Raw genomic sequence first — 113,371 nt, 5'->3', positions numbered from 1 at the left:
CGATATCCGGGAGGTCGGCTCCCGTGCCAAAGCCATCGACGAGGTCGTGGCGTGGGCACAGCCGGGCGATGCCGTCATCGTCGTCGGCAAGGGCCACGAAGTAGGACAGCTGATTGGTGATACCGTCCACCACTTCGACGACCGCGAAGAGATGGCGCGTGCACTTGATGCCGCGATGACAGCGACTACCCTGAGTACCGAAGAATCCAAGGAGCAAGCATGATTGCGTTAAGCCTCGCTGAGATAGCTCAGATCACGGGCGGCCGCCTGGATAGCGTCGACGAGCCAGAGACCCCAGTGACCGGCTTTGTTGAGTTCGATTCTCGCAAGGTCACTCCGGGTGGACTCTTCGTGGCACTGCCCGGAGCCCGCGTCGATGGCCACGATTACGCCCACACCGCGGTGGAGAAGGGAGCCGTCGCCGTCTTGGCTGCCCGGCCGGTGGGTGTACCCGCCATCGTCGTGGAGCCGCGCGGACGCGTAGAAGGTGACGGAGCCAACGCCGATATCTATGCCAACGATGTCGATGGCTCCGCCGCCGCCGTCGTCGAGGCGTTGTCCGCGCTGGCCCGCGCAGTAACGCAGCGGCTGGCGACAGAGCAGGATTTGACCATCGTGGGAGTGACGGGATCGGCGGGCAAGACCTCGACCAAGGACCTCATCGCCACCATCTTCCGCGAGGTGGGGGAGACCGTCGCCCCGCCCGGCTCCTTCAACAATGAAATTGGGCTTCCGTATACGGCTCTGCGCTGTGATGAGCACACGCGCTACCTCGTGGCGGAGATGTCGGCCCGCGGTATCGGGCACATCCGCCACCTCACCGAAATCACCGCTCCGCGCGTCGGCGTGGTCCTTAACGTCGGCTCCGCGCACCTCGGCGAGTTTGGCTCGCGCGAGAATATCGCGCAGGCCAAGGGAGAGCTGGTGGAGGCTCTGCCGAGCGCGGAAGCGGGCGGTGTGGCCGTCCTCAACGCCGACGATCCTTTCGTCGCCGCAATGGCGACGCGCACGGGGGCCAAAGTGGTGTACTACTCCACGGATAACCGCCGCGGCGGCGCGCCGGCGGCACAGTACTATGCCACCAACATCGAGCTCGATGACGTGGCCCGCCCCTCCTTTGTCCTCCACAGCCCCAACGCTGAGCCAGTTGCAGTGAAGCTGCAGGTATTTGGTTCCCACCAGGTGTCTAATGCACTGGCCGCGGCAGCCGCAGCCATCGAGCTGGGGGTATCGGCAGCCACGGTAGCGGCTGCGCTGTCTGGGCACCGCCTAGCCTCCGAGCACCGCATGGACGTGCGCACGCGCCGCGATGGCGTCACCATCATTGATGATTCCTACAACGCCAACCCGGATTCGATGCGCGCGGCGATTGCCGCCTTGGCCTATACCGCAGCAGCACGCCCCGATGCCCGCTCCATCGCGGTGCTTGGTGAGATGGGAGAGCTCGGCAGCGATGCCGAACAATCGCACCGCCAGCTCGGGGAGATATTGGCCAAATACCACGTGGAGCACCTCGTCGCGGTGGGGGAGAACCCCAACTGTCGGGCAATGACTGAGGCGGCTGCGCAGCAAGGTATAAATACAATGGTGTGCGCCGATGCCGCGGCTGCCGCTCGGGCGGTCGACGGCATTCTGCGCGCGGCCCCGGTAGGGGTCGACGATTGGGCTAGCCGTAGCGTTAAGGACGTGGTCTTGATTAAGGCCTCCAATGCACAGCGCCTCTGGTTGGTCGCGGAACAGCTGAACCACAGCTAGCCGCTAGAAAGGACTTCAAGCTCGTGACTCAGATCATCATCGCTGGTGCGGTTAGCTTCCTCGTGGCGATCTTTACCACCCCGGTTCTCATCCGGTACTTTTCCGACTCCGGTCGCGGCCAAGAGATCCGCGAGGACGGACCCAAGTCCCACCTGCGGAAGCGGGGTACGCCGACGATGGGTGGCCTGGCTATTCTGGCCGGCATCCTGGTGGCTTATCTCGTGGTCGGCTTCTACGGCATGCTGACGGGCCACGAGGGTTTTACCGCCTCGGGCCTGCTCGTCCTCGGACTGACGCTGGGCTTGGGCGCGGTGGGCTTTGCGGATGACTTCATCAAACTCTTCCGGAAGCGCAACCTGGGTCTCAACAAGACCGCGAAGCTGCTCAGCCAGCTGGTACTGGCCCTCCTCTTTGGCTTTCTTGTGCTGCGTTTCCCCAATGATGCGGGCCTGACTCCTGGCTCCACCAAGCTGTCGTTCATCCGCGATTTGAAAACCTTCGACTTTGCGGTTGGCGGCGCTGTCATCGGAACCATCGTGTTCTTGATCTTCATGTACTTCCTCATCGCGGCGTGGTCGAACGCGGTCAACCTCACCGACGGCCTCGACGGCCTTGCCGCAGGAGTGACGGCGATTGTCATGGGCTCCTACTCGCTGATGACTTTCTGGCAGTTCCGCTATTCTTGCGCCACCAACTTTGCGGCCGGTTGCTATCAGGTGCGCGATCCCCTCGATCTCGCCGTGCTCGCGGCGGCGGGCCTCGGTGCCTGCCTCGGCTTTTTGTGGTGGAATGCCGCGCCCGCCAAGATCTTCATGGGAGACACCGGCTCCCTGGCGCTCGGCGGATTGGTTGCCGGCATTTCGGTCACCAGCCGTACCGAGCTTCTCATGGTGATTATCGGCGCCCTGTTCGTTATCGAGACGGTTTCCGTTGTCATTCAGATCGTGGTCTTCCATTCCACCGGCAAGCGCTTCTTCCGCATGGCCCCGATCCATCACCACTTTGAAAACGGCGGTTGGGCGGAGACTGCTGTGGTTGTCCGTTTCTGGTTGCTGGCCGCGATGGCGGCGATGGCCGGCGTGGCCATCTTCTACGGTGAATGGCTGACCTCCACAGGTATAGGTGTCGGCGCATGACGCGCCCCGACTTCCTCTCTGGCCGGGTCCTCATCGCCGGTGCCGGCGTTTCCGGCCGCGGCTGTGCTGCGGTCCTGGACCACCTAGGCGTGGACGTCACGGTGGCTGATGGAAACCAGGAATCCCGCGCTCGCCTCGCCGCCGAGCTCGACGTTGCCACCGTGGATACAGCAGCAGTAGATCTGTCGGATTACTCCCTCGTCGTGACCTCGCCGGGGTGGCGCCCGGATTCGCCGTTGCTCGCCGCCGCAGCGTCCCGCGGCCTTGAGGTCATCGGTGACGTGGAGCTGGCCTACCGCCTTGACCAGGCAGAGGCCTTTGGGGCCTCCCGCCGCTGGCTCGCGATCACAGGTACCAACGGCAAGACCACAACTACGGGGATGCTCGCTGCCATCATGGCCGCTGACGAGCAGCGATCCGGCCAGCGCGCCCAAGCTGTGGGCAATATCGGCGTCTCGCCTTTTGATGCCTTGGCCGCCGAGCCCCGCGTGGATATCCTCGTCGCGGAACTGTCGTCGTTCCAGCTGCACTGGTCCTCCCAGCTGCGCCCGGACGTAGGAGCACTGCTCAACCTCGCCGATGATCACCTCGATTGGCACGGCTCCTTCGAGGCCTACGCGGCGGATAAGGCGAAGATCTTGCGCGGCACGCACGCCGTTTATGGAAAGGACGACGAACACGTTCGCGCGCTTGCCGCCTCTCTATCCGGTGCTACCGCCTTTACCCACGGCGAGCCCGCCCCGGGCGAGGTCGGCGTGAGCGCCGGCAGCCTCGTGGTCAATGAGGTCGCCGGACTGCACGCGGCAGTGGTGGAGGATGTGACCACCATCCAGCCCGCAGGTCTTGCTGGGGTGCTGGATGCCGCTGCCGCCGCGGCGGTTGCGGCGCTTGCCGGCGCCCAGCCTGCGTCCATCGCCGAGGGCCTCGACGCCTACGTGGTGGCCGGGCACCGCGGTGAGGTTGTCCACCGCTTTGGTGGCGTGACTTACATCGACAATTCCAAGGCGACGAATCCGCACGCCGCGGAGGTTGCCATGCGTGGTCTTGACTCCGTGGTGTGGGTCGCCGGCGGTCAGCTCAAAGGCGCTGATGTCTCGGACCTCCTGCGTACCCACGCGGTGCGGCTGAAGGCGGCGGTTCTGGTGGGCGTCGACAAGCATGTGCTAGCCCAGGCCCTTGTCAAGGCGGCACCGTACGTGCCTATCGTCATCGTCGACAGTCACGATCCGCAAACCGCTATGGACCAGGCCGTGAGCGCCGCCGTGCAACACGCCGAAGCCGGCGATACCGTACTTTTGGCGCCGGCTGCGGCATCGTTGGACATGTACACCGGAATGAGCCAGCGCGGTGATATGTTTGCCGCCGCTGCCCGCCGCCTCGCCCGCTAGCTAGGAGCACCCAGAAGCCGTGACTGCCACCAGCACCCAGAAGCCACACCGCACGCTGGGCCACCGCCTGCGTGATCTTCGCGAGCGCCTGCGCGCCTACCCGGGGCTTGACTACCTGATGCTGCGCATCGCGATCTTCTCGCTCATCGGCATCGGCGTACTCATGGCCTTCTCTTCGTCGATGGCGACGTCCCTGTCGGAGACCGATAGCCCGTGGTCGGCCGCTTTGCGCCAGTGCGTGTTGGTCGCCGCCGGCCTCATCGTGTTCTGGATCGGCCTGCGCATCTCGCCGCGCACGTTGCGGGCGCTCGTGCCGTGGTTCTTGGGGCTATCCATCCTGCTGCTTATCCTCGTGCTTGTGCCCGGTATCGGTACCGGCCGCGCGGAGGTCGGTTCACAGTCGTGGATCATGTTGCCGGGTGGCGTGGCCTTCCAGCCCTCTGAGTTCGCTCGTGTCGCCGTGGGTATGTATGGCGCCTCGGCGCTGGCGGATAAAACACACCGTTCGATGCGCTTGACTGATCCGTTCATGATGTATTCCATCATCGCCGGCATCATGTTCGTGCTCATCGTGGCCCAAGGTGACTTGGGCATGGGCGTATCCTTCGCCCTTATCGTGGTCTTCACCCTGGTATTCGCCGGCGTGAACTGGCGTGTGCCCGTCGTCGTCGGCGTCTTTGGCGCCATCGGTATGATCACCGTTTTCCTGGCGGGTGGATTCCGCTCGCACCGTTTCCACACCTACTTCGATGCGCTGCGCGGCAATATTGAGGACACACAAGGTACCGGTTTCCAGGCTTACCAAGGCTTCCTTTCGCTTGCCGACGGCGGCTTCTGGGGCGTTGGCCTCGGCCAATCACGCGCCAAGTGGTTCTACCTCCCAGAGGCGAAGAACGACTTCGTCTTCGCCATCATCGGTGAGGAGCTAGGCCTCTGGGGCGGTGCGCTCGTCATCGTGCTTTTCGCCGTGCTGGGCTACTTTGGGTTGCGTACCGCAACCCGCGCGCAGGACCAGTTCCAGTCCTTGCTGGCCGCCACGCTGTCGGTGGGTGTTGTCGTGCAGGCCTTCATCAACATCGGCTACGTCATCGGTGTGCTGCCGGTGACGGGTATTCAGCTCCCGATGATTTCTGCGGGTGGTACGGCTGCGGTTATCACCATTGGCTCGATGGGCCTGTTGTGCAATGTGGCGCGCCACGAGCCGCTGCAGGTGTCCGCGATGCAGAACTTTGGACGCCCGCTCTTCGACCGTATCTTCTTCATCCCAGAGCCGACCCCGCCCAACGAGCGGCGCGGCGGGGCGCACCGTGCCCCGCGCGAGCGCGCAGATGCTCGGCGTTCCCAGCGCCCACACCGCGAGCGCTCCCAACGCCACGTGGAGCGCAGCCGCGAGGAACGTTTTGGGCGCGCGGTGACGGGGCGCTCTCAGCGGTCGCAGGCGCCGCGCGCGGAGGGGCGGCGGGAGTATCGGCGCGGCGAGCGCCGGTAGCGCAGTGCGGCGCTGGTAGCGTGTAGTGCATGAATGACACGCCGATTTCCGTCGTCATCGCAGGTGGCGGCACCGCCGGACACATTGAGCCCGCGCTTGCGGTGGGGGAGGAGCTACGCCAACGCCACGGGGCGCGGGTCACCGCCTTGGGTACGCCGCGGGGTCTGGAAAGCGACATCGTGCCGGCGCGCGGTGTCGATCTCCGCATGATCACTCCGGTCCCTGTTCCGCGAAAGATCAACATTGACGCGGTGAAGCTGCCTTGGCGGATTTTCAAGTCCGTTCGGGAAACTCGCGCGGTGCTTAAGGACGTCGGGGCCAACGCTGTGTTTGGCACCGGTGGTTACGTTGCGGCGCCGGCTTACCTGGCGGCGAAGTCCTTGGGCATTCCGTTCTTCGTTCTCGAGACGAATGCTTTGGCCGGTATGGCTAATAAGCTGGGCGTGCGTCTTGGCGGCACGGGAATCAATGCCCAAGAGGGATCTGGCATGCCGGGCGAGGTCCTGGGCATTCCGGTACGCCCGGGCTTGGGCGAGGACCCAGATGGTACGAAGGCCGCTGCTGCGCGCCAGAACTGGAACCTGGATGAAGGCCGCCCGACCATCGTGGTTACCGGCGGTTCGCAGGGAGCGGTGAGCATTAACACCGCCGTCGCCGGAGCGCTCGAGGACCTGTGCCGAGACTTCCAGGTGCTGCATGCCTACGGCAAAAAGAACACGGTGCCGACTGAGCACGAGCACTACACGGCCGTGCCCTATATCGATGACATGGCCGGCGCGCTTGCCGTTGCTGATGTGATGGTCTGCCGCTCCGGCGCGATGACCGTGGCTGAGGTGTCTGCGGCCGGCCTGCCCGCTATCTATGTGCCACTGCCGCACGGCAACGGCGAGCAAGCGTTGAACTCCCGGGCTCTGGTGGAAGCGGGAGCCGCGGTCCAGATACCGGACGCGGAGCTTACTCCGGGGCGCCTTGTCGCCGAAGTTCGCGCTATCCTTGACCATCCCGACGCCCTTTCGGCCATGCGTGCCGCTGCTGACGCCAGCACCGCCGGCGATGCCGCCGCGGTGATCGCTGACCGAATCGCGCACCGCGTCGCCGCCGATACCCGCGGCTAGGCGCACAGTACAGGTTTATTAAAGAAGGAAATTTTCACCATGACTGATACCCCCGCCACCACGGACCTGTCCCGCGTCCACTTCGTCGGCATCGGCGGTTCCGGAATGTCCGGCCTCGCGCGCATCCTGGTTAGCCGTGGCGCGGTCGTCACCGGCTCGGACGTTAAGAAGTCGACGGCCGTTGACGTCCTCCGCGCGATGGGTGCGCACGTCGCCGTCGGCCACGCGGCTGAGAACCTCGATCTGGCCGGGGACAAGCCTACGGTGGTCGTCACCTCCTTCGCCGCCATCCCGCAGGACAACCCGGAGCTGGTGGCGGCACGGGAAGCCGGGATTCCGGTGATCCGTCGCTCGGACCTGCTGGCTGAGCTCATGGAAGGCCACCGTCAGGTGCTGCTCGCCGGCACGCACGGAAAGACCTCGACGACCTCTATGGCGGTCACCGCGCTCCAGCAGGCGGGGATGGATCCTTCCTTCGCCATCGGCGGGCAACTCAACCGAGCTGGGACCAACGCGCACGGCGGCACTGGCGACGCCTTCGTGGCAGAAGCCGACGAATCCGATGCCTCTCTCCTGCGCTACAGCCCCTTCGTGGCAGTCATCACCAACATCGAGCCTGATCACCTCGACTATTTCGGCACGGCAGAGAGCTACTATCAGGTCTTTGATGATTTCGCCGACCGCGTGGTTGAGGGCGGCTACCTCGTCGTGTGCCTCGAGGATGAGCATGCGGCTGCCACGGGTGAGCGAGCGGCTCAGCGCGGGATTCAGGTGCTGGGCTACGGGGCGCGCAGCGAGGTAGCCGCGGATTCTTCCGTGCCGCTGGCAGCGGAGATCCTAGAAGAAACCGTCTCCGCCGCCGGCGCGCACGTCCGCGTTCGCCTGACCTTGCCGGGTCAGGCGCCACAGGAGCTGTCCTATGACCTGCATGTCCCGGGTCATCACATGGTGCTCAACTCGGCGGCGGCCCTGCTGGCCGGTGTGCTGGCTGGCGGGGACCCGGCGGAACTGGCCGCGGGTTTGACCGACTTTACGGGCGTGCGCCGTCGCTTCGAGTACCGCGGCAGCGCCCAGTGGATCCGTGTCTTCGATGACTACGCCCACCACCCCACGGAGGTGTCTGCGGTGCTCACCGCGGCGCGCGCGAAGGCGGACGCCGAGGGCGAGGGTGCGCGCGTGATCGCCTGCTTCCAGCCGCACCTGTACTCCCGGACCATGGAGTTTGACGCCGAGTTTGCTCAGGCCTTGGCGCTTGCCGACGCCGCCGTCGTCCTCGACATCTACGGCGCCCGCGAGAAGCCGGTAGAAGGAATTACCTCCCGCATTATCACCGACAAGATGCCCGAAGACATGCCGGTCATTTTCGAGCCTGATTTCTCTGAGGCTGCCGGCGACGTCATTTCCCTGGCGCAGCCCGGAGATATTGTCCTTACCATCGGCGCGGGAACTATTACCTACGTGGCGGGTGAAATCTTGTCGGCGCTAGAGAATGCGAGCGGCGCGGAGGAACCGAAGGAACCGAATGTCTAAAAAGACTGGGGCGCTCGCGCTAGGTGCGGTGCTTCTCGTAGTGGCGGTTGCTGCCGCGGCGGTGTGGCTTTTTCCCATCCTGAAGGTGACATCCTTCGAGGTCGTGGGAAATGATCACGTCGCGGCAGAAGAGGTCGAGCAGGCCAGTGGCGTCGTGAAGGGCTCTAATTTGGTGCGGCTGGATGCGCGCGAAGCTGCGCACGGTGTGGCCTCCCTGCCGTGGGTAGAAAGCGCGACGGTGTCGCGGGCCTTCCCGTCAACCGTCCACATCGAACTTGTCGAGCACGAGGCGGTAGCTTACGTGCGGGAGGGCGATAGGACGATTTTGGTGGACAACAACGGCAAGGAATTCGCGGAGGACGAAGCACCACCCGAGGCCGTGGAGCTGACGGGGCACACCGACTCCGGTTCGCCTGAGATGCAGGGGGCTGTCGACGCCGTCGCTGCGCTCCCCGCGCCGATTCGGGAGAAGGTCTCGACCCTCGAGATCAAGGACCGGTATTCGCTGACCTTCCGAACGGAGGATGACAAAACCATCTTTTGGGGTGCGTCGGAGGACAACGCGAACAAGGCCATTGCTTTCGAAGATGTGCTCAAGCTCGAGGGCGAATCCTGGAACATTTCTAACCCGTCGCTGGTGACTCGCCGCTAAGCGCGTCGCGAGTGGGGCGGGTGGGACGCCTGTTAAGAAAACCGCATGTCAGCAACCCTAAAGTAGAGGTTGAGGGTACCGACACGCGGCAAAATGTGCGCCGAAATTACCCCGTTGTCGTTAAAGATGGATGTAACCGCCTCTCAGAAAAAGGGGCGCCTCCTCGTTTACATTAAAACCTTATTCGAAAGGCAAGAGACCCTCGTATGATCTCATCTAGCAACAACCTCGCGGACATCAAGGTCGTCGGCGTCGGCGGCGGCGGTGTCAACGCTGTCAACCGCATGATCGAAGAAGGGCTCAAGGGAGTCCAGTTCGTGGCGATCAACACCGATTCCCAGGCGCTGATTTTCTCCGATGCGGATACCAAGCTCGACATCGGTCGCGAGGCCACCCGCGGCCTCGGCGCGGGTGCCAACCCGGAGGTAGGTAAGACCTCCGCGGAGGACCACAAGACCGAAATCGAAGACGCCCTCCAGGGCTCCGACATGGTCTTTGTGACGGCTGGCGAGGGTGGCGGAACCGGTACCGGCGCCGCTCCGGTGGTCGCCTCCATCGCGAAGAAGATGGGCGCTTTGACCGTCGGTGTCGTTACCCGCCCGTTCAAGTTCGAGGGCGCGCGCCGCACCCGTCAGGCCATGGCCGGCATTGAGGAGTTGCGCGAGGTCTGCGATACCCTCATCGTTATCCCGAATGATCGCCTCATGCAGCTGGGCGGCGAGGAGCTGTCCATCGTCGAAGCCTTCCGCGCCGCCGACGAAGTTCTGCACAACGGTGTGCAGGGTATTACCAACCTCATCACCATCCCGGGCATGATCAACGTCGACTTTGCGGACGTTCGCTCCGTCATGTCCGACGCCGGCTCCGCCCTCATGGGCATCGGCTTCGCCCGCGGCGATAACCGCGCGCTCAACGCCGCCGAGCAGGCTATTAACTCTCCGCTGCTGGAGTCGACCATGGAGGGCGCCAAGGGCGTTCTGCTGTCTATCGCCGGTGGCTCTGATTTGGGCCTCCACGAGGTCAATGCCGCTGCCTCCATGGTGGAGGAGCGCGCCGACGAGGACGCCAACATCATCTTCGGCACCATCATCGATGACAACCTTGGTGACGAAGTCCGCGTCACCATCATCGCCACCGGCTTCGATGCTCAGGCCAACATGACCTCCCAGCCGGCACAGCCTGGCCAGACGCAGCAACACGGTGCGGAGGCTACCCCGGCTGCACGTCCGGGTTCCCTCTTCGAGCACCGCGCTGAGGCACAGCCTGAGAGCCCCGCCGCGCCCCGCACCGAGGCCCCGCGCGAGGAGTACACCCGCGCAGAACCGCAGCGCGCTGACTCCCAGCGCATTGAGCGTGAAGAGTACGCCCCGCGTCACTCCTACGAGCGCGAGCAGCCGGCAGAGCCGGCCCCGTCGAGCGGACTATTTACCACCTCGGATCGCTTCCGCGGTGAGGACTACCGCCGCGGCGGCGATGATGAGTACCGTCTCTCGCGCCCCACGGAGCGTCGAGGTCGTGACTTCGACGATGACGGCGATGACGATCTCGACGTGCCATCCTTCATGCGCTAGTTCCAGCCAGCTACTCTGGAGTGCATGCCAGTAAACGAGGAAGCACACGCAGCACGACGCCCCGTCCGCATGGTTTTTACAAGCCGTGCCGGCGGGGCGTCGTCGTCGCCTTATGACTCTTTTAATCTCGGCGATCACGTTGGCGATGACCCCGCCGCAGTGGCCGCCAATCGCGAGCGGCTCCGCCGTGCCACGGGCTTAGAGGACATCGTGTGGATGGAACAGCTCCACACCAACACCGTGACGGTGGTGGGGGCCGAGCGCCGCGGCGTCGAGGAGCCCGTGCCGGCCACCGATGCCGTGGTAACCAACGAAAAGCGCTTGGGCCTAGGCGTTCTCGTGGCGGACTGCACGCCGGTGCTGCTTGTCGACGTCTCCGCGGGCGTCATCGGCGCCGCCCACGCCGGGCGCCTTGGCGCGCGCAACGGAATCGTCCGCAATACCGTCGATACCATGGTTGAGTTAGGGGCCCGCCCCGCCTCGATTCAGGTGCTCATGGGGCCGGCCGCTTCTGGGCGGAACTATGAGGTGCCGGAGGCGATGGCGGATGACGTCGAGAAGCATCTGCCCGGCTCCAAGACCCGCACGTCGTCGGGTACCTGGGGCGTCGACGTGCGCGCTGGGCTGATTCGTCAATTGATGGAGATGGGGGTTACGGCTATCGAATCGGACCCGCGCTGCACGATTGAGGACACAGATTTCTTTTCTTATCGCCGCGAGGGCGTCACCGGACGCCAAGCCGGCGTGATTTGGTTGGAGGATTAATGACGAACAACGATACTGTGCGCCGTGAAGAGCTGAGGGCTGGCCTGGAGAGCACCCGCGCTGCTATTCACCGTTTCGCTGAGGCCGCTGGCCGCCCCGCCCCGCAGCTGCTGCCGGTGACGAAGTTTCACCCGGCCGAAGACATCGCGCTGCTAGCGGAGTTGGGGATCACAGATGTGGCGGAAAATCGCGAGCAGGAAGCGCGTGCCAAGGCGGAGGCCCTGTCCGAGATGCGTTTCCACATGATTGGCCAGGTTCAGACCAAGAAGGCGAACCACGTGGCCCGATGGGCGCATAGTGTTCACTCGCTCGATTCAGAAAAACTTGCCAGAGCACTCGACCGCGGCGTGGCTCTTGCCCAGGAACGCGGCCAGCGCGAGGACACGCTTCCGGTCTATATCCAGGTATCCGCCGACGGTGATACCGCGCGTGGCGGCTGCCCGCTAGAGGGTGTATCTGCTCTGGTGGATCTGGTCGAAGATCTGGAGAACCTGCAGCTGTGTGGCTTCATGGTGGTTCCACCGCTGGAGAGCGATCCGGCGGAGGTTTTCACCCAGGTGAGGGCATTGACGGATGAGGTGGCGGCCAAGCTTGGGCGAGACCTGAAAATGTCCGCCGGCATGAGCGCCGATATGGAGGCAGCGATTGCATCTGGAACGGATATCGTGCGTGTCGGAACCGGAATCATGGGAGCCCGCCCGCTAGGTTAATTGTCATTGTAAAACTGCATTACAAGACCGCAAATGAACAGAACACACTAGGTCAGAGGGAGACCCAGAATGTCACTGATTGATAGGACTAAAGAGTTCTTCGGGCTGGGCCCGATGGACATGGACGCCGACGATGCCTACTACGCCGACGAGCGCAGCTACAACGCACCGGCCTACGCACCTTCCTACGAAAAGCAGGAAGAGGAGTTTGTCCCGACCATCGTGGCTCTCTCCCTCGTCTCCTTTGATGATGCAGCAAAGGTTGGTGGCCCCTTCCGTGACGGTGACGCAGTGGTCTTCGAACTCACCGACGCCGACCGCGGCTCCGCCAAGCGCTTCGTGGACTTTGCCGCAGGCCTCTGCTTCGCGTTGGAAGGCCGCATGAAGAACCTGACCAAGGGCATGGACACCAGCCGCAAGGTTTTTGCCATTGTGCCGAAGGGCGCTGATATCTCTACCGTGGAGCTGGAGCGAGCAGCGCATCTGCGCTAGAGACGTCAGGTTTTAACCGCTTCATCGTTAATCTCCTCCGTGTTGGCTTAAAGGAAGAGAAAGACGACGGGGCGGTTTCGTCGTTTTCATTGTGGGTCCCCATCGGAGAGTCATTCTCGGCGCCGGCGTGGCTACCGCGGTGCCCTCTCTGTTCGCCGAGGGCGAACCATAGGGCAGGGGAGTACCGCTGGCGGGGGGGATTCCGATAGGCTCAGGCATTGTGAGTGCTTTAGGTTCAATTCTCCTCGTCGCCGTGAGTCTTTACTCGTGGATTTTGTTGGCGCGCATCGTCATTGAAATGATTCAGTCTTTTTCGCGCCAATTCAACCCACCCCGCTGGTTCATGATGGTTGCCGAGGTGCTCTTCGTCGTCACTGACCCGCCAGTTAAGGCGCTGCGTAAGGTTATTCCGCCGCTGCAGCTAGGAGGCATTGCGCTCGACGTTTCCATCATCGTTTTGTTCCTGCTTTTGTCCATCCTTTCGCAACTTATTGGCTGGCTATTTTTCAGCGCCAATGGGCTTGCAATGTAATAAACGGGTGTATTAAACCCTCCTGTTAACGTTGAGACTCGTGCCAGCGTTAGATAATGTGTTGATTCGGATACAATGAGTTACCACAATCCGTATTATTAACCGCATATGTACCCGGCCTCTGGACCCTCTAGAGGTTTGACCGATTCGTAAGGGGAAGAGAAGTCAATGCCACTGTCACCAGCTGATGTACACAACGTCGCTTTCAGCAAGCCGCCAATTGGCAAGCGTGGCTACAACGAGGACGAGGTCGATCAGTTCCTCGATCTCGTTGAGGATGCTCTTGCTCAGCTGCAGGATGAGAACGATGATCTCCACGCCCAGGTTGAGGAGCTGAAGTCTCAGGCTCCGGCCGGCGCTGCCGGCGGCGCCGCTGCCGCTAAGGTCGACGAGGCCGCTGTGCGCAAGGAAGTCGAATCCAAGCTGCGCGCTGAGTATGAGGCGAAGCTGGCTGACTCCAAGAACGAGATTGCCAAGGCCAAGGAAGAAACCAAGCGCGCCCAGGAACAGGCAAAGGCCGCTCAGGCGCAGTCTTCCCAGGCGCCGGCCGCTCAGGCGCAGGACAATTCCGCAGAGCTCAAGGCTGCTCGCGAGGAAGCTGCTGCTGCCAAGCGTGAGCTCGAGGCCTCCAAGAAGGAACTGGAGAGCACCAAGAAGGAGCTGGAGTCCGCAAAGAAGAACTCCGCAACCTCCACCACCGCATCTTCCGCTGCTGCTGTGGCTGGTGCAGGTGCTGCACAGGGCCTTGCTACCCCGGACACTCATATGCAGGCAGCCCGCGTTCTGGGCCTGGCGCAGGAGATGGCAGACCGCCTTACCAACGAGGCCAAGGCCGATTCCGAGTCCATGCTGGCGGAGGCCCGCACGGCCGCAGAGAAGCAGCTTGCCGACGCTGACTCTCACTCCAAGGCCCAGCTTGCTGACGCCCAGAAGCGCTACGACGCGCAGCTGCAGGAAGCCGATACCCGCTCCAAGAAGCTGGTGGCTGACGCCGAAAACAAGGCAAAGCAGACTGAGGCCGACGCTACGTCCCGCGCCGAGGCACAGATTCGCCAGGCTGAGGAGAAGGCAGCTGCCCTGCAGGCAGATGCCGAGAAGAAGCACACCGAGGTCATGAACACGGTCAAGCAGCAGCAGACCGCTCTGGAGGCCCGCATCTCCGAGCTGCGCACCTTCGAGCGCGAGTACCGTACCCGCCTCAAGACGCTGCTGCAGTCCCAGCTTGAGGAGTTGGAGTCCCGCGGCACCGCTGCCCCCAACGGTGAGGCCGGAAAGTCCAACAATTAATCTCTGAATGAGCGGCGTCCCTGCGGGGGCGCCGTTATTCTTTTCTGTAGGTATACGTCCGTAGGTATACATTCTTTGTAAGCACAGAGCCCTTAGTCATTGGTGAGGAAAGGAGAACGCACATGCTCATCGGCGCATTGCTTCTGGCCTTTGTTGCTTTCTTGGCGTTCGTGAACTACATCCTCACCGCTGCCGAGTGGTCCTTGTACGTGCTCTTCGCTTCGGCTGGGGTGGGTATCGTCCTGTTCATCGCAGACACCGTGATCAAGCTGCGCCGCAAGCACGACGAGTAGCTCGGTCTCGCCGAAACGCCTGTAGCGCGCGTATCTTAAGCACGACGCGTAGCCCTCGGCCCAGTGGTAATTCTGGGTGGAGGGCTACTTTTGTGAAGCCGCTAGTCGTCTCGCTCCGCGGGGTTTGTGAATAACCCGGGTGGCGCTTGCAACGGCGTGGGCGGCGGGGGAGGGCCGTACGTTCTCTTCGCTTTTCCCCCGACCCGGGCCATCCGGCCGCGGCCCGGCGGCGCATTCGGATCGTCCTGGTTCACCCCATTGTGATACGGGCAGAGCATCACCAAGTTTTCCTGGTTGGTATACCCGCCGTTCTTCCACGCGATGAGGTGATGAACCTGGCACTCATCGGCCGGCTTCAGGCAGTCACCCCAAGCACAGACTGGGAACTCGGCCATAGCCATGATGCGTTGCTTGATGCTGGCGGAGCGCTCCTCGTAGTAGAGGTTGACCGGCCCGTGATAGGGGTGGAAAAGAGTCGCGAGCGCGCCGTCTTTATCGATTTCACCGGCGATGACCTTGTTGAGGTACTCCGCGCCGGTCATCGTGGCGCCATTGGTCATCTGGAGGGTGATTTCTTCGCCGTCACCGTCGAGAATTTTCGTCATTGCATCCAGCGGCACAAGGATATTGGTCTGCAAGCCGCGGCGCGGTGCAGCGCCTGTGAAGAAGGCCTCGCGGATGGACTCGAGGGGGCGTGCCGGGTCGACGGCGTCGTTAAGCTCTGCAATCAGTTGCGAGGGGCCCGTGATCGCCATCGTCCACGGTGCATTGCGGCGGCGGTAGACAGTCACGCCCTCCTTCGGCGTGGGGAGAACCGCGTGCTCCTTGAGCTTCTTTTTCGCCAGTGCCTCCATGGCGAGGGTGTCAGCGCTCGTTCGGCAGAGCTCTAGGCGTAGTTTCCAGCCCAACGCTTGTGTTTTGGCTTTGCGGGCATAGCGGTCGATGACCTCCAAGGTAGGCAAAGAATGCTTGCGTTGGCGCGCTGCCTTCACGGCGTCGCGTTGCATCCGCGTCATGGCGGTCTTGCCAAAGAAGCTCGTATGCAGCCGCACCAACTCCGCGGCGGTTTTGTCTGGGGAACCGGCGGCGATGAGGTCTGCTTCAGACATGCCTTCGCACTCGGCGACGACATCGATGCCGGCCCCGAGTGCGTTAAGGAAATTCTGCAGTGCGCTCATGACAGTGGAGCTTAAAACACCTTATGACCTGCTCGCATTAGAAAAAATGTTCCTGTGGAAAACCTTATCCCGGGTGCCTCTTTTATGTACTGGCGTTTCTATTTTGGGGCTTTCGGGAACCTGCGCCTGTGAAAACTTGACCGCCTCGCTATACTTTTAGACGTATGCAGTGAGCCGGCTATCACCGGGGAGCATTCCGGAAGAACGTGCTTCGCGCTTAGCAGAGCATTATTAGAACCGGGCGGGTAGGGACCGTCATCTCCTTCACATCAACGAAGCGGGGCGCCTCGGCGCCCAAGCGGGGTGGTACCGCGAGCCGTAAGGCGCGTCCCCGCCACAGCGAACGAGTGAAGGAATTTTTAGATGAGTAGCAACCCCGCGAACGTCGGCAATGTTTATCCCAAAGTTGATATGACTGCTGGGTCTTCCCGTTTCCCCGATATGGAGCAGGAAGTCCAGAAGTACTGGAAGGCCGACGACACCTTTAAAGCCAGCCTCGAGCAAACCGAGGGCTGCCCCGAGTACGTCTTTTATGATGGCCCTCCCTTTGCCAACGGTCTGCCGCACTACGGCCACCTGCTGACCGGTTACGTCAAGGACATCGTCCCGCGCTACCGCACTATGGCCGGCAACCACGTTCCGCGCGTCTTCGGCTGGGACACCCACGGCCTGCCAGCGGAGCTGGAGGCAGAAAAGCAGCTCGGCATCACCGACAAGGCCCAGATCGAGGAGATGGGCCTGGAGAAGTTCAACGAGTACTGCGCCAAGTCCGTCCTCGAGTACACCGATGAGTGGGAAGAGTACGTCAACCGCCAGGCTCGCTGGGTGGACTTTGAAAACGGTTACAAGACCATGGACTTGAACTACATGGAGTCCGTGATGTGGGCGTTTAAGGAGCTCTATGACAAGGGCCTGATCTACCAGGGCTTCAGGGTTCTGCCGTACTCCTGGGCTGAGCACACCTCGCTGTCGAACCAGGAGACGCGCCTGGATGATTCTTACAAGATGCGCCAGGATCCGACCCTGACGGTGACCTTCCCGGTAGCGGGCGCTGTGGAGGGAAGCGCGGCGGAGAAGACGTTGGCGGATAACGCCGAGCTTGCCGACGCCTCCTTCCTCGCCTGGACCACCACCCCGTGGACCCTGCCGTCCAACCTGGCTTTGGCGGTCCACCCGGAGGTCGACTACGTCCTGTTCAAGGCCACCGAGGGCGACTTTGCTGGCCGCACCTTCATCATGGCCGAGGCGCTCACCGGCACCCTGGCCAAGGAGCTGGGTGAGGCGGAAGTTCTCAAGACGTTCAAGGGCGCTGAGCTCGAGGGCTTTAGGTACCAGCCCATCTTCGATTTCTTCCCAGATGTCGAGAACGCCTACCAGCTGCTGCTCGCAGATTACGTCACCACTGAGGACGGTACTGGTGTGGTCCACCAGGCTCCGGCCTTCGGTGAGGACGATATGCTCACCTGCCAGAAGTACGGCGTGGGGTTGGTCATCCCGGTGGACGAGGACGGCAAGTTCACCTCGCAGGTGCCGCCCTACGAGGGCCAGCTGGTCTTCGACGCTAACAAGGGCATCATCAAGGACCTGAAGGAAGCCGGCCGCGTGGTGCGCCACGTGACCATCGAGCACTCCTACCCGCACTCCTGGCGCTCCGGCGAGCCGCTCATCTACATGGCGTTGCCGGCATGGTTCGTCAAGGTGACCGAGTTCCGTGACCGCATGGTGGAGCTCAACCACAACGAGATCGAGTGGCTGCCGGCGCACATCCGTGACGGCCAGTTCGGCAAGTGGCTGGAGGGCGCTCGCGATTGGAATATCTCTCGTACCCGCTACTGGGGCGCTCCGATCCCGGCGTGGATCTCCGATGATCCGGAGTACCCGCGCGTCGATGTCTACGGCTCCCTGGATGAGCTGGAGCGTGACTTTGGCGTGCGCCCCACCAGCCTGCACCGCCCGCACATCGATGAGCTGACCCGCCCGAACCCGGATGATCCGACGGGCAAGTCCACGATGCGCCGCGTGCCGGATGTGTTGGATTGCTGGTTTGAGTCCGGCTCGATGCCGTTTGCCCAGAAGCACTACCCGTTTGAGAACAAGGAGTGGTTTGAGACCCACTCGCCGTCGGACTTCATCGTGGAGTACTCCGGTCAGACCCGCGGCTGGTTCTACGTCATGCATGCGCTGTCGACTGCGCTCTTTGACCGCCCGGCCTACAAGAAGGTTGTGGCCCACGGCATCGTTCTGGGCAATGACGGCCTGAAGATGTCCAAGTCCAAGGGCAATTACCCGAACGTTAACGAGGTCTTTGACCGCGATGGTTCGGATGCCATGCGCTGGTTCCTCATGTCCTCGCCGATCTTGCGCGGTGGCAACCTCATCGTCACCGAACAGGGCATCCGTGAGGGCGTGCGCCAGGCTATCCTGCCGATCTGGAATGCCTACACCTTCCTGCAGCTTTACGCTTCCCAGGACGCGAAGTTCGATGTCAGCTCCACTAACGTGCTGGACCGCTACATCTTGGCCAAGACGCATGACTTGGTAAAGAACACGAATGATGCGTTGGCGAATACCGATATTGCTACGGCAACCGAGGAGGTTCGCCTCTTCGCGGATGCCTTGACTAACTGGTACGTGCGCCGCTCCCGTGACCGTTTCTGGGAGGGCGAGGAAGCCCATCCGGAGGCCTTCAACACGCTCTACACGGTCCTGGAGACGGTCTCCCGCGTGGTCGCGCCGCTGCTGCCGCACGTGGCTGAGGTCATCTACCGTGGCCTGACCGGTGAGCGCTCCGTGCATTTGGCTTCCTACCCGAAGGCCGAGGATTACCCGGCTGACGATGCCCTCGTGGCCGCCATGGATGCCACCCGCGCGGTGGCCTCCGCGGCGTCCTCGGTGCGTAAGTCCAACAAGCTGCGCAACCGCCTGCCGCTGCCGAAGCTGACGGTGGCGATGAAGGATTCGGCGCGCCTGGCGGATTTCAAGGACATCATCCGGGATGAGGTCAACGTTAAGGACGTTGAGCTTACCGACGATGTCGACGCGGTGGGCACCTTCGAGGTCGTGTGCAACGCCAAGGTAGCCGGTCCGCGCTTGGGCAAGGATGTTCAGCGAGCTATCAAGAACCTCAAGGCGGGCAACTACGTGCGCGAGGGCGAGGACGTTGTGGTCGACGGCGATATCCGCCTATCCCCGGACGAGTACACCGAGCGCCTCAAGGCGGCGAATGCGAAGTCGACGGCTCGCGTGGAAGGGCTCGATGGCCTTGTCGCCGTGGATACCGAGGTGACGGAGGAGCTCGAGGCAGAGGGCTGGGCTGCGGACGTCATCCGCGGTTTGCAGGATGCGCGTAAGGCCGAGGATTTCGTGGTGACTGACCGCATCACCGTGGTTCTCTCCGTTCCCGCGGAGAAGGAAGAGTGGGCTCATCACCACCGCGAACACATCGCGGCGGAGGTGCTTGCTGTCGACTTCACTGTGACGACCCAGGCTCTCGAGCCAAGCGATGGACAGAACATCCATGATGTCCTCAAGGGCGTGACGGCTACCGTGGCCAAGGCCTAAATCCGCAGCGAAAAGCTCCGCTTCCCTCGAGTGGGGAGGCGGAGCTTTGAGCATCTGTGCACTGGTGGCGCAGGGGCGGCCCGGAGGGGGCCGCGATGACGGGGTGTGTGCGCTAGCGGCGGGTTCCGGGCAGGTGTGCGCGCCACGCAAGGATGACGTTGATGAGGCACACCAGCGCCAAGAAGCTGCCGATGCTGAACAACGCCGTGAAGCCGATATAGGGCGCAAGCGCGCTAAAGGCCATCGGGATGAAGAAGCCAGTGTAAGAAATGGAGTAGTACACGGCGGTCAAGCCGGCGAGCTCTCGCTCGCCCGCGATGCGCTGGACCTCGGACAATCCAGCGACCAGCGCCAAACCGTATCCCGCGCCCATTGTGGCGGCGGCTGCGATGCCGAGCGGCAGGGACAGCGAGTGAGCAGCAAACGCCCCGAGGATTGCGCCGACGGTGATGACGAACATCGACAGGGCCGAGGCTCGCGCGGACTTGTGGGTATCAACCAGGCGGCCCAGCATCTGGACGGCCACGCCGCAGCCCAGGGTGATGACGGTCATCAGGCCGGAGAAAGCGATGGGGGCGTTTCCAGCGGATTCGGATAGCAGCTGTGGAAGGAGCGCATAGGCCGCTCCCGCGCAGCCAAAGACCCAGGGGGCCACGGGCACGACGACACGCAGGAAACGCTTGTGCGCAGCGGCGGGGATGTGGAGCATCTCCAGCATGTCACGCACCCTGAGCTCCAGGATGGTGGTCTTGACATCGCCTCGGCTGGGCTGGCGGGTCTCAGGCGTATGCAGGATCCACGCGGCAGTCAACAGCGTGAGCAGCATGTGGAGGATATAGGCCGTGTGAGTCGGCCATGGCCCCCACTGGGCCAGCACCGAAGCGATACCCGCGCCGACGAGGAAGCCGGCGGTCAAACACAACGAAGCCTTACGAGCGCCGGACGCTGGGTCGCCGCCGGCGCTCGTGATGAGCTCCGTAATCCACGTTGAACCCACCGCCATGACTAGGCCTAATGCCATACCGCACAAGACGCGTCCCAACGCGATGATGAGTGGTTCGTTGGGGGCGATGGACAGCAAGAAAGAGCCTGCCAAGGACAGTGGTGCTGCGGGGAGCAACAGTGGGCGGCGGCCAAGCAGATCGGACAGCGGGCCGCCGATGAGCAGTGCGGGATGATGCCAACCACGTAGGCGGCTAAGAGCCCGTTGACCGTCACCTGGGAAAAATTCGAGGTCTCGCGGTACATCACCAGCAGCGGGGTGAATTCATTTCCGCCCCAAGCAACCGCGATCATGGCACCGGCGACGGGGAACCACGCGCGCTTAGGCAGCGGCGCTTCGGCGGAGCGGCTGGGCGAGCCTGGGGAGGCAGCGCTTTCAGTGCTTTCGGTGGTGTCGGCGTCTGTGGGGGCGTCGGGTTGGGGAGTAGGCGCCTCGACAAGCGGGTTCGAATGCGCAGAGACAGTCACAGTTGCTTCCTTGAGGAGTTGAGGTGGGAATGGAGTTCGGTCAGGTAGGTGTCGATGTCGCCGGTGCGGAGGGCGTCGGCAAGCAAGGCGTGCTGGGCCACGAAGCCGCGTGCCTTCTCGACGCTGCGGCCGATGGCAGTTGCGGTAAATCGCTGTTGGCGCTCGCGCAAGGTGTGGCCGAGGTGGGCGAGGAGGCGGTTGCCGCCGTTGTCCATGATGGTTTGGTGGAACTTCGCATCCAGTTGGGTATAGGAGCCCAGATCGCCAGCGTCGAGGGCGGCCTTTTGCTCATCGATGGTGGCGACGAGGACATCGGCGATGAGACCGCGCTCCTCTGCGGACAGTCCGCAAATATGGCGGGCAGAGTTCTCATCCACGAGGAGGCGCGCCTCGTAGACCTCACGGATTTCGCGGGGGCTAATCGGTACGACCAGCGCACCGCGCTTGGGATAGAGCTTCAAGAAGCCCTCCACCTCCAAACGGAGGAAAGCCTCGCGCACCGGGGTTCTACTCATTCCCAGCTCGGCGGCAAGGGCGGCTTCGGAGAGCATCTCCGAGTCATCGATGTCGTCATCGATGATGCGGCGCTTGAGGTGATCGTAGGCCCGTTCCGCGGCGGGTACCTTGTCTTTTTGCATGTATACATGATGCATGCATGCGGTGCTCTCGGTCTAGCGCAAACGCCAATTCGTGAGACATTGATCACGCGGTGGGCAAGTGAGAGCTAGTTCTCTGAGCGGCGCGTGTGGTCAGGTAGGAGATGTGTTAGAGGCGAGTGAGGGAGGAAGTGGGGACGTCGTAAAGCACTGCCTCTCCCATACCGACCCAACCGATAAAGGGATTGTCCTGAAGCACTTGTGGAGTGTGGACGTGGCCAAGAATCCATGCGTCGAAGCCACAGGCCTGTAGCTGTTCGGGTGTCGTGGGCAAGCATATGCCTTTAGAGAATTCACCGGTCACTGATGAGTGCAGTAATCCCAGATGCGGCTCGTTGCTCTGGCGCGTTGGAAAGGTGAGTGTGCGGGGATCGGGATCGGCAGCTACCGCGGCGGTGACAACGGTAGCGCCGGCGCAGTGAAAGGAGTGAACGTCGGCGGAATGAACCGTTACAGGCGAAGAGAGACTGAGTTCGTGGTGGACGTCGTGATTCCCGGAGATGAAATGGACGTCGCTGAAAAGCTCGCATGCGCGAGCCATGACTTTCTGTGCTTGGGGTACGTAGGTGGCTGCGTCGGCTTTGCGGTCAATGATGTCACCGAGGCAGATACATGCATCCGCAGTCGTGACCTCCAGTACGTTTAGCACCCACTCCATGCCTGGCGCGTCGGGGCGGCCAAGGTGAAGGTCCGCGAAAATGAGGATACTAGCCACGCGCCCTCCTTCCTTGCCACCAAGTGATTAGGACTAGCACGACAGTGGAGGTTCCTACACCGATGAGCGTCATAGCCATGGCTTCAGCGCGGTGGCCCTGGTCAAATTGGTTCATGATCCACGGCGCAAGGAGATTGAGCTGGCTCGGGCGGATCAGGGAGGACATGACGAGCTCGCGGAAGCCCACAAAGAACGCCAGCAGCCAACCGGCAAAGATACCCGGGGCAAGCAGCGGCAAGGTGATGCTGCGCAACGTGTGGGAGGCGGAGGCACCGGACACGGCGGCTGCCTCGTAGACCGAAGGGGAAACCGCGCCAGCGGAGGTCTTGATGTTCTGCACCGCCATCGGCAGGAAGAGAACAGTAAAAGCCATGACGAGGATGATCATGGAGCCATAAGGTGTCCATGGCAGCCAGGGAGCGTTCCATAGGAGAATGAAGCCAATGGCGAGAACGATTCCGGGGACGGTATCCGGTGCTACAGCAAGGAAGTCGACAACACGGGCGCTGATCTGCCTGGTTCGCTGGGTGAGCAAGGTGACCGCGATGCCGAGGATGACCGCCGTTGTGGCGCCAATTGCACCGAGGGCGATGGAACGCAGCAAAGCTTCTTGAGCGGAAGGCATCTGCAGGACGATGGCGAAATAGTCGAAGGTGAGGTTTTGAGGCGTTGGGGGCGCGGATCGCAGAATGGTCATGGCTGCCAGGGTGATGGAAATATACGGGATGAGCACCGAGCAGGCGATGATGAGGAAAGCAACTAAGCTGCCAAGGACCTTGCCTGCGGTGCCGATGCGGAGCGAGACTTGGCGGGATACTCGTCCACCACCGGTAAGGTCGCGCCGCGAGACCCATTGCTGGAATGCCCATGCGCCCACACCAAGTGCAAACAACACCGATGAGGAGGCTGCTGCATCGGAGAAACTCAACGGGTCGATGGTGACGTCTTGGTAGATGGAGGAGACGAGGACCGTGAAACCGATGGCGTTTCCCAAGGTAACTGGGGTGCCGAACTCGCCGGCAGCCTTGATGAAAATGATCAGTGCGCCCAGTGAATAGGGGCCCACGACGGTGGGGAGGATGATGCGACTAATCTGTTGCCACCGGCTGGCGCCTGCGACTTGAGCCATTTCCAGAGAGGATGCAGGAATTGAGGTCAGACAGTTGCGCAGGATGAGATAGAGGAAGGGGAAGAGCTCGCACGCCATGATGAAAGCCATGCCAGGAACCGAGTAAATGGCGTCATGCGCGAGCTTGCCGACGGTATGCCCGAAGAGCAATTCGGAGACTCCACCGCGGCGGGTGAAATCCATCCACGCCATTGCTGCGGCAAAAGGCGGGGTCATGAAAGGAATCATGATGGCGATTTCTATCCAGTTCGCCTTAGAAAAAGACGTCCACGCGCGCAGGAAAGCTAGCGGGGCGGCGAACAGAGTAGAAAAGACCACCACGAGGAGGGAGAGGACGACCGTATTGAGTAGCACCTCTCCCATGCCCGGCTCCACAATCTTGTGGAGAGAAGAAGGCTCATCGCGGTACCCCACCACAGCGCTGATGAGCACCGATGCCAACGGCGCAGCGACAAGCACGAGCAGCACGAAGAGTACTGCATAAATGCCGAGAATGCGCTGAGGGCTGCGGGTGGTGGTGCTCATAAGGTGGGGTTGCTCCGTGGTGAGATAGTAGAGGCTACTTCAGGTAGCGCTCAGCGAACTTTTCCTTGATGTCCTTGGAGGAGGAGGCGATGCCATCGAGATCCTCGTTGAGGGTTTCAATCTCCTCCAGCTTCGGGCCGTTCTTCGGGGTGAGCTCGGTGTTGGCCGGGATCATGTTCTTGGAAGCAGAAATCTCCTGTGCTTCATCGGAGAACATGAAGTCGACAAAAGCTTCGGCAGCGTCCTTGTTGTCGGTGGTCTTGAGGATCATGACCGGTCGCGGGGTGACGGTAGTGCCGGAGGAGGGGATAACAACCTCAAGCGGCTCTCCCTTGGCCTGAGCGGAGTATGCGGAGTAGTCCACACCACCCATGACGATGCCTCGAGAACCGGAGGTGACCTGGTCCAGGGCCGGACCGTTAGCGCCCTGGACAATCATGCCGTTGTCGAAGAGTTTGTCAAAGAGCTCCCAGGTCTTGTCCTCGCCCCACTGATCCACCATGGCGGCAATGAGGTCAGCGGCGGTGCCGGACTCGCGCGGATCCGGCATAATGACCTGATCCTTGTATTTTTCGTCAGCGAGGTCCTCCCAGTCCTGAGGAGCGGAGTCCACCACGTTGGTGTTGGTCACCAGTGCCAAGGCGGAGCCATCGCGGCCGGTGAATGTGCCGTTCTTGGATACCCAGCTGGAAGTGATCTTGTCAGCACCTTCCGGGGTGTACTCCGCCAGAGCGCCGGCCTTGTCCTGCTTGGAAGCAGCGGACCAAGAAGCCAAGTAGACCACGTCTGCCTGCGGGTTAGCCTCTTCCGCCTTGAGCTTGGCGGTGATCTTGCCGGTGGTGTCGGCGAAGACGTTGACCTTGACATCGGTCTTTTCCTCGAAGGCTTCGACGAGGGCGTCGGTAAGGCCCTGCGGGTTCGCGGAGTAGTAGTCCAGCTCGCCGGACAGTCCCTCCGGGGCTTCCCAGGCCTCGGCGCTGGTTTCAGCACCGGTGTTGTCGGCGGAGGATGCGTCGGTGGAGTCAGCGGAATCAACAGAACCGCAGCCAGTCAGAGCCAGGGCAGAAGCAGCGGCGGCAGCGAGGGCGAGAGAAAGTTTCTTATACAGCATGGAGAATCCTTAAAGTAGAAAACGGATGTGACTAGTACGCAAGACGTACCGTCGAACCACGATCGACTCGAGAGCGGCTGTAAGCCACCCAAGGCTCGTCAGCGCCTTCGACATCGCAGTGCAGCTCGTAGCGTCCGCCGATGTACTGAGCGGTGCGGACGATTCCGTCCACGTGGTGCGGGAAAGACCCGATGTCTTCCTCCGCGTCAAGGACGGTGAGGTTTTCCGGGCGGACGTCGGGAAGCCCAGCGCGGCGGTTCATAGTACCCACGAAGCCACCGACGAAGGGGGTGGCAGGGGAGTCGTAGAGGGTGACAGGATCGGCGAACTGTTCGATGACGCCGTCCTTCATGACGACGACGCGGTCCGACATGGACAGAGCCTCGGATTGATCGTGGGTGACGTAGATGACCGTGAGTCCTAAGTCGTGGACCAAGGCAGTGAGCTCGGCACGTATCTGAACACGCAGGGCAGCATCGAGCGCAGAGAGTGGCTCATCCATTAGGAGCAACTGCGGGTTGGACACAAGCGCGCGGGCGATGGCTACGCGCTGCTGCTGGCCACCGGAGAGTTGATTAGGGCGAGCTTGTGCCTTCGGGGTAACTCCGACCATGTCCATGCACGCGCGCACACGTTCTGTGCGTTCCACAGAAGACAACTTGTTACCCGCGGTGGTGAGGGGAAACTCGATGTTCTTCTCCACAGTCATGTGCGGCCACAGCGCCAGATCTTGAAACACCATGGACAGGTTGCGCTTATTAACGGGAACGTTCGTGTGTGGGCCGAACACTTCTTTATCGGAGAAGGTGATGGTGCCAGCATCGGGGGTTTCGAGGCCTGCGATGCAGCGCAGAAGCGTGGACTTACCGCAACCGGAGGGGCCGAGAATGGAGATGAACTCGCCGGTGTTAATGGCGAGGTCAGTGGCATGGAGACCAGTGTTGTCCGCGAACTCGCGCTTAATGCCGGTAACGACCACGTGGGCCTGGGAGGCAGGTGGTTGGGGCGAGAGTTGAGAAGTCACGGCGGAAAAGGTTAGGGCGATAAAGTAAGCGGATGGGGGCGTTGAAGTTACGAAGGTGGTAAAGAAACATGAATAATGGGTGACGGACATGCGGTGTTTAAACTGGAGCACATGCAGCGCTGGGTTCTTCACATCGACATGGACGCGTTCTTTGCGTCGGTGGAGCAGCTCACCCGCCCTACCTTGCGCGGCCGGCCTGTGTTGGTGGGTGGAACGAGCGGACGCGGCGTCGTCGCCGGTGCCTCTTATGAAGCCCGCGCATATGGAGCTCATTCCGCAATGCCCATGTTCCGCGCGCAGCAGCTCGTGGGCTATAAAGCCGTGGTGGTGCAGCCGCGCCGGGCGGTGTATGTGGCGGCCTCGCGCCGGGTATTTGGAATTATTGCGCAGCATGCGGGGGTCATCGAACAGCTCTCCATCGACGAGGCCTTCATGGAACCGGCCGCACTCGCCGGAGCCACGCCCGCCGAAGTCCGTGAGTGGTCGGAGAATCTGCGCCGAGTGATTCGAGCTGAGACGGGCCTTCCCAGCTCCATCGGCGCCGGTGCAGGCAAGCAAAGCGCGAAGATTGCGTCAGGGGAGGCCAAACCGGACGGGACTTTCATCGTGCCCCAGGAGCGCTTCGATGAGCTCATCCACCCGCTGCCGGTGGGCAAGCTCTGGGGAGCGGGCCCAGTCACCCAGCAGAAGCTAGCAGCCATTGGCGTGGAGACTATCGGACAGCTGGCGGCGATGAGCCGCAAGGAAGTCGAGATCTCACTGGGCAACGTGGTGGGCGTGCAGCTGTGGAAGCTCGCCCAAGGGATTGATGAGCGTCCGGTCGCCCCGCGCGCGATTGCTAAACAAATCTCCACCGAGTTCACCTACCCCACGGACCTGCGCACGGCGGCGGAGGTAGATGCGGCACTAATCCGCGCGGCGCAGGGCGCGCATTCCCGCCTGCTCAAGGACGGCCGCGGCGCGCGCACGGTGACGGTGAAGTTGCGGATGGCGGATTTCCACATCGAATCCCGCTCGGCCACGCTGCCCTATGCCACGGATGACCTGAAGGTCCTCGAGGCTAAGGCCTTGAGCTTGGCGCGCTACCCGGAGGAGCTCGGGCCCATCAGGCTGGTCGGGGTGAGCTACTCGGGTTTGGAGGAGGCCCGCCAAGACGTGCTATTTCCTGAGCTCGACCGCGAGGTCGTGCGTCCAGCTCCGGATACGGATTACGAGACTGGCGTCAGCGACCACCTGCCCGGCGCGCCGGAAACGGAGACGGAGCCCAGAGCAGAGTCGGAAACGCTGGGAGAAGCGGGATCGGATTCGATGCGCCGCTGGCACGCTACGCAGGACGTCCACCACCCCGAGTTTGGACACGGCTGGATTCAAGGCGCCGGCCATGGGGTGGTCAGCGTGCGCTTTGAAACTCGCGCTACGGGCCCGGGGTTTGTGCGCTCTTTTGCGGCTGAGGATGAAGATCTCCACCCGGCCGATCCATTGGACTCACTGGCCTGGGAGGGGGCGCTGCCAGGCGACGCCACCGAGGCCGATGGGCCCGAGATTGACACCGCTGGGGAGGAACCGCCACGCGAGGATAGCTAGCCCGCGGTATAAGCAGTGGCGGAGGGGGCAGTGCTAAACATCTCTGCCACCGGTGTGTCGGTAGCGAGTGCCGCGGCGAGCATAATGCGGGCTTGGCCGGCTCGGAATCCACCGGAGGCTACCGCACCCATCTCGCCCAAGGTGGCACCGCCACCTGCGCCGCCATAGGCCAGCTTGGTAGTTCCGTAGGGCGTGCGGGTGCTAATCACCACGGGCACGCCCGCTTGCAGCGCGCGGGCAACCCCAGCTCCCATCTCTTCACCCATGTTCCCCGAGCCCATGGCTTCGATGACGAGGCCATGGGTGTGGTTGAGGGAGGCGTCGACAAGCGCGGCGCCGGCACCCGGGTAGGCGGCGATGATCTCAACGGGGTGTTGCGCCATGGGGGAGAGCGGCAACGGCGCCAGAGCGGAGTCACCCACCGGTAGCTCCTCAAAGCCGTTGAGCTGCGAAGTATGCCACTTGCGCGCGCCGCGTCCGGGAATGGTCTTGCCGCCGAATTGCACCCACACGCCGGCCTTTCCGGAACACAGGAGCTCATAGGAATCGCGCAGGTTGCGCGGGCCATCACCAGCCGGGTGGTCGAAGGCGCGCTGCGCGCCAGTGAGCACGATGGGCCCCTCACCGAGGTCGAAGAGGGATAACGCCAGCGCGGTTTCCTCCATGGAATCGGTGCCGTGCGTGATGAGGACGCCATCAATCTCTGGGCGCGCAAGGTGCTGGCGCGCACACAGCAGTAGCTCATCGAGGTCTGCCAAAGTAATCGAGCTGGAATCCAGCGCGCGGAATTCCACCACCTCAATGTCGTGTGTTCCGACTTCAGCGTCGAGGAATTGGGCTAGCTGTTGCCCACTGACGGTGGGGACCAGGGATCCGTCACGGACCGTCGTGCAGGCGATGGTGCCACCGGTGGCGATGAGTGCAAAAGTCATGCCAGCAGGCTACTACAGGCGCGCACCTGCGCGGGAACCCCAGGGCGGCGGTCGTGGACGCTAAAGTAAAAGGGATAAACCACGATCCCCTACGTGAGGAGTATTTGTGAAATCCTTCAAGCTGAGCGCCGCCGTTGTGGCCCTGGGCGCCGCGACTGCCCTGGCTGCCTGCTCGTCTTCCGAGGATGCAGACACCGAGAACAGCACCGCCGCTAAGCCTTCGGGCGAAACCTCCGCATCGCAGGTGGCCTCCACCGAGATGCCTACCGTGGAGCAGCTCAATGAGATCCTGACCAAGGCCGCAGACCCGAACCTTCCGCAGGAAGAGAAGGTCCAGCTGGTCCAGGGCAGCGAGACGGCGCCGGAGCTTTTCGACGTCATGTCGCAGTCCCAGGCCGAATCCGGTGCCACCTTCGAGGTCGTGGCCCCGGTCATCCCTGGCCTCGTGCCGGATTCCGCGCTCGCTACCGTCCACATCAATACCCCTGATGGCCAGCAGCAGACCGCTGACCAGGTGGAGTTCATCAACGAGGGTGGTACATGGAAGCTGTCTAAGACTTGGGCTTGTGTCTTGGTCACCAACATCGTCCCTCCGGAAGAGGTTCCGGAGATGTGTGCGGACTCCGTGCCGGAAGGCGCTGGCGCCGAGGAAGGCGCTGAGGCGCCTGCCGACGCCCCCGCAGAAGGTGCTGAGGCTCCCGCCCAGTAAACCCGGGTTTTCATAACTTAAGCGCCCGCCACTCGCTGGATCTCATGCCAGCCAGGTGGTGGGCGCTGCCTTGTGCGGAGGCTGTCTGGCGGTGCTCGCGCGCAGGAGAAGGTGTGGCGCGAAGCAGGCTACTCGGTGGTGAACTCCATCTCGGTGGCGCTGGTCTGCACCACGCGAAGATCAGAGCCTTCCGCACCATAAGAAATCGCGGTGGTCACGGAGACATCGCCGGCGGTGGGAAGCGGCTTGGTCAGATCAACGGTAACGGAGCCCTCCGAGGTCGATGTGTGGTCCGTAACCTTCAGCTCCTTGCCACGTAGCTCTTCGGGGGCGTCGGCGCCGTCGAAGGACAGTGCGCCCAGGGAAGGCCGCTGCTCAATCTTCACGCTGAGCTCAGCGATATCCCCGTCCAGCTTGTCCAAGGTATAGGTCGTGGTTTGCAACAGCGTGGATTCGCCAGTGACGCGCGATTCCACCACCCACGTCGCACCCGGGCCGATTTCCTCATCAGGGAAGACGATGGGCAGTGAGGTCAGGCTGGTGATGGCGCGCTCGACGGTGCTGCGGGCCTGATCGGTCGCCGCCTGCGGGGCGGCCAGGCGCAGCGAGTTCATCTGGCCCGTATCCGTGCCGCGCCATCCAAACTGGAAGCCCTCGGCGGAGGAGACATCCGCGCCGTCAGCCTCCGGCTTTCCGACGGTGACGAACGCGTTGCGGCTGGCTGGAAGTTGGCCTTCGACATTCTCGGTGGCAGCCTCCACCGAGGCCTGGAGCGGAAGAGTGACCTTGTCCTGAGCTTCCGGTGAAGGGGCGGCGCTGCCGTCCTTGCGTAGCTGCTGGTCGAAGCCCGTGGCGACCTCATAGGTGAGTTCCTGCGTGGCATCGAGGTCCTTAAAAGCCAGGACCTGACCGGCGCCGTCACCTGGTTCTAGGAGGGTCACGCGCGGGGCATCGAGGGCCAGCCCCACTGGCTCCTCGACGGGCTTGGCCGGCTGGGAATAGGAACAGCCGGCGAGCGCGCCGGCGACTCCCAGGACGGTGGCGGACAGGACTGCTAGGGCTCTCACACGAAACACGCATTCCAAATTACCGGATGAGCCTGTTTAGAATGGAACGGGTGAAAGCAAGGAGTTATATCGGAGTGATGGTCGCGGTGGTGCTCGGTGTGGCTGCCGTCGACCAAGCCGTGAAGGCGCTGATGCTGTCCATCCTCACTGAAGGTGAAGCCCTACCGGTCTTTGGTGATTGGTTCCGCTTCTACCTTCTGTTTAACCCCGGCGCTGCCTTCTCTATGGGCGGGGAGGGCTCGACGTGGCTGTTTACCACGATCCAATTGGTCTTCATCATTGGTGTGGCCATCGCCGCCCCGCGCATTCACGATAAGTGGCAGGCGATAGGCCTGGCCATGATCGCCGGAGGTGCCCTGGGCAACTTCATCGACCGCCTCGTGCGTGAGCCGGGGTTTTGGTTTGGGCACGTGGTGGATTACATCTCCGTGGGCAGCTTCGCTGTTTTCAATATTGCAGATGCGGCCATTACCTGTGGCGTCGTGGTCTTTATCAGCGCGATGTTCTGGGCAGAGATGAAAGAAAAGCCACAAGAGCAGGAAGCGGGGGAAGCTTGATGCGCGAAAGTCGTAGGTTGCCGGTGCCCGAGGGCCTCGATGGCATGCGCGCGGATGCCGCCCTGGCCAAGCTCTTGGGTATTTCGCGGGCCCGGGTGGCCCAGTTGTGCGCGGCGGGAGACGTGGAAATCGATGGTGCCGCCGTGGGCAAGTCCGAGCGCTTAAGTGCTGGCGGCTGGATCGATGTCATGATGCCAGCGCCGGAGGAACCGCTCATCCCCAAAGAAGAGCTGGTGGAGGGCATGGATGTTCTCTACGCGGACGAGGACATCATCTGCGTGTGCAAGCCCGTGGGTGTGGCTGCGCACCCCACGTTGGGTTGGGATGGGCCCACCGTCATCGGCGGGCTGCGGGCAGCAGGCTATGCGCTTGCCGACGCCGGCCCGACCGAACGCAAGGGTATTGTCCACCGTCTCGACGTGGGGACCTCGGGCGTCATGGTGGTGGCCGCCAGCGAGCGCGCCTACTCCCAACTCAAGAACGCCTTCCGCGAGCGCACCGTGCAGAAGACCTATCACGCCGTGGTCCAAGGCCTGCCGGATCCCATCGTGGGGACCATTGATGCGCCCATTGGCCGCCATCCTTCGGCGGGCTGGAAATTTGGGGTCGTCGATGATGGCAAACCGGCGGTGACACATTACAAGCTGCTGGAGGCCTTCCGCGAGGCCAGCCTCCTCGAAGTCCATTTGGAGACCGGCCGCACCCACCAGATCCGTGTCCACATGTCCGCCACCGGGCATCCCTGCGTAGGCGATCCGATGTATGGCTGTGACCCGAACCTGGCCAAGCGTGTGGGGCTTAACCGCCAGTGGCTGCACGCGGTCGAACTCGGCTTTACCCACCCGGGAACCGGCAAGTGGTTCGAGTGCACTGCACCCTACCCGGACGATCTCAAGCACGCCGTGGAGGTTTTGCGCGGATGAGCCCGCAGCGAAGCACCAGCCAACGCATTTACCGGCGCCGCCGTGCCGCGGCGCTGGTGCTGTTGGCCGTGCTCGCCTTGGCCGTGGTGGTCGCCTTCGGGCTTTTCGGAACGCAGCCCAGCACGGCGGTGCAGGGAGACCAACTTGGCCCTGATGGCTCGGAGAGCGCGGCCGATTATCGGGAGCGCGCGGAGACCTCATTAGCGCACGCAACCGATCCGGCCTACGCGCTGGTGGGCTTTCGCGAGCCGCTGAGTCCGCAGGACGTGAGCGACGCCCTGCAGCCCATCGAGCGCATGGATGCCATCGTGATCGGGCTGGCCGCGCCCATCGCGGTCCCCGAGCCTGTCGCCGGCGCCACGCGCGCCGACGTTATCGATACCGTCTTGGCCCGCGTGGCCGACCATGCCCGTGACATGGCGGAGGATGCACCAGCGAAGGTCGATGCCGTCGTGGTCTATTCCGGGGGGAGTCAACTGCGCGCCCTCGCTAACGATCCGCGGGTCGATACCGTGGAGGTCGCGCCCGCTGACGCCGCATGGGGCTCCTTCGGCGTGCGCCCGCCCGCCAACGTCGGACAGAATGAGAACCGCTAGAACAGCCGAGGAGAAGACATGCGCCTGTTTCCCAACACCACCGAGTGGCCGCCGAACTACCGCTTTGCCTACCTCTTGATGTGGGCGGGCGCGTTCATCGCCTCTGGGGCCGCCATCGCGCAAGGAATCTGGGGAGCGGACAAGCTCACCTTCGGCATTCTCATTGTGGTGGCCATCTACTGCATCGCCATGGCCATCCTCATGCCGCGGTGGGCGCTCAACGCGCGCGAGGAATCCGCCCGGCGCGCCCAGGCTCGTCAAGCGCGCGAAGAGCTGAAGCGCCGTTAGCCCTCTGCGGTGGGTGATGCGTCGGCGGGGTGGAGGCGGGCGCGGCGTCGAGAAGCGCGGCCCATGCGCACCAAGTCCGCCAGGTAGATGATCACCGCCACCCAGATGATGGCAAAACCGATCCAGCGCTCAGTGGACATGTGCTCCTGGGTGACGAACAGTGCCCACAGCATCTGCATGATGGGGGTCATGTACTGCAGCATGCCGAGCGTAGACAGGCGCAGGTGCTTAGCGCCCTGGGCGAAACACAACAGCGGCAGAGCGGTGACGAGGCCGGAGGTAATCAGCAGTGCGATGTGCCCGGGGCCTTCGGTAGTGAAGGTGGATTCTCCCTGTGCCTGGAGGTAGCCCAGGTAGACCAGCGCGAAGGGGAGCATGACCAAGGTTTCCGCGGCCACTGAGCCCATCGAGGAGACCGTGATGCGTTTCTTCAGCAGGCCATAGATTCCGAAGCTGAAGGCCAAGGCCAGCGAATAATAGGGGGCCTGGCCCGTCATAAAGGTCAGCCACAACACCGCGATGAAGGCGATGCTGACCGACGCCACCTGCGCCTTCGTCAGCTTCTCCTTGAGGAAGATAATGCCGAGGGCCACGGAGACGAGCGGGTTAATGAAATAGCCCAGTGCGGCATCGGCCACGTGATCGCTGTTGATGGCGATGACATAGGTACCCCAGTTGATGGTGATGGCCACGCCGCAGGCGAACATCCACCCCCAGGTGCGCAAGCTGAATGCGCGGAGCTCGCGCCAGCCACCAGTCACCAGCAGCATTGCGGTGACGAGAACCGCAGTCCACACGATGCGGTGGGCCAAGATCTCAAACGGGCTGGCGGGGCGCAGCAGCGGGAAGAACGCTGGGAAGAAGCCCCACATGAGATAGGCGGCAATAGTGTAGAACATTTAAGAAAATGTACCTTAACGAGGACCTACGGGCGAAGTTTGACGGCCCCGCTAAGATGAGCCGCATGGCCAAAAACTCCTCCTTCGTCCATCTGCACAACCACACCGAATTCTCCATGCTGGATGGCATGGCCAAGGTGGACATGTTGGCGGATGAGGTTCTCCGCCAAGGCATGCCGGCAGTCGGTATGACCGACCACGGCAACATGTATGGATCCAATGCCTTCTATCAAAGGATGACCAGCGCTGGTATTAAACCCATCATCGGCATCGAGGCCTACCTGGCTCCTGAGTCACGTTTCAACAAGAAGCGCGTGCTGTGGGGAACCCCGGACCAGAAGCGCGATGACGTTTCCGCCTCCGGTGCTTACCTGCACCAGACCATGCTGGCGGAGAATGAAACCGGGCTGCGCAACCTGTTCAAGCTTTCCTCCTTGGCTTCCTACGAGGGCCAGTTGGGTAAGTGGCCGCGCATGGACGCGGAGCTTATTGCCGAGCACGCCGAAGGCATCATCGCGACCACCGGCTGCCCCTCCGGCGACGTGCAGACCCGCCTGCGCTTGGGCCAGTTCAACGAGGCTCTCGAGGCTGCCGCGATGTGGCAGGACATCTACGGCAAGGACAACTTCTTCCTGGAGCTCATGGACCATGGGCTGGACATCGAGAAGCGCACGCGCGACGGCCTGCTGGAGATCGGCCGCAAGCTGGACTTGCCGCCGTTGGTGACCAATGACTGCCACTACGTGCTGGAGTCCCAAGCCCCGGCGCACGAGGCCATGCTGTGTGTGCAGACCGGTAAGACGTTCATGGACCCGGATCGCTTCAAGTTCGACGGCACCGGCTACTACATCAAGTCCGCCGCGCAGATGCGCGAACTGTGGGATCACATGGTGCCGGAGGCCTGCGATAACACCCTGTGGATTGCGGAGCGCGTGCAGGACTACGGTGCGATTTGGGAGGAGCACACCCACGATCGCATGCCGATTGCCGACGTCCCCGAGGGCCACACCCCAACCTCCTGGCTGACCCACGAGGTGATGGAAGGACTGAAGGATCGCTTCAACGGTGGGGATGTGCCGCAGGAGTACATCGATCGCGCTGAGTACGAGATCAGCGTCATCGATATGAAGGGCTACCCCTCTTACTTCCTCATCGTGGCCGAGCTCATCAAGCACGCGCGGTCCATCGGCATTCGCGTCGGTCCGGGTCGTGGTTCGGCGGCCGGTGCACTCGTGGCCTACGCGTTGACCATTACCAACATTGACCCCATCGAGCACGGCCTGCTCTTCGAGCGATTCTTGAACCCGGAGCGTCCGTCCGCACCGGATATCGATATCGACTTCGATGATCGCCGCCGTGGTGAAATGATTACTTACGCCGCCGAACGCTGGGGCGAGGACAAGGTTGCCCAGGTGATCACCTTCGGCACCGTGAAGACCAAGCAGGCCATTAAGGACTCCGCCAAGGTGCACTTTGGCCAGCCGGGATTCCAGATGGCGGACCGCATCAACGGTGCCCTCCCGCCTGCCATCATGGCCAAGGACATCCCGCTCGCCGGCATCATGGACCCCGAGCACGAGCGCTATTCGGAGGCGACCGAGGTCCGGCAGATGATTGAGACCGACCCGGACGTCAAGAAGATTTATGAGACCGCACGCGGCCTCGAGGGTGTGGTCCGCCAGGCCGGCGTGCACGCCTGCGCGGTGATTATGGCCTCGGTGCGGCTGATGGACCACATCCCGATGTGGAAGCGCCCCGCCGACGGCGCCTACATCACCGGCTGGGACTACCCGGCCTGTGAGGCCATCGGCCTGCTGAAGATGGACTTCTTGGGTCTGCGCAACCTGACCGTGATCGGTGACTGCCTGGAAAACATCAAGAAAAACCGCGGCGAGGAAGTTCACCTAGAGGACCTCCATGCCGACGACCCGAATGCCTCAAAGGTCTATGACCTGCTCTCGCGCGGCGATACCCTGGGCGTGTTCCAGCTCGACTCGGGCGGCATGCAGGAGCTGCTCAAGCGTATGAAGCCGACGGGCTTTAAGGACATCGTGGCGTCGCTGGCGCTCTACCGTCCGGGCCCGATGGGTGTGAACGCCCACTGGGATTACGCGGACCGCAAGAACGGCCGCAAGGAAATTACCCCAATTCACCCCGAGCTGGAGGAGCCGCTCAAGGAGATCCTCGATGAGACCTACGGTCTTATCGTGTACCAGGAGCAGATCATGCGTATCTCGCAGAAGGTGGCTAACTACACCGCCGGCGAGGCAGATGGCTTCCGTAAGGCCATGGGTAAGAAGAAGCCGGAAGTCCTGGCCCAGCAGTATGACAAGTTCTGGGGCGGCATGAAGGACAATGGCTACTCCAAGGAAGCCATGGACGCTCTGTGGGGCACCATTGAGCCCTTCGCCTCCTACGCGTTTAACAAGTCCCACGCCGCCGGTTACGGGTTGGTGTCCTTCTGGACGGCCTACCTGAAGGCCTATTACGCGCCGGAGTACATGGCCGCGCTGCTGACCTCGGTGGGTGACAAGAAGGATAAGTCCGCTATCTACCTGGCCGACTGCCGCCACCTGGGCATCCGCGTGCTCTCCCCGGACGTCAATGAGTCCCAAGAAACCTTCCAGGCCGTGGGCGAGGATATCCGCTTCGGCATGGGCGCTATCCGCAACGTCGGTGGGGAAGTGGTGGATTCCATCGTGAAGACCCGCCGTGAGAAAGGCGCCTTTACGTCCTTCTCCGATTACCTGGAGAAGATCGAGCTGGCGGCGTGTTCAAAGCGCGTGACCGAATCCCTCATCAAGGCCGGAGCCTTCGATTCCCTGGAACACCCGCGCAAGGGCCTCATGCTCATCCACGAGGATGCCGTGGATTCGGTGCAGACTACCAAAAAAGCAGCCGACAAGGGCCAATTCGACCTCTTCGCTGGCTTTGGCGGTGGTGATGAACAGGGCGACTCTGTCTCCGCCTTCGCTATCGATATCCCAGATGAGAACTGGGATCGAAAGCACGAGCTGGCCTTGGAGAGGGAGATGCTCGGCCTGTATGTGTCCGGCCACCCACTCGATGGCTTCGAGGAAGCCCTCAACGCGCAGACCGACACCCCGATTACGAAGATCCTCAACGGTGAAGTCGGCAACGGGCAGGAGCTGGTGATCGGCGGCATTATCTCGGGCGTCGACAGGCGCTTTTCCAAGCGCGATGGCTCGCCCTGGGCCATCGTCAGCATCGAGGACCATAACGGCGCCCAAGTGGATATCCTCGTGTTCAACCAGGTGTACTCGCTGGTGGCCCCGCAGATTGCGGAAGACAACATCATCTTGGCCAAGGTTCAGGTGAAGATTCGCGATGAGCGCATGTCCCTGTTCTGCTCCGATATCCGCGTTCCCGATTTGGGGCCGGGCAACGGTGCTGGGCTGCCGCTGCGACTGACCATGCGCACCGATCAGTGCACGATGGACAACATTGCGCGGCTCAAGCAGGTCTTGGTCAACAACAAGGGTGAGTCCGACGTGTACCTCACGCTTGTCGACGGCGAAGAGTCCACCATGATGGTCCTCGGCGAACATCTGCGTGTGGAGCGCTCCAGCAACCTCATGGGTGATCTCAAGGCGACGATGGGCGCCGGCATCCTTGGGTGAGCCCACGTGTTGGGGCCACGTGCTGAATAAAAGTGCAGAATGAAGCGGGCCGTGCTTCGTACGTGGGTTACGCTAGACAGCACAGTCTAGTTGAAAGGGAATGTACCTCCTATGGTCAATAAGATCCGCACCACCCACGTCGGCTCACTGCCACGCACCAAGGAGCTGCTGGAGGCTAACCTCGAGCGTTCTGCCGGCACCATCTCCGATGAGAAGTTCCACGAGATTCTTCAGCGCTCGGTCGCTGACGTGGTCAAGCGCCAGGTTGATCTCGGTATCGACATCATCAACGAGGGCGAGTACGGCCACATCACCTCCGGCGCTGTGGACTATGGCGCCTGGTGGAACTACTCCTTTACCCGCCTGGGTGGTTTGACCATGACGGACAAGGACCGCTGGGAAATCGGTGACAAGATCCGCTCCGAGCCGGGCAAGATTCGCCTTTCCTCGATGAAGGATCGCCGCGACCGCGCACTGTTCGCCGAGGCTTACAACGATCCGGATTCGGGTATCTTTACCGGCCGCAAGAAGGTAGCTAACCCGGAGTTCACCGGCCCGGTTACCTACATCGGTCAGGAGCAGGTCGAAGCAGACGTAAAGCTGCTTGCCGACGCCCTCCCCGAGGGCACCGAAGGCTTCGTCGCCGCCCTGTCCCCGGGCGCTGCGGCACGTCTGCCCAACAAGTACTACGAGGATGAAACCGACCTTGTTCGCGCCTGTGGTGAGGCGCTCAAGGTGGAGTACAAGGCCATCACCGATGCCGGCCTGACCGTGCAGTTCGACGCCCCGGACTTGGCTGAGGCTTGGGATTCGGTGGTTCCGGAGCCGACCGTAGAGGACTTCCAGGCATTCCTGCGCGAGCGCATCGACATCCTCAATGAGTCCATCAAGGACATCCCGCGCGAGCAGACCCGTCTGCACATCTGCTGGGGTTCCTGGCACGGCCCGCACGTGACGGATATTCCGTTCGCGGACATCATTGAAGAGATCCTGCAGGCCAAGGTCGGCGGCTTCTCCTTCGAGGGCGCCTCGCCGCGCCACGCGCACGAGTGGCGCGTGTGGCAGGACCACAAGCTTCCGGAGGGCACCGTCATCTACCCGGGCGTGATTTCGCACTCCACGAACGCCGTGGAGCACCCGCGCCTGGTGGCGGATCGCATCATCCGCTTCGCAGAACTGGTGGGCCCCGAAAACGTCATCGCCTCGACGGATTGCGGCCTCGGCGGGCGCCTGCATCACCAGATCGCGTGGGCAAAGCTGGAGTCCCTCGTCGAAGGCGCACAGATCGCCACGGAGGAACTGTTCTAACCCGTCGCCGGGGCTGGGGCGCGCAAATGCTCTAGCGCGCGGTCCCGTCCGAGGGCGAAATAAATAGGCGCGAACCACACTTGGTTCGCGCCTTTGAGATCGTGCGGTAGGAACTATTCCTCAGCCGCGTCGGCCTCTTCCTTCTTCTTGGTGTTATCCCAGTAGAAACCGTGGCTCTTGAGGAAGGCACGCAGGTCGTTGAGGACAGCCGGGTTGGACTGCGCGACCGCGGCCAGCAGGTTGATGCCGACGGAGAGTAACGCAGCCGCGCCACCGATCCACGCAAAGACCTCCTCGGCCGTGTCATTGGGCCGTGCAGACTGTACCCAGTCCGGCATCTCGTCCCACTCCTTCTCCAGCTCAGCGTCCTTTTCTTCCTGGACGCAGTCCGGCACTTCCGGCATACCGGAGGAACCATAACCGTTAAGGATGCCGAGTCCGAGCTCCTTCGGCCCCATGAAGGACGAGCCCGCAGTGTCATCGGCCACCGCGTTTTCGTGCTCCTCGCGCGCCTTGCGCACCGCATCCGCGCACTCCTCGGAGAGGCCGGAGGTATTGGTGTGACCGATGTTCATCGAGCTTCCGCCAGTGGAGCTCTGACCGTTCTGTCCGCTCTGGCTCTGCGCGGCGGGCTGAGCGCTACCAGAAGCGTCGTCGGCTGCAGCCAGCGGAGTTACCAGGGCCATGGTCGTGGTGCACACAGCGATCAGGGAGGTTGAAAGGCGCATAATCAGAGGGTTCTCCTTGGGAAGGGATGCGAGGGGATGAGAAAAAGGGGGAGGGCTTGGTGCAAGCCCATTTCAATGTAGCAGCCCTCCCCGTGAGCGCGGTAGGGGCTAGAGGAACTTCTCCAGCTGCTCGCGCAGCGGTGCTGGGGCCAGGCTGAGAACCGTTTCACGGATACCCGGGGCACGCAGCAGACCTACGGCAGCGGCTAGGGCGGCGACGACACCGATGACAGAACCAGCGATGATGGCCGCGGTGGATGGGCGGGAGCTCTGGCCGTCCTTGTTCTGGCCGTCCTGGTCCTGCGAGTCATCGCCAGGGTTCTCATCCGGATTCTCGTCCGGCTTCTCCTCGTCGTCCTTGTCGCCAGCGAGGAGATCCTTCACGGAGTAGACGGTCGTGGTTCCGGATACCTCGTTGCCGACGATGAGCAGGTACTCGCCGTTGGGGGAGTCCGCCTTGTCGACGAAGGCAAAGCCCTCCGGGCCTAGGTCGCCGGCAGCAGCGGACTCGTCGGTGGAGAAGTCGCGGTTGTTGACGTAGGTAACGAAGGAAGAGTTAGCAGGGTCGGTGACGTCGTAGACAAAGATGCCGCCGACGCGCTCCGCGCCGATGAAGGCGTATGTGCGATCTCCCACGGTGCCGATGGTGAGAGCCTCGGGCTCGGGGCCCTTGTTGTCGGAGCGGTCATCAAACTCGGCGCTCTCATTATCGGCGTTGTGGTGGAACACGCCCGGCTCGTTGAGCTCGGCGGTGATCTTTTCGAACTCGGCACCGGAGTCGAAGACAACGTTGCCCTCCGCGTCGTAGATGCTAAAGGAACGGGAGCCGTAAGCATAAAGCTCGTCGAAGCAGCCCTTCTCTTCGTTCCAGCCAGAGGCGTTGCTCAGCTTCAGGTTGCCGGCTTCCTTCTTGTCGGCGAGCTTGTCCAGGTCGACGTCGCCAAGCGCGCCCTCGCACACCTTGCCATCCTCGACCACGTCCTTGAGCTCCACCTCATCGGTGTAAACGCCGGAACCGCCGTCCTTCTCCTCCACACCCCATTCGCGGGCGTCGCCCTCGTTCGCGGTGGCGAAGTAGGTGTGGCCGCCAGCGGTGAAGGCACCGATGGAATCGGGCATGGACAGACCCTTAACCGGGATGGTGCGCAGCTCCGCCTTGTCATCCTTGTTCGAGGGGTCCAGCGGGACTGTCGAGTGATCCGCAATGTGTGCAGGCAGAATCTTTTCCACGGTGGCGGACTCGATGTCAATGACACCGATGGCGTTGGCCTCCTGCAGCGTTACAAAGGCCTTGCCGTCCTGGGAGGTGATGTACTCCGGCTCGAAGTCGATAGAGGGCTTGGAATCGTGGCCGGAGGGGCCGAAGACGCGCACGCCCTCCGGCAGAGGCTGACCGTCGAAGGCTGTGAAGTCGGCGATACGGGCGTCCGCTTGGGTTGGAGCCTCAACACCCTCCGGCAGCTTAATGACGGAGACGGAACCTTCCGGGTCCGTGACGTAATCGGTGCCCTCGGCGTTGAGCTCGTTCGAGGGCTCGCCCTCATTGGCGAGGAGAGCGTAGCCACCATCGGCGGTGATGTGGACGTTATCCGGCAAAGCGCCCACCATCACGCGCCCTAATTCGGCGGTCGCCAAGTCCTCGGCCGCGGCGTTGAAGAACAGTGCTTCGCCCTCCTCGGTCTTGTCCGCTTGCTGGACGGCGGCCACAGCCAGGCCATCGGGGCGCACGGCCACGGAGTTGATTTCCTTGCCCTCGCCAGCAGAAATGGAACCGATGAGCGTGAGCTTGGTCGGATCCGAAGCATCGAGGACATCAATCTGGCCCGCATGCGCGTTGACGGTGAGAATGCGCTTGGAGGCCGGGTGGAAGGCCACGATCTCTGCGGCGGACTCTTCGTAGACCCCAGACTCATAGGTGCCAATCGGGGTGACCTTGAGGTTAGCGTCGGCAGCAGAGTGTTCGATGACATTCTCTACAATCGCAGCCGAGGAAGTCGGTACAGCCAGGCTAAGGCACGTGGCGGTCGCAGCGCACAGGGTGAGGGAGCGGCGGGAGATAGAACGAGACATGCAGAAAGACTCCTTGTTGCGAGACGAAAAGATTCCGCACCACCGTACGTTTTGCCCCTAGAGCTTTTGGGGAACAGTAAGTTGCGGCCAAGCGAGATCTGGGTAAACGTTCGGTGAACCGGTCGATTGCTAGGTAATGTGCGACGCGTGGAGGGCGGGGCGCTAAAATAAGCCACCATGACAACCATCCCGCAAGACTTCGAGCCTATCCACGCCTCTGATATCCAACTGGCCCAATCGCGAATTAGCTCGGAGATTGCCCCCACTCCGCTGCAGTACTGCCCGCGCCTGTCCCAAGAGACAGGCTATGAGGTGTACCTGAAGCGCGAAGACCTGCAGGATGTGCGCTCCTACAAGATCCGCGGGGCTATTTACGGCATGTCAAACCTCAGCGAAGAGCAGCGCACGCAGGGGATAGTTACCGCCTCGGCGGGAAATCATGCCCAGGGCGTCGCCTACGCCTGCCGCACCATGGGAATCCACGGCAAGATCTACGTGCCGGAACCTACCCCGAAGCAAAAACGCGACCGCATCCTGGTTCACGGTGGTGATTTCGTGGAGTTGGTGGTCACCGGCGCTAACTTCGACGAGGCAGCAGCTGCCGCGCACGCGGATGCCGCCGAGCGCGGCGCCTTCTTCATCGAGCCTTTCGACTCGCGCGATACCGTCACCGGTCAGGGAACTGTGGCCGCGGAAATCGTGTCCCAGCTGTCCTCGATGGGCAAGTCCTTGGATACCGTGGTGGTCCCCGTGGGCGGCGGCGGACTCATTTCCGGCATCACCTCTTACCTCGCCGATATGGCCCCGCGCACCGCGGTGGTGGGCATTGAGCCGGCCGGGGCAGCGTCGCTGAGCGCTGCGTTTGCGGCCGGTGAGCCGGTGACCCTGGAGACCGTCGATCCTTTCGTCGACGGTGCTGCCGTCAAGCGCATCGGCGAGCTGCCTTTCAAGATTCTGGAAGCCAACCAGGGCCGCCTGCACCATGACATCGTCTCGGAAGGCGCCGTGTGCACGGAACAGCTCGCGCTGTACCAAAACGAGGGCATCATCGCCGAACCTGCCGGCGCGCTGAGCGTGACCGGTCTGCGCACGCTCAACCTGCAGCCGGGCTCAACGGTGGTCTGCGTGATTTCCGGCGGCAATAATGACGTGCTTCGCTATGCCGAAATCATGGAGCGCTCCCTGGTGCACCGCGGACTCAAGCACTACTTCCTGGTGAACTTCCCGCAGGAGCCAGGCCAGCTGCGCCACTTCCTGCAGGATGTTCTCGGCCCTGAAGATGACATCACGTTGTTCGAGTACCTCAAGCGCAACAACCGCGAGACCGGCGCCGCGCTGGTGGGTATCGAGTTGGGGAGTGCCGCAGGTATCGACGGACTGCTGGAGCGAATGGAGAAATCGAAGCTCAACTGCCAGCAGCTTCAGCCCGGCACGCCTGAGTACGACTTCCTCGTCGCATAATGCTGGAGAGCTATCAGCGCCCCGCCGCCGGTGAGATTGTCGAGCACGAGATTGAGATCAAGCGCTCGCGGTTTATCACCCTCATAGGCCGCGCCACGACGGAAGCGGAAGCACGCACGCTTATCGACGGCGCCCGCGACCGCTTCCCTGACGCCCGCCACCACTGCTCGGCCTACATCTACCACGTTGACGGCTCGAATCCAGTGGAGCGCTCCTCCGATGATGGCGAGCCCTCCGGCACGGCGGGCAAGCCGATGCTCGATGTTCTGAAGGGCTCCGGACTGCTCGATATCTGTGCGGTCGTGGTGCGCTACTTCGGCGGTATCAAGCTGGGCGCGGGCGGGCTCGTGCACGCCTATGGAGGTGCCGTCAGCGAGACGATGGAGCAGGTTGAGCCCGTCACGCGTGCCTTGCGCGAGCTCTATACCGTCGAGGTTTCGCACGCGGAGGCCGGGCGGCTGGAGGCGGAGTTGCGCAACCGTGGCGTGGACATGGTGGATACCGCCTACGGCCAGGCGGTGACCTTCACCGTGTCTGTGGAGCCCGGCGGCAAGGAGGAACTCGCGGCGACGCTCGCGGCGCTGACCCAGGGCGAGGCAGAACCGAAGGAAGCTGGAACTGCCTGGGTCGAGCTTTCAGGCCGCTAGCTTCTGTCCATGTAGAATAAGCCCCATGACTATGCAGCGACGCCCCAACAACCCCATTGAGCAACGCAAGCAAGCCGTGCGCACCCACGCCCGCAACGGAGCTATCTGCGTCGTGGGCGGCGTCGCCGGCGGTGTCCTCTTGGGTTGGACGCTCACCGGTTTCTGGACTTTCATGGCGATTGGCCTCATCGTTGCCGTGGTGGGTGGAGGGTACAACTGGATTAAAATCCAGAAGATCGTGAACGAGAACCACAACTTTTAAGAACCTATGGTGAATCAGCCCGACGGGCGGCCCGTGCGCATCGATGCCTGGGTCTGGTCCGTGCGCATGTTCAAGACGCGCTCGGAAGCCGCCACCGCCGTGCGCGCCGGGCACGTCAAACTCAACGGCAACGCCACCAAGCCCGCGCAGCAGGTTGTGCCCGGCGACCGCGTGCGCGTGTGGCGCAACCATCACGAGCATGACCTTGAGGTGCTTGCTACCGTGTCCAAGCGCGTCGGCGCCCCGATTGCGCGCACCTGTTACATTGACCATGCCCCGCCGCCACCGCCGAAGGAGTTCATGCCCTCCGTCCCAGTCCGCCCGCGCGGTGCAGGCCGCCCCACGAAGAAGGAGCGCCGGCAGATGGAGAAGTTCCGCGGCGGATTCCGCTAATTATTCCGGAAGTTCTTTAAGGCCTTCAGGCGCGCGTTCAAGCGGCGCTTGCGGTCCCTGCGGTCGCCGGCATCGGCGGTGGCCTCGATGTGTTGGGCGCCGAATTTGTTGAGCAGCAGGTCGTCGATAAGCCTGACCTGGCCTGGGCGGAAGCGGTAGCGCATGGCGTCGTGCACATGGGCGATGGCGTCTTCATCGAGGAGCTGCTTGAGCTGGCTTAGACGATTGATGCCGTTGTTTTCTAAAAGCTCCGCCAGGAAGCGGTAGTGCTCCGAGCGTGAACGCGGAAAGCGGTTACCCAGAATGATGGCGAGGACGCCGGGGAGGGTCTCTGCCGTGATTTCCACGTCATCGTCCGCCTCAGAGCTGGGAGCCTTGAGCGCGGCGATTTCATCGAATTGCTGATCCGCCAGCTCAATGAGGCCTGCGGCGAGCGTAAAGAGCCGATCGACCTGTGGGGAGGGAGGATTCGGACCCTGTTTGTAGCGGATATCGTGTTCGAACTCGGCCCACGCGTGCTGGAGTACGGTGCGAATCTGAATCTCGAAGGTCCAGCCGATATAAGGCTCAAGTTCCTCCAGCGTGGCGGCGCTATCCTCCGATACCGTCAGTACCAAGTGATGGGAGCCATAACCAAAGCCACCGGAAATTCGCGTCTCCGCTGCCTTATCCACTGAGCGAAGCACGGTAAAGGTCTCTCCTAAAACCTCCAGGGCCTCTGGGATAATCGTGGAGTGGAAGACAGTAATCCGCACGCCCAAAACATCGTGAATATCCTCCCACGGGTTCGGATACATGAGCTCGCCGTTCTCTCGACGCTTCTTCGCCTTGGCCTTGAGCGACGGCCATTGTTTTACACGGGTGGCCACGCGGTCGAAGATAATTCCGGCGTCGTTCAGCAAGTCCTCGATGGCGTCGCGGAAGTCTTGCGCCGCGGTGGGGTGCGCGCGTACCCAGGAGTGGTACTGGTTGCCCAGGCGGGACATGGATGATTCAGGCATTGTGAAGAACGTGACTCCTTTCGGCCACGGCAAGAATGACGTGAGGCGTATCTACACCTCGAGAGGGAAGCCGTTAGCCAATACTAGTGGTTGCAGGCTCAGAGGGGGACGATGGCGCGGGCGCAACTCGGCCGCGCGGCAGGCCAGTTCCGTCGCTCGCTGTGGGGAAACGTTCAGCAGCGCGTAGAGGGTGTGCGCATCAGGAACGAGGTAGGTAATACTCGTGGCTTGGCTCAAGCGTTTCAGATGATTATCCAGGATAACGAAGGCCTGCGGATGCGCCAACCACGACGATACGGTGCAGCGATGCACGCGCACCTCGAGGCTGCCTTCAGCGCCGCTGAGACTGTGCTCGGCTGGCCGGGTAAAGAAACGCAGTCCCTGCTGTGTTAACGCGCGGCGTTGAAGATTAAGCGCTGCGGTATCCCACGCTTGGCGCGTAGTCAGGCCCAGATCGTCCAACGCACGCTGGCTCACGCGCTTGGTTTCGGCACCCGTGCCGTGCACCATGGACATCGATAGCGTCCGCGAAAGCTGGATGCGCGCGGGCGAGTCGCCGAAGCCATCATCGCACAGCTTAATTCCGTTGAGCTCTTCGCTCGGGCAGAGCGAAGGGAGTAGGTGATCGACGTGAAGCGAGGTGGGCAGCGCGATGGTCATGTGTTCGTCTCCGTGAAAGGTAGGCTAGTGCGGATTCCTTGCCTTTATTGGACTGTGTCTTGCGCCCACAGGTTCCCACCGGAGAAGAGAAATTTCACCGCGCGCTAGAGCCTGGATGCCCTAGCGCGCTAGCGCCTTTTACTGCCTAGAACGGTGGGGCTTCGTCGAGCTGCAGTTCCTCTAAGAGCTTGTCGGACTGCCAGATGGCGATGTCCTGGCCGTTGCTTTGCAGCTCTTCGGCACGCTTTTCCTTCGACGTCTTGGTGGCCCACTGGCCCACGACGAGGATGGTGGTCTTCTTCGTGACGTTTTTGCCTACCTGGCCGCCGCGCTCAGCGATCTTGGACCACAACAAGCCCTTGTCGAAAGGCTCAAAGTCACCGGTGAGGGTGACATTCTGGCCAAACAACGCGCCTTCCGGGTCGGCATCGGGGTTCGGATCCGGGATGGTGTCCGGGGTGGACACGGACTGCCACGGGGCCGGCCCGCGGCGCTCTTGCGAGGAGGAGCGCTTCTTCTGAGCACCCGAGGTAGCACCCGCCATGCGGGTGTTGTCGCGGAAATCTGTACCTGCGCCTAGGTCTGCTGCGGAAAGCGGTGCGGTGTTGGCGCGGAGGACAGGGATAACCGAATCCTCGCTTAAGGTTCCCAGTGCAAACTCGCGGGTAGAGAACAATTCCTCGATGGAACCGGAGTGGCCAAAACGTTGAGCCAAGGCACTGACAATTTCCCCAGCGGCGCGGGCATCCGCCGTGGCCTCGTGGTGCTGAAAATCTTCGGCGCCAATGTAGGAGGCAACGGTGGGAAGCTTATGGTTGGCCACGTCGATAACGCCGGCGCGGGAGGCGTCGCGAGCCAGCGCTAGCGAACATGCTAGGCGCACTTCTGGGACTGGAGCCGCCGCCTTCTGGAGGCCACTGCGCAAAGCGGTGGAATCGAATTGCGCGTTGTGGGCGACCAACGTGTCGGAACCGAGGAACTCGAAGAGCTCGGCAGCGGCGTCCGCGAAGGGGGAAGCGCCGGCGACGTCGTCTGCTGTGATGCCGTGGATACTGATGTTGACATCGTCGAAGTGCTCCAGACCCGGCGGGGGAGTACACAGCCACGTGCGGGACTCAGTTTCTTCACCATCGCGGAAGCGGACCGCTCCGATTTGGCAGACCGAACCCCAGTTGTCGTTAGCGGTTTCCACATCGACAGCGGTGAAATTCAGTCCGTCGACTCGGCTGCTGGTCGCCGGCGCTTCGCCGCGGAGGGCGGCCTTGACCGCCTGAGCGAAGGCCTCCGCGTCCTGGCCTGGGGCGAAGCGGATGACCGTGTCCCCAGCATTCCCCGCAGCATCGACCGTGCCGCGCACCACGACCTGCCCGAAGCCCGTGGCCGTTGGCGCCGTGCACTCCACGCTCGTGGCATCGGCCATCGAGAGAGCCTCGTGGGCCGGTGCGCCGAGGGACGCAGCAAGCTGGGAGCGGCGGAACGTGAGGGCATCGGCGGTGACATCAATGACAGCGCCATGGGCGGTATAGGACACAGATTCCTTTCAGGACAGGGGAGCAGAGCGTAGGTGGTAAAGGAGCAGTCTAGTTCTCGTCTGCTCCGGCGGACTCATCGCTGTCATCGAAAACCGGCGGCTCGGTCTGGCGGAGGATGAGCGACGTGCGCGGTTGCACCACGATGGATCCCTCAGCCGCGATGAGCTTTTCTTCATCTGGGTAGCCACCGGAGTCAGACGTATCCACGATGAGGCGCCAGCTAGCACCCAAGTCCTTCTTCGGCAGAGTGAACTCGATCTCCTCGTGGTGAGCGTTGAAGATCATGATGAAGGAATCATCCGTGATGCGCTCACCCCGGGCAGTCGTCTCCGTAATCGCGTTGCCGTTGAGGTAGACCATAAGCGCCTTACCGAACTCAAAGTCCCAGTCTTCAGGGGTCATCAGCTTGCCGGAGGGAACCAGCCACGCAATATCTCGGTCTTTCACCTCAGAACCGAAGGGGCCGCCGGCCAAGAAACGCTGGCGACGGAACACCGGGTGGTTCTTGCGGATATTAATCAGGCGCTTGGTAAAGCCGTGCATGGCGATGTTCTTCTCTTGCTCCAACATCGACCAATCGATCCACGAAATCTCGTTGTCTTGGCAGTACACATTGTTGTTGCCGCCCTGGGTGCGGCCCAGCTCATCGCCGTGGCACAGCATCGGGGTGCCCTGGGACAGCAGAAGGGTGGTGAGGAAGTTACGCACCTGGCGGCGGCGAAGCTTCTTAATCTCTTCGTCGTCAGTGGGGCCCTCCACACCGTGGTTCCAGGAGCGGTTGTGGGATTCACCGTCGCGGTTGTCTTCCCCGTTGTCGGCATTGTGCTTTTCGTTGTAGGAGACCAAATCACGCAGCGTGAAGCCATCGTGCGCGGTGATGAAATTGATGGACGCGGTGGGGCGGCGGCCGTTGTTGGCGTAGAGGTCGGAAGATCCGGTAAGGCGCGAGGCAAACTCGCCCATCGTCGACGGCTCGCCGCGCCAAAAGTCACGGACGGTATCGCGGTACTTGCCGTTCCACTCGCTCCAAATGGGCGGGAAGTTACCAACCTGGTAGCCGTTATGGCCCACGTCCCAGGGCTCGGCGATGAGCTTGACCTTGGAAACCACCGGATCTTGCTGGACTAGATCGAAGAAGGTAGCCAGCTTGTCGACGTCATCAAGCTCGCGCGCCAGGGTGGAAGCCAGGTCGAAGCGGAAGCCGTCGACGCGCATTTCCGTTACCCAGTAGCGCAGCGAATCCATGATCAACTGGAGGGAGTGCGGGTGGCGGACATTAAGAGAGTTACCGGTGCCGGTGTAGTCCATGTAGTGCTCGGGGTTGTCATCAACCAACCGGTAATAGGCGTGGTTATCAATGCCGCGGAAAGCAATGGTCGGACCCATGTGGTTGCCCTCGGCGGTGTGGTTGTAGACAACGTCGAGGATGATTTCGATGCCGGCCTCGTGGTAGGCGCGAACCATGGCCTTGAACTCGGCGACCACCTCGCCGGGCTTCTTGGCGTAGGCATAGTCCGCATGGGGCGCGAAGAAACCGAAGGTGTTATAGCCCCAGTAGTTGCGCAGCCCCAGCTGGCGCAGGCGATCATCCTGCAGGAACTGGTGGACTGGCAGCAGCTCGACGGCTGTCACACCCAGGTCCTTGAAGTAGTTGATGATGGCCGGGTGTGCCATGCCGGCATAGGTTCCGCGCAGCTCCTCCGGAACATCCGGGTGCGTCATCGTCATGCCCTTGACGTGGGCTTCGTAGATGATGGTCTCGTTATCCGGCGTGTGGGGGCGGTTGTCGCCGTGCCACTCGAAGAAGGGATTAATCACCACCGACAGCATTGTGTGGCCTAGGGAATCATCGTCGTTGCGTCCGGTGCCGGGCTCGTCCGCGAAGATATCGTAGGAGTACAGAGAGGCATCGCCATCAAAGTCACCGTCGAAGGCGCGAGCATAAGGATCGACAAGAAGTTTTGAGGGATCGCAGCGCAGGCCATGTTCTGGTTCATAAGGGCCATGGATGCGGTAGCCATAGCGCTGCCCCGGGCTGACGTTGGGAAGGTAGGCATGCCAGACGTGGGCGGTGATCTCGGTCAGTTCAATGCGTTCTTCGTTGCCGTTGTGATCGATGAGGCAGAGCTCGACCTTCTCGGCGATCTCGGAAAAGATAGCAAAATTAGTACCGGCCCCATCGAAGGTGGAGCCGAGTGGGGAGGGGGAACCAGGCCACACCTGGCGAGATGGCGTTATATCAGCACGGGTCTCAGTCATGAGGCTTAGTTTAGTCAATTCCGCTGCATGCGATCGGTTCACAGCGTGCGTAAACCCGCGACCATGAGTTCTGCGGCGCGCACCAAGGTGTCAACGCCTGACACAGCATTCGACGCTGAGGGAGCTGCGCTTGGTGACGCCCCACTGAGCTGTTCTCGGGATTGCTCCATGAAGGTCGCTCCCAGGACGTAATGGATGAGAGCGCGGGCGGCGACGCCACTATCCTCCGGTGATGCCCCGGGGGCTTCCCGCTTCAACGCGGAGGTGAAAAGCTCCTCCAAGTCAGAACTTGCTGAGGATTCGGGGAAAGCGGCACCTGCTATGGCGACTTCGGCGCCGTCGCGCCAGCGTGTGAGTTCCCCATGAAGGGAGCTGACCAGCTCCGTTGTGGTCTCTCCTGTAACGGGGGAGAGGATCTCGGAGGTCATTGCGGCGATGAGCGATTGCTTATTGGCCACATGCCAGTACAGCGCGCCGGGAGCAACGCCGAGGTTGGTGGCAACACGGCGCATGGTGACATCGGCGAGCCCGTAGCGTGTCAAGAGCTCGAGGGCGGTGGAAACGATAGCGTCGCGAGAAAGGTGCACAACAACCCACTCTACGCGGCGCGGAAAAACACCAAGCGTGGCTCACAGGAAGCTTCAAGGTGAAGTGTAGGGTTTATACAATCATGCCTTGTTAGGGTTATGTGAAGTGCCCAAGGGCAACTGCCACGCCCAGCGTGGTTTTACTATCGCTCTCTATAGATATTAGGAGTTATCCCTTGTCTTTTCTGACACCTGCCAAGAAGTCCCTCGTCGCTGTTGCGCTCGTCGCGCCGCTCTCCTTGGCTGCTTGCGGTTCCGATGATGAGAACGCTACCGATACCGCTTCCTCCGCGGTGAAGACCACCACCACGACGGAGTCCAAGGACAAGACCTCCGAGGGGCAGTCGAAGGAGAAGGATTCTGAAAAGAAGGAGGGAGACGAAAAGAAGGAAGGCGAAGAGAATAAGGACGGCGAGAACGCCGATCCGAAGCCGGAAGGGGAGAACCCCGAGGGCGGCGAAAACCAGGCCATGGCTAACCCCTTCGAGAACGGTGTGGATCCGTTCCAGAGCATGCCGAAGGTTGAGCCGGTCCAGGGTGAGGCTGCAAGCCAGGAAGACATTGACGGCATCAATGGTCTGGTCCGTGGCATGTACGAGCAGCAGACCATGCGTTCCTTCGTGAAGTACCTCCCGGAGCACACCTGCGCTGAAGTGCGCAACGACCCGAACTCCGGCCTTGACCAGGTGGACTACAACCAGGTTCCGGATGTTCCGATGGACCAGCTCAAGGACATGATGGCGGCAGCTGGCCAGGACACCTCGCAGATGGAAGGCTTTGACTGGTCCAAGACCGGTGTTGAGTCCATCAACGATGTCGTGGTCAACGGTGACGATGCATCCGCAACCGTGAACGTCAACACCAGCAAGGGCATGGACAGCTCCACCATGCGCTTCAAGCGTGAGAACGGCAACTGGACCTTCTGCGGCTAGAACATATCGTGCCTGCACTGCGTGCACCTAGCTTTCGCATACCCCGCGCCATCGGATTTGGTGCGGGGTTGCTCGCGTTAGCGCTCCTCGGGTTTTCTGTGGCCGGCGCCGCGTGGGGGCTGTGGCGTCCTGCCCTGAAGGGGCACCGGGTTGATGATGGCGGCTACGCCCTGCGCAACGTCGCTAACGTTCAGTTTGATTCCTACATCACTTTTGTACTCATTACCGGTGCCCTGGGTATGGCGTTGGGGCTTATTGCCTATCGGCGCGGCGAGCGCTACCGCGGCGTCGGGGTATTGCTGTGGGTAGCCCTGGCTTCCTTGGCTGGCGCGGCGTCGTTCTACGTCTTTGGTGGAGCTACCGCAACGAGTATCCCGGACGATCCCGGGGAAATTGTGGAGTTCGTGCCGAAATTCTCGCCCGGCATCGCCTGGCTCGTGGGGCCGTTCATGGCCATGTTTACGTACTGGTCCGCAGTATTTGTCAATCCTCCTCGTGCCGTGGACGACGAAGAAGCGGAGGCAATGGCGGCTGAGGCAGAGGCTCCTTAGGGCCAAGCGACGGGGGAGGAGCCCACAGCATCGCGTGAAATGTCATCGATGCCGTGGAGGACGTGTTTGATGCCGCGGCCTAGGGCGGTGATCAGTTGGGCGTCGGAAAGCCCAGCGCCCGTCATAACGGCGTAGTCAATGCGCACCTGCAAGCCATCGACGTTGGAGTGGCAGAAGGCAGAAGCCGAGTGGTTGGTGCGGTTCCAGTCATTGCAGATGAGGAAAATTTTGGAGAATTCGCTGCCTGGGAGGTTGGGATCCCAATGGCCTTTAATGATGAGGCTCGGCCCAGAGTCGATAGCGAAGGCAAAGAGGACATCGTTTATCCACGCGTAGACGGCCTCTTCCGCATCTGCTTGGAAACGCGTAATACCGAGGGCGGGTAAAAGCTCCCCGAGACGAGCGGTATCGACTGTGCCGACGGGGCCGTCGAGCTCTATCTGTTCTTCCGGAGCCGCCGGGCGGGGAAGCGTCAAGACGGGGAAATAATCCGCTAATTCCTCAAGGCAGGCCGCCGCGTTGTGCAGCGCAGGGATGACAGAGGCGGAGAGCTGGGCCGCCGTGGGTTTCTGGTGCACGACGAGGAAGGAATGGCCCCACACCTCGACCTCGGTCGGGGAGGAATAATTGAGCACGAGCTGCGGCGAAAGACAATCGTGGTTCCAGTCGTTGACGAACTCGCTGAGCGCGGGGATATCGCCGAAGCCCAAGACCCCGTGGTGGGTGGTGCAGAAACGTAAAATGGGCTCGCCCTCGGTATCCATAAAGGCGCGGGTCTCCCCGAGCGGCGGATGGGGGAAGAGGAGTTCGTGCGCGCTGACCCGGATGCAGTGGAGGCTTTCGCGGTGCGCGAGGTGCTCCACACGGGCAAGCAGATCCGAGGTGGAGTGGCTGTCATTACCTTCGGCGCCGTTGCTCATCTCGCCGCCTCCCTTCGCCGAGTCGGGGTGCCGGAACGTGTTAGTAGTGACACATTCTATAACCTGCACCTGCCAGCTCGCTGGCTTTTTGGCACGGGTATAGTAATGGGAAGGTATAGAAACCGCTGCATATTATGCGGCTGTATATTATGAAAAGGGCTTGAGCATGCTACGAACCATTGACCTGCGCGGAGAGACTCTCACCACCTCCCGCCTGCGCCGAGTATTGCCGCGAGGCGGAACCGATGTTTCCTCAGTCATGGACATTGTTATCCCCATGGTGAACAAGGTGCGAGAAGGTGGTGTTGCGGCGGCCCTCGACTTTGGTGAGAAATTCGATGGCATCCGCCCCGCCGCGGTGCGGGTCCCGCATGAGGAGCTCGAGAAGGCGGCCCAAGAACTGGCCCCTCAGGTCCGGGCAGCTATCGAAGAATCTATCGCCCGCGTGCGCGCCGTTCACGCGGACCAGAAGCCGGCCCCACACACGACAACGCTGGCGCCAGGTGCAACGGTTACCGAGGTTTTTCAACCCATTGAGCGGGTAGGACTGTATGTGCCAGGAGGCAAGGCGGTGTACCCATCCTCCGTCATTATGAATGCCGTCCCGGCCCAAGAAGCAGGCGCTGAAGCGATGGTCGTGGCTTCTCCGCCGCAGAAGGAATTCGGCGGCCTGCCGCACCCGACGGTGCTGGCTACGTGCCACATGCTCGGCGTGGACGATGTCTGGGCAGTCGGTGGTGGACAAGCCATCGCCTTGCTGGCCTACGGCGACGATGAACCCGCCACGGGGGAGGATGCTCTTGAGCCCGTGGACATCATCACCGGCCCCGGCAATGTCTTTGTTGCTGCTGCCAAGCGCGCGGTACACGGCGTGGTGGGTATCGATGCGGAAGCCGGCCCCACCGAGATCGTTATCCTGGCCGACGAGACCGCCAACCCGGTCTACGTGGCCTATGACCTCATTTCTCAGGCGGAGCATGATCCGATGGCTGCCTCCGTGCTCATCACCGACTCGGAGGAGCTTGCTGCCGCCGTGAATGCGGAAGTAGCTCAGCGCTACACCGCCACCGCGAACGCCGAGCGCGCAGCTGAGGCTTTGCGCGGCGAACAGTCCGGCATCGTGTTGGTCGATGACCTCGAAGCGGGCATTGCTGTCGCGGACGCCTATGCCGCTGAGCACTTGGAGGTTCACACGAAGAATGCCCGGGCAGTAGCGGAGCGTATCCGCCACGCCGGTGCCATTTTCGTGGGTGATTATTCGCCGGTGCCGCTCGGTGATTACTCCGCTGGCTCCAACCACGTCTTGCCCACCTCGGGAACCGCGCGGTTTAGCGCTGGGCTGTCGACGCACACCTTCCTGCGCCCGGTCAACCTCATCGAGTATGACCGCGCAGCACTCGGGGAGGTGGCGGAGAATGTGATTGCCTTTGCCACCGCGGAGGCACTGCCTGCCCACGGTGAAGCAATTGCTGCACGATTCGCCGATGCCCCAGATACCCAGAAAGTAGAGGCTTAAGTAATGGCTGAGTTGAAGGATCTTCCCCTGCGCGAAGAATTGCGCGGCTCCAGTGCCTATGGAGCCCCGCAGCTGACGGTGACCAACCAGCTCAACACCAACGAGAACCCCTACCCGCCGTCGGAGGCGCTGGTCAAGGACATCGTGGCGGCCGTCGAAAAGCACGCCCGAGAGCTCAACCGCTATCCAGAGCGCGACGCCGTCGAACTGCGCACGGCGCTGGCGGGGTATGTCAGTGAGCAGACCGGCGTGAATGTCAGCGTGGACAACGTGTGGGCGGCCAATGGTTCCAACGAGGTGCTGCAGCAGCTGCTCCAAGCCTTCGGAGGGCCGGGGCGCAGCGCGCTGGGATTTACCCCGAGCTATTCCATGCACCCCATCCTGTGCGCGGGCACCCAAACCGAATTCATCTCCTGCCCGCGGAACGAGGATTTCCGCATTGCGGAAAAGGAGGCGCTGGAGGCCGTCGCCAAGCACCGCCCCGACGTTGTCTTTATTACCACCCCGAACAATCCCACCGGTGACGTCACCCCGATCGACCTAGTGGAGAAGATCGTGCAGGCCGCGCCGGGCATCGTCATCGTGGACGAGGCCTACATGGAGTTCTCGCCTTCACCTTCTGCCACCACGCTGCTGGCGAAATATCCGACCAAGCTCGTGGTCTCACGCACGATGTCCAAGGCCTTCGATTTCGCCGGCGGACGCTTGGGCTACTTCGTGGCCGATCCGGCTTTCGTGGAAGCCGTGATGCTCGTCCGCCTGCCCTATCACCTCTCTGTCCTCTCCCAGATCGCGGCCACCGTGGCTCTGACACACAAGGAGGAGGCTTTGGGCACCGTGGCGAAGCTGTCGGCGGAGCGGGACCGGGTTGTCGCACGGCTCCAGGAGCTCGGGTACTACGTGGTGCCGAGCGAATCCAACTTCGTGTCCTTCGGACGCTTTGCCGATCAGCACGCGGTGTGGCAGGGGTTCCTGGACCGCGATGTCTTGATCCGAGATAACGGCGTACCGGGACTCCTGCGCGCCACGATTGGCCTGCCTGAAGAGAATGATGCCTTCCTTTCGGCCGCAGAGGACTTGGCAGATACAGTAGAGATGATTAACTGAGCCCCTCCTATGGGGCACGATTTGAAGGAGGAGCGTGGGGACGATGAGCGCTGATGAAGCTGCACGCCGCGATGGCGGCGACCGCATTGGCCGCGCCGAGCGCGTTACTGGGGAGACAAAAATCTCTGTAGAAATCAACCTCGATGGCACCGGCCAAGCGGATATTTCGACGGGGCTGCCGTTCTTTGATCACATGCTGAATGCTGTGTGCACCCACGGCTCCTTCGACCTTCGCGTCCACGCCGACGGCGATATCGACATCGATGCCCACCACACCGTCGAAGACACCGCGATTGTTCTCGGCCGTGCCTTCCTGGAAGCATTGGGGGACAAGTCCGGTATCCGCCGTTTCGGGTCCCAGCTGCTGCCCATGGATGAGGCACTGGTGGAGGCCGTCGTCGACATTTCTGGGCGCCCCTACTTCGTGATGAATGGCGAACCGGAAAACATGGAGTGGCAGGTCATCGGCGGGCACTACGCCACGGTGATCAACCGTCACTTCTTCGAAACCTTTGCCACGCACTCGGCGACGACTCTGCATGTCAACGTGCGGTACGGCCGCGATCCGCACCACATCACGGAGGCTGAGTACAAGGCGGTGGCCCGCGCCCTGCGCCAGGCTACTGAGCGGGATCCGCGCGTGACCGGAGTTCCTTCGACGAAGGGAGCCCTCTAAGCCGTTATGAACTTGTTGGTTCTCATTCTCTTTCTGGTCACCGGTTTGCTCGTCGGCGGCGCGTGGGCGGCGTATCAGAATGGCTCGGTGCTGATGACCGTGGTCGCGGGTGCGCTCGCGGCGGTCTCCGCGATCGCGGCGCTGGCCTGGATGCTTGACATCTTCTCAGCGGGGGTGGCAGCGAAGTGACGGAAAAGACCCCTCAGAGCGTATGGAAGGTCGCCGGCTTTAAGGAAACCATGATCGCGGTGGTTTCCGCCTTCGGTGCCTGGTCGGTCCTGCTTCCAGTGGTGCCCCTGGCCGTGCTGGACTCCGGTGGCTCCGCCACGTTGGCTGGCGCCACCACCGGCGTGTTCATGTTAGCGACGGTGCTTACCCAGATGGCGACTCCGATGCTGCTGCGCATCTTTGGGTACCGTCCGATCATGGCGGCCTCGGCACTGTTGCTGGGGCTGCCGGCATTGGGGCACATGCTGGGCGATGCCGCCCCGATCGCCCTGGGATTCTCCGCCCTGCGCGGCATCGGTTTTGGCGCTCTCACAGTGGCGGAGAACGCTCTCATCGCAGAAATTACGCCGCGGCGTTTGCTGGGCAAGGCCACCGGTATCTTCGGTTTGTTCATCGGTGCAGCCCAGATGGCGTTCTTGCCTTTGGGTCTCGCAGTGGCTTCAGCCTTTAACTACAACACGGTGTATCTCCTAGCCGCTGGCCTTGGCCTGCTGGGATTCTTTACCTGCATTTTGGTACCGCAAATCAAGGCAGCTCCAGTGGGGTTGCCGGACCCAACGGATACCACTCCGCGGGCACCAATGTGGAAGCTTGTGCTCGTCCCAGCGCTCGCTTTGACCAGTTTCTCCGTGAGCTACGGCGTCGCCTCCAATTTCATTTCCCCGGCGGTGCGCGAGCTGGATCCTGAGCGTGGCGCTGTCCTGGGTGGCCTCATGCTGTCCGTGATCGGTGGCGCGGCCATGATTTCACGCTATGTCGCCGGTGTCGTGGCGGACCGCGTGGGCCAGCCAGGCACGTTGATGATTCCAGCCCAGGCTTTCTCAGTCTTTGGTGTGGGTCTAATCGCCGCCGTGCTGTGGCAAGAATGGTCAGTATGGCTGCTCGTCTTCGGCACGGTCATCTATGGTGCGGGTTTCGGCATCGTCCAGAACGAGGCCTTGTTGTCGATGTTCGACCGTCTGCCTCGCGAGCGCCTGTCCGAGGGTTCTGCGGTGTGGAATATCTTCTACGACGGTGGAACTGGACTTGGTTCGACGGTTCTCGGCGCCGTCGTGGCTATGTCCGGATACGATGGCGCCTTCGCGGCTGGTGCCGCCATCATTGCGGTTGGCCTGCTCATGTCCGTGGCTGACCGCGCTTTGGGCAAGACCCGTGTGAGCGAGCTGAATGATATTCAGACTCGCCTGCGCATGATTAGAAGGCCGAGGAGGCCCGGAAAGGAGCCACGATGAGCTCATACGACGTAGTAGTCCTGGATTATGGCGCTGGCAATGTCCGGTCGGCAGTGCGCGCGCTGGAGCGGGTCGGCGCTACCGTGACGGTCACCGCGGACCCCAAGACAGCCGTGGAAGCCGATGGCCTCCTAGTCCCCGGCGTGGGGGCCTTCGCCGCCTGCATGGAGGGGCTGCGCGCCGCGCAGGGACCAAGGATTATCGGCCAACGCTTGGCTGGCGGGCGCCCCGTCCTGGGAATCTGTGTGGGTATGCAGATTCTTTTTGACTCAGGTACCGAACACGGCGTACACACCGAAGGCTGCGGCGAGTGGCCGGGAGAGGTCTCCCGCTTGCAGGCTTCCGTTCTCCCACACATGGGATGGAACACCGTGGAGCTTCCTAGCGGAAGCCGCATGTTCGAAGGCGTGAGCGCGGAGGATCGCTTTTACTTCGTGCATTCTTATGCCGCGCGGAACTGGGAGCTCGAGACGGAGATTACCGAGCCACCGAAGGTGGCGTGGTCTGAGTACGGCGGTGACCGCTTTGTCGCCGCAGTAGAAAACGGTGCGTTGTGGGCCACGCAGTTCCACCCGGAGAAATCGGGTGACGTGGGTTCGCAGCTGCTAAAGAACTGGATTGGAACGCTTTAAAGAGCCCGCGTGAAAGGTAGACTACCCACCATGAGCTTTACACTGTTGCCCGCGGTTGACGTCGTTGATGGTCAGGCAGTACGCCTCGACCAAGGAGAAGCAGGAACCGAAAAGTCCTATGGATCGCCGCGGGAGGCCGCCCTTAAATGGCAGGCCCAAGGCGCGCAGTGGTTGCACGCGGTGGATTTGGACGCCGCCTTCGGTCGTGGCTCCAACCACGAGCTGCTCGCTGAAATTACGACGAGCGTGGATCTAGACGTGGAATTGACCGGAGGTATCCGGGACGACGATTCCTTGGCGCGAGCCTTGGCCACTGGTGCCCGCCGCGTCAATATTGGAACTGCAGCGCTGGAAAACCCAGAATGGATTGCCAAGGTCCTCGCAGAACATGGCGACCGCATTGCAGTGGACCTCGCCGTCCGAATGGTGGATGGTGAGTGGCGCACACGCGGTCACGGCTGGGTATCCGATGGCGGAGACCTCTGGGAGGTGCTCGAGCGTCTTGATGCAGCGGGTTGCACCCGTTTCGTGGTGACGGATGTGTCGAAGGATGGCACACTCCAGGGCCCCAATATCGAGCTGCTGCGTGAGGTAGCGGCCGCCACGGACGCCAAGGTGACCGCCTCCGGCGGTATTTCCACGCTCGATGATCTGCGCGAGTTGGCCCTTTACGAGAACGAAGGGATCGATTCCGCCATCATCGGTAAGGCACTCTACGAGGAGCGCTTTACCTTGGAGGAGGCTCTTGCAGCCGTTGCGGAGGTTACCCCGCTGCCGGGAGAGGAATACATCGACCCGATCGAGGAGAAGTAGGCCTATGGCCCCGATGACAGGAACTTCAGCGTCGGATCCGCGCGAACTTGTTGCCTTTGCGGAAGCCGCAGTGGACCAGGTTGATGAACTCTTCCGCAGGGGCCTTGGCGCGGCACCCGCGCGTTTCAAAGGCGAAGGAGACTTTGCTACCGAGGTGGATCTGCTCATCGAACAGCAGTTGCGCCAGACATTGGGCCAGCTCACCGGCATTCCGGTGTTCGGTGAAGAGTCCGGTGGCAACTTGGAGGAGACGGTGTGGGTTGTGGATCCGGTAGACGGAACCGCGAACTACTCGGCTGGGAATCCGTGCTGCGGCATTCTTGTTTCGCTCCTGCACGATGCAAAGCCGGTCGTCGCCGTCGCCGACTTTCCATTGTTGAACCGCCGTGTTGTTGCGGCGCAAGGGATGCCGCTGCGTACGACCGGCGGCCCGGCGACCGGGTTCGGGGGAGGAGAGGAGGCCCTAGGATTCGACGAAGCGCGCGGACACGTGGGCTGCTCCTCGCACCTGCCCACGAGCCTATTCAACGACCTACGAGAGACCGGGCTGCGCCCCCGTATGACTGGGTCGGTAGGGCTGGACAACGCTTTTGTCGCTCAGGGCGTGTTCGACGGTGCAGTGAATTTCTCGCCGCACCCGTGGGATAACGCGGCGGGCGCGCTCATCATTAAGGCTGCCGGTGGCCGCGTGAGCGACCCCGAGGGCAATGAGTGGACTGCACACTCGAAGGGCTTCGTGGGCGGGACCCCGCAGGTGCATGCCACGATTTTGGAGGCCATTGCTCGAAATCCCCGTGGGGACCGCTAAATAGGCCCCGTCCCGGGGCTGAAACCGGTGCTCAGCACTGGCGCTGAATCCCGGACTTATTCTTTAACGTTTTACCGTTTTCCTACTATGCTCATCACCGTTCGGTGGTCCCAAGTGGACTGCTGTTCATCTCACCTTTAGCTATGAGGAGGATTGTCACCATGGCGCTTGCCGTGCGCGTGATCCCGTGTCTGGACGTTGACAATGGCCGCGTGGTCAAAGGCGTCAACTTTGAAAACCTGCGTGATGCCGGCGACCCAGTGGAGCTGGCCGCTCGCTATGGTCAGCTGGGCGCTGATGAGCTGACATTCTTGGATGTCTCCGCGTCCAAGGACGGCCGCGGCACCATGCTCGACGTCGTTCGCCGCACGGCGGATCAGGTGTTCATCCCACTAACCGTCGGCGGCGGCGTGCGGTCGGTGGAGGACGTTCGTGAGCTGTTGCGGGCTGGTGCCGATAAGGTGTCCGTTAATTCTTCCGCCATTGCGCGCCCCGAGTTGTTGCGCGAGCTCGCGGATGTGTTTGGTTCTCAGTGCATCGTGTTGTCCGTCGATGCTCGCCGTGCGGCGGGCTTTCCCAGCGGATTTGAGGTCACCACGCATGGCGGCACACGCTCCGCGGGGATCGACGCTGTGGAATGGGCCAAGCGCGGCGAGGAATTGGGGGTCGGCGAGATTCTGCTGAACTCCATGGATGGTGACGGAACCAAGGCAGGCTTCGACCTCGAATTGACTGAGGCCGTGCGTGCAGCGGTTTCGGTGCCGATCATCGCCTCGGGTGGGGCCGGGAAGGCCGAGCACTTTCCACCGGCTATCGACGCCGGAGCGGATGCCGTGCTCGCGGCTAGTATCTTCCACTTCGGCGAGGTGGAGATTTCCGAGGTCAAGCAGGCATTAGCTGCTGCAGGAAAGGAGGTCCGTCAATGACAGAGGACAGCACTAACTCCGCCAGCACCACGAACGTCGGGGACTATGAGCTGAGCGACGACATTGCCCTGCAGCTCAAGCGCAATGAGGCGGGCCTAGTCCCGGCTATCGTGCAGTCGGAACGAGGTGAGGTACTCATGCTGGCGTGGATGGATGACCACGCGCTGGCTTACACGCTGGCGACGCGCCGCGGGACCTACTACTCACGCTCGCGTCAAGAGTATTGGATTAAAGGGCTGACGTCCGGCAATACCCAAGAGGTAGTGGGTGCGCGCCTAGATTGCGATGGTGACACCATTCTGCTCACCGTGCGTCAGCGCGGCGGGGCATGCCATACCGGCGACCGGACCTGTTTCGACGCGCGAACCCTTCTTGGGGAGGAAGATCATGGCTAAGCGCGGCGGACCCGTACTGATGTTGGTCGGCGCCATCTTGTTGTGGCTATCCTCCCGCATGACGTGGGTGAAGGCGGCGGTCGAAGACGATAAGGCCGGATCGAGCGTGGTGGAGCTATCCGGCTCCTTATGGTCCCTTGAGCTCATCGCGCTGAGCGTGGTGGTCCTGGCCGGTGGCGTGGCTGCCTTCGCTCTCCGGCGGACTGGCCGGCGCATCGTCTCCGTCATCACCGCCCTCGCTGCTGCGGCTGCGGGATGGCGTCCGGTGGCGCTGTTGACCGCCGGCTCCGAGGCGGAGCGTGCCCAGGAGCTTCTGCAAGGCGGGACCAACGATACCTCCGTGGATACGACGACTATTTCCGATTGGGCCGTCGTCCTCACCGCGGACGCGTCGACTGCGGGCCCAGTTCTCGCGCTCGTCGGCGCCGCCCTGGCGCTCTTTGGGGCGGTGCTGGTGGCGAGCAACCCGGGTGCTGATAAACCCCGCACAGCCAAATACGAAACCCCGGCGGTACGGCAGGAGCGCCTGCAGGAAGAACTCGAAACCTCCCAAGATTCCGGCCGCGTGATGTGGGACGCGCTGGATGCTGATATTGATCCCACAGATCCCCGCTCCTCCTAAACTCCCCGTTCCGCCTAAACACACGCGCCGCGACGGCGAGCATAGTGACGGAGAGCCTGGTGAGAAAGGCCCTGTTGCGGGGAACGGGTGCCCCGGATTTCTAGTTAGAGGTGAGGGCGCGCTAGCCTAAATGTGATCTCGAACGCCCCTGTTTCTTTCTTTGAGTCTCCTTCGGGGAAGGGAGGTGGAATCATGCCTACCCCGATCGCCGTCGATCATCTCGTGGCCGGAGTGCTGGCTGATGTAGCCGCGCGGGAGGCCCGTGTCCCGTTCAAGGAAATCAAAGCAAGGTCCCGCGACATGGACGCCCCACGCGATGCCGCGAAAGCTCTGCTGCGCCCGGGATGCTCTATCATCACAGAAATCAAACGCGCCGTGCCCTATGGCGGTGAAATTGCCCATTTGGATAGCCCGAAGTCGGTGGCAGAATTGGCACATAGCCTGGAGGAAGCAGGGGTACATGTGATGGCCTGCCAGACAGATCGTCGCCGCTTCCACGGGTCACTCGAGGACATGCGGGTCGCCCGTGCAGCCGTCGACATACCGATGCTGTGCCGCGACACCATCGTTGATCCCTATCAGATTCATGAGGCGCGGTGTTATGGGGCAGACGCGATTCCCTTGCAGGTGGAGCTGCTCAGTCAAGCTCGCCTCGAGTCACTTCTCGATCGCGTGGAATCCCTCGGGATGACCGCCATCCTGGAAGTCCGCACCTGTGCCGAGGTGGATCGCGTTATCAAGGCAGGGGGAACTGTCGTGGCGATCAACGCGTGGTCATTGGCCTCCGATGCTATTAATCGGGAGGCCTTTTCTGCTATTTCGCCCGGTCTTCCTGAGAGCATCACTCGCATCGCGGTGGGCGGTGTTAATAACCCGCGCAACGTGCTGTCTTATGCCTCGCAAGGTGCTGATGCCATCCTCGTTGGTGAGTCCATCATGGCTGCCCAGGACCCGATGACCTTGGCCCGTTCCTTGGTGGCCGCAGGCCAACATCCTGCGTGCCCTTCGCGTAGAAGCTAAGCGCGTTGTAGCGGCCGTCATTTTCAGGCACACTGTTTCCCGTGCAGATTTACAACCTCGCCAATATTCCTTCCCCGCCACAAGGCGTGTGGCATCTCGGCCCGGTCCCGATTCGTGCTTATGCCATGTGCATCATCGTCGGCATTCTCGTCGCGATGTGGATGACGCTGCGCCGTTATACCGCTCGCGGAGGCAACCCTGACGTGGTGTGGGATGCTGCCCTAGTGGTGATCCCGGCCGGCATCATTGGCGGGCGCCTCTATCACGTGATTACGGATTACGATAAGTACTTTTGCTCCACGTGTGATCCCATCGATGCAGTGAAAATCACCAACGGGGGGCTCGGTATCTGGGGAGCAGTCGCGCTGGGCGCGGTGGCACTGTGGATCATGTTCAAGATTAAGGGTATTCCGTTGGGGCCCTTTGCTGATGCCGTCGCCCCAGGGCTTATCCTGGCCCAGGCCATCGGCCGCTTGGGCAATTGGTTTAATCAGGAACTGTATGGCCGTGAGACCACTGTCCCGTGGGCCCTCGACATCTACTACCGAGTTAATGAAAGCGGCGAGTATGCGCCCATCAGCGGCCGCTCGACTGGGGAAGTAGTGGCCTCTGTGCATCCGACCTTTCTCTATGAGCTTGTGTGGAACGTGGCGGTATGCGTGTTCCTGCTTTGGGCGCACAAGGCGTTCAAGCTTGGCCATGGTCGTGTCTTCGCGCTGTATGTTGCCGGGTACACCGCGGGCCGCTTCGTCGTGGAAAACATGCGTGCGGACGACGCCACGCACATCTTCGGCCTCCGGGTCAACGTCATCGTTTCCGTGGTCTGCTTTGTCGTGGCGCTTATCGTGTATTTCCGGTTGCCGCGCGGGCAGGAATCGCCGGAGGAAGTCGATCCCACCCGCACCACCGAGACTGCGGTGGGCAGTGCTGCCGAGGGTAGCCCCCGGTGAGTCTAAATGGTGACGGTGCGGGTAGTGCCCACCGGAGCAAAGCCCTGAGATTCTGTGGAGTAGCCGGGATCACACGTGGCTTTTGCGGTGCCTAACACGGCAACCTAAAGACCGGTGCGGCGGAACTGAAATGCCCGGATGTGCCCGGTTATTACCGTTTGTAGCTGCAATGTGGGCGTCGCATTTTCCGCTTGGAATACCGGCGTTACGGGTCGAAAACCCGGCATGAGCTTCGTTCGTGGTGGCCGAGACCAGTAAACGGGGGTAGTTTAGGAACCGTTAGAAACTCCCGATGTGAATAAGGCACTCCATGTTGGATAGAAGAACCAAAATCGTTTGTACGTTGGGTCCTGCAGTCGCAAGCAAGGAAGGAATCCTTGGGCTTGTTGAAGCAGGCATGAACGTGGCGCGTCTGAACATGTCCCACGGCGAGCATGCGGACCACGAGGCGAACTACCGCTGGGTTCGCGAGGCCACCGATGAGACCGGCCACGCAGTCGGCGTCTTGGCGGACCTGCAAGGCCCGAAGATTCGCCTAGGCCGTTTCGTCAACGGTGAAGAGATGTGGAAGGACGGCGAAATCGTCCGCATCACCGTTGATGACGTCGAAGGCACACACGACCGCGTGTCCACCACCTACAAGAACCTGGCACAGGACGCGAAGCCGGGTGACCGCCTGCTGATCGACGATGGCAAGGTCGCCGTCGTGTGCAAGGAAGTCGACGGCAACGACGTTGTCTGCGAGGTTACCGAGGGCGGACCGGTCTCGAATAACAAGGGCGTGTCCCTGCCGGGAATGGACATTTCTGTTCCGGCGCTGTCGGAAAAGGACATCGCAGATCTTCGCTTCGCCTTGAAGCTCGGCGTAGACATGGTCGCCTTGTCCTTCGTGCGCTCCCCGGCTGACGTGGACAAGGTCCACGAGATCATGGATGAGGAAGGCCGCCGCGTTCCGGTCATCGCCAAGCTCGAGAAGCCGGAGGCAGTCGACGCCCTCGAGTCCATCGTCCTAGCCTTCGATGCGATCATGATCGCCCGCGGTGACCTCGGCGTCGAGGTTCCGCTGGAACAGGTTCCGCTGTTCCAGAAGCGCGCTATCCAGATCGCTCGTGAGAATGCCAAGCCGGTGATCGTGGCAACGCAGATGCTCGATTCCATGATCTCCAACCTGCGCCCGACTCGTGCGGAGGCCTCCGACGTTGCCAACGCAGTGCTCGATGGCGCCGATGCGGTCATGCTCTCCGGTGAGACCTCCGTCGGCATCGACCCCCACAATGTTGTGCGCACGATGTCCCGGATCGTGATGAATGCTGAGCAGGGCGGCCAGGTTCCTCCGCTGACGCACGTCCCGCGCACCAAGCGCGGTGTTGTGTCTTACTCCGCACGCGATATTGCTGAGCGCCTTAACGCGAAGGCTATCGTGGCCTTTACGACGTCCGGTGATACCGCTAAGCGCGTGGCTCGTCTGCACTCCCCGTTGCCGCTCTTGGCCTTTACCCCGCACCCGGCGGTGCGCTCGCAGCTGGCCTTGACGTGGGGCGCGGAGACCTTCTTGAGTGACGCGGTTGAGTCCACCGATGACATGATGGCCGCCATCGATGGGGCGCTGCTGGGGATGGATAAGTACAAGGAAGGCGATATGATCATCGTCATCGCCGGTACTCCTCCTGGAATCTCCGGTAACACGAATATGATTCAGGTCCACGAACTGGGTCAGACCCTGCGCGATAAGTAATACTGTCGCAGATAAGCAGACAGCGCCGCCTCACCCCGGTTGCTTCCTTACCCACTAAGTGGGAAGGAGGAACGGTGGTGAGGCGGCGCTTTGTCTGTGAGGAAAGCCCGTCGAGGGGTTAATAGGCAACAGTGTGTCTATTACCCCCTGTCTATCTAGACGTTGGAAATGGGGGTCGGGGCCAGCTTCCACACCTCGTTGGCGTAGTCAGCGATGGTGCGGTCGGAAGAGAAGCGCCCGGAGTAGCAGATGTTGAGCCAAGCCTTCTTGGCCCATGCCATCTCGTCAGCGTCATAGTCGGCAGCCATGCGGTCACGGGTCTCGCGGTAGTCTGCGAAATCTCCGAGGACGTAGTAGGTGTCCTGAGCGTGCTCGCCAAAGCCGTCGAGCAGTGAGGAGCGCAGATCCCCAAACATCCCGGCATTCTCAGAGCCCAACGTGCCATCGGTAAAGGCATCGAGGACGCGGGACAGGCCCGGAACCGTGTTGTAGAGCTCGCCCGGGTTGTACTCGGCGCGAAGCTGCGGGATCTCCTCGTTGCGGGCGCCGAAGATGTAGGCATTCTCTTCGCCCACTGCCTCGACGATCTCGACGTTGGCGCCATCCATCGTGCCCAGGGTCAGTGCACCGTTCATCATGAACTTCATGTTGGAGGTGCCGGAGGCCTCCTTGCCGGCCACGGAGATCTGCTCGGAGACATCGGCGGCAGGGATGATGTGCTCGGCGGGGGAGACGTTGTAGTTCTCCACAAAGACCACGTTGAGCACGTCCTTGGTGGCCGGGTCGTTGTTGACCAAGTCACCGATGGTGTTGATGAGCTTGATGATGGCCTTTGCGCGAACGTAGCCCGGGGCGGCCTTCGCGCCGAAAATGAAGGTGCGCTTCGGAACGGTTTCGCCGTCGACCTTGATACGGAAGTACAGGTCCAGAATGTACAGAGCGTTCATCAGCTGGCGCTTGTACTCGTGCAGGCGCTTGATCTGGACGTCGAAGATCGAATCCGGATCCACCGTGGCGCCTTGGTGTGCTTCGATCCATGCGGCAAAGTCCTGCTTGTTAGCGCGCTTGATGTTGATGAGCTGGCGCAGCACCTTCTCGTCCTCGGCCAAGGAATCCAGTTTGGCCAGCTCAGTCAGATCGGTGACCCAGGCATCGGATCCAGCCTGCTCAGTGAGCAGGTCGGACAGGCGCGGGTTGCACATGCGCAGCCAGCGGCGCGGGGTGACGCCGTTGGTCTTGTTGTTGAACTTCTCCGGCCACAGTTCGTACCACTCAGACAGCGTGTCTGCCTTGATGATCTCGGTGTGCAGCGCCGCCACGCCGTTGATGGAGTAAGCGGCGTAGCAAGCAATCCATGCCATGTGGACGTGACCGTCGGACACCGGGGCCATGTAATCGATGCGGCCCTGGTCGAGGCCACGCTGGGCCATGTCCTCGCGGAAGCGGCGGTCAATCTCTTCCACGAGCTCCCAGATGCGCCAGAAGAGCTTCTGGAAGATGGAGATCTCCCAGCTTTCCAGGGCCTCTGCCAGCACCGTGTGGTTGGTGTAGGCAAAGGTCTCGGTGACGACCTTCCATGCCTCGTCCCAGCCCATTCCGTGTTCGTCGAGAAGCAGGCGGAGCAGCTCTGGAATGGCAAGCACCGGGTGGGTGTCATTGAGCTGGATGCAGTTGTACTCGGCGAAGCCGGTGAGATCCTCGCCGTGGTGTTCGATGTAATTGTCGATCATCTGCTGCAGCGAGGCGGACACGAAGAAGTACTGCTGGCGAACGCGCAGAACCTTGCCCTCGTAGGTGGTGTCGTTGGGGTAGAGGACACGGCAGATATCCATGACTCGCTCGCGCTCCACGATGGCCTCGGTGAAGCGCTGCGAGTTGAAGGCGTCGTAATCGAACTCATCGATGGGCTCGGACTTCCACAAGCGCAGCGTGCCCACGTTGTCGGTTCCATAGCCGGTAATCGGCATGTCATAGGGGATAGCGCGGACATCCATGTCATCGAAATGGACCAGGCGCTGCTCGGAGGCGCGGCGAATGATGAAGTCATAGCCATTCTCCATCCACGCATCCGGCTCTTCGCGCTGGAAGCCGTTGTCAAAGGACTGACGGAACAGGCCGTAGCGGTAGAGCAGACCGTAGCCGGTGACGGGGAAGTCTTGGGTGACAGCGGAGTCGAGGAAGCAGGCAGCCAGGCGGCCCAAACCGCCGTTTCCTAGCGCGGCATCGTGCTCGGCCTCGAGGACATCGGCCAATTCGTGGCCGGTGGCCTGGGTGGCGGCGCGGGCCTCGTCGACGAGGCCGATGTTGGTGAGGTTGTTGAGCAGGGCTCGACCCTGCAGGAATTCAGCCGAGAAGTAGTGCTGCTGGCGGGTGGCGGCGTAGGCGCTGCGGGTGGCTTCCCAGTTGTCCGCAATCTGCTCCATTACCGAGGAGGACAGGCCGGACCAGAACTTGCGGTTGGTGGCAGCGGTGGGGGAGACGCCGGCGGCGGCGCGGACGTGTCCGGGAACTGCGGTCTGAAAATCGGAGTGCTGGGGTTGACTCATGAGAATCCTTCACCTTAGGCATAAAAAATGCGGAAAAATACCAACTCCCAAGCTTAACCAGTTCCGTACTCACTCGCAGACCGCGTTGAGTACGGAAAACTAGTTCCCAAGGAAAGACAGCACGGCGGCAGCCCCAGCGCGGGTGGCCGAGCTCATGGTGGGCTCATAGTCCGGGAGGAACGTGGACTGATGGTTGACCGGCGGGTTGTCTAGGAGGTCCTCCGGTGTGGAGCCGATGAACCAGAAGTAGTACGGCACGCCCCAGGCCTGCGGGAGGTAGCAGAAATCCTCGGACACGGTGGAGGGCGTGGCAGTGACGGAGAGATCACCGAAGACCGCGTCGAAGGCCGAGCGAACGGTTTCATGTGCGGCGGCGTCGTTGTCGGTGACTTCGCCGTGGGCGAAATACTCGAAGGTAGGTTCAGCGGGGCATCCGCTTGCTTCACATTCAGCGCGCACCATGCGCTCGAGGGAGGCGTAGACTCGCTTGGCCAACTCCGGCTTGTAGTAACGGGTGTTGAGCACCAGCTCGGCGCTGCCCGGAATGATGTTGTTCTTATCGCCCGAGTGCAGCTCGCCTACCGAGATGACGAAGAAGTCATGGGGAGGTACTTCGCGGCCGACGATGGCTTGCAGGCGGGTCACCACCATGGCGGCCACGTAGGACGGATCGATGGCCTCATGCGGCATGGAGGCGTGCGCGGAGCGCCCCGTGATGCGGATGCGGAGGGAGTCGCAACCGGCCAGGATGGGGCCGGCGGTGGACTGCACTTGGCCGGCGGGGCCGGGCATGACGTGTTGTCCTAGGCAGACATCCGGGGTGGGGACTCGGTCGGTGAGTCCGTCAGCAATCATGTACTTGGCGCCCATGGATGATTCCTCCGCCGGCTGGAATAGTGCTAGGAAGGTGCCGCGCCAGGCCGCACGGTGGGCGTCGAGAATCGCGCACGCACCGAGCAGTGCGGTGGCGTGTACGTCGTGCCCGCACGCGTGCATTGCCCCGTTGGTGGCGGCGAAGGGCACGCCGGTTTCCTCGGCCACGGGGAGGGCATCAAAGTCTGCGCGCATCAGGGCGGTAGGGCCGTCGCCATTGCGGAAAATCGCGACGATGCCGTGGCCGCCGATGCCGGTGACGAGCTCGCAGTCGTAGTTCTCTAGTTGTTCGAGGATGCGCCCGGCGGTGCGTTCCTCTTCGTGGGACAGCTCCGGGTGGGCATGCAGATCTTCGTAGAAGGCGCGTTGCCAGCTGAGATCAACGGCGTCCTCCGAAAGGAGTGCGGTCAGCGTGGAAAGTGTGGGATCTGCCATAGTTACCGTCCTTGAAGTTTGGGTAGGGTTACCTACATGCCAATGATTCACTTTGATGTTCTGGTGCCGGATGCCCAAGCGGAGCGTGTGGCCGAAATCTTTAGCACTGCCACCCGTAAGTTGGTGGAAAACAACTCGCTGGCCTCTGCAGAGGTTACTCGTGTGCCTGAACCTGTATTCCCAGAGGGGTTGGAAGAACAGCTGCGCCAGACTTACCGTGAGGAACACGAAGAGCGGGACCTGGAGGGGGCAAACGTGTATCGCTACGCCATCGCCGTCGATGGCGTGACGGGGTCCGTTAACCAGCTGACGATGGTCCTCGCGCGCCTGCTGACCCCGCATGCGGTGCTACCGAAAGATCATGTGTTGCTGGAAGATGAGCTCGCCCACGAGCGCCCGGCTATCTTCCCGTGGGCGGTGCAGGTAGCCCCTTAGTCCCAAGAAAGCTCTAATTCTGCAGGAAGTTCAGCACAAGACGCTCGGCCGCGGCGCTAAGTTGCTCGGCCACGCTAGCGTGCGCGTCGCCGTCGAGCTCTTCGAGTAGCGCGCCCTGCGGTGCCGGGGCGGTAGCGGAGCCGGCGATGATGCCGAGAGTGGGCGGTCCAGTGAGCTCGGCCAGCGTGCCTACCACCTTTCCGGTGAGTGATTGTTCGTCGAAGCGGCCTTCGCCGGTCAGGACGAGGTCCGCCTCGGCGATGCGGGCGGGAAGATCGAGGGCCTCAGCTACATAGCGGCCGCCCGGCACGATGCGGCAGTGCTCCGAGGTGCCCCAGAGTGTGCGCGAAAGCCAGCTCAGGGCGATGGGGATACCGCCGGCGGCACCAAAGAACTCGGCCTCCGGATCGGTGTCCGTGACCTCGCACAATCGCAGCATCGCGCCGGCCAGGAGCGCGACCTGGTCGCCCTTGGCCCCCTTCTGCGGCCCATACATTGTTGCGGCCTGGATGGGCACGGCGCGGGTATCGGTGACCAAAGTGTAGTCCAACATGGCCGCCTTCATGTTTAGTTGCGCCGTGTCGATGTGGTCGAGGTTGACCAGCGGAGCACCCCCTTTGGGGAGGGCATAGCCGCGGGCATCGTGTGCGGCGGCGCCGAGTGCGGCGAGGATGCCGAGCCCGCCGTCGATGCTGGCGCTACCGCCGAGGCCGAGAACGATGTGCTTGGCGCCGCGCGATTCGGCATCGGCCACCAACACGCCCGTGCCATAGGAGTCCGCATGCAGCGGGTCGAGGGCGTCGGAGACAGCAGGCAGCCCAGTGGCGGCGGCGACGTCGATGAAGGCTGTATCGCCGACGAGCTGATAGCTGGCCTCGGTGAGGCGTCCAACAGCATCGGTAGTTGGCAGCGTAATGGTCTGGCCCGCAGTGCCGTGGCGAGCCACGGCGGCACTAGCGAGAACCTCCGCGGTTCCCTCGCCACCATCGGCCGTGGGAAGGGCATGTACCTTCGCCGTGTCGGCATACGGGGAGGAGCTCAGCGCGCGGCGCGCGCCGAGTGCAATGGCAGCAGCGGCTTCGGCGGCGGTGGCGGTGCCTTTAAAGGAATCGGGGGCAACAAGAATGCGCATGTTCACGAGTATATGGCAGAGATGTGAGAAAAAATTTTCGCGCTCTGACCAGCCTTTAAGGCGCGCCGCAGTACGGACGTCTTGCAATTTAGGTCAATTGATAGAAAACTATCGTTTGTTCAATGGATGACGCACCGACCGCGAGGCACGGTGTCGAATGAAAGGATAGCCATGTCCATCGACCAGCAAATCTCCGACTATTACAGCAAGCTCCTCAAGCGTAATGCGGGCGAACCGGAATTCCACCAGGCGCTCGCTGAGGTGCTTGACTCCCTGAAGATCGTCCTCAACAAGGACCCGCACTATGCTGATTACGGCCTGGTCGAGCGTCTATGCGAACCCGAGCGCCAGCTCATCTTCCGCGTTCCATGGGTAGATGACAGCGGCCAGATTCAGGTTAACCGTGGCTTCCGCGTGCAGTTTAACTCCGCCCTCGGCCCCTACAAGGGCGGCCTGCGCTTCCACCCGAGTGTGAACTTGGGCATCATCAAGTTCCTCGGCTTCGAGCAGATTTTTAAGAACTCCCTGACCGGCCTGCCTATCGGTGGTGGCAAGGGCGGTTCCGACTTCGACCCGAAGGGTAAGTCCGATGCCGAGGTCATGCGCTTCTGCCAGTCCTTCATGACGGAGCTACACAACCACATCGGCGAATACCGCGATGTCCCGGCCGGCGATATCGGCGTGGGCGGCCGCGAAATCGGTTTCCTGTTCGGGCAGTACCGCCGGCTGGAAGGCAAGCATGAGTCTGGCGTTCTTACCGGCAAGGGTCTGTCCTGGGGTGGCTCCCTCGTGCGTACCGAGGCTACCGGTTACGGCCTGGTGTATCTGACCTCGGAAATGATGAAGACCCATGGTGAGTCCTTCGACGGTGCCAAGGTTATTGTCTCCGGCTCCGGCAACGTCGCCATCTACGCTGCTGAAAAGGTGCAACAGCTCGGCGGTACCGTCGTCGCGATGTCTGACTCCTCCGGCTACATCACCACCCCGAACGGTGTGGACCTGGAGCTGCTCAAGGAGATTAAAGAAGTCCGCCGCGAGCGTATTTCCACCTACGCCGGCGAAGCGGGTGCGGGCGTGGAGTACCACGAAGGCGGCAACGTATGGGAGGTGAGCGCCGACGTTGCCCTGCCGTGCGCTACCCAAAACGAACTTGACGGTGACGATGCCAAGCTTCTGGTGAAGAATCAGGTCCGCTATGTTGCCGAAGGCGCGAACATGCCCTGTACCCCGGAGGCAGCGCACTACTTTGTGGAAAGCGGCATCGCCTTCGCGCCGGGTAAGGCCGCGAATGCGGGCGGCGTGGCGACCTCCGCGCTAGAGATGCAGCAGAATGCGTCCCGTGACTCCTGGTCCTTCGAATACACCGACCAGCGCCTGCACGAGATCATGTCCAACATCTTCCGCAACATTGACAAGACCTCCAAGGAATATGGCTTGGAGGGCGACTACGTTGCCGGCGCCAACATCGCAGGCTTCAAGAAGGTGGCCGACGCCATGCTGGCACAGGGCGTTATCTAGCCCCGCTCCTGTCCTCTATTGCCAGGTTGAGCCTCCCCGCCTAGCGGGGAGGTTTTCGCCGTTTTGCCCGCGTGGGATACGTGGTGGTGCGCTCTTGCTTGGATAGTCTGGTGCCATGTACCGCGTATTTGAGTCCCTCGATGAACTTGTTCGCAACCTGGAACAGGCCTATGCCGTTCCCATGACCTCCAATTGCATGGTTCCGCGCCACGAGATGCTGGCGCTTCTCGACGATCTCCGCAACGCCCTCCCCGTTGAAATGGATGATGCCCAAGATGTTCTGGACAAGCAGGATGAGATCCTGCAGGGTGCCGAGGAACGCGCGAACCAAATCATCTCCGATGCCAACGCAGAAGCCGATGACACCGTTACCCGTGCGCGCGAGGACTCCGACGCCATGCTGGCTGACGCCCAGCACCGCGCCACCACCATGGTGGCCCAGGCAGAAGATGAGGCCACCAACCTCGTAGAAAACGCGCGCTCTGATGCCGAGCGCACCCGCGCCCAGGCAGATGAGGAGTACCAGCGCACCGTTGCTGCGGGCCAAGCTGAGCAGGACCGTTTGGTCTCTGAATCCGAAGTTGTGCGCCGCGCCGACGACGAAGCGCACCGCATCGTGGAATCCGCCCACTCCGAATCCAACCGACTGCGCACCGAGTGCGATGAATTCGTCGACGCCAAGCTGGCGGAATTCGAAACCACCTTGTCGGATCTCCTACGCACCGTCAACAACGATCGCTCTGCCCTGCGGCGAGGCGCCGGTGTGCGCTCCCGCGGGGAGTCCCGCGGCGAGGGGCGCACTAGTGCGCGCGAACACCGCGAGCCGGGGCGCCGTGCCCCTCGCGCGCCCCGCGACTACTAACGTGAACTAACGCGCGTGCCTCCTCCGCGCGGCGGATACGGGCGGCTTCCTTAGCTGACATGGTGCTCAGTGCCGCGGCAAGTCCGGCGGAGATGAGGCCTGGGAGTGCATAGAGCAGCCACATGATGCCGAAATTCGTGTCTACGGCGTGGGGTTCTGAGAGAGGGCCCCAGGCGGCGTCGGCAAGCATCAGCAACACATCCACCGCCCCGACGGTGAGCATCATCAATCCAATCCCCATGCTGGCGGCCGAAAAGGACTCCCGCGCGCCCCACGCGATGAGCGCAGCAAAAAGCGAGAACAGCGCTGAAGAAATAATGACAATTGGCCCAAAGTGCAGGGGGAGAAGAGACACGGCGCCGACGATCACACCTGCGAGGGCACTGGCGAGAGCCACGCGGTGCAAGGAAAGGCCGGCATCGCCAAAGATGCTGGGGCGGTGTCGAGTGATGACGTGGCGGCATGCCACCCCGGCAACGGCCAGTGCTACGGCGGGGACAAGGCACTGCAGCGGAAAGCTGAGTGCGAGGTCGCGTGCCGTGGCGGCCAGAGGCGCCGTGCCCGTAGCGGTGTAGCTCATGGGCCTTTAGGCTAAAAGCCTGAAGCGGAAGAATCGAGGCTTTTGTGCAAGTGCTTAAGTGGCTATGACCCTGCGTTCAGGTCCTTGCCAGTCTAGGGCGCAGGGGGCAGCACAGGGTAAGCTGGTGGGCGCTATGAAATCACCATTGAAGTTCGACGTGACGGAATTGCTCCGCAGCCAAGGAACCGAGGCGCTGCCTGAGCACCGCGTGCAGACCGGACCCGCGCCAGAGCGCATCGGCGTGGAAATGATCGGCATCCCGGAAGGCGCTGAAGTCACGGTGGAAGCCACCTTGACCCCGTTGGGCTCCGGCGTGTTGGTGGACGCTGATGTCACCGGCACCCTCAGCGGCGAATGCGCACGCTGCTTGGCTGAGCTACACCCAGAGATGGATCTCCACGTGTCCCAGGTGTTTTCCGCAGACGAATCCTTCGTCGGCGGGGATGAGATCGAGGAAGAGGATCGCGGTTCGGGCGATGAGGTACCCGAGATTCAGGACGGGATTCTTGACCTCCTGCAGACCGTGATCGATGAGGCAGGGTTGTCCCTTCCGTTTGCCCCAACGTGCGAAGGCGGCTGCGAGGTGGACGTGCCCGAAGGTGTGACCACGGGGGTATCCGGGGAAGAAGAACGCGTTGATCCGCGGTGGTCCGGGCTGGAGAAATTCCTATGAGCAAGAAGAAGAAACTGACCGGTGAGCAGGCCCTTGCCGCAGCATTCGCGGAGGTAGACCACGCCCCGTTGCTGAAAGCACTCGGCGTGGAGCTCAGCGATGAGCTGCTGTGTTTGGCGCTGACACACCGCTCCTTTGCTAATGAGAACGGGCACCTTCCCAACAATGAGCGCTTGGAGTTCCTGGGGGACGCGGTCTTGGGCTTGTCCGTCGCGGCCAAGCTCTACGACAAGTACCCCTCGCGCCCCGAGTCGGATATTTCCAAGATGCGCGCGTCCATCGTGTCGCGCTACGGGTTGTCTGACGTGGCCCGTGAGATTGGCGTGGGCGACCACATCTTGTTGGGCAAAGGCGAGCAAGCCACTGGAGGACGCGACAAGGATTCCATCTTGGCCGATACCACCGAGGCCATCCTGGGCGCTATTTACCGTCAACATGGCTTCGAGGTCGCCCGCGGGGTGGTGCTGAAGCTGTTCGCCGCCAAGATCGACAACGCCGTGGTGTCCGGTCGGCACATGGACTGGAAGACGACCTTGCAGGAGCTGTGCGCTGAGTTGAAGGCCGCGATGCCGGTCTATTCAGCCACGTCGACGGGTCCTGAGCACGATCAAACCTTCAACGCCGTGGCCACCGTGGCCGGTTTGACCGTCGGCCGGGGGACGGGCCACAACAAGAAGCTCGCTGAGCAGCAGGCGGCGGAGGAAGCGTGCCAAACCTTGCGTGAGACGCCGTTGCTGGTGCAGGGCACCGCCGGCAAAGAAAGCTAAAACACGAGGACTCGATGCCAGAACTTCCCGAAGTTGAGTCCGTCCGCCGCGGGCTCGAGCCCTATGTTGTGGGGCGCTCCTTCGCAGCAGTAGAGGTTCACCACCCGCGCGCTAACCGGGGCCAGGAAGTGCCGCTGTCCGCGCTGCTGGTGGGCAGGAAGATTGCCGCGGTGGCGCGCCGCGGCAAGTTCATGTGGCTGGAGTTCGCCGACGAGGACCACACTGACCCGGCACGCGATGTGCTCTTCATCCACCTCGGTATGTCGGGGCAGGTGCGGATCGGTGAGGTAGATTCGCCGCATGTGCGTATCGCCGCCGTGCTTGACGACGCCACCCGCCTCAGCTTCGTGGACCAGCGCACCTTCGGCTATTGGCGTCTCGGGCCGTGGCTGACCATGGCGCATATCGCTCCCGATCCTCTCGAAACAGACTTCGATCTCACAGCGGCAGGGCGGCGCCTGCGCGCGAAACGCACCGCGGTCAAGGTAGCTCTGCTCGACCAAACGGTGCTCAGCGGGGTGGGCAATATCTATGCCGATGAGGCGTTGTGGGCGGCCCAGATTTCTCCGCTCAAGAAGGCTAGCGCCCTGCGGCAGCGCGATGCCGTCGCGGTGATATCCGCGGCCGGTGATGTCATGCGCGCGGCGCTTGCCGTTGGCGGAACTAGCTTTGACGCGTTGTACGTCAACGTCAACGGTGAATCCGGATATTTTGACCGTTCCTTACATGCCTATGGCAGGGGTGGCCAGCCCTGCGATCGCTGCGGTGAGGAAATCGTGAAAACCGTGCTTGGTGGGCGTGGGACCCACTACTGCCCGTCCTGTCAGCGCCGCGGAGAGGGGAGGCTGCCCGCGGCCAACTAGGACGATTCTGGTGTGAGTTATTAATGTGTAACGCATGCAAGAAATCTTCAGCACCGTGATCGGTGTCATTAACGACAGTCTGTGGTCTTATGTCCTGCCATGGCTGCTCATTGCCGCGGGCCTCTTCTTCGGCATCCGCACCGTCTTGGTGCAGATCCGTATGGTGCCGGACATGTTCAAGGCGGTCGTCGAAAAGCCCAAGGGCGTCGGCGCCGATGAGGATGCCGACTATGGCGGAATCTCCGCCTTCAAGGCATTCACCATTTCGGCAGCCTCCCGCGTGGGCACCGGCAACGTCGCGGGCGTGGCCGTGGCCATCTCCGTGGGCGGACCCGGTGCGGTGTTCTGGATGTGGCTCATCGCCATCCTTGGTGGTGCGACTGCATTCGTCGAGTCCACTTTGGCGCAGCTATGGAAGATGCGTGAAGGGGATACCTACCGTGGTGGCCCCGCCTACTACATGTCCCGCGGCTTGGGCTGGAAGCCTCTGGCGACCATCTTCTCCGTCGCCATCGCCATTACTTTTGGCTGGTTCTACAACGCTTTCCAGACCAACGCTATCTCCGATTCCTTGGCGGCCTCCTTCGGGCAGGATTCCAGTGCTTTCAAGGCAGGCGTGGGCATCGCCGTCGTTGCAGTGTCCGGTCTCATCATCATCGGTGGCGTGCAGCGCATCGCCTCGATGACTCAGTTCATCGTGCCCTTCATGGCCGGTGCTTACCTCATCATGGGCATCATCGTAGTGGTCCTGAACTTTGACAAGGTGCCGGACATGCTTGCCTACATCATTGGCTCTGCGTTCGGCTTCCGCGAGGCCGCCGGTGCGACCGTGGGCATGGCGATGCTCAAGGGTATCCAGCGTGGTTTGTTCTCCAACGAAGCGGGTGAAGGTTCTGCACCGAACGCAGCAGCTACCGCGACGGTGTCCCACCCAGTCAAGCAGGGCCTCGTACAGACCCTCGGCGTGTACTTCGACACCCTGGTGGTGTGTACGATTACCGCCTTCATCATCCTGCTGGGTACTGATTTCGAGCGTTTCGGTTCCGATGCGATTGAGGGTGTAACCCTGACCCAGAATGCGCTCTCCGGCGTGGTGGGTGAGTGGGGCATCCACTTCGTCACCTTCATCCTCTTCTTCCTCGCCTTCTCCTCGATTCTGGGCAACTACTACCTTGCCGAGTCCAACGTGGAGTACCTCTCTGAGAAGAAGTCGGTGCTGTGGATCTTCCGTCTCATCGTGTTGGCCTTCGTCTTCTACGGTGCAGTGGCCCCGCTGGGCACCGTGTTCGACCTGGCCGATACCGGCGCTGCCATCATGGTTCTGCTCAACGTGTGCGCCATCGTGCCGCTGTCGGGCGTGGCCATCAAGCTGCTGAAGAACTACAACGAACAGCGCCGCAAGGGCCTGGATCCCGTCTTCCACCGTGATATGCTGCCGGAACTGCAGAACGTCGAGTGCTGGGATGGCACGGATCCGGTAACCCGCCGCAGCGCGGAGGACCGCCGCCGTCTCAAGCACGAGCACGACTTGGGTGACCGCACGAACTTGAGGGAGTACTAGATGACGCAGCAGGCAGCGGCCACAGGGAATGAGCGGCTCACGGCTTTCGTCCATGGCCACGTCCAAGGCGTGGGCTTTCGCTGGTGGACGCGTTCCCGGGCACTCGAACTAGGGCTGGCAGGACACGCGACGAACCTGCAGGATGGCCGCGTCCAGGTGGTTGCTGAAGGGCCGCGTGCTGATTGCGAGAAGCTGCTGGCCTTGCTGCGTGAAGAACCGTCGACCACCCACCGCCCAGGCGTAGTGAACGCCGTGGTGGAGCAGTGGGCCGCACCGCGCGGTGAGTCGGGCTTCATCGAGCGCTAAACTAAACCGAATGCACCTCAAATCGCTCACGCTCAAAGGATTCAAGTCCTTCGCGTCCGCGACGAACCTGAAATTCGAGCCCGGCATCTGCGCCGTGGTGGGCCCAAACGGCTCGGGTAAATCGAACGTCGTCGATGCGCTCGCGTGGGTCATGGGTGAAGGCAGCGCCAAGACGCTGCGCGGCGGCAAGATGCAGGACGTCATCTTTGCCGGCGCCGGTGACCGCAAGGCCCTCGGCCGCGCCGAGGTCACGCTGACGATTGACAATTCCGATGGCGCCTTGCCCATCGAGTATTCGGAGGTCTCCGTCACCCGCCGCATGTTCCGGGATGGCGCGAGCGAATATGAGATCAATGGGGCGAAGGCGCGCCTCATGGATATCCAAGAGCTGCTGTCTGATTCCGGCATTGGCCGCGAGATGCACATCATCGTGGGCCAGGGAAAGCTGGCAGAGATTCTGGAATCCCGCCCGGAGGATCGCCGCGCCTATATCGAAGAAGCCGCGGGCGTGCTGAAGCACCGCCGCCGCAAGGAAAAAGCGCAGCGCAAGCTGACCGGCATGCAGGCCAACCTGGATCGCCTGCAGGACTTGACCGATGAGCTGGGCAAACAACTCAAGCCCTTGGCGCGCCAAGCGGAGGCTGCCCAGCGCGCCGCAACCGTGCAAGCGGATTTGCGGGATGCCCGCCTGCGTCTTGCCGGCGACCGCGTGGTGCGGTTGCGCGCGACATTCGACGACGCTGAAAAGCGCGCGGCGGTGCTCGCCGAGCAGGTCGAGGAAGTGACAGCCCAGCTGGAAGAGGCGACCGAAATCCAGCTCGAGGTAGAAGCCGAGTTGGGGGATGTCACTCCGCGCGCGGAGGCCGCGCAGAAGCTGTGGTTTGAGCTCTCGACGCTGTCGGAGCGTATCTCCGCTACGCAGCGCATCGCGGCCGAGCGCGCCAGCAACGTTGGCTCACAGGTCGCCTACGCGGGCCAGGATCCGGATGAGTTGGAGGCACGCGCCCAGCGGGCCGACGAGGAGCATGATGAGTTGCTGGCCGCGGCCGAGGAGGCGGCGGAGCGTCTGGAATCGATCCGGGAGGAAGTGGCTGAGCGCCGGGAAGCCTTCGAGGCCGCCGATAAGGAACACATGGCGCAGCTGCGCGCCATTGCGGATCGCCGCGAAGGCGTGGTTCGCCTCATCGCCGCTGAGGAGAGCTTAGCCGGTCAAGTAAGTTCCGCGGAGTCCGAGTTGGCGCGGCAGGAAGAGACCTTAGCGAATACGAAGGCGCGCACTAGGGGAGCGCAGGCGGAAGCCGATGAGGTGGCGGACAAGCTGGAGCACTTGGCTGCTGAGCGTGAGCCGCTGGAGGAAGCACATGTGCGCGCGGCCAGCGAATCTGCTGCGGCCGATAAACGCTTGGAGCAGCTGCGTGATGCCCAGCGGGAGCACGAGCGAAGCGTGTACAGCTTGCGCGCTCGGATCGACACTCTGGGCCAGACCGTTCCGGAAGCGCTGGATCTCGGTGAGGGCTTTAAACCTCTCGCGGAGTTCATCTCCACGCGTTATGAGACGGCCGTTGCCGCTGCGCTGGGTTCTTTCGCCGAAGCACAAGCCGGCGCGGTGAGCGGGGACATCGTGCGCGACTTGGCGCAGGCGAGCCGCACGCCGCTGATCGACGTCGCCGCGGAACCCACCGGTTCAGCTTGGCGCCTTGACGCGGACTTACCTTCCGGTGCTCGCTGGTTGTTGGACCAGATGGTTTTGGTCCCAGAAGTCTCAGCGGCGGTAACGCGCTTGCTCTCCGACGTCGTTCTCGTAGAAGACTATGCTGCTGCCCGCGAACTCATCGCTGAAGATCCGCGCCTGCGAGCTGTGACCCCTGAGGGCCTGCTCGTAGGCGAAGGTTGGGTAGAGGCCGGAACTGGAGCTGCCTCAACGGTGGAGGTAAGCGGCCAGATCGCGGAAGCCGAGCAACATCTGGAGACCGCCACCCACGAGCTGGAGGAGCTATCGGGCACCCTAGAAGGCGCGAAGCTCGCGGCGGACGATGCGCGCGTGGGTGCGGCGAGCGCCAAGGCCGCACTGCGGGAGCACGATCACGAACTCGAAGCGTGGAAGCGCGATCACCAGCGATTGCTCAAGCAGTACGAGGCAAACAAGGCTGAGCACGAAAAGGCGGCCGCACGCGCTACGGATATCGAAGTGCAATTGGCCCGCCTGCGCGAAGAATTGGCGGAGGCTCGTGACCGCTTGTCTCGCGTGGACGCCGAAGAGCAGGCTGATGAACCCTCCTCGGTGGAACGCGATGCAGCCTCGACGGCCCTCGAACAGGTCAAAGCCATGGAGGTGGAGGCCCAGCTGGCGGCCCGCAGCGCCGAAGAGAAGGTCGGCCAGGCAGCGGGCAGGGGAGAGGCCCTGCGGCGCCAAGCCCAGCACGAGCGCCAAGCCAAGGCCCGCCACGATCAGGCGATGGCCCGCCGGCAGGCACAGGCTCGGTTGGCGGGGGCCGTCGACAAGCATGCCCAAGATTTGGCTGCCCGGACCGCGCAGGCACTCGAGCGAGCGGCCGAGGAACGCGATGAGCTGGTCACCCAGCGCGGTGTGCTGCAGGGCCGCGCGCAGTCGGCGAAGCAAGCGGTCTCCTCGACCCGCCAGCAGCTGGATCTCCTGACCGACTCCGCGCATAACTCCGAGATTGCCCGCAGCCAGGCGCAGGTGCGCGTGGACGAGGCCGAGGAGAAAATCGTGGAGCAGCTCGGCATTGCGATCCCCGACCTGCTCAAGGACTACACCCCGGGTGAGGATTTTGATCGTTCCGCCGAAACCAAGCGGTTGAAGCAGGCGGAGAAGGACCTCAATTCCTTGGGCAAGGTCAACCCGTTGGCCTTGGAGGAGTACAAGGCTCTGGAGGAGCGCTATAGTTTCCTGTCCACGCAATTAGATGATGTCATCCAGGCCCGCAAGGATCTGACTGGCGTTATCGAAGATGTGGATGCGCAAATCTTGCAGCTGTTCACGGATGCCTGGCACGACGTGGAAGCGGAGTTTCCCAAGGTTTTCCAGACGCTGTTTCCGGGTGGCGAGGGGCGTCTCATCCTTACGGAGCCGGATGACATGCTGGCCACCGGCATCGAGGTAGAGGCGCGCCCGCCGGGCAAGAAGGTGAAGCGCTTGTCGCTGCTCTCGGGCGGCGAGAAGTCCTTGACGGCCCTGGCTATGCTCGTGGCGATTTTCCGCGCACGCCCCTCACCGTTCTACGTCATGGATGAGGTGGAAGCCGCGCTTGACGACGTCAACCTGCGCCGCCTCATCGCACTTTTCGAGGAGCTGCGTAAGGATTCTCAGCTCATCGTCATTACCCACCAGAAGCCGACGATGGACGTGGCCAACGTGCTCTATGGCGTGACGATGCGCGGCGATGGCGTGACGCGCGTGATTTCGCAGCGCATGTCCCGCGCCGGTGAGGCGCCGGGCACAGCACAGGCGGCGGAGGATGCGACGCGCCTCGGCGTGGATGCCCCGCGCTAACGGCGGGCACCAGTCCGAGGCTTTTTGGCCTCCTCACCGTGCCGGGCGTGAACAACCCTGGCACTATGGAGGGCATGAATACTACTTTTCTGTGGATTGCGATAGCAGTCATCGTCCTGATTCTGCTGGTGGTCTTGTTCGTTGTTCTGGGCAAGAAGCGCGGCGAATCAAAGAAGGTTTCTTTTGAAAAGCCCGTGGAGGAGCCGAAGGAGCTGACCCAGCAACAGAAGTCCGGCAACTACCAGGCCAAGTCTGGTTTTAATTTTGCCCCTGCTGGCGGCGGCGCTACCAAGGAACCTGTGCCTGCGGCTAAGACTGAGGAGCCCGCACCGGCCGAGCCCAAAGCTCAGCCGCACGCGGAGAAGAAGTCTGAGCAGCGTGATGCCACCGAGTTAGCGAACGCTCAGCTCAAGGATGAAGAGGAGACACCGAAGGCAGCGAAGCCTGCGGCGGAACCGACGCCTGAGGCGGAACCGAAGCCTCAGGCAGAGCCGAAGCCGGAACCCGTCGCAGACGCGAAGCCGGTGAGCACGCCGGAACCGGCTGCGCAGAAGGAACCGGCAAAGGAGGAAGAGGATAAGGCTTCTTCCGCCGGCGTAGCCGCTGCAGGAGCTGTGGGTGCTGCCGCCGCTGGTGCTGCTGTATCCGGTGCCGCTGCTGTTGATAAGGATGAAGCGGACACGGAGGAAGCTGTTCCGGCCAGCGAACCGGAGACTGCTGAACCGGAGCCGGTAGCCGAAGCCCCGAAGGTAGAGGAGGAGCCTTCCGTCCAGTCTGAGGCCGAAGAAGAGGCAGAGGTAGAAGCACGGCTTGAGTCAGAAGCACCGGCCGAGTCAGAGGAGGCAGAGCCAGAGGAAGCCGAAGCAGAGGAGGCCGCCGCGGCGGCGGGGGCACAGGCGGCGTCGGCAAGCGCGGCACTTGAAGCTGAGCCAGAGGAGCTAGAGGTATCCGACGACGCTGAGGTGGTTGAGGCCCCGGCAGCCCAGCCGCAGGAGGATATTGCGCCGGCTGCCGGCCGCTTGGGCAAGCTGCGCGGGCGCCTGTCGCGCTCGCAAAACGCCATCGGCCAAGGCCTCATGGGCATTCTCTCCGCTGGTGACCTGGATGATGATGCCTGGGAGGAAATCGAAGACACCCTCATCATGGCGGACTTGGGTACGAAGTCCACGATGCAGGTTACCGACTCCCTGCGTGAGAAGATTGCGGAGCGCGGAGTGAGCTCTGAGGCCGAAGCCCGCGCCATGCTGCGTGAAGCCCTCATCGAGGTAGGCCACCCGGAGATGGACCGATCCATCAAGGCCATGCCGAACGATGGCAAGCCAGCCGTCATCATGGTCGTCGGCGTCAACGGCACCGGCAAGACCACCACGACCGGCAAGCTGGCCCGCGTGCTCGTGTCCATGGGGCACAACGTCTTGCTCGGCGCGGCGGATACTTTCCGTGCAGCGGCTGCGGACCAGCTGGAGACCTGGGGCCGTCGCGTGGGCGCTACGACTGTCCGCGGCAAGGAAGGCGCGGACCCGGCCTCCGTGGCCTTTGATGCCGTGGCCGCTGGCGTTGACCAGGGCGTCGACGTTGTTCTCGTTGACACCGCTGGCCGTCTGCACACCTCCGTGGACCTTATGGACCAGCTGGGCAAGGTCAAGCGCGTGGTGGAGAAGAAGACCGAGGTTGATGAGGTCCTGCTTGTACTGGATGCGACGGTGGGGCAGAACGGCCTGACCCAGGCCCGTATCTTCCGTGATGTTGTTGATATCACCGGCGTTGTCCTCACGAAGCTGGATGGCACCGCCAAGGGCGGCATCGTCTTCCAGGTGCAGGAGGAACTGGGCGTGCCGGTCAAGCTCGTGGGCCTCGGCGAGGGTGCAGATGACCTCGCGCCGTTTGAGGTTGAAGGATTTGTTGATGCCTTGCTGGGGGAGAAGTAAGTCCTTATAGATCCCTGGGCTAGACCTAAGTTCTTTCGAGACGTAGCGCCTCCTTTGTGGGGCGCTTTCGTCGTCTTCATCCCATTAAAGATGTGCTTTGGGGGAGGTCACAATGATACTCTGGGAAAGTCCTGTCTATGTGAGGCTGATTAAACAGCCCTAACAACGGTTCGTGAGGCTACTCTTCCGTGACACTCCTGTATGTTGTCCTCCTCGCAGCTGTCGCAGTGGCGCTTGCACCAGTAGCCGTCAAGGTTGCTGATCGCGCAGCCGGCTACCCGCTAGCCGGCATTTTTATTGTCGCCGCGGCACTGTTGGCTAAAGAATTTCCGGCGCTTGCCCGTGGCGAAGAACTGACCTATTCCGTGACGTGGGTGCGCGATGTGATCGCGCCCGGTGTTGATGTCAACCTCGCCTTCCGCGGCGATGCACTCGGCATCTTCTTCGCCATGCTGGCTCTCGTCATCGGTGCGGTGGTGTTTACTTATTCTGCGGCTTACTTGCCTAAAGGAAAAGGAAACGTCAGTTTTTATGTCCTGATGACCGCGTTTACGCTGTCGATCCTCCTGCTCGTGCTCGCTAACGACGTCGTGGTGCTCTTCCTTGCCTGGGAGCTGGTATCGCTGGCGTCGTTCATGCTCATTGCGCGCAGCGGTAAGTCAGGTGAGGCGGGTTCGCAGCGCACGTTGATCCTTACCTTCGTTGGCGGCCTCACCTTGCTATCGGGCGTGGCGATTGCTGCAACCGCAGCGGGGACGACGAACCTTGAGGGCATCTTGGCCTCCGACGTGTGGGCGGAGCGCCCAGGCCTGACCGCCGGGGTTGCCGTGCTCATTGCGGTATCGGCATTTACCAAGTCTGCACAGTTCCCCTTCCACTTCTGGCTGCCGGAAGCCATGGCGGCCGCGACGCCGGTCTCGGCCTTCCTGCACGCGGCAGCAGTGGTTAAGGCCGGTGTCTACCTGTTGATTCGTTTCTCCACCATCTTCCACGATGTTGCCGTGTGGAACTGGCTGCTCATCGTCGCCGGTATGGGTACCGCCGTGATGTCGGCGGTCTTCGCCGTGCAGAAGACGGACTTGAAGAAGCTGACCGCGTACTCCACCGTGTCCCACCTGGGATGGATCGTGGCCACGATTGGTGTGGGCACGCCTTTCGCCATTGCGGCGGCGCTCGTGCACACGCTGGCGCACGCGCTGTTTAAGTCCTCCATCTTCATGCTCATTGGTGTCATCGACCACGAGGCCGGTTCCCGCGATATCCGCCGCCTCGGCGTGCTGTGGAACAAGATGCCGTGGACCTTCGGCTCCATGCTCATCGGCGCTGCCTCCATGGCGGCGGTCCCGCCGCTGTTTGGCTTCGTGTCGAAGGAAGGGATGCTTACCGCCTTCGAAGAGGCTCCCATCGGATCGACCGGCCAGGTGCTGTTGCTCATCGTCGCCGGCGTGGGTGCGTTCTTCACGTTTACTTACTCCGCCAAGATCGTCTTCGGTGCCTTTTTCGATGGCCCGCGCAACATGTCGCATGTCCATGAGGCACCGGTTCGGCTGTGGCTGCCCGCGGCTCTGCCGGGCGTGATGTCGGTTCCGATCATCTTCGTTATGGGAGCACTCGATAAGCCGCTCGATAACATCGTGGCGGCCATCGGTATGGAGGGCCATTCCCACCTTGCGCTGTGGCACGGCCTGAACGTCCCGCTGCTTATTTCTGTGATGGTGCTGATCGCTGGCATCATCGCGTTGTTCTTCCGCGGGCCGCTGTGGACCGCGATGGAGGAGCGCCAGCTCCTGCCGCGCACCGGTAACCAGATTCTGAAGTGGATCCAGGATGTGTGCGCAGCCTTCGGCCGTTTCGTTGGCCGCATGTCCGATACCCACAACCCGTCGAAGCTGATCCTGCCGATCATCCTCCTAGTCATCATCCTTGCGGGCTCCACTCTGGTGTCCACGGGTGTCGACGGTGTGGCTCTCAACCCGCGCGTGGACGGCCTTGACAACCCATGGGATCTGCTGCCGCTGGGTATCGTCGCGCTGTCGATGTTTGGCTTGGTGCGCACCCGCAACCGCCTCACCGGTGCGGTCATGATTGGTACCGCGGGAACCGGCGTGACCTTGCAGATGTTCTTGCTCGGCGCACCCGACGTGGCCCTGACGCAGTTCACGGTGGAGGCGCTGTCCGTCATCGTCATGATGATGGTCCTGCGCTATCTGCCGGAGAAATTCCACCCAGTACAAAACAACAACCGCAAGGTGGGTTCCATCGTGGTGGCCGTGCTCGCTGGGCTCACCGCATTCCTGGGCGTGTGGGCGCTGATGGGCCGTCACGAGCGCTCGGATCTGGCCATGTGGTACCTCAACAACGCTCCGGATATTACTGGTGGCGACAATGTGGTGGCCACCATCATCGTGGAGTTCCGTGCACTCGATACCCTGGGCGAGCTTTCGGTGTTGGGCATGGCCGCCGTGGTTATCGCAGCGGTCACCTCGACGCTGCCGCGCTTCCCGTTCACCTCCGGCACACGCCCGGCTCCGTTCGGTCAGTCGCAGCTCAACTCGGTGCCGCTGCGCAAGGGCATTGCCGTGGCCATCCCAATCCTGGTGGTCATGTCCTTCATTGTCTTCTACCGCGGCCACCAGGCTTCCGGCGGCGGCTTCCCAGCGGCGCTCATCATGGGTGCTGCCATCGGCCTGACCTATCTGTCCCGCGGTACCGATGAGATTGTCTTCGGGCGCATGACTCCGATTCACCTCACCGGCGTGGGCATTATCGTGGCGCTGGTGGCAGGCTTCATCGGCTACATCCCGACGTCGCATAGCTCCGGTGGTTTCCTCACCGCCATCCATGGCCACGCCCTGGGGCAGCACTGGACGACGTCGCTCATCTTCGACCTCGGCATTTACCTCGCGGTGTTGGGCATGCTCACCATGGCCATCAACGCCTTGGGTGGCTACCTGCGCCCGGGCACCGAGCGGGACTACTTGCCGTGGGTTCATGACGATGATTCCGCGCTGCCGAATACCCCGCGCGTGGTCATGGAGGATGTCGACGACCCGTATCCCGAGTCCATCAACCCGTCTTCGGACCCAACGGCGTTGCTCAATGACTCCGAGGCACGCCACCGTGCGTCCTCGTCCCACCGAATCTCGGCTCAAGAGGAGAAGAACTCATGATCCTCGCACTGACCATTGCTTTGCTCATCGGTAGCGCCGTCTACCTCATCCAGCAGCGCGGCCTTGTGCACATCGTGCTGGGCATGATGGCCTTCGGCCACGGTGCCAACCTCATGCTCCTGGCCACCGGCGTGTACTCCTACCGCGGGGAGTCCTTTCCATCGCAGGTGGGCATGGACCAGATGGCGGACCCGCTGCCGCAGGCCTTTGTGCTGACCGCCGTGGTGATTTCCATGGCTACCTCGACCATCCTGCTGACCATGGCAGCGATGGGCGCGAACGACGACACGGATGTTGTTGAGCCGGTGGATGACAACACCATTGACCACGCTTTCTCCACGCTGGGACGCGACACCCAGAACCGGGAGATTCTGGAGCGCTCGGCTAACAAGATGGATCGTTTGAAAGAACTCGAACAAGAGGAGGACAACTAGATGTATGACACCGTAAGCGCCCTCCTCCCGCTCTTCCCAGCGGTTCCCCTCGTATCGGCGGCGCTGGCGCTCCTCGCGCCATGGAGCCGCGTGCGCGATGCCATCATGCTCATCGTTCCGGGCGTGGGTATTTTCGCCTCCTTTGCGCTGTTGCTCTACACCATGAGCAACGGAGTGGTGGCGCACAGTGTGGGTAACTACCTGGGCAACGCGGGTATTGCCTTCGCCGCCGATACGTTCTCGGCACTCATGCTCATTACGACGATGATCGTGGCCTTCGGTGCCAACTGGTTTGCCATCGTGGGCGGTGAGACCAAGTCTCGCTACTACCCGTCGCTGACACTAATCCTTATCACTGGTGTGTGCGGCGCCCTGCTGACCGCTGACCTCTTTAACTTCTTCGTGTTCATCGAGGTCATGCTGCTGCCGTCCTATGGCCTCATCACGATGTCCGGTACCTGGTCGCGCTTGGCTGCCGGCCGCGCCTTCGTGCTGGTGAACTTGTTCGCATCTACGCTTTTGGTGGTCGGCGTGGGCTATATCTACTCGGTGACCGGCGTGGTCAACCTGGCGGCGCTCACGGGCGCTGCCGCCGGCAACGGCCCGGTGACGGTGGCCTCGGGCATCATCGTTATCGCCATCGCTGCGAAGGCCGGCGTGTTCCCCGTGCAGTCCTGGCTGCCACGAACCTACCCGGGAACATCGGCTGCGGTCATGGGCTTGTTCTCCGGCCTGCACACCAAGGTGGCGGTGTACATGCTGTACCGCCTGTGGGTCCAGCTGTTCGATATGGACCAGCGCTGGGGAACGCTCATCATCGTCATCATGATCATCTCCATGGTGGTGGGCTCCTTCGGCGGTTTGGCCGAGAACTCCATCCGCCGCGTGCTGGGCTACCAGATGCTCAACGGTATGCCCTTCATCCTGGTGATGATGGCCTTTACCACCCACGATGCGCAGCGCGCGCTGGCTGCCGGAATCCTGTACACCATTCACCACATGCTCACGGTGGGCTCCCTCATCTTGGCCTCCGGTGCCATCGAGGAGACGTACGGTACGGGCAGGCTCAACAAGCTTTCTGGCTTGGCGCGCCGTGATCCGATTATCGCGTGGATCTTCGCCGCAGGCGCCTTCTCCGTCGTGGGCTTCCCTCCCTTCTCCGGTATGTGGGGCAAGGTCCTCATCGTCGCGGAAATTGCCCGTACCGGCGGGGGATGGGCCTGGACCGTGATCACGGTGATCATCATCGCCTCCTTCGCGGCGTTCCTTGCCATGTTGCGCGTGTGGCGTCGCGTCTTCTGGGGCAAGGACCTTCCCAAGGAGAAGGTGCCCGATGAGCTGGTGATCCGCAAGAAGCTGATGGCACCCTCGGCGGCGCTCATCTTGGGCTCGCTGACCATGTTCATTCTCTCCGGTCCGGTCATCAGCGTCACGATGGAAGCCTCAGCGGACTTGCTGGATACGGAGGCTTATGCAGACGCAGTGCTTGGCGACGACCCCGTAGCCCTACCCGACATCGACTCCCTTCAGGAGGGCCGTTAAATGAAGACTGCAGTGCATGCCGTTGTCTACGCGCTATGGCTGATCAAGGAAATCTTCGTTGCGGGTTTCTCGCTCGCCGCGGAATCCTTCAAGCCGCAGAATAACTACCGCCCGGTAGTGGTGCGGTACCCCCTGCGCGTGACCAGCGCGTGGGAGATCTTCTGGTTCACCTCGTCCATTACGGCAACCCCGGGGACTCTGTCCTTGGGTTTGCGCGAGCCGGTGGCAGAAGGCCTGCCGCGCATCGTGCTGGTTCAGGCGGTCATGGGGGATGACCCAGCCAGCATCATGGAGGATCTCGCGGACATGGAGGAACGCCTCGCCCCGCGAGTGAAGGGCATTGACTATGGCGTTCCTGGTCAGGGCCCCACCAAGGAGCTCGCCTCCACGTTCTACGAGTACCCGCTGGATACGCTGGGCCGCCATATGCGTGCACCCGACATTGCAAAGACCGACGATACCCCGCTGGCCGCGCACGATGTGGAGAAGTACTCCGTGTGGCCCTTGCGCCAGGTTGCACAGAACAAGGATGCCCGAAAGGATGATAAGAAATGATTGATTTTTCCTCGATGAGCGCCTTTCAATGGGTAGTTTTTGTCAGTATTTTCCTCATCGGCGCATCGGTGTGCGCGGCGTTGGTATTGGCGTTGCGCTCCCGTGATGAGCTCACCCGAACCGTGATGAGTGACATGGTCTTTTACGGCATGCTGTGCATGTATATTTCGTGGTCCATGACTAATCACGCGTCCATCGTCTATGACATCGCCATGCTCGCGGCTATTGCGGCCGGCGTGCTGCCGACGTTGTCGATGGCCCGCATCATCTCGAAGGGTAGGAGGTAAGACCATGACTATCGCGGAGATTATCGCCTCGATTCTGTTGGTCGTAGCCACGGTCTTGGTCATTGGGACCGCCATCGCCTTGTGGCGTGCGCCCGATGCCCTGACCCGCGTCAACCTGCTGGGGCCGACGGTCGGTTTGGCCGTTCCGCTGCTGCTTGTGGCGAAGTTGGTCGTGGATTTTGCTGAGAACGGGTTTTCCCTGTGGTCGCTGATCAAGGTCATGATCGCGTGTTTCGGCGTGTGGATCATCGCGTCGGTGGGCTCCTTCTACATGGGCCGTTCCATCTACGGCGTGACCGTCACCGACGTGAAGTATGCCAAGCGTATGCGCGAGCGTGAGCAAACGGTAAAGGCTTCCGAGGACGAGCTCTAGGGCGCGTGCTGGGACAAGCGGCGAGGAGAGTGCTTCCCTCGCCGCTTTTTCGATCTTAAGTGTGATCTGCAGCTCACTTTCCTTCCTAATTCTATAGTGCGATAGGTATATTAAGTCCCCGTTACCTATCAAGCTATAGAAACGAGGTTAGTTGACGTATGACTCCTGAAGCATTTTCTTCCGGCGACGCAGCATGGATGCTCATCAGCGCATCCTTGGTGCTGCTCATGACCCCCGGATTGGCGTTGTTCTACGGCGGAATGGCGGGCAACCGTCACGTCCTCAACATGATGATGATGTCCTTCGGCGCACTAGCGCTCGTCCCCGTGCTCTACGTTCTGTGGGGGTGGTCCATGTCCTATGCGGAAAGCTCGCTGGCCGGTATCGTGGGCAACCCGTTTGAAGCCTGGGGGCTACGCGGCCAAATCACCGGGCCCTCCGCCGAGTACCTTGCCGGCAGTGCTGGTTACCCCAACATCATCGACATCGGTTTTCAAACAACCTTCGCCATTATTTCGACAGCCATCATCTCCGGAGCCCTCGCCGGCCGCGTGAAGTTCTCCGCGTGGCTCACCTTTGCGGGCGCCTGGGTAACCTTCGCCTACTTTCCACTCGCCCACATGGTGTGGGGCGGGGGAGTGCTCTCCCATGCCCCGCGTTCCCTCGCAGCGTGGCTCTTCGGTGTGTCAGACGGTGAGGCCCTCATTGCTCCCATCGACTTCGCGGGCGGCACCGTCGTGCACATTTCCGCCGGCGCGGCTGCCCTGGTTCTGGCTATCGTCGTGGGCCCGCGCGCGGGCTTCCCGAAGCACATCGATAGGCCCCACAACCTTCCGATGGTGATGCTGGGCGCTGCGCTTCTGTGGTTCGGCTGGTTCGGCTTTAACGGCGGTTCCGCTTTCGCTGCGGACGGTATTGCTGGCCTGGCATGGCTCAACACCACTGTTGCGGCGGCCGCAGCGATGCTCGGCTGGATGCTCGTGGAAAGAATCCGGGACCACGCCGCTACTTCTCTCGGCGCTGCATCCGGCGCGATTGCAGGTCTTGTCGCCATCACCCCGGCCGCAGGAGCACTCAGCCCGCTCGGTTCCATCGCCCTCGGGTTCCTCGGCGGCATTATCGCCTGCCTGTGTATCAGTCTGAAGTACCGCTGGGGCTTCGATGACTCCCTGGATGTCGTTGGCGTCCACTTGTGCGCTGGTCTGTGGGGAACCATCGGGTTGGCCTTCTTCGCCACGGATAACGGCATCCTTACCGGTCACCTCTCGGAAGGCTTCAAGCTGCTCGTCGTCCAGGCGGTCATCGCGCTCGTCGCCATGCTGTTCTCTGCTGCCGTTACGCTGGTTGTGGCGCTCCTCATCCGCGCCACCCTGGGGTGGAGGGCCGATGATGAAGACCACGATATCGACCTGAGCGAGCACCGCGAGTCCGCCTATGACTTCCGTGAGTCCGTGGCGTCTCACCGTCGCCACACCCACGACGCTAGGATTAACCCTGCACCTACCGTCCAGCCGCGGGTCGACACCGCCGGAGCTAAGGAGTAACAGATGAAGCTCATCACTGCCATCGTCAAACCGTTCACGCTGCCGGACATCCGTGAAGCCCTCGAACAGCACGACGTGCACGGCCTGACCGTGACCGAGACCCAGGGGTTTGGTCAGCAGCGCGGCCACAGCGAGGTCTACCGCGGCGCCGAGTACGCCACCGATTTCGTACCCAAGGTCAAGCTTGAGGTGGTGACGGCCGACGAGCAGGTGGAGGACATCCTCTCCGCCATCGTCGACGCCGCCTACACCGGCAAGATCGGTGACGGCAAGATTTGGATCACGCACGTCGAGGACGTCATCCGCGTACGCACCGGTGAACGCGGCGAGGCCGCTCTCTAAAAGGTGTCTACGGCCGCCCAACTGCGTGAGGACGCCTACGCTTCGGCGCTGCGCCTCACGCAGTCCTTGCAGCTTCCGCCCGGTTGTGCGCTTGCCGCCACGGGTTCTTTTGCCCGGCGGGCGATGACGCCTTTTTCGGATCTCGACTTGATTCTCCTCCACCCGGATGACACCGAGCTTCCCGAGGACGTCGTCTCCGAAATCTGGTACCCCATCTGGGACGCCAAATACCGGCTTGACTACGCCGTGCGCACCCCGCGCGAGTTCGGCGCCATCGCCGGATCTGATCCCGCCGCCGGCTTCGCGCAGCTGGATCTGGCTTTCGTCGCCGGCGACAAGCAGCTCGTGGACTCCACCCGCGCCCAGGTCTATGCCTCCTGGCGCCGCCTACTGCAGAGCAATTTCGATGCTTTCGTCGACCTAGCAATCACCCGCTGGCGCCGCTCCGGCACCCTGGCCACGATGACCCACCCAGATATCAAGAATGGGCGGGGCGGCCTGCGCGACATCCAATTCTTGCGGGCCCTCGCCCTGGGCAACCTCGCCGACGTCCCAGCGCTCGAGGAAGAGCAGGCCCTGCTTCTCGACGTCCGCACGCTCCTCCACGTCACCGCCCGCCGACACCGCGACGTCCTCGATCCCGAATTCGCTGAGGAGATAGCTCACGAGTTGGGCTTTGCTGACCGCTATGGCCTCTCCGCAGCCGTCGTGACTGCCGCCGCGGCAGTAGACAAGGCCGTGGAGCGGGCATTGGCAACGGCGCGGGGCGTGGTGGCCAGACGCAGCCACAACCGCACACGTAAGCCACTCGATATCGGGGTGGTCGATGCCGGGGGCGAGATCCGCCTCGCTCGCACCGCCGATCTCGACGAGCCGTGGCTGCTCCTGCGCGTGGCCGCCGCTGCGGCGCGCTCGGGCAGAACAGTGCCCTCCCACGTCTGGGAGCAATTGCGCGAGTTGCCGGAACTGCCCGAACGCTGGCCCGCCGCCGCGACGGATGCCTTCTTCAGCCTGTTGTCCTCGCCGCTCAACACTCCGCGCCTCATCCAGGAGATGGACGCTCACGGCTTGTGGGAGCGGCTCGTCCCAGAGTGGGAGCACATCCGGGGGCTGTTGCCGCGCGAGCGCACGCACGCTCACACCGTGGACTACCACTCCATCCTTACCGTCGCGCGCTGTGCAGAAGCACGCACCTCCGTAGCGAGGCCCGATCTGCTGCTCTTGGTGGGGCTCTACCACGATATCGGGAAAGGATATGGTCGCCCGCACGAGCTGGTGGGGGCGGAGATGGTGGCGCGTGCCGCGGCCAAGTTGGGACTCGACCTGGCGGACCGCTCCCGCGTCCAAACCGTGGTCGCTGAGCACACCACGCTGGCGCGCATCGTCTCCCGCACCGATCCTTCATCCGATGAAGCCCGTGACGAGCTCCTCGAAGCTGTGCGCTATGACTACCTCACCTTGGCTCTCCTCGTCGTGCTCGCCCGCGCCGATGCCGAATCCACCGGACCCGGTGTGTGGAACCGCAGGCTAGAGCAGGGCATTGAAGCGGTCAGCGGGCATGCTTTTGCGCAGTTGGAGGCACTGCGCCCAGTTCGTCCTCTGGTTGCCGCCGACCGCGACATCGGCCTGCGCCACAACCCGGAGGATGACAGCTTTACCGTCCTGTGGCGCGGCAGCTACCAGCGGGAGGCAGTGCGCCCCCTGGCCCTGATTGCCGCGCTGGGCTGGAACATTCTTTGCTCGCGCCTCGTGCGCACCGAGGAGGGCTATGCCGGCGAGTTCGACATCCGCGCTCTGCACGGTGCTATCGATCTCGCCACGGTGGAGGAGCGCCTCGTTCAGTCCTATAAATCCGGCACCTATACCGTGCTGCCCGATTTTGTGCCGGGCCCCGCGACCGCGATGTGGAGCAGGGGAGTCTTCGAAGTTCGGATCGATGACTACCCGGGTACGCTCGGCCACGTGCTGGCGCTGCTTCCCGAGTGCGAGTGGGTATCCACCGCCGCGCCCGGCGCCACGATGGTGCTCCACGCCGTGCCGCTTGGCGACGTCCCCCGCGCCGCCCTCGTCCGGAATGTGACCCAAGCACTGGTCAACGGCTAAGCTGGGGAAGTTATAAATTTATCCACGATAGTTGAGGGAGCACTGCACCGTGTTTGAGTCTTTGTCTGACCGCTTGCAATCAGCCCTGTCCGGCCTGCGCGGCAAGGGCAAGCTGACCGAGGCGGACATCAACGCCACAGCGCGCGAAATCCGCCTTGCGTTGTTGGAGGCGGACGTCTCGCTCAACGTCGTGCGCGGCTTTATCAAGCGCATCAAGGAGCGTGCGGCCGGTGCCGAGGTCTCCGAGGCCCTCAACCCGGCGCAGCAGGTAGTCAAGATCGTCAACGAGGAGCTCATCGAGATTCTCGGCGGCGAGACCCGCCGCCTCAACCTGGCTAAGAATCCACCGACGGTCATCATGCTCGCCGGCCTCCAGGGTGCTGGTAAGACTACTTTGGCGGGCAAGCTTTCCAAGCACCTAGCTTCGAAGGGACATACCCCGATGCTGGTGGCCTGTGACCTCCAGCGCCCGGGCGCGGTGCAGCAGCTCCAAATCGTCGGCGAGCGCGCCGGGGTCGACGTCTACGCGCCGGATCCTGGCACCTCCCTGGACTCCCACGAGCATGAGATGGGTACCTCGCATGGGGATCCGGTGGACGTCGCCAAGCGCGGCATCGAAGAGGCTAAGCGTACGCAGCACGACATCGTCATCATCGATACCGCTGGTCGCCTCGGCATCGATGAGACCCTGATGACGCAGGCGCGCAACATCCGCGATGCCGTCAACCCGGACGAAGTGCTCTTCGTCATTGACTCCATGATCGGCCAAGACGCCGTGCAGACCGCTGAAGCTTTCCGCGATGGCGTGGACTTTACCGGTGTCGTCCTGACCAAGCTGGATGGTGATGCCCGCGGTGGTGCAGCCCTGTCCATCCGTGAGGTCACGGGTAAGCCCATCATGTTCGCCTCCACAGGTGAGAAGCTCGAGGACTTCGACGTCTTCCACCCGGAGCGCATGTCCTCGCGCATCTTGGGCATGGGTGACCTGCTGACACTTATCGAGCAGGCGGAGTCCAAGCTGGATCAGTCCAAGGCGGAGGAAGCCGCCAAGAAGATGGGCTCCGGCGAGATGACGCTCAATGACTTCTTGGACATGATGCTCATGGTGCGCAACCTGGGGCCGATGGGCAACCTGCTCAAGATGATGCCGGGCGGCAACAAGATGAACCAGATCGCCGACATGGTCGACGAGAAGCAGCTCGACCGCATCCAGGCCATCATCCGCGGTATGACCCCGGAGGAGCGCGAGAACCCGAAGATTCTCAACGCTTCGCGCCGCAAGCGTATTGCCCTTGGTTCCGGTGTGAGCGTTTCTGACGTCAACCAGCTCATCGAGCGCTTCACCGAAGCCAAGAAGATGATGTCGCAGATGGCCGGTCGTTTTGGTATGCCGGGCATGGGCGGTGGGCGTTCCGCTACCAAGAAGAAGCCGAAGGGCCGCAAGGGCAAGAACGGCAAGCGCAAGCCGCCGAAGCGTCGTGGTGGCGGCGGTATGCCGGGTGGCATGCCGTCGATGCAGGAGCTGCAAAAGATGCAGGAGCAAATGGGCGGCGGCATGCCCGGACTAGGCGATATAAAGATGCCGAAGGGCATGGAAAATATCGACCTCAGCAACCTGGACTTTGGGCAGGGCAAGAAGAAATAACCGAAGAAGAACATAGCCTTCTTCGGTGAGACAAGGGCCGGCGCTTTGTAGCGCCGGCCCTTCTGCGTACTAGATGGCTTCTCCTGTGGGGTAGGCCGGAAAGGGGATGGGCTCCGCGGGTGTGGCCGGAGGCGTCTCAGCGGACTGGGGGATCACGGGGCTATCGGCGGGAATCTGCGGGGGCTGCTGTTTGACCTGCTCGCCGTTGAGGATAGGCGCGATTGCTTCACGGATGAGCGGGATGGCAGAGTCGGCGAAGGCCTTGGTGAAGTGGTGCATATCGCGATAGACCATAATATTGCCGATGATGACCGGGCAATCGCCGTCGGCGTTGCAGAACCACTTCGAGGTGTCCACGGCGAGCATGTTGTCGTACTGCGAGAGGACTTCAGCGCCGGGGTCATAGGGCGCGTAGACCTCCTCGAAACGCATGCCACACCCGAGGGAATCCTTGGTGGCCACGTAGCACTCATCAAACTGGCGGCCATTGCCGTGTTCATCGAAGCCCCACGGGTTGTCGCGGAAGCCTACAAAGGGGATATCGTGCTTGGCCAGCTCGTCCCAGAAGGCTATGTAGCCTGGTGGGACAGCATCGGGGCCGTGGCCGAACGGCTGTCCTGGCCGCGTGGAATTGGACACAACCAACGCTGGGTCCGCGTCGATGATGCGCTTGACCACTTCCTTGCTCCATTCGGCGCAAGAGGGCTTCACACTCAGTTCATCGCCCAACTCGATGGGGCAACCCACGCGGGTAAGCGGGACGAGCTTAAAGCCCATCTCGCGGCCCAAGTAATCCAGCGCCGAGGAGAACTGCTCCGCATGCGAGCCACCAACCAAGTAGACCTCGACGTCGGAATCAACGTCACCAAAGATGCACGGCGTCACGCCGTCTTTCTGCGTCTCGATGAAGTAGTCCGTTGGTTCCTGCTCCGGAATGAAGCACCAATTATCAGCGACCGGCGGCTGGATGCCGCGCGCGAGAATCGGGTCAGGCTTGATCTCTACGTTCTCAGGCGGCGTGATGTTCTCAACGAAGGTCGTGGCTCCCGGGTAGAGCCTCGGATCTAGGATTTCGCGGTTGGCCTCCTGCAGGCTACGCAGCCACAGCGGCTGAACGGCCACGAGAGCAATGGTGCAGGCAGCAACGACGACGCCACCGACCCCGCGGAGAGCGCCGGTGCGGGTGCGGAGGTCGGCGAGGCCGCGGTGGACGGGGAGGTCGTCAGCAAGCGGGCGTTTGCGATGCTGGCGCAGGGGCTTCTCGACGAAACGATGCGTCACATCCGCCAAGCCCAGCGACACCACGATAATGATGGCACCGAGCCACCACGGAGGGGTTTCCAGGCCGAGGGCGGCGATGGAAATGATGAGCAGAGGCCAGTGCCACAGATAGAGCGGGTAGGCGATATCACCGAGCCAGCGAGAAACCCGGGTGGTGAGCACCCGCGAGAAAGACCCGCCGGAACCAATGATGATGAGTACTGCACCGCCGATGGGCAAAAGAGACAGCGGCCCTGGGAACGCCAAGGTATCGGAAATGACCAGACCGGTGCAGGCGAGCGCGGCCAGACCGACGGCGGTGGCGAGGTTGGACAAGTGTTGCGGCATGCGCAGGTGCGAACCATAGATGACGAGCACCGCGCCCAAAGTCAGCTCCCAGGCGCGCGACCATGTGGAGTAGTAGTTCTCCGGGGTGCCAAAGAGCCCGTCGCGGGATGCATAGGCAAAAGAAGCGACGGTAACTACGAGGAGAATCGGGCCAGCGATGGAATTAATGGAAGAGAAGCGCTGTTCTCGCAGGCCCGTGTTCTTGGGGCGCAGGCGCATGAAAGCGGCCAGGCCGAGAGCGAAGAAGATGCCCAGCAGGTAGAACTGGCCCTGGACCGCCATGGACCACATGTGTTGCAGTGGTGATGTGCTTGCGGAGGCAGCGGCGTAGTCAGCGTTCTGCCGCGCTAATTCCCAGTTCTGGTAGTAGAAGACCGTCGCAGTGATCTGCTTGGTGAGCTCCGTGTTCATGAGCTTCGGAGCGAAAAGCCGGACGAGTAGATAGCTCACGCCGATGACGAGCACGAGGGAAGGAACAAGCCGGCGGAGCGTGCGCCAGATGGGCCACCACGGGTTCAGGGAGGCGTTGGGCCGCGCGGCATAGCGCAGCTGCGAGCCTAAGAAGAAGTACCCGGAAAGCAGGAGGAAGACATCGACGCCACCTGAGACACGACCAACGAAGACGTGGTACAGAACAACCAAGGCGATCGCGATGCCGCGGAGGCCGTCAAGGTCGTAACGGTAGCGGAATGTGGAGGGTGCTTGTTTATTCATAAAAGGAGGATTGTGTGGCGGCGAAATAACCGCATTACAGACTACCCCTTTCACGGGGTAAGGCCTAACTATGCAAGAGCTAAAGGGAATTTCCTATCTCGTGTGGGTTCCGCTAAAGTTGTTGAGGTTGTTCACGCACCGCGTGGAGGACACGTAAAACTTCATCTCTGCGTAACGCCGGTACCGCCTACGGACGGCCGGCACGTCACGCGCAGGATAAATCCAAGGGTTGAACCGGCGCGCCAGAAAGCGGCGCGTGTCTGAACTGCCCGGTGACTAGAAAAGGAGCCAATCATGGCCGTTAAGATCAAGCTGCAGCGTATGGGTAAGATCCGCAACGCTGAGTACCGCGTCATCGTCGCTGATGCACGCACCCGCCGCTCCGGCAAGGCTATCGAGAACATCGGTATCTACCAGCCGAAGCAGGAGCCGTCCCTGATCCAGATCGATTCCGAGCGCGCTCAGTACTGGCTGGGTGTCGGCGCACAGCCGACCGAGCCGGTTCTCGCACTGCTCAAGGTGACCGGTGACTGGCAGAAGTTCAAGGGTCTGCCGGGCGCAGAGGGCACCTTGAAGGTTGCTGAGCCGAAGCCGTCCAAGCTGGATCTCTTCAACGCCGCTCTGGCTGAGGCCAACAACGGCCCGACCATCGAGGCCATCACCGAGAAGAAGCGCAAGGCCAAGGAAGAGGCTGAGGCTAAGGCTGCCGCCGAAAAGGCTGCTGAGGAAGCCGCTGCTGCTGAGGCTGCTAAGGCCGAGGAAGAGGCCGCTAAGGCTGAAGAGGCTGATTCCGCTGAGGCTGAGGAGTCCGCAGAGTAATTTCTGCACTCCAAACGTAATATCCCCGCTGACCAGTAGGTCGCGGGGATATTCTAGTTTTTCGCCCGTGGGAGGCGGACTTCCAAAGGATTTTCGAAGTCCAAGCCGCGGACAGCGGAGGCAATAACTGACTGCGCCATAGCTTCCACCTTTTCCTCCGGTAGCGACCCCAAATGACCGCTGAGGCACAAGACCGTGAAACCGTGCACCGTGGACCATCCGGCTAGGCAATTCTGCATCATGTGCTGCCTCTTGGGTTGCTGGCCGATGGATCGCGCGTACTGCTCCATGTAGCCGTAGAAATTGAACATGGCTTGCACACGTGGATCTTCGCCGGGCCCCTCAGCCGCGGCTACGAGCCCGGCCGGAATATCAAAGCTGCTCGCGGCCATCATGCACATAAAGAAGTGCGGCTCTTCCAAGGCGTGGTGGAAGTAGGTGAAACCGGCCGCCATCATCTTGTCAATGATGGTGCCCTCCGTCGTTTCGAAGGTATCGCTGAGCTTGTTGATGAGTTCGTAGGTGGCGACGGCCCCGACGGCGTCGAGAAGCGCGGCTTGGTCCTTGAAGTGACGGTAGGCGGCGGTGGGGGAGACGCCCACCGCGCGCGTTGCGGCGCGAATCGTCACAGCCTCCGGTCCGCCCTCCCGGCCGAGCTTAATGGCCTCCCGGAGGATCTCTTCATGCAAATTTCCGTGATGATACGGCTTCGAACTACTCACGATTTTAGAATCGTACTAAAAGTCTAGACATTCGCGCCAGTGTTCGGTGTCAACATGGTGAGCAGCATGAGTGCAGGTTCCTCGCTACATGTCACCGCATGCGGCACGTACGCCGGAAGGTGCACTATGCGTCCGGGAGCGAGCACCTCATCTTGTTCCCCGCAACTAAAAATCACCGATCCCTGGAGCACCTGGACGGTGATGGGGTGCGCGGCCTTGTGATCAGGTAGGTCTTGTCCAGGCAGGAAGGAGAAGAGGATGAGGTTTGCGCCGTCGGCACTGAGGACCCTCTTAACGGCTGGTCTGGGGCGTGTGGGGTGTGGCTCGGGGGCCTCATCGAGCAGATTCAGTGTTGTGAGGGCGGCACTGTTGTGGGAGGCGTCGCCAAAGGTGGTTGCATCATTGATGGGAAGCTCAGTCATGCCGCCCCAGCGTAGCCCGTTAAGCTAGCAGGCATGGAACTACTCATTGGTCGCGTGGTGAAATCCCACGGCATTAAAGGCGAGGTCTCCGTCGAGGTGACCACCGATTCCCCGGAGACCCGATTCGCCGTCGGCGAGGTTCTCCACGGCACACAAGGCAAGAAGGAACACGAACTCACCATCGCGGCGGTGCGCGCCCACAAGGGGCGCCTGCTCATCACCTTTAAGGAAATCCCGGATCGCACGGCCGCGGACTCGCTGCGTGGCACCCAGTTCTTTGCCGAGCCCCTGGATGATCCGGAAGATGACGGCTTCTATGACCACGAGTTGGAAGGCTTGCGCGTCCTCCTCGATGGCATAGAGGTGGGCGAGGTGACCGGCGTGACCCACGGCCCTACGCAGTCCCTCCTAGAAGTCACGCTCACCGATGGCAAAGAAGCGCTCGTCCCCTTCGTGGAGGAGATCGTGCCGGAGATCGATCTGGAGGAAGGGACCTGCACGATTACTCCACCGGAGGGGCTGCTCGACCTATGAGAATCGACGTTCTCACCATCTTTCCGGAGTACCTCGACCCGCTGCGCCACGCACTGCTGGGCAAGGCCATCGAGCAGGGGAAGCTCGCGGTGGGCGTGCATGACCTGCGCCAGTGGGCCACCGACGTGCATAAATCCGTCGATGATTCCCCCTATGGCGGTGGTCCCGGCATGGTGATGAAGCCTGAGGTGTGGGGGCCCGCGCTTGACGACGTCTCCTCCGGCACCGCCTCCACTCAGGACCTGCAGAGCGCTCTGCCGCACCTGAGCAAGCCGCGCCACGACGATATCCATGGCGTCGAGGCGCGCTCCTATGGCGAAAGCGAGGGGTCGGATAAGCCGTTGCTCATCGTACCGACTCCCGCGGGAGAGCCTTTTACTCAGGCTGATGCGCAAACGTGGTCTGCGGAGGAGCACATTGTCTTTGCGTGCGGGCGCTACGAGGGCATCGACCAGCGCGTCGTCGACGATGCGCAGCACCGTTACCGCGTACGCGAGGTCTCCATCGGTGACTACGTGCTCATCGGCGGCGAGGTAGCTGTGCTCGTTATCGCCGAAGCCGTGGTGCGCCTCATACCTGGCGTGTTGGGGAACCGGCGCTCGCACGAAGAAGATTCCTTCTCCGATGGCCTGCTGGAGGGGCCCAGCTACACCAAGCCGCGCGAGTGGCGTGGCCTGGCGGTTCCGGACGTGCTGACCTCCGGCGACCACGCCCGTGTGGACCGGTGGCGCCGCGAGCAGTCGCTGGCGCGAACGTGGCAACGCCGCCCAGAGCTGCTCGATGCAGCGGAGTTAAGTGAGGCCGATCGCGCCTACCTGGAAACCTTAAAGGAGGATTGAGATGGACGTCAGCACTGACTTGTCAATACTTATGACTGAGGCTGAATGGAATAAGGTCCTCAAGGCCATGCCGCAGCGCTTGCGCGAAGGAGGCGTCGAACCGCTCGACATCAACGCAGAGATCATCTCCTTTACCTGCGAGCCCGACAATATCTTGGTCAACGAGTACATGGATAAACACGGCCAGCCGCCGGTGAGTGAGCACGTGTGGAGGGTCATCGTCAACGGCACCTCTGACCTGCCGCTGACCAAGGTCACCGCCGCCGTCGCGGAGTGCTTGCCGCCGCACACATTGTGGTACGGGACCTCCGAGATCGGCCACACCGAGTTTGGCCTGGGTACTTCCTGCGCGTGGCAGGGCGGGGTATAGGGTAGGAAGGTCTTTTAGTCCCCGACCCATAAAGAGGTTTTGTGAATATCGCAGCCACCATCGCTGGAGAGCTGGGCGTCAAAGAGCAGTTTGTCGAAGCCGCCCTCAAGCTCATGGCGGAGGGTAACACCGTTCCGTTCATCGCCCGATACCGCAAGGAAGCCACCGGCGGGCTGGATGACTCGCAGCTGCGTATCATCGAGGAGCGCTCGACCTACCTGCGGGAACTGGAGGAGCGCAAGGAAACGGTGCTCGCCGCGATTGAGGAGCAGGGCAAGCTGACCGATGAGCTGCGCGCGCTCATCCAGGGCTGCGAAACCAAGGCGCGCCTAGAGGATCTGTACCTGCCGTATAAGAAGCGCCGCAAAACCAAGGCGGATATCGCGCGTGAGGCAGGCTTGGAGCCGCTGACCGATAAGCTTATCGAGAACCCTTCGGCGGACCCGGCCGAGCTGGCAGGGGAGTACCTCACCGAAGGTTTCGAGGAAACGAAGAAGGCCCTCGATGGTGCTCGCGCCATCTTGGTGGACCGTTTTGCGCTGGACGCGGATCTCGTCGGCGAGGTGCGCGAGCGCATGTACACCAGCGGTTCCATGAACGCCGGTGTGGTGGAAGGCAAGGAAGCCGAAGGCGCAAAGTTCAAAGATTACTTCGAGTTCTCTGAACCCTTCGAGAAGCTTCCCTCGCACCGCATCTTGGCGCTGCTGCGCGGCGAGAACGAAGGCGTGCTGCAGCTCAACCTCGATGCCGGCGATGACGCCATCTACGAGGGCATGATCGCAGATCGCTTCGACCTAGACGTTGACACCTCCCGCTGGCTTGCCGACGCCGTCCACTGGGGCTGGCGCACCAAACTCTCCATCTCCTCGGGCCTCGACGTGCGCATGCGTCTCAAAGAGAAGGCGGAGGAAGGCGCGCTCAAGGTTTTCGCGACCAACCTGCGCGATGTTCTGCTGGCGGCCCCGGCGGGCCAGCGCGCGACGCTGGGCTTGGACCCGGGATACCGCAACGGCGTCAAGTGTGCGGTCGTCGACCCGACGGGCAAGGTCCTAGCCACCACCATCGTCTACCCGCACCAGCCGCAGCAGAAGTGGGCTGAGGCGGTGAGGGAGTTGGCGTCGTTAAGCGCGGCTCATTCGGTGGACCTCATGGCGATTGGTAATGGCACCGCTTCGCGTGAGACGGAGAAGCTTGCCGGTGAAGTCGCGGACCTCATCGCGCAGGCGGGTGGGAAGCGGCCGAGCCCGGTCGTGGTGTCGGAGGCGGGCGCGTCGGTGTATTCGGCTTCGCAGCTGGCGGCCGATGAATTCCCCGACATGGACGTCTCCCTGCGTGGTGCGGTATCCATCGCGCGCCGCCTGCAGGACCCGCTGGCGGAGCTGGTGAAGATTGACCCGAAGGCCATTGGTGTGGGGCAGTACCAACATGACGTCAACCAGGTCGCACTCGCGCGCACGCTCGATGGCGTGGTGGAAGACGCGGTGAATGGCGTCGGCGTGGACCTGAATACGGCGTCGGCTCCGCTGCTGGAGCGCGTGGCTGGCGTGAACTCCACGATTGCGGCCAACATCGTGGCCTACCGCGATGAGAATGGCACGTTTGCCTCGCGCAAGGAGCTGAAGAAGGTGCCGCGCTTGGGGCCGAAGGCTTTCGAGCAGGCGGCGGGCTTCCTGCGCATCAATGGCGGTAAGGATCCGCTCGATGCCTCGGCCGTGCACCCGGAGGCCTACCCGGTGGTGGCGCGCATCGCGGAGAAGACTGGTCTGGGGGTCTCGGAGCTCATCGGCAATTCGCGGGTGTTGACGAAGCTGTCGCCGGCGGACTTCGCCGACGACACCTTCGGTGTGCCGACGGTGACGGATATCATCGCGGAGCTGGACAAGCCGGGCCGCGACCCGCGCCCGGAGTTTAAGACCGCGACGTTCAAGGAGGGCGTGGATAAGGTCTCGGACTTGAAACCGGGCATGATTCTGGAGGGCACCGTGACCAACGTTGCGGCCTTCGGTGCGTTCATCGACGTTGGCGTGCACCAAGACGGGCTTGTGCATGTGTCCGCGATGAGCCACAAGTTCGTCTCCGACCCGCACGATGTGGTCCGCTCGGGCCAGGTAGTGAAGGTGAAGGTCATGGAGGTAGACGTGGAGCGCCAGCGCATTGGTTTGTCGCTGCGGCTTGACGACGAACCCGGCCAGCCCGCGCCTAAGCGCCGCAACGACGGTGGGCGTTCCGAGGGGCGCGGCGGCCGCTCCGACCGGCGCAACTCCCGCCGCGACGGTGGGCGTGGCCGCGTGGACCGCGGCGGCGGTGGCTCAATGGCCGACGCTCTCAAGAAGGCCGGCTTCTAACCGTTCAAACGGTCGGAGCTTTGTGTGTTCTCGCCCCAGCGGCGGCTTTAGAGTCCGTCTCCTGAGAATCCGAGATCGTTCAGTGCAGACGGCGGGATGAGACTTAGCTGAGGGATCGCCGAAGGCGCGGAAAGCCTCGCGGTTTTGCGGGGCCTCCGCGTGGAGTAGGCACCATGCTGGGGATGAGCTGCTTTGGCGGCACGGTGCTGGGGTGCGAGCTATCCGGGCGGTGGGCTACCGTTTGGTGGATCCGGCGGTCGGGCGTGGGTTTTGTCGGCGGCGAGCCGTTTGACCGCTTCTTGGTAGGCGGGCTGCCCGGTAATCGGCGTTCCCCAGGGCGGGATGTAGTCAACGGGCCCTTTTAGACGAAAGACATAGCCTCTGCCGGTCGGGCTGGTGGGGTCATCGTCGTTGATGCCGTTGTGGTAGGCGCACAGCATGGTCAGGTTGGGCGGGTTGGTCTCCCCGCCTGCCTGCCAGGGAATGATGTGGTGGACTTGGCAGTAGTCCGCCGGTTTATTGCAGTCCTCGATAGCGCAGGTGGGGTGTTCGGCGCTGGCCATGATGCGCTGCTCGAGGCTGGCAAAGCGCGAAAGTCGGTGCAACCACACCGGCCCGATGGTGGGGTGGACCAATGTGGCGTAGCCAGTTTCGGCGAACTTGTAGGTGAGAAACTCTGCGCCACTCATGCGCCCGCCGTTGGTGAGCTCGAGTTCGATGTCGTCGCCGTCATGGCGGACGACTTTGTCGAGCTCGTCGAGCGTTATCACGACGTTGGTTCCCACCGCCGGCCGCGAGCCCACGCCTTCTTTGAAGAAAACCTGGTGGGTGGCGTCCAGGAGGTCGGCGGGGTTGATGGACTCGAGTGTGCTGCGAATGGTGGATATGTTCAGAGCGGTATCGGTAACCGTGAGCGAGTGCGGGCCATTCTTGCGGTAGGTCAGCCGCACCCCTGGTGAAGGCACGCGTTTGGGCCTGAGCTCCTTCAAGCGCTCCACCGCCACTGAAGCAACCCGTTCTGAAGGCGTGGATGCCAGCGCGACGCGCAAATTCCAGACATCGAGCTGTTTCTTCAACTTGGCGGTGTAGGACTCAATCAGGTTCAACGTGGCCAGGTCGTGGCCCTGGCGTTGGGCCGCCTGACGCGCTGCGCGCTGCTTTCCGGTGAAGCGGGTATCGCCGAAATAAATGGCATGAAGCGACGCCAGCTCCGCGGCATCACCGGCCGAGGCGCCGAGCGCACGTAAGCCTTCGGGTGTGCTGGTTGCTGCTTCCACCAACGCAATCCCCGAATTGCGAAGGCGGATGTAGGTTTCGATATCCCCCATGGGCACAGAGACTAAAACAGGCCTTAATGCCTCGCAACCGGAGGAGAAAACGCCCTGTTCATGTGCCTCATAACTTGGATCTCACGCGGGAATGGCCAGCACCCACACGGCCAAACGCAGCCCCGAGCTCGTAATCCACGCGAGAATAACTGGACTGGGCGCAATGACACGAATGGCTATAAGTTCACAGGGCCAACATATCAAGTGGTATGTTTGGTGAAACAAATGAACTAGCGTCCCGCTCATCTTTGTTCTGCCGCTGAAAGTCCTGGGCAGAAGGTTAAGAGCGGACCTGAGCTATCACTATAAGGAGGCGGGAATGAGCCGTGAGACTGAAGAAGACCGGAAGAATGGTTCTTCGCCTGGTCGGGCGAATGAGGGGAGTGCTGCGACCCGCGACAGCGAAGCCATGGGCTGGCACCGCGTCCTGGATTGGCGCCCCACGAGTACCGTGTCGCGCGTGCTCATCGTTTTTCTTCTCGTTGCACCGCTGATCGTCGCCGGCACCATGATGTGGGCCATGTGGGACCCGTCAAAGTACATGCGCAACATTGACCTGGCGGTGGTGAATGAGGATGCGGGCGTCGAGAAGCAGGGCAAATACACCAATTACGGTGATCAGGTCGTCGAAGGCCTGTTGGAGACGGGGTACCTGAACTTCGCCGAGGTCAGCAAAGACGATGGGGACGAGGGGTTGCTCAAGGGCAAGTACCTCATGGTGGTGACCATCCCGGAGAACTTTTCCGAGCAGGCCGTCACCATCATCAGCGATAAACCAGTCAAACCGGAGATTCATTTCGCCACCAATGATTATTACGGCACGAATGGCTCGGTGATTTCCTCCAGCCTCATCCCGCAGGTCCAGACCAGCGTGGAAAATGCGATTTCCAAGAAATACGCCGACCAGGTCATCGAAGGTCTCAACAAACTCAGCGACGGCCTAGGCACCGCGGCGGAGGGCGCCGGCCGTCTCGATGAGGGTGCGGGCAAATTGCAGGAAGGCGGCGGGCGCGCGGTCGAGGGAATCGCCAAGCTGGACGCCGGCGCGGGCGATCTCAACAACGGTACGGGCCAGCTGCTGGACGGCACGAACCGCCTGAATGACGGAGTAGGACGCCTCAGCGATGGCGCCGCGCAGCTCGATGATGGCGCCGCCCAGCTTGCCGACGGCTCCGACAAACTCCTTGCCGGCACCGGCCGCCTAGCGGATGGCGCGGGTCAGATCGACGGCGGTGTTAACCAGCTCACGGGCATGCTCATCCCGGTGCTCAAGCAGGCGCAGGCTGTGGCCCCGGCACTCCTGCAGCTTGTCGACGTCCTCCGCGGCCTCGGCATGCACCAACAAGCTGAGCAGCTTTATTCACTGGTCTCCAAGCTGGACCCGGCCGCCAGCGGCAACATGGTGGCGCAGTTGGAGAAGCTTTCTGCCGGCACCGGCCAGCTCTACTACAACCTGGCTGATCCCAATTCGGAGTACCTGGGCGGCATGATGGCTCTTAATGACGGTGCGCACCGCTTGTCCGATGGTTCCCAGCAGCTGCGTGCGGGTGTTGGCGAACTGAGCGACGGTGCCGCCCAGCTGAAGGACGGTGCTTCCCGCTTGCACGAGGGCACCGGCACGTTGAAGGATGGCACGAGCCAGCTCGCCGCCGGTGGCACCGAGCTGAAGGATGGCATGGACCAGCTCAAGGCGGGCTCGAACGAATTGGCCACCAAGCTTGTCGACGGCGCCGCCAAGGCCCCCTCCATTACCCAGCCGGATACGTCTGCGCAGAACATGGCCGTGCCCATCAACTTCACCTCCTCCAACCTTCACCCAGTGCAGACGGTGGTCGACCCGGTCGATCCGACCCAGAAGAACATCACTGGTGGCGTATCGATGCTCTTCGTGCTCGTCTTCGGCTTCCTCGTCATGCTGCTGGTTGCCATGACACTGCCTTATTATCTGGGGCGCCGGGGCGAGTCGGCCACAAGCCCGGTGCGCGGTATCCTCGCAGCCTTTGGAGTCGTGGCGGGCTTGAATTTCCTCGTCCTAGCCTTCATGGCCTTCATGTCCTCCATGATGGGATGGTCACCGGCGAGCTGGCCGATGATGCTGCTAGTTATCGCCGCCATCGCCGCCGTGGGGGCGGCGACCTACCAGTTCTTCCTGGTCACCTTTGGACGCAAGATCGGCGCCATCTTCGCCGTAGGTGCGTTCGCTCTGGGCATCATGGTCTTCGGCGGTGTATGGCCGGTGGCGGCGATTCCGCGCCCGTTGAGCATGTTGCATCCTTTCCATCCGATGTCCTATGCGAAGAATGCCTTTACCCGCGCCACCGACGGCATCCACGACGGAACTTTCTGGGCCGGTATCGCGGTGTTGTTTATTGTGACAGCCCTCGCACTGGTGGCTTCCTGCGTGGTCTTCCGGGCTCGCCACCATGGCACCGCCCGAATTGTGGACGAGCACCTCTTCCGCGCTCCGGCGTTGGTCGACGCCTAGTAATCGCGAGACGCGAGCCCACCCGGAAGGTTACGCAGCTCGATGCCCATATCCGCCGCCAGATCGGCGTAGCGTAGGACGAAGCCCGCGCTGCGCCCACCGGAGGGGCAGGCCACGTAGACCAGTTCGGAGGAGCACGAAGCGAGCGCTCGGCGCACGGCATCATCATCGGTGACGGTATGCCAGGGCAGTGACACCGTGGCATCAGGAAAGCCGGTGTTCTCGGAGATATCGAGGAGGGCGGCGTGGCCGTCGCGAAGCTCAGGCGGAAAGCTGCGCTCTCCGGGCAAGGTGCTGACCAGCGGGCGCGCAGGATCCGGGCCGACTGTGAGCGTGCGGAAACTACCGGGCAGCGCCTCATAGGACGTAACACGGCCACGCAGCTCCTCATGGTGCGGAAGCTTCCCCAACCAGCCCAGCGTCGCGGTGGCCATGAGCCCCGCGATGACGGACGTCGTAGCACCCAGGACCCCAGCCGTGGAGCACTCGAGCGCCTCGCCCTCCGGCGGGGCGGGGAAGAGATCACGCAAGCCCACCCCGCGCCCGTCAGCGCAGTCCTTACCGGAATGCCACAGCGCGGCCTGCCCGCCGTAGCGCAGCACGGTTCCCCAATCCAGCGGGGTAGAGGTGAGCTCGCAGGCGTCTGCGACGAGGTACTTCGTGTCGAAGGTATCTGAGCCATCGAGGACGAGGTCGGCCTCGGCGCAGAGGTCAAGAACAGTAGAGGAAGTCAGCCGCGCGTTGAGCGCGGTGATTTGCAGCTCGGGGGCAAGCTCGCGGGCGCGCGCGGCGGCTACCTCGGCCTTGGGCTTGCCGACGTCCCCCGCACCAAACAGCACCTGCCTGTGCAGGTTGCTGATATCGACGGTATCGGAATCGATGAGCGTGATGCGCCCGATGCCTGCCGCCGCGAGCTGCTGGAGAGCCGGGCAGCCCAGCCCGCCGGCGCCCACGACGAGCACGTGCGCGGCATTGAGACGCTCCTGGGCCGCATCGCCGAAGCCGGGCAGGAGGCGTTGGCGCGCGGTCCGGGCGCGTTCGGTTTTGCTGAGCATGATGTCTGTCCTTTTAAGCAGTGGGCTATAGGACCTGGTCCGCCCAGGAGGCTAGGCCCTCGAAGGTGGAGGATGCCTGGGCATGTTCGCGCTGCGGGATACGACCGGCGCTGCGCGCGAGTCGTCCCGCTTCGACGGCGTGGCGCATGGCGGTGGCCATGGCTTCCGGATCTTGGCAGCGGTTGACTGCGCTGGCGAGCAGCACACCGGAGCAGCCGAGCTCCATGGCGAGGGTGGCATCGGAGGCGGTGCCGATGCCGGCGTCGACAAGCACGGGCACCGAGGCACGTGAGCAGATGAGCTCGAGGTTGTGCGGGTTGAGGATGCCCAGCCCGGTGCCGATGGGGGCGCCCAGCGGCATGACGGCCGCAGCGCCCGCATCCTCGAGGCGCTGGGCGGCCACGGGATCGTCGCTGGTGTAGGCCAGCACGGTGAAACCTTCGGCGCTGAGCAGTTCGGTGGCGTCGAGGGTCTCCACGACATCGGGCAGGAGCGTGTGCTCGTCGGCGATGACTTCTACCTTGACCCAGGATGTCCCCAGCGCCTCGCGGGCCATGCGGGCGGTGAGCACGGCCTCGCGCGCGGTGCGGCAGCCGGCGGTGTTGGGCAACGGAGCGATGCCCAGCCGGCGCAACAGGTCGAAGATGCTCTCACCGTCACGGGTACCAGCGTGGCGGCGCATGGCCACGGTGGTCAGCTCGGTTCCGGAGGCGACGAGCGCGCGCTCCAAGGCCTCATGGCTCGTGGCCCCACCGGTGCCCATGATGAGGGGGGAAGAAAAGGTGGTATCGGCGATGGTGAGCATGTAGTTTCTAGCCTCCCTGAACAGCGGTGAGGACTTCCACGGTCGCGCCTTCGGTGAGTGGGGTGGACTCCCACTGCGAGCGTGGAACGACCTGCTCGGACAGTGCCACGGCGGTGCCGTCGGCGTCGATGCCTTTTTCTTCCAGCAGTTGGGCGACGGTGTCTGCTGCCGTGTCATAGGGCTGACCGTTAAAGATCAGAATCATTGTTGCTCCTTGAGGTGACGCAGGGGATCACATGCGGTGAGATCGATGCTGGGTTCGGTGCCTTCGATGAGCTCGCGGGTGCAGCGCGCGGCTAGGGCCGTGAGCAGAATGCCGTGGCGGAAATAGCCGGTGGAGATGACGAGCTTGTCGCTGACGCGGCCGAGATACGGCAAGTCATCCGGAGTGCCAGGGCGGGCACCCGCGCTGGCCTCGAGGAATTCGCATTCTTCGATGGCGGGGAGAATGCGGATGGCGTCGCGAAGCAGCGCGTAGACACCGCCGGCCTGGGCCGTGGCAAGCGTGTCCTCGCGGGTTGTAGCGCCGACCGCGAGGGTGCCATCTCCGCGGGGGATGAGGTAGATGGGGCGGTCCTCCACGAAGCCGCGGACGACTCGGGTGAGCAGCGGCTGGAGCTCGTCCGGTACGCGCAGGCGCAGGATATCTCCGTACACCGGGCGCAGGTGCAGCGGGGAATCTGTGAGCCCAGCCGCGGCTGCCCACTCGATATCGCGTGCCCCCAGGCCTGCAGCGAGCACCACATCGTCGGCGTGGAATTGGCCTGCGGGAGTGCTCACGACGCCAGTGGCGGCGTCAATAGACTGCGCTGCCGTGCGGAAGAAGCGCACCCCAAGACCCTGGGCAGCGCTGATGAGGGCAGCCGCCCACTGGCGGGGAAAGACCTGCGTGTCGCCCGGGATACTCACTGCAGCGGCCAAACGTGGCGAGAGTAAAGGTTCGGCACGCCGGGCCTCGCGCACGGTGATGCGCTCGACCTCCATGCCGTGGAGGGACTGATAGTCAGCCAGCTCGGTGAGATGCTGAGCATCCGCGCGGTCGGCGGCGACGACGAGTGTTCCCTCGGCGCGGTAGCCAGTGGGGACCTCCGTGTGGGCGGCAACCAGATCGATAAGCTCTGGGTACCACGCGCCGGAGGCACGCATCAGCGGGAAGAGAGGATCCTGCTGGTAGACCACCTCCGCGGCGGGGGCGAGCATGCCTCCGGCGTAGTGCGAAGCCCCAGAGGCCGGTGCCGGGTCCAGCACCGTGACCTCATAGCCTTGGGCAGCCAACTCCACTGCTGTGGCCAGACCAATGACGCCAGCTCCGACAACGATGACTGAAGAATCAGAGCTAGTACTCATCGCGCACCTTCGTCGAAACCGGACAGCAGTTCACGGCAATAAGCTTCCGGGTCCTCGGCGTGCATGATGCCGCGCACGACGGCTAGGCCGGCCACGCCGGTTGCCGCCAGATCGGCTGCATCGTTGGCGGTGACATCCCCGATGGCCACGAGCGGTACGCGGGAGAGCTTCACCAAATCCGGGTAGGCATCAAGCCCTAATGGCGTGCGGCCGGATTCCTTCGTCGGTGTCGCGCGGAACGGGCCGCAGCCGATGTAGTCAATGACATCTGCGACGTCATTGGCGGACTCAACCAACTCGCGGGTGCCGGTGGTCAGACCGATAATCGCGTCCGGCCCCAACAACGCGCGGGCGGCGGCCACGGGCAGATCGTCCTGGCCAACATGCACGCCGTGCACCGGCTCGCCGGCGTGGCGTAGGGCGGCGGCGACGTCGACGCGGTCGTCGATAAGCACACGCGTTTCTGGGTTGGCCTGTGCCACCGCGCGGGCTACCTCTCGACCCAGATGGTAGAGGTCGCGGGCGGAAATCGGCTTGGAGCGTACCTGTACAACCCCGGCACCGCCCCGGGCCGCTGCGGCAGCGATGCGCACGATCTCCGCAGGCGTGCCCTTGCCCGTGACGAAGTAGCAGCGAAGATCAGGCATGCGTGGTTTCTTCCTCCTGATAGAGCTGGGATCCCTGAGCCTTAAACTCTTCCGACATCTGCTTCTCACCGGCACGGGCAGCGGCCACAACCTCGGGATCGATGGCGCCCTTACCCGGGAAACTTGGCATACCAAGGGAATCGGAGAAGGTATCCCGGATGTCCTGGCTGATGCGCATAGAGCAGAACTTCGGGCCGCACATGGAGCAGAAGTGCGCGGTCTTCGCCGGCTCCGCGGGCAGGGTCTCGTCGTGGTAGGCCTGCGCGGTGTCTGGGTCGAGGGAGAGCGCGAACTGGTCGTGCCAGCGGAACTCAAAGCGAGCCTTGCTCATCGCGTCATCCCAGGCGCGCGCACCTGGGTGGCCCTTGGCCACGTCGGCCGCATGGGCGGCAAGCTTATAGGTGATGACGCCGGTCTTGACGTCATCGCGGTTGGGCAGCCCCAAGTGCTCCTTCGGGGTGACGTAGCACAGCATGGCCGTACCACCCATGGCGATGTGCGCCGCGCCAATGGCGGAGGTGATGTGGTCATAGCCCGGGGCAATATCGGTGACCAGCGGGCCCAGCGTGTAGAAGGGCGCATCGGAGGCCCAGTCCTGCTCGAGCTCGTTGTTTTCCTGAATCATGTTGAGCGGCACGTGCCCCGGGCCTTCCACCATGACCTGGACGTCGTACTCCCAGGCGCGCCGGGTGAGCTCACCGATGGTCTTGAGCTCGGCGAACTGGGCGGTGTCGTTGGCATCCGCTAGGGAGCCGGGGCGCAAGCCATCGCCGAGCGAGAAAGCGACGTCGTAGCGCGCAAAAATCTCACAGAGTTCGTCGAAGTTTTCATAGAGGAAGGACTCCTTATGGTGCGCCAGGCACCAGCCCGCCATGATAGAGCCGCCGCGGGAAACAATGCCGGTAACACGGTTCGTGGTCAACGGCACATAGGGCAGCAGCACGCCGGCGTGCACGGTCATGTAATCCACGCCCTGCTCGCACTGTTCGATGACGGTATCGCGGAAAATCTCCCACGTCAGGTCCTCAGCTACGCCGTTGACCTTCTCCAGCGCCTGGTAGATGGGCACGGTGCCGATGGGGACCGGTGAGTTGCGCAGGATCCACTCGCGCGTGGTGTGGATGTCATCACCGGTGGAGAGGTCCATAACGGTATCCGCGCCCCAGCGGGTGGCCCAGCGCAGCTTCGACACCTCTTCCTCAATGGAGGAGGTCACCGCGGAGTTGCCGATGTTGGCGTTGATCTTGGTCAGGAACTTGCGGCCGATAATCATCGGCTCCGACTCGGGGTGGTTGACGTTGTTAGGCAGGATGGCGCGGCCACGGGCGATCTCGGAACGCACGAACTCTGGGTCGCAGTGCTCGCGCAGAGCCACGAACTCCATCTCCTTGGTGACGATCCCCTGGCGTGCGTAGTGCATCTGGGTAACGCGCTTGCCTTCCTTCGCACGCAGCGGCTGGCGACGCTCCCCCTTCCACTCCAAGGAAGCCGCACCGCGGCGCTCGGCCGAGCGGCCATCGTCAGCAAGGTTGCGTGCGCGGCCCTCATACTCTTCAACGTCTCCGCGCTCCGCAATCCATTCGGCGCGCAGGGCCGGCAGGCCTACTTCAGGCTCACACTCCGGGCCGCGCGTGCGGTAGATGCGGAAGGGTTCGTTGGGCCCTGTGGGGGAATCATCCAGCTGGATCTCGGTCTCGGGCACCTCCAGACCTTTCTCCCGGATGGGGGAGTAGGAGTGCTTGGGGTGGATCTCGCCGGAGTCGGTGGACTGGATGGGGTTATGGGTAGCCGTCATGGCTGCTCCTCTCTTCCTTCGCTGGTGCTAACCAGACAGGTTCGAACGGTGCAGGCGCGGTATCAGCGCCACTCTCAGCCCACTTCCCGTGGGCACCCGTGGGGTATCAGTGCGTCACCCACCTTAGAGCCCCCGGTGGGCAGGTGTCAGGCGTTTGGGGCAATTTGTTCTGCGGGGGTGGGGTGTGGAAAGATAGCGATGTTCTGTGTAATAGGCACGAACCGGTCAGCCGCTTCGCGGTGGCGCCAGGGTCCTCTGTCTTAAACTGAAAAGGAAAACACCAATGGCAAACCTCAT

102 protein-coding genes, 1 pseudogene and 1 riboswitch (2 of these 104 only partly in view) are annotated in these 113,371 nt (G+C 62.4%); of the genes and pseudogenes, 71 read left to right on the top strand and 32 right to left on the bottom strand.

Features of this window, described 5'->3' with window-relative positions; all coding sequences use genetic code 11:
* The 15 genes from HMPREF3056_RS04600 to HMPREF3056_RS13440 all read left to right on the top strand — a co-directional run.
* Positions 1–223, top strand: partial view of a UDP-N-acetylmuramoyl-L-alanyl-D-glutamate--2,6-diaminopimelate ligase gene (locus HMPREF3056_RS04600; protein WP_070754205.1) — the 3' portion only. It extends 1,331 nt beyond the left edge of the window; only the last 223 of its 1,554 coding nucleotides appear in the window; the start codon falls outside the window, past its left edge; the stop codon is at positions 221–223.
* Complete coding sequence (gene murF / locus HMPREF3056_RS04595) at positions 220–1,755, top strand: UDP-N-acetylmuramoyl-tripeptide--D-alanyl-D-alanine ligase (protein ID WP_070754203.1); 1,536 nt, start codon at positions 220–222, stop codon at positions 1,753–1,755. The genes HMPREF3056_RS04600 and murF overlap by 4 nt, the downstream gene beginning before the upstream one ends.
* 23 nt (positions 1,756–1,778) lie before the next feature.
* Entirely contained in the window at positions 1,779–2,891 is a 1,113-nt protein-coding gene (gene mraY / locus HMPREF3056_RS04590; protein ID WP_070754201.1) for a phospho-N-acetylmuramoyl-pentapeptide-transferase, read from the top strand.
* Positions 2,888–4,279, top strand: coding sequence for a UDP-N-acetylmuramoyl-L-alanine--D-glutamate ligase (murD, locus tag HMPREF3056_RS04585; RefSeq protein WP_070754199.1), 1,392 nt, complete (start codon positions 2,888–2,890; stop codon positions 4,277–4,279). Before mraY ends, murD begins: the two co-directional genes overlap by 4 nt.
* Positions 4,280–4,298: 19 nt before the next feature.
* Positions 4,299–5,768 carry an FtsW/RodA/SpoVE family cell cycle protein gene (locus HMPREF3056_RS04580; RefSeq protein ID WP_070754197.1) on the top strand — a complete coding sequence of 490 codons (1,470 nt, stop codon included), beginning with the start codon at positions 4,299–4,301 and terminating at the stop codon, positions 5,766–5,768.
* Positions 5,769–5,797: 29 nt separating this feature from the next.
* A complete protein-coding gene (murG, locus tag HMPREF3056_RS04575) occupies positions 5,798–6,883 on the top strand; it encodes an undecaprenyldiphospho-muramoylpentapeptide beta-N-acetylglucosaminyltransferase (protein WP_070515750.1) in 1,086 nt (361 codons plus the stop codon).
* A 39-nt stretch (positions 6,884–6,922) separates the two neighbouring features.
* Positions 6,923–8,413: a UDP-N-acetylmuramate--L-alanine ligase gene (murC, locus tag HMPREF3056_RS04570; protein WP_070754195.1), complete on the top strand. Its 1,491-nt coding sequence runs from the start codon at positions 6,923–6,925 to the stop codon at positions 8,411–8,413.
* Positions 8,406–9,065, top strand: coding sequence for a cell division protein FtsQ/DivIB (locus HMPREF3056_RS04565; protein ID WP_083295544.1), 660 nt, complete (start codon positions 8,406–8,408; stop codon positions 9,063–9,065). Before murC ends, HMPREF3056_RS04565 begins: the two co-directional genes overlap by 8 nt.
* A 206-nt stretch (positions 9,066–9,271) precedes the next feature.
* A complete protein-coding gene (ftsZ, locus tag HMPREF3056_RS04560; RefSeq protein WP_049155264.1) occupies positions 9,272–10,636 on the top strand; it encodes a cell division protein FtsZ in 1,365 nt (454 codons plus the stop codon).
* A gap of 24 nt (positions 10,637–10,660) precedes the next feature.
* On the top strand, positions 10,661–11,401 hold the full coding sequence (pgeF, locus tag HMPREF3056_RS04555) for a peptidoglycan editing factor PgeF (protein ID WP_046647973.1): 741 nt from the start codon (positions 10,661–10,663) through the stop codon (positions 11,399–11,401).
* A complete protein-coding gene (locus HMPREF3056_RS04550) occupies positions 11,401–12,111 on the top strand; it encodes a YggS family pyridoxal phosphate-dependent enzyme (protein ID WP_070515741.1) in 711 nt (236 codons plus the stop codon). The genes pgeF and HMPREF3056_RS04550 overlap by 1 nt, the downstream gene beginning before the upstream one ends.
* Positions 12,112–12,180: 69 nt before the next feature.
* Positions 12,181–12,603, top strand: coding sequence for a cell division protein SepF (locus HMPREF3056_RS04545; RefSeq protein WP_046647975.1), 423 nt, complete (start codon positions 12,181–12,183; stop codon positions 12,601–12,603).
* A 220-nt stretch (positions 12,604–12,823) separates the two neighbouring features.
* Positions 12,824–13,135 carry a YggT family protein gene (locus tag HMPREF3056_RS04540; protein WP_070754193.1) on the top strand — a complete coding sequence of 104 codons (312 nt, stop codon included), beginning with the start codon at positions 12,824–12,826 and terminating at the stop codon, positions 13,133–13,135.
* Positions 13,136–13,303: 168 nt separating this feature from the next.
* Entirely contained in the window at positions 13,304–14,422 is a 1,119-nt protein-coding gene (locus HMPREF3056_RS04535; RefSeq protein WP_070754191.1) for a DivIVA domain-containing protein, read from the top strand.
* Between the two features lie 122 nt (positions 14,423–14,544).
* Positions 14,545–14,715, top strand: coding sequence for a hypothetical protein (locus tag HMPREF3056_RS13440; RefSeq protein ID WP_046647978.1), 171 nt, complete (start codon positions 14,545–14,547; stop codon positions 14,713–14,715).
* Between the two features lie 101 nt (positions 14,716–14,816).
* Here HMPREF3056_RS13440 and HMPREF3056_RS04530 read toward each other — a convergent pair whose 3' ends face one another.
* On the bottom strand, positions 14,817–15,893 hold the full coding sequence (locus tag HMPREF3056_RS04530) for an HNH endonuclease signature motif containing protein (protein WP_070754189.1): 1,077 nt from the start codon (positions 15,891–15,893) through the stop codon (positions 14,817–14,819).
* A gap of 363 nt (positions 15,894–16,256) precedes the next feature.
* On the opposite strand from HMPREF3056_RS04530, the gene ileS reads away from it, so the two are divergent.
* Entirely contained in the window at positions 16,257–19,454 is a 3,198-nt protein-coding gene (gene ileS, locus HMPREF3056_RS04525) for an isoleucine--tRNA ligase (RefSeq protein WP_070754186.1), read from the top strand.
* A gap of 112 nt (positions 19,455–19,566) precedes the next feature.
* Here ileS and HMPREF3056_RS04520 read toward each other — a convergent pair.
* The 6 genes and pseudogenes from HMPREF3056_RS04520 to HMPREF3056_RS04495 form a co-directional block, all read right to left on the bottom strand.
* Positions 19,567–20,750, bottom strand: a pseudogene (locus HMPREF3056_RS04520) (MFS transporter).
* Between the two features lie 170 nt (positions 20,751–20,920).
* Complete coding sequence (locus HMPREF3056_RS04515) at positions 20,921–21,562, bottom strand: GntR family transcriptional regulator (protein ID WP_070512472.1); 642 nt, start codon at positions 21,560–21,562, stop codon at positions 20,921–20,923.
* Positions 21,563–21,689: 127 nt separating this feature from the next.
* Entirely contained in the window at positions 21,690–22,295 is a 606-nt protein-coding gene (locus HMPREF3056_RS04510) for a metallophosphoesterase family protein (protein WP_083303797.1), read from the bottom strand.
* Positions 22,288–23,949, bottom strand: a complete 1,662-nt coding sequence (locus tag HMPREF3056_RS04505) for an ABC transporter permease (protein ID WP_070754184.1) — start codon at positions 23,947–23,949, stop codon at positions 22,288–22,290. Before HMPREF3056_RS04505 ends, HMPREF3056_RS04510 begins: the two co-directional genes overlap by 8 nt.
* A 34-nt stretch (positions 23,950–23,983) precedes the next feature.
* Positions 23,984–25,060 (bottom strand): ABC transporter substrate-binding protein, encoded by a 1,077-nt coding sequence (locus HMPREF3056_RS04500; RefSeq protein WP_070512480.1) that lies wholly within the window; start codon positions 25,058–25,060, stop codon positions 23,984–23,986.
* A 31-nt stretch (positions 25,061–25,091) separates the two neighbouring features.
* Positions 25,092–26,084, bottom strand: coding sequence for an ABC transporter ATP-binding protein (locus HMPREF3056_RS04495; RefSeq protein WP_070512703.1), 993 nt, complete (start codon positions 26,082–26,084; stop codon positions 25,092–25,094).
* Positions 26,085–26,195: 111 nt separating this feature from the next.
* Between HMPREF3056_RS04495 and HMPREF3056_RS04490 the strand changes: the two genes are divergently transcribed.
* Positions 26,196–27,668 (top strand): DNA polymerase IV, encoded by a 1,473-nt coding sequence (locus HMPREF3056_RS04490; RefSeq protein ID WP_070512707.1) that lies wholly within the window; start codon positions 26,196–26,198, stop codon positions 27,666–27,668.
* On the opposite strand, the gene HMPREF3056_RS04485 is transcribed toward HMPREF3056_RS04490, so the two are convergent.
* A complete protein-coding gene (locus tag HMPREF3056_RS04485; protein WP_070512484.1) occupies positions 27,665–28,600 on the bottom strand; it encodes an asparaginase in 936 nt (311 codons plus the stop codon). The two genes, HMPREF3056_RS04490 and HMPREF3056_RS04485, sit on opposite strands and share 4 nt — an antisense overlap.
* A 106-nt stretch (positions 28,601–28,706) precedes the next feature.
* Here HMPREF3056_RS04485 and HMPREF3056_RS04480 point away from each other — a divergent pair, with 106 nt between their 5' ends.
* Complete coding sequence (locus HMPREF3056_RS04480) at positions 28,707–29,309, top strand: WKL family lipoprotein (RefSeq protein ID WP_070512487.1); 603 nt, start codon at positions 28,707–28,709, stop codon at positions 29,307–29,309.
* 128 nt (positions 29,310–29,437) lie between these two features.
* On the opposite strand, the gene HMPREF3056_RS04475 is transcribed toward HMPREF3056_RS04480, so the two are convergent.
* Positions 29,438–30,385: a DUF6263 family protein gene (locus HMPREF3056_RS04475; RefSeq protein WP_070512489.1), complete on the bottom strand. Its 948-nt coding sequence runs from the start codon at positions 30,383–30,385 to the stop codon at positions 29,438–29,440.
* A 32-nt stretch (positions 30,386–30,417) separates the two neighbouring features.
* Here HMPREF3056_RS04475 and lspA point away from each other — a divergent pair, with 32 nt between their 5' ends.
* From lspA to HMPREF3056_RS04455, 4 genes are read left to right on the top strand one after another with little or no spacing between them, the layout of a single operon-like run.
* Entirely contained in the window at positions 30,418–30,933 is a 516-nt protein-coding gene (gene lspA / locus HMPREF3056_RS04470; protein ID WP_070512491.1) for a signal peptidase II, read from the top strand.
* Positions 30,933–31,856: an RluA family pseudouridine synthase gene (locus HMPREF3056_RS04465; protein WP_070512496.1), complete on the top strand. Its 924-nt coding sequence runs from the start codon at positions 30,933–30,935 to the stop codon at positions 31,854–31,856. Before lspA ends, HMPREF3056_RS04465 begins: the two co-directional genes overlap by 1 nt.
* Complete coding sequence (locus tag HMPREF3056_RS04460; RefSeq protein WP_070754182.1) at positions 31,853–32,452, top strand: hypothetical protein; 600 nt, start codon at positions 31,853–31,855, stop codon at positions 32,450–32,452. The genes HMPREF3056_RS04465 and HMPREF3056_RS04460 overlap by 4 nt, the downstream gene beginning before the upstream one ends.
* Positions 32,453–32,470: 18 nt before the next feature.
* On the top strand, positions 32,471–32,740 hold the full coding sequence (locus HMPREF3056_RS04455) for a hypothetical protein (RefSeq protein ID WP_049155293.1): 270 nt from the start codon (positions 32,471–32,473) through the stop codon (positions 32,738–32,740).
* Here the strand turns inward: HMPREF3056_RS04455 and rarD are convergent.
* Positions 32,737–33,639: an EamA family transporter RarD gene (rarD, locus tag HMPREF3056_RS04450; protein WP_049155295.1), complete on the bottom strand. Its 903-nt coding sequence runs from the start codon at positions 33,637–33,639 to the stop codon at positions 32,737–32,739. The genes HMPREF3056_RS04455 and rarD overlap by 4 nt on opposite strands.
* A 65-nt stretch (positions 33,640–33,704) precedes the next feature.
* Between rarD and dnaE the strand changes: the two genes are divergently transcribed.
* Together dnaE and HMPREF3056_RS04440 are read left to right on the top strand one after the other, a co-directional pair.
* Positions 33,705–37,280 carry a DNA polymerase III subunit alpha gene (gene dnaE / locus HMPREF3056_RS04445; protein WP_070546904.1) on the top strand — a complete coding sequence of 1,192 codons (3,576 nt, stop codon included), beginning with the start codon at positions 33,705–33,707 and terminating at the stop codon, positions 37,278–37,280.
* A gap of 111 nt (positions 37,281–37,391) precedes the next feature.
* Positions 37,392–38,588, top strand: coding sequence for a cobalamin-independent methionine synthase II family protein (locus tag HMPREF3056_RS04440; RefSeq protein ID WP_049155297.1), 1,197 nt, complete (start codon positions 37,392–37,394; stop codon positions 38,586–38,588).
* 113 nt (positions 38,589–38,701) lie between these two features.
* On the opposite strand, the gene HMPREF3056_RS04435 is transcribed toward HMPREF3056_RS04440, so the two are convergent.
* Complete coding sequence (locus HMPREF3056_RS04435; RefSeq protein ID WP_070682100.1) at positions 38,702–39,316, bottom strand: hypothetical protein; 615 nt, start codon at positions 39,314–39,316, stop codon at positions 38,702–38,704.
* A 108-nt stretch (positions 39,317–39,424) separates the two neighbouring features.
* Positions 39,425–41,386 carry a choice-of-anchor I family protein gene (locus HMPREF3056_RS04430; protein WP_070754181.1) on the bottom strand — a complete coding sequence of 654 codons (1,962 nt, stop codon included), beginning with the start codon at positions 41,384–41,386 and terminating at the stop codon, positions 39,425–39,427.
* 177 nt (positions 41,387–41,563) lie between these two features.
* Between HMPREF3056_RS04430 and ilvA the strand changes: the two genes are divergently transcribed.
* Genes ilvA through HMPREF3056_RS04410 form a run of 4 tightly spaced genes read left to right on the top strand, consistent with a single transcriptional unit; the run spans position 41,564 to position 44,149 of the window.
* On the top strand, positions 41,564–42,847 hold the full coding sequence (gene ilvA / locus HMPREF3056_RS04425; RefSeq protein ID WP_070515721.1) for a threonine ammonia-lyase IlvA: 1,284 nt from the start codon (positions 41,564–41,566) through the stop codon (positions 42,845–42,847).
* Entirely contained in the window at positions 42,847–43,494 is a 648-nt protein-coding gene (locus HMPREF3056_RS04420; protein WP_070515719.1) for a YigZ family protein, read from the top strand. Before ilvA ends, HMPREF3056_RS04420 begins: the two co-directional genes overlap by 1 nt.
* Before the next feature lie 25 nt (positions 43,495–43,519).
* Positions 43,520–43,756, top strand: a complete 237-nt coding sequence (locus tag HMPREF3056_RS04415; protein ID WP_070515717.1) for a hypothetical protein — start codon at positions 43,520–43,522, stop codon at positions 43,754–43,756.
* 6 nt (positions 43,757–43,762) lie between these two features.
* Complete coding sequence (locus tag HMPREF3056_RS04410) at positions 43,763–44,149, top strand: RNA-binding S4 domain-containing protein (RefSeq protein WP_010190494.1); 387 nt, start codon at positions 43,763–43,765, stop codon at positions 44,147–44,149.
* On the opposite strand, the gene HMPREF3056_RS04405 is transcribed toward HMPREF3056_RS04410, so the two are convergent.
* The 5 genes from HMPREF3056_RS04405 to HMPREF3056_RS04385 form a co-directional block, all read right to left on the bottom strand.
* Positions 44,146–45,150, bottom strand: coding sequence for a GTP pyrophosphokinase (locus HMPREF3056_RS04405; RefSeq protein ID WP_070515715.1), 1,005 nt, complete (start codon positions 45,148–45,150; stop codon positions 44,146–44,148). The genes HMPREF3056_RS04410 and HMPREF3056_RS04405 overlap by 4 nt on opposite strands.
* A gap of 51 nt (positions 45,151–45,201) precedes the next feature.
* Positions 45,202–45,810, bottom strand: a complete 609-nt coding sequence (locus HMPREF3056_RS04400) for a hypothetical protein (RefSeq protein WP_046647995.1) — start codon at positions 45,808–45,810, stop codon at positions 45,202–45,204.
* 145 nt (positions 45,811–45,955) lie between these two features.
* Complete coding sequence (locus HMPREF3056_RS04395) at positions 45,956–47,341, bottom strand: 3'-5' exonuclease (protein WP_070515713.1); 1,386 nt, start codon at positions 47,339–47,341, stop codon at positions 45,956–45,958.
* A 49-nt stretch (positions 47,342–47,390) separates the two neighbouring features.
* On the bottom strand, positions 47,391–49,601 hold the full coding sequence (gene glgX / locus HMPREF3056_RS04390) for a glycogen debranching protein GlgX (protein WP_049155312.1): 2,211 nt from the start codon (positions 49,599–49,601) through the stop codon (positions 47,391–47,393).
* Between the two features lie 38 nt (positions 49,602–49,639).
* Complete coding sequence (locus HMPREF3056_RS04385; RefSeq protein WP_049155313.1) at positions 49,640–50,188, bottom strand: TetR family transcriptional regulator; 549 nt, start codon at positions 50,186–50,188, stop codon at positions 49,640–49,642.
* Between the two features lie 176 nt (positions 50,189–50,364).
* Here HMPREF3056_RS04385 and HMPREF3056_RS04380 point away from each other — a divergent pair, with 176 nt between their 5' ends.
* Together HMPREF3056_RS04380 and HMPREF3056_RS04375 are read left to right on the top strand one after the other, a co-directional pair.
* Complete coding sequence (locus HMPREF3056_RS04380) at positions 50,365–51,120, top strand: hypothetical protein (RefSeq protein ID WP_049155315.1); 756 nt, start codon at positions 50,365–50,367, stop codon at positions 51,118–51,120.
* 8 nt (positions 51,121–51,128) lie between these two features.
* Positions 51,129–51,671: a hypothetical protein gene (locus HMPREF3056_RS04375; RefSeq protein ID WP_232745218.1), complete on the top strand. Its 543-nt coding sequence runs from the start codon at positions 51,129–51,131 to the stop codon at positions 51,669–51,671.
* On the opposite strand, the gene HMPREF3056_RS04370 is transcribed toward HMPREF3056_RS04375, so the two are convergent.
* Complete coding sequence (locus HMPREF3056_RS04370) at positions 51,668–52,591, bottom strand: YbjN domain-containing protein (protein WP_046648000.1); 924 nt, start codon at positions 52,589–52,591, stop codon at positions 51,668–51,670. The two genes, HMPREF3056_RS04375 and HMPREF3056_RS04370, sit on opposite strands and share 4 nt — an antisense overlap.
* A 166-nt stretch (positions 52,592–52,757) precedes the next feature.
* Between HMPREF3056_RS04370 and hisD the strand changes: the two genes are divergently transcribed.
* From hisD to pyk, 14 genes are all read left to right on the top strand, one after another.
* Entirely contained in the window at positions 52,758–54,107 is a 1,350-nt protein-coding gene (hisD, locus tag HMPREF3056_RS04365; RefSeq protein WP_046648001.1) for a histidinol dehydrogenase, read from the top strand.
* A gap of 3 nt (positions 54,108–54,110) precedes the next feature.
* Positions 54,111–55,214: a histidinol-phosphate transaminase gene (locus tag HMPREF3056_RS04360; RefSeq protein ID WP_070754179.1), complete on the top strand. Its 1,104-nt coding sequence runs from the start codon at positions 54,111–54,113 to the stop codon at positions 55,212–55,214.
* 43 nt (positions 55,215–55,257) lie between these two features.
* A complete protein-coding gene (gene hisB / locus HMPREF3056_RS04355) occupies positions 55,258–55,890 on the top strand; it encodes an imidazoleglycerol-phosphate dehydratase HisB (RefSeq protein ID WP_049155321.1) in 633 nt (210 codons plus the stop codon).
* Positions 55,891–55,896: 6 nt separating this feature from the next.
* Positions 55,897–56,079, top strand: a complete 183-nt coding sequence (locus HMPREF3056_RS04350; RefSeq protein WP_049155322.1) for a hypothetical protein — start codon at positions 55,897–55,899, stop codon at positions 56,077–56,079.
* A gap of 50 nt (positions 56,080–56,129) precedes the next feature.
* Positions 56,130–57,350, top strand: a complete 1,221-nt coding sequence (locus HMPREF3056_RS04345; protein ID WP_049155324.1) for an MFS transporter — start codon at positions 56,130–56,132, stop codon at positions 57,348–57,350.
* Complete coding sequence (gene hisH / locus HMPREF3056_RS04340) at positions 57,347–57,982, top strand: imidazole glycerol phosphate synthase subunit HisH (protein ID WP_046648004.1); 636 nt, start codon at positions 57,347–57,349, stop codon at positions 57,980–57,982. Before HMPREF3056_RS04345 ends, hisH begins: the two co-directional genes overlap by 4 nt.
* Before the next feature lie 30 nt (positions 57,983–58,012).
* Positions 58,013–58,795: a bifunctional 1-(5-phosphoribosyl)-5-((5-phosphoribosylamino)methylideneamino)imidazole-4-carboxamide isomerase/phosphoribosylanthranilate isomerase PriA gene (gene priA, locus HMPREF3056_RS04335; RefSeq protein WP_049155328.1), complete on the top strand. Its 783-nt coding sequence runs from the start codon at positions 58,013–58,015 to the stop codon at positions 58,793–58,795.
* Between the two features lie 4 nt (positions 58,796–58,799).
* Positions 58,800–59,603 (top strand): inositol monophosphatase family protein, encoded by an 804-nt coding sequence (locus HMPREF3056_RS04330; RefSeq protein WP_070546776.1) that lies wholly within the window; start codon positions 58,800–58,802, stop codon positions 59,601–59,603.
* Positions 59,604–59,764: 161 nt separating this feature from the next.
* A complete protein-coding gene (hisF, locus tag HMPREF3056_RS04325; protein ID WP_070546773.1) occupies positions 59,765–60,529 on the top strand; it encodes an imidazole glycerol phosphate synthase subunit HisF in 765 nt (254 codons plus the stop codon).
* Positions 60,526–60,924 (top strand): phosphoribosyl-AMP cyclohydrolase, encoded by a 399-nt coding sequence (gene hisI / locus HMPREF3056_RS04320; protein ID WP_049155332.1) that lies wholly within the window; start codon positions 60,526–60,528, stop codon positions 60,922–60,924. Before hisF ends, hisI begins: the two co-directional genes overlap by 4 nt.
* Positions 60,917–61,546, top strand: a complete 630-nt coding sequence (locus HMPREF3056_RS04315) for a TIGR02234 family membrane protein (RefSeq protein ID WP_070546770.1) — start codon at positions 60,917–60,919, stop codon at positions 61,544–61,546. Before hisI ends, HMPREF3056_RS04315 begins: the two co-directional genes overlap by 8 nt.
* Positions 61,547–61,738: 192 nt before the next feature.
* Complete coding sequence (locus HMPREF3056_RS04310) at positions 61,739–62,566, top strand: indole-3-glycerol phosphate synthase TrpC (RefSeq protein WP_070546767.1); 828 nt, start codon at positions 61,739–61,741, stop codon at positions 62,564–62,566.
* 41 nt (positions 62,567–62,607) lie between these two features.
* On the top strand, positions 62,608–63,516 hold the full coding sequence (gene lgt, locus HMPREF3056_RS04305) for a prolipoprotein diacylglyceryl transferase (protein ID WP_046648009.1): 909 nt from the start codon (positions 62,608–62,610) through the stop codon (positions 63,514–63,516).
* Positions 63,517–63,829: 313 nt separating this feature from the next.
* Complete coding sequence (gene pyk / locus HMPREF3056_RS04300; protein ID WP_070512713.1) at positions 63,830–65,251, top strand: pyruvate kinase; 1,422 nt, start codon at positions 63,830–63,832, stop codon at positions 65,249–65,251.
* A gap of 155 nt (positions 65,252–65,406) precedes the next feature.
* Here the strand turns inward: pyk and HMPREF3056_RS04295 are convergent, their stop codons facing one another.
* Both HMPREF3056_RS04295 and HMPREF3056_RS04290 read right to left on the bottom strand, forming a co-directional pair.
* Positions 65,407–67,797, bottom strand: coding sequence for a glycogen/starch/alpha-glucan phosphorylase (locus tag HMPREF3056_RS04295; protein WP_049155336.1), 2,391 nt, complete (start codon positions 67,795–67,797; stop codon positions 65,407–65,409).
* A gap of 99 nt (positions 67,798–67,896) precedes the next feature.
* Positions 67,897–69,105, bottom strand: coding sequence for an amidohydrolase (locus HMPREF3056_RS04290; protein WP_070754178.1), 1,209 nt, complete (start codon positions 69,103–69,105; stop codon positions 67,897–67,899).
* A gap of 36 nt (positions 69,106–69,141) precedes the next feature.
* On the opposite strand from HMPREF3056_RS04290, the gene HMPREF3056_RS04285 reads away from it, so the two are divergent.
* A complete protein-coding gene (locus HMPREF3056_RS04285) occupies positions 69,142–69,540 on the top strand; it encodes a hypothetical protein (protein ID WP_046648013.1) in 399 nt (132 codons plus the stop codon).
* A 13-nt stretch (positions 69,541–69,553) separates the two neighbouring features.
* On the opposite strand, the gene HMPREF3056_RS04280 is transcribed toward HMPREF3056_RS04285, so the two are convergent.
* A complete protein-coding gene (locus HMPREF3056_RS04280) occupies positions 69,554–70,672 on the bottom strand; it encodes a glycerate kinase (protein ID WP_046648133.1) in 1,119 nt (372 codons plus the stop codon).
* A 171-nt stretch (positions 70,673–70,843) separates the two neighbouring features.
* Between HMPREF3056_RS04280 and gdhA the strand changes: the two genes are divergently transcribed.
* Both gdhA and HMPREF3056_RS04270 read left to right on the top strand, forming a co-directional pair.
* Positions 70,844–72,190, top strand: coding sequence for an NADP-specific glutamate dehydrogenase (gdhA, locus tag HMPREF3056_RS04275; protein WP_070512568.1), 1,347 nt, complete (start codon positions 70,844–70,846; stop codon positions 72,188–72,190).
* 115 nt (positions 72,191–72,305) lie between these two features.
* A complete protein-coding gene (locus HMPREF3056_RS04270) occupies positions 72,306–73,052 on the top strand; it encodes a DivIVA domain-containing protein (RefSeq protein WP_046648014.1) in 747 nt (248 codons plus the stop codon).
* On the opposite strand, the gene HMPREF3056_RS04265 is transcribed toward HMPREF3056_RS04270, so the two are convergent.
* A complete protein-coding gene (locus HMPREF3056_RS04265) occupies positions 72,991–73,632 on the bottom strand; it encodes a hypothetical protein (RefSeq protein ID WP_246822464.1) in 642 nt (213 codons plus the stop codon). The genes HMPREF3056_RS04270 and HMPREF3056_RS04265 overlap by 62 nt on opposite strands.
* A 133-nt stretch (positions 73,633–73,765) precedes the next feature.
* Between HMPREF3056_RS04265 and HMPREF3056_RS04260 the strand changes: the two genes are divergently transcribed.
* From HMPREF3056_RS04260 to ffh, 17 genes are all read left to right on the top strand, one after another.
* Positions 73,766–74,305, top strand: coding sequence for a YceD family protein (locus tag HMPREF3056_RS04260; RefSeq protein ID WP_070545716.1), 540 nt, complete (start codon positions 73,766–73,768; stop codon positions 74,303–74,305).
* Positions 74,302–75,072, top strand: a complete 771-nt coding sequence (gene rnc, locus HMPREF3056_RS04255; RefSeq protein WP_070545719.1) for a ribonuclease III — start codon at positions 74,302–74,304, stop codon at positions 75,070–75,072. The genes HMPREF3056_RS04260 and rnc overlap by 4 nt, the downstream gene beginning before the upstream one ends.
* A 14-nt stretch (positions 75,073–75,086) precedes the next feature.
* A complete protein-coding gene (gene mutM, locus HMPREF3056_RS04250) occupies positions 75,087–75,935 on the top strand; it encodes a bifunctional DNA-formamidopyrimidine glycosylase/DNA-(apurinic or apyrimidinic site) lyase (RefSeq protein WP_070545725.1) in 849 nt (282 codons plus the stop codon).
* 34 nt (positions 75,936–75,969) lie between these two features.
* Positions 75,970–77,496, top strand: a complete 1,527-nt coding sequence (locus HMPREF3056_RS04245) for an alanine/glycine:cation symporter family protein (RefSeq protein WP_070545728.1) — start codon at positions 75,970–75,972, stop codon at positions 77,494–77,496.
* Complete coding sequence (locus HMPREF3056_RS04240) at positions 77,497–77,802, top strand: acylphosphatase (protein ID WP_046648019.1); 306 nt, start codon at positions 77,497–77,499, stop codon at positions 77,800–77,802.
* A gap of 10 nt (positions 77,803–77,812) precedes the next feature.
* Entirely contained in the window at positions 77,813–81,316 is a 3,504-nt protein-coding gene (smc, locus tag HMPREF3056_RS04235; RefSeq protein WP_070754176.1) for a chromosome segregation protein SMC, read from the top strand.
* Between the two features lie 74 nt (positions 81,317–81,390).
* Positions 81,391–83,244: a signal recognition particle-docking protein FtsY gene (gene ftsY, locus HMPREF3056_RS04230; protein WP_070545737.1), complete on the top strand. Its 1,854-nt coding sequence runs from the start codon at positions 81,391–81,393 to the stop codon at positions 83,242–83,244.
* A gap of 188 nt (positions 83,245–83,432) precedes the next feature.
* Positions 83,433–86,414, top strand: a complete 2,982-nt coding sequence (locus tag HMPREF3056_RS04225; RefSeq protein WP_070545739.1) for a DUF4040 family protein — start codon at positions 83,433–83,435, stop codon at positions 86,412–86,414.
* Positions 86,411–86,848: a cation:proton antiporter subunit C gene (locus HMPREF3056_RS04220; protein ID WP_010190439.1), complete on the top strand. Its 438-nt coding sequence runs from the start codon at positions 86,411–86,413 to the stop codon at positions 86,846–86,848. The genes HMPREF3056_RS04225 and HMPREF3056_RS04220 overlap by 4 nt, the downstream gene beginning before the upstream one ends.
* Positions 86,849–88,390, top strand: a complete 1,542-nt coding sequence (locus tag HMPREF3056_RS04215) for a monovalent cation/H+ antiporter subunit D family protein (RefSeq protein WP_046648022.1) — start codon at positions 86,849–86,851, stop codon at positions 88,388–88,390. It abuts the gene before it with no gap.
* Positions 88,391–88,945 carry a monovalent cation/H+ antiporter subunit E gene (locus tag HMPREF3056_RS04210; RefSeq protein ID WP_046648023.1) on the top strand — a complete coding sequence of 185 codons (555 nt, stop codon included), beginning with the start codon at positions 88,391–88,393 and terminating at the stop codon, positions 88,943–88,945.
* Entirely contained in the window at positions 88,942–89,232 is a 291-nt protein-coding gene (locus HMPREF3056_RS04205; protein WP_046648024.1) for a cation:proton antiporter, read from the top strand. The genes HMPREF3056_RS04210 and HMPREF3056_RS04205 overlap by 4 nt, the downstream gene beginning before the upstream one ends.
* A 4-nt stretch (positions 89,233–89,236) precedes the next feature.
* Entirely contained in the window at positions 89,237–89,605 is a 369-nt protein-coding gene (locus tag HMPREF3056_RS04200; protein ID WP_046648025.1) for a Na+/H+ antiporter subunit G, read from the top strand.
* A 158-nt stretch (positions 89,606–89,763) separates the two neighbouring features.
* Positions 89,764–91,149, top strand: a complete 1,386-nt coding sequence (locus tag HMPREF3056_RS04195) for an ammonium transporter (protein ID WP_070754174.1) — start codon at positions 89,764–89,766, stop codon at positions 91,147–91,149.
* 3 nt (positions 91,150–91,152) lie between these two features.
* Entirely contained in the window at positions 91,153–91,491 is a 339-nt protein-coding gene (locus tag HMPREF3056_RS04190; RefSeq protein WP_046648027.1) for a P-II family nitrogen regulator, read from the top strand.
* A gap of 3 nt (positions 91,492–91,494) precedes the next feature.
* Positions 91,495–93,594, top strand: a complete 2,100-nt coding sequence (locus tag HMPREF3056_RS04185; protein WP_070754172.1) for a [protein-PII] uridylyltransferase — start codon at positions 91,495–91,497, stop codon at positions 93,592–93,594.
* A gap of 49 nt (positions 93,595–93,643) precedes the next feature.
* On the top strand, positions 93,644–95,239 hold the full coding sequence (gene ffh, locus HMPREF3056_RS04180) for a signal recognition particle protein (protein WP_049155367.1): 1,596 nt from the start codon (positions 93,644–93,646) through the stop codon (positions 95,237–95,239).
* A 69-nt stretch (positions 95,240–95,308) separates the two neighbouring features.
* Here the strand turns inward: ffh and HMPREF3056_RS04175 are convergent, their stop codons facing one another.
* Positions 95,309–97,561, bottom strand: coding sequence for an acyltransferase family protein (locus HMPREF3056_RS04175; protein WP_070682050.1), 2,253 nt, complete (start codon positions 97,559–97,561; stop codon positions 95,309–95,311).
* Between the two features lie 294 nt (positions 97,562–97,855).
* On the opposite strand from HMPREF3056_RS04175, the gene rpsP reads away from it, so the two are divergent.
* Positions 97,856–98,380 carry a 30S ribosomal protein S16 gene (gene rpsP, locus HMPREF3056_RS04170; RefSeq protein WP_046648030.1) on the top strand — a complete coding sequence of 175 codons (525 nt, stop codon included), beginning with the start codon at positions 97,856–97,858 and terminating at the stop codon, positions 98,378–98,380.
* 53 nt (positions 98,381–98,433) lie between these two features.
* Here the strand turns inward: rpsP and HMPREF3056_RS04165 are convergent, their stop codons facing one another.
* Together HMPREF3056_RS04165 and HMPREF3056_RS04160 are read right to left on the bottom strand one after the other, a co-directional pair.
* The gene (locus HMPREF3056_RS04165) at positions 98,434–99,069 is read right to left on the bottom strand and encodes a TetR/AcrR family transcriptional regulator (protein ID WP_246822463.1); all 636 of its coding nucleotides are present in this window, start codon (positions 99,067–99,069) and stop codon (positions 98,434–98,436) included.
* Positions 99,070–99,125: 56 nt separating this feature from the next.
* A complete protein-coding gene (locus tag HMPREF3056_RS04160; RefSeq protein WP_070545762.1) occupies positions 99,126–99,524 on the bottom strand; it encodes a cupin domain-containing protein in 399 nt (132 codons plus the stop codon).
* Positions 99,525–99,557: 33 nt separating this feature from the next.
* On the opposite strand from HMPREF3056_RS04160, the gene rimM reads away from it, so the two are divergent.
* The 4 genes from rimM to HMPREF3056_RS04140 are packed head-to-tail and all read left to right on the top strand — an operon-like array spanning position 99,558 to position 103,612.
* A complete protein-coding gene (gene rimM / locus HMPREF3056_RS04155; RefSeq protein ID WP_070754168.1) occupies positions 99,558–100,058 on the top strand; it encodes a ribosome maturation factor RimM in 501 nt (166 codons plus the stop codon).
* Positions 100,055–100,897, top strand: a complete 843-nt coding sequence (gene trmD / locus HMPREF3056_RS04150) for a tRNA (guanosine(37)-N1)-methyltransferase TrmD (RefSeq protein ID WP_070754166.1) — start codon at positions 100,055–100,057, stop codon at positions 100,895–100,897. The genes rimM and trmD overlap by 4 nt, the downstream gene beginning before the upstream one ends.
* A gap of 31 nt (positions 100,898–100,928) precedes the next feature.
* A complete protein-coding gene (locus HMPREF3056_RS04145) occupies positions 100,929–101,267 on the top strand; it encodes a hypothetical protein (protein WP_232751664.1) in 339 nt (112 codons plus the stop codon).
* Positions 101,268–101,308: 41 nt separating this feature from the next.
* Positions 101,309–103,612 carry a Tex family protein gene (locus HMPREF3056_RS04140; protein WP_070754164.1) on the top strand — a complete coding sequence of 768 codons (2,304 nt, stop codon included), beginning with the start codon at positions 101,309–101,311 and terminating at the stop codon, positions 103,610–103,612.
* A gap of 218 nt (positions 103,613–103,830) precedes the next feature.
* Here the strand turns inward: HMPREF3056_RS04140 and HMPREF3056_RS04135 are convergent, their stop codons facing one another.
* The gene (locus HMPREF3056_RS04135; RefSeq protein ID WP_046648037.1) at positions 103,831–104,940 is read right to left on the bottom strand and encodes an HNH endonuclease signature motif containing protein; all 1,110 of its coding nucleotides are present in this window, start codon (positions 104,938–104,940) and stop codon (positions 103,831–103,833) included.
* 319 nt (positions 104,941–105,259) lie between these two features.
* Between HMPREF3056_RS04135 and HMPREF3056_RS04130 the strand changes: the two genes are divergently transcribed.
* Positions 105,260–107,425, top strand: coding sequence for a YhgE/Pip domain-containing protein (locus HMPREF3056_RS04130; protein ID WP_070754162.1), 2,166 nt, complete (start codon positions 105,260–105,262; stop codon positions 107,423–107,425).
* On the opposite strand, the gene HMPREF3056_RS04125 is transcribed toward HMPREF3056_RS04130, so the two are convergent.
* The 6 genes from HMPREF3056_RS04125 to thiC all read right to left on the bottom strand — a co-directional run bounded on the left by HMPREF3056_RS04125 (position 107,422) and on the right by thiC (position 113,074).
* Positions 107,422–108,480: a ThiF family adenylyltransferase gene (locus HMPREF3056_RS04125; protein WP_070754160.1), complete on the bottom strand. Its 1,059-nt coding sequence runs from the start codon at positions 108,478–108,480 to the stop codon at positions 107,422–107,424. The genes HMPREF3056_RS04130 and HMPREF3056_RS04125 overlap by 4 nt on opposite strands.
* A 25-nt stretch (positions 108,481–108,505) precedes the next feature.
* Positions 108,506–109,285, bottom strand: a complete 780-nt coding sequence (locus tag HMPREF3056_RS04120) for a thiazole synthase (protein WP_070754159.1) — start codon at positions 109,283–109,285, stop codon at positions 108,506–108,508.
* Between the two features lie 7 nt (positions 109,286–109,292).
* On the bottom strand, positions 109,293–109,490 hold the full coding sequence (thiS, locus tag HMPREF3056_RS04115; RefSeq protein WP_046648041.1) for a sulfur carrier protein ThiS: 198 nt from the start codon (positions 109,488–109,490) through the stop codon (positions 109,293–109,295).
* Positions 109,487–110,632 carry a glycine oxidase ThiO gene (gene thiO, locus HMPREF3056_RS04110; RefSeq protein ID WP_070512612.1) on the bottom strand — a complete coding sequence of 382 codons (1,146 nt, stop codon included), beginning with the start codon at positions 110,630–110,632 and terminating at the stop codon, positions 109,487–109,489. The genes thiS and thiO overlap by 4 nt, the downstream gene beginning before the upstream one ends.
* Complete coding sequence (locus HMPREF3056_RS04105; RefSeq protein ID WP_070512615.1) at positions 110,629–111,279, bottom strand: thiamine phosphate synthase; 651 nt, start codon at positions 111,277–111,279, stop codon at positions 110,629–110,631. The genes thiO and HMPREF3056_RS04105 overlap by 4 nt, the downstream gene beginning before the upstream one ends.
* Entirely contained in the window at positions 111,272–113,074 is a 1,803-nt protein-coding gene (thiC, locus tag HMPREF3056_RS04100; protein ID WP_070701715.1) for a phosphomethylpyrimidine synthase ThiC, read from the bottom strand. Before thiC ends, HMPREF3056_RS04105 begins: the two co-directional genes overlap by 8 nt.
* A riboswitch (TPP riboswitch) is annotated at positions 113,070–113,184 on the bottom strand. Its footprint overlaps the gene before it by 5 nt.
* A 173-nt stretch (positions 113,185–113,357) precedes the next feature.
* Here thiC and rplS point away from each other — a divergent pair.
* Positions 113,358–113,371, top strand: the 5' end (the start) of a protein-coding gene (rplS, locus tag HMPREF3056_RS04095) for a 50S ribosomal protein L19 (protein ID WP_046648044.1). 331 nt of this gene lie beyond the right edge of the window; only the first 14 of its 345 coding nucleotides appear in the window; the start codon lies at positions 113,358–113,360; its stop codon lies beyond the right edge, outside the window.

Source organism: Corynebacterium sp. HMSC056F09 (assembly GCF_001815785.1).
Classification (GTDB): Bacteria; Actinomycetota; Actinomycetes; order Mycobacteriales; family Mycobacteriaceae; genus Corynebacterium; species Corynebacterium hiratae.
Note: the sequence above shows the minus strand (reverse complement) of the source record. Positions and strands in the feature narration are given on the sequence as shown.

What these genes read in the sequence shown, in the direction of transcription:
- murF (WP_070754203.1), top strand. Translation starts at nt 220, where the DNA reads ATGATTGCGTTAAGCCTCGCTGAGATAGCTCAGATCACGGGCGGCCGC.
- murD (WP_070754199.1), top strand. Translation starts at nt 2,888, where the DNA reads ATGACGCGCCCCGACTTCCTCTCTGGCCGGGTCCTCATCGCCGGTGCC.
- murG (WP_070515750.1), top strand. Translation starts at nt 5,798, where the DNA reads ATGAATGACACGCCGATTTCCGTCGTCATCGCAGGTGGCGGCACCGCC.
- murC (WP_070754195.1), top strand. Translation starts at nt 6,923, where the DNA reads ATGACTGATACCCCCGCCACCACGGACCTGTCCCGCGTCCACTTCGTC.
- HMPREF3056_RS04565 (WP_083295544.1), top strand. Translation starts at nt 8,406, where the DNA reads ATGTCTAAAAAGACTGGGGCGCTCGCGCTAGGTGCGGTGCTTCTCGTA.
- ftsZ (WP_049155264.1), top strand. Translation starts at nt 9,272, where the DNA reads ATGATCTCATCTAGCAACAACCTCGCGGACATCAAGGTCGTCGGCGTC.
- pgeF (WP_046647973.1), top strand. Translation starts at nt 10,661, where the DNA reads ATGCCAGTAAACGAGGAAGCACACGCAGCACGACGCCCCGTCCGCATG.
- HMPREF3056_RS04550 (WP_070515741.1), top strand. Translation starts at nt 11,401, where the DNA reads ATGACGAACAACGATACTGTGCGCCGTGAAGAGCTGAGGGCTGGCCTG.
- HMPREF3056_RS04545 (WP_046647975.1), top strand. Translation starts at nt 12,181, where the DNA reads ATGTCACTGATTGATAGGACTAAAGAGTTCTTCGGGCTGGGCCCGATG.
- HMPREF3056_RS04535 (WP_070754191.1), top strand. Translation starts at nt 13,304, where the DNA reads ATGCCACTGTCACCAGCTGATGTACACAACGTCGCTTTCAGCAAGCCG.
- HMPREF3056_RS13440 (WP_046647978.1), top strand. Translation starts at nt 14,545, where the DNA reads ATGCTCATCGGCGCATTGCTTCTGGCCTTTGTTGCTTTCTTGGCGTTC.
- HMPREF3056_RS04530 (WP_070754189.1), bottom strand. Translation starts at nt 15,893, where the DNA reads ATGAGCGCACTGCAGAATTTCCTTAACGCACTCGGGGCCGGCATCGAT.
- ileS (WP_070754186.1), top strand. Translation starts at nt 16,257, where the DNA reads ATGAGTAGCAACCCCGCGAACGTCGGCAATGTTTATCCCAAAGTTGAT.
- HMPREF3056_RS04515 (WP_070512472.1), bottom strand. Translation starts at nt 21,562, where the DNA reads ATGCAAAAAGACAAGGTACCCGCCGCGGAACGGGCCTACGATCACCTC.
- HMPREF3056_RS04505 (WP_070754184.1), bottom strand. Translation starts at nt 23,949, where the DNA reads ATGAGCACCACCACCCGCAGCCCTCAGCGCATTCTCGGCATTTATGCA.
- HMPREF3056_RS04500 (WP_070512480.1), bottom strand. Translation starts at nt 25,060, where the DNA reads ATGCTGTATAAGAAACTTTCTCTCGCCCTCGCTGCCGCCGCTGCTTCT.
- HMPREF3056_RS04490 (WP_070512707.1), top strand. Translation starts at nt 26,196, where the DNA reads ATGCAGCGCTGGGTTCTTCACATCGACATGGACGCGTTCTTTGCGTCG.
- HMPREF3056_RS04485 (WP_070512484.1), bottom strand. Translation starts at nt 28,600, where the DNA reads ATGACTTTTGCACTCATCGCCACCGGTGGCACCATCGCCTGCACGACG.
- lspA (WP_070512491.1), top strand. Translation starts at nt 30,418, where the DNA reads ATGGAACGGGTGAAAGCAAGGAGTTATATCGGAGTGATGGTCGCGGTG.
- HMPREF3056_RS04465 (WP_070512496.1), top strand. Translation starts at nt 30,933, where the DNA reads ATGCGCGAAAGTCGTAGGTTGCCGGTGCCCGAGGGCCTCGATGGCATG.
- HMPREF3056_RS04460 (WP_070754182.1), top strand. Translation starts at nt 31,853, where the DNA reads ATGAGCCCGCAGCGAAGCACCAGCCAACGCATTTACCGGCGCCGCCGT.
- HMPREF3056_RS04455 (WP_049155293.1), top strand. Translation starts at nt 32,471, where the DNA reads ATGCGCCTGTTTCCCAACACCACCGAGTGGCCGCCGAACTACCGCTTT.
- rarD (WP_049155295.1), bottom strand. Translation starts at nt 33,639, where the DNA reads ATGTTCTACACTATTGCCGCCTATCTCATGTGGGGCTTCTTCCCAGCG.
- dnaE (WP_070546904.1), top strand. Translation starts at nt 33,705, where the DNA reads ATGGCCAAAAACTCCTCCTTCGTCCATCTGCACAACCACACCGAATTC.
- HMPREF3056_RS04440 (WP_049155297.1), top strand. Translation starts at nt 37,392, where the DNA reads ATGGTCAATAAGATCCGCACCACCCACGTCGGCTCACTGCCACGCACC.
- HMPREF3056_RS04435 (WP_070682100.1), bottom strand. Translation starts at nt 39,316, where the DNA reads ATGCGCCTTTCAACCTCCCTGATCGCTGTGTGCACCACGACCATGGCC.
- HMPREF3056_RS04430 (WP_070754181.1), bottom strand. Translation starts at nt 41,386, where the DNA reads ATGTCTCGTTCTATCTCCCGCCGCTCCCTCACCCTGTGCGCTGCGACC.
- ilvA (WP_070515721.1), top strand. Translation starts at nt 41,564, where the DNA reads ATGACAACCATCCCGCAAGACTTCGAGCCTATCCACGCCTCTGATATC.
- HMPREF3056_RS04420 (WP_070515719.1), top strand. Translation starts at nt 42,847, where the DNA reads ATGCTGGAGAGCTATCAGCGCCCCGCCGCCGGTGAGATTGTCGAGCAC.
- HMPREF3056_RS04415 (WP_070515717.1), top strand. Translation starts at nt 43,520, where the DNA reads ATGACTATGCAGCGACGCCCCAACAACCCCATTGAGCAACGCAAGCAA.
- HMPREF3056_RS04410 (WP_010190494.1), top strand. Translation starts at nt 43,763, where the DNA reads ATGGTGAATCAGCCCGACGGGCGGCCCGTGCGCATCGATGCCTGGGTC.
- HMPREF3056_RS04405 (WP_070515715.1), bottom strand. Translation starts at nt 45,150, where the DNA reads ATGCCTGAATCATCCATGTCCCGCCTGGGCAACCAGTACCACTCCTGG.
- HMPREF3056_RS04400 (WP_046647995.1), bottom strand. Translation starts at nt 45,810, where the DNA reads ATGACCATCGCGCTGCCCACCTCGCTTCACGTCGATCACCTACTCCCT.
- glgX (WP_049155312.1), bottom strand. Translation starts at nt 49,601, where the DNA reads ATGACTGAGACCCGTGCTGATATAACGCCATCTCGCCAGGTGTGGCCT.
- HMPREF3056_RS04370 (WP_046648000.1), bottom strand. Translation starts at nt 52,591, where the DNA reads ATGAGCAACGGCGCCGAAGGTAATGACAGCCACTCCACCTCGGATCTG.
- hisD (WP_046648001.1), top strand. Translation starts at nt 52,758, where the DNA reads ATGCTACGAACCATTGACCTGCGCGGAGAGACTCTCACCACCTCCCGC.
- HMPREF3056_RS04360 (WP_070754179.1), top strand. Translation starts at nt 54,111, where the DNA reads ATGGCTGAGTTGAAGGATCTTCCCCTGCGCGAAGAATTGCGCGGCTCC.
- hisB (WP_049155321.1), top strand. Translation starts at nt 55,258, where the DNA reads ATGAGCGCTGATGAAGCTGCACGCCGCGATGGCGGCGACCGCATTGGC.
- HMPREF3056_RS04350 (WP_049155322.1), top strand. Translation starts at nt 55,897, where the DNA reads ATGAACTTGTTGGTTCTCATTCTCTTTCTGGTCACCGGTTTGCTCGTC.
- HMPREF3056_RS04345 (WP_049155324.1), top strand. Translation starts at nt 56,130, where the DNA reads ATGATCGCGGTGGTTTCCGCCTTCGGTGCCTGGTCGGTCCTGCTTCCA.
- hisH (WP_046648004.1), top strand. Translation starts at nt 57,347, where the DNA reads ATGAGCTCATACGACGTAGTAGTCCTGGATTATGGCGCTGGCAATGTC.
- priA (WP_049155328.1), top strand. Translation starts at nt 58,013, where the DNA reads ATGAGCTTTACACTGTTGCCCGCGGTTGACGTCGTTGATGGTCAGGCA.
- HMPREF3056_RS04330 (WP_070546776.1), top strand. Translation starts at nt 58,800, where the DNA reads ATGGCCCCGATGACAGGAACTTCAGCGTCGGATCCGCGCGAACTTGTT.
- hisF (WP_070546773.1), top strand. Translation starts at nt 59,765, where the DNA reads ATGGCGCTTGCCGTGCGCGTGATCCCGTGTCTGGACGTTGACAATGGC.
- hisI (WP_049155332.1), top strand. Translation starts at nt 60,526, where the DNA reads ATGACAGAGGACAGCACTAACTCCGCCAGCACCACGAACGTCGGGGAC.
- HMPREF3056_RS04315 (WP_070546770.1), top strand. Translation starts at nt 60,917, where the DNA reads ATGGCTAAGCGCGGCGGACCCGTACTGATGTTGGTCGGCGCCATCTTG.
- HMPREF3056_RS04310 (WP_070546767.1), top strand. Translation starts at nt 61,739, where the DNA reads ATGCCTACCCCGATCGCCGTCGATCATCTCGTGGCCGGAGTGCTGGCT.
- HMPREF3056_RS04295 (WP_049155336.1), bottom strand. Translation starts at nt 67,797, where the DNA reads ATGAGTCAACCCCAGCACTCCGATTTTCAGACCGCAGTTCCCGGACAC.
- HMPREF3056_RS04290 (WP_070754178.1), bottom strand. Translation starts at nt 69,105, where the DNA reads ATGGCAGATCCCACACTTTCCACGCTGACCGCACTCCTTTCGGAGGAC.
- HMPREF3056_RS04285 (WP_046648013.1), top strand. Translation starts at nt 69,142, where the DNA reads ATGCCAATGATTCACTTTGATGTTCTGGTGCCGGATGCCCAAGCGGAG.
- HMPREF3056_RS04280 (WP_046648133.1), bottom strand. Translation starts at nt 70,672, where the DNA reads ATGCGCATTCTTGTTGCCCCCGATTCCTTTAAAGGCACCGCCACCGCC.
- gdhA (WP_070512568.1), top strand. Translation starts at nt 70,844, where the DNA reads ATGTCCATCGACCAGCAAATCTCCGACTATTACAGCAAGCTCCTCAAG.
- HMPREF3056_RS04270 (WP_046648014.1), top strand. Translation starts at nt 72,306, where the DNA reads ATGTACCGCGTATTTGAGTCCCTCGATGAACTTGTTCGCAACCTGGAA.
- HMPREF3056_RS04265 (WP_246822464.1), bottom strand. Translation starts at nt 73,632, where the DNA reads ATGAGCTACACCGCTACGGGCACGGCGCCTCTGGCCGCCACGGCACGC.
- HMPREF3056_RS04260 (WP_070545716.1), top strand. Translation starts at nt 73,766, where the DNA reads ATGAAATCACCATTGAAGTTCGACGTGACGGAATTGCTCCGCAGCCAA.
- rnc (WP_070545719.1), top strand. Translation starts at nt 74,302, where the DNA reads ATGAGCAAGAAGAAGAAACTGACCGGTGAGCAGGCCCTTGCCGCAGCA.
- mutM (WP_070545725.1), top strand. Translation starts at nt 75,087, where the DNA reads ATGCCAGAACTTCCCGAAGTTGAGTCCGTCCGCCGCGGGCTCGAGCCC.
- HMPREF3056_RS04245 (WP_070545728.1), top strand. Translation starts at nt 75,970, where the DNA reads ATGCAAGAAATCTTCAGCACCGTGATCGGTGTCATTAACGACAGTCTG.
- HMPREF3056_RS04240 (WP_046648019.1), top strand. Translation starts at nt 77,497, where the DNA reads ATGACGCAGCAGGCAGCGGCCACAGGGAATGAGCGGCTCACGGCTTTC.
- smc (WP_070754176.1), top strand. Translation starts at nt 77,813, where the DNA reads ATGCACCTCAAATCGCTCACGCTCAAAGGATTCAAGTCCTTCGCGTCC.
- ftsY (WP_070545737.1), top strand. Translation starts at nt 81,391, where the DNA reads ATGAATACTACTTTTCTGTGGATTGCGATAGCAGTCATCGTCCTGATT.
- HMPREF3056_RS04220 (WP_010190439.1), top strand. Translation starts at nt 86,411, where the DNA reads ATGATCCTCGCACTGACCATTGCTTTGCTCATCGGTAGCGCCGTCTAC.
- HMPREF3056_RS04215 (WP_046648022.1), top strand. Translation starts at nt 86,849, where the DNA reads ATGTATGACACCGTAAGCGCCCTCCTCCCGCTCTTCCCAGCGGTTCCC.
- HMPREF3056_RS04210 (WP_046648023.1), top strand. Translation starts at nt 88,391, where the DNA reads ATGAAGACTGCAGTGCATGCCGTTGTCTACGCGCTATGGCTGATCAAG.
- HMPREF3056_RS04205 (WP_046648024.1), top strand. Translation starts at nt 88,942, where the DNA reads ATGATTGATTTTTCCTCGATGAGCGCCTTTCAATGGGTAGTTTTTGTC.
- HMPREF3056_RS04200 (WP_046648025.1), top strand. Translation starts at nt 89,237, where the DNA reads ATGACTATCGCGGAGATTATCGCCTCGATTCTGTTGGTCGTAGCCACG.
- HMPREF3056_RS04195 (WP_070754174.1), top strand. Translation starts at nt 89,764, where the DNA reads ATGACTCCTGAAGCATTTTCTTCCGGCGACGCAGCATGGATGCTCATC.
- HMPREF3056_RS04190 (WP_046648027.1), top strand. Translation starts at nt 91,153, where the DNA reads ATGAAGCTCATCACTGCCATCGTCAAACCGTTCACGCTGCCGGACATC.
- HMPREF3056_RS04175 (WP_070682050.1), bottom strand. Translation starts at nt 97,561, where the DNA reads ATGAATAAACAAGCACCCTCCACATTCCGCTACCGTTACGACCTTGAC.
- rpsP (WP_046648030.1), top strand. Translation starts at nt 97,856, where the DNA reads ATGGCCGTTAAGATCAAGCTGCAGCGTATGGGTAAGATCCGCAACGCT.
- HMPREF3056_RS04160 (WP_070545762.1), bottom strand. Translation starts at nt 99,524, where the DNA reads ATGACTGAGCTTCCCATCAATGATGCAACCACCTTTGGCGACGCCTCC.
- rimM (WP_070754168.1), top strand. Translation starts at nt 99,558, where the DNA reads ATGGAACTACTCATTGGTCGCGTGGTGAAATCCCACGGCATTAAAGGC.
- trmD (WP_070754166.1), top strand. Translation starts at nt 100,055, where the DNA reads ATGAGAATCGACGTTCTCACCATCTTTCCGGAGTACCTCGACCCGCTG.
- HMPREF3056_RS04145 (WP_232751664.1), top strand. Translation starts at nt 100,929, where the DNA reads ATGACTGAGGCTGAATGGAATAAGGTCCTCAAGGCCATGCCGCAGCGC.
- HMPREF3056_RS04135 (WP_046648037.1), bottom strand. Translation starts at nt 104,940, where the DNA reads ATGGGGGATATCGAAACCTACATCCGCCTTCGCAATTCGGGGATTGCG.
- HMPREF3056_RS04130 (WP_070754162.1), top strand. Translation starts at nt 105,260, where the DNA reads ATGAGCCGTGAGACTGAAGAAGACCGGAAGAATGGTTCTTCGCCTGGT.
- HMPREF3056_RS04125 (WP_070754160.1), bottom strand. Translation starts at nt 108,480, where the DNA reads ATGCTCAGCAAAACCGAACGCGCCCGGACCGCGCGCCAACGCCTCCTG.
- HMPREF3056_RS04120 (WP_070754159.1), bottom strand. Translation starts at nt 109,285, where the DNA reads ATGCTCACCATCGCCGATACCACCTTTTCTTCCCCCCTCATCATGGGC.
- thiS (WP_046648041.1), bottom strand. Translation starts at nt 109,490, where the DNA reads ATGATTCTGATCTTTAACGGTCAGCCCTATGACACGGCAGCAGACACC.
- thiO (WP_070512612.1), bottom strand. Translation starts at nt 110,632, where the DNA reads ATGAGTACTAGCTCTGATTCTTCAGTCATCGTTGTCGGAGCTGGCGTC.
- HMPREF3056_RS04105 (WP_070512615.1), bottom strand. Translation starts at nt 111,279, where the DNA reads ATGCCTGATCTTCGCTGCTACTTCGTCACGGGCAAGGGCACGCCTGCG.
- thiC (WP_070701715.1), bottom strand. Translation starts at nt 113,074, where the DNA reads ATGACGGCTACCCATAACCCCATCCAGTCCACCGACTCCGGCGAGATC.